We start from the raw sequence: 115,343 nt of genomic DNA on the forward strand, positions 1-115,343 counted from the left end.
TTGTCAGAGCTTAGAGCCGGAGTCGGCAGCCTGTTTTTAGAAAGGCGTTCGAGACCAACAACGCCTCGAACGGTTAAGATATCAAAGACTCGCTATCCGGTGGATCGCAATGCTGCTCCTCTTAAGTGAACAGCATTGCCCACACAGTGGAGCCTTTCTAAATAGTGGCGGACCGGACGGGAAATATGACCGCCTTCCCTGGCGGTCACCCTGCGGGCAGCTCGCTGAGCTGTACCAATTTGCTCCAGGCAAATTTGTCGAACACCGCTTCGCGGGTTCATCGTCCCGTCCTGTCGGCTGCGGTATTTTTTAACAGGTATAAAAAAGGCCCCACACAGTGGAGCCTTTCTAAATAGTGGCGGACCGGACGGGACTCGAACCCGCGACCTCCGGCGTGACAGGCCGGCATTCTAACCAGCTGAACTACCGGTCCGCAATCCTGATTTTGGTGGGTGGTACAGGGATCGAACCTGTGACCCTCGCCTTGTAAGGGCGATGCTCTCCCAGCTGAGCTAACCACCCCTCCTCAGGTGGGACGCATTCTACTGAAAAGCATCAGCGTGTCAAACAATTTTTCAAAATACCCTCGTAAGCGACTATTATGTAAGCACTTTTTTCAGATTTTAATCAGATCTGCGCACTTTGCAGTCAAGTTGCCGTCTCAGAGTATGATGCTAGACTAGCAGCCTCCACACGGTCGACGATGGAATGATATCTTGAAAATTTTTGCTCTGGGCAAAACGCTGGTTCGCCTCTTATGGGGTTGGCTATTGCTTATTATTAGCGACATTTCCATAGCTTCGGATAGCGAATTATCCGATCAACGCTGGCTGTGGAGTATTATTTTAGTCATGGTGGCTTTACAGAGTGTCCTTATAGTGGGTCTCCAGAGAAGCCGAATCAAAATCACTCACGCCCGCCAGGCGCTGTTTGAGTCGCAAAAGGCACTGGAGGAAAAAGTACGGGAGCGCACAGAATCACTGCATATTACCAACGATCAACTATATCAAGAAATTGGCCGGCACGAAGCAACCGAGTTGCTGCTGCGAGAAACTCAGGAGTACCTGCACAGCATTCTCAACTCCATGCCTTCGGTTATTATCGGCGTGACCCACAAGGGTTTTATCACTCACTGGAATGCAGCTGCTGAAGATAAATGCGGTATTCTAGCCAGCAATGCCTTACAACAGCACATTCTTCAGGCCTACCCGACTCTACCCATTCAGGCAACCACTATTGCACAAACCATCGAGGCTGGAGAGCCCTATATAACCCAGAACTTTCAGGAAACTGTTGCTGGGGAAACCAAGTATTGCGACCTGACCATATATCCCCTGATAGCGGCCCAGGCTATAGGTGCAGTCATCAGAATTGACGATGTGACAATGCGCGTTCGTGTGGAAAACATGATGATTCAAAACGAAAAAATGGCTTCTCTGGGGGAGTTAGCCGCTGGCATGGCTCATGAAATCAACAATCCCCTAAGTACTATTCTGCATGGGGTACAGAATGTGTTTAGAAGAACTTCGCCAGACTTAAAGGCCAACCGAACAGCAGCAGAGCAACTCGACATAGATTTGGACAAAATTGAACAATATCTCAACAAGCGCAAAGTGACCCAGTTTTTGGAAGACATACGCGAGGCCGGGGAACGCTCAGCTGACATAGTCACTAACATGCTGGATTTTTCTCGCAACAGCAAGCAGACTAAACAGCCATACGATTTGGCTCAAGTGATACGACATGGGGTGGATTTGCTCAATGCCGAGCCGGTCGCAATGCCCGCAATCGCGCTAGATCTCACTGAAGACCTGCCTAACTTATACGGCTGCGCCGCCGAAATCCAACAAGTGCTGCTGAATTTGGTGCGAAATGCGGCACAGGCCTTTGGTAAAAATCCAAGCGAAGAGTCCCGAATATTCATTACCCTGAGCAAGGTTCAAAATTCCGCTATATTATCAGTGAAAGACAACGGCCCCGGTATGACTGACGAGGTCGCTCGCCATGTTTTTGAGCCATTTTTCACAACCAAGGATATTGGCCAGGGAACCGGGCTTGGTTTATCTGTATCCTACTTTATAATTACAGAACATCACGGCGGGACTATCAGTGTCGAGTCCACTCTTGGCGAAGGCACTGAATTTTTAATAACGCTACCCTTGCCAACAGAAGCTTCGGCCAATGTAGTGCCTTAGGAGATAAAACATGACTATATCGCAGGCTACATTTTTAAAGGCTCTAACGACAGCATCATTAGTGCTAACACTGGGTGCGTGCCAGACTAAAGCCCCCCCACCCGTCTCTGACAACGATATTGCGCAATTTAGTCAGGCTACCGAAGCCAAGGCGCTCAGCACTATAGTGTCACTAAAAAACTGTATGTCACTGGGAGGCGAGTTAGGAAGCGAAGCAAAAAGCATCTATCAAAGTTGGTTTAACGACCACGGAAAACTGGTTGAAGCCAGTGAAAGGTATTTGCAAAAGTCGCGCAATGACCTAGTTGAATGGCAAGGCCTAAACTTTTCGCTAATCAGCGTCAAAAATTATCACGATACCTTGCTGGCGATCAAGAATCGCCAAAACCTGGCTAATAGGGGCCCGGAGGCACGCCACGATATATGTACCAACGTATACTCTAACACCCAAAGCTACGCCCCATCTGCAGGTAACGAGCGCGTAATCAGCGCGCTTTATGAGCGGGTCAACATCAGCAACAAGGCCGAGGCTGGCATGTTCGTAATGTCAGACCTTCTACCGGCATTCCCTGCCCCCGGCAAATCTTTCTACCAGGTAACACAATCTCTTCAGCCTCACTGCGCGCAAACGGTTGAGATAGTCACGCTTATGAATGACTGGCCAATTGAAACCTACGCTAGCTATTGCGACAATTCAGGGCTGGCCCTACTGCAGTGCGAATGGGGAAAATGCACCAAGCAACTGCCCACCGATGCACAAATTTAACTTGAGAACTTAATGACAATTGTACCCTTCTCTGAGGAAAGCTACACTGAGCAACTCAGCCAAAAACTCGACACCGTTAATGCACTTTTTCAGGGGATAGCCATACCTAAACCAGAACTCTTCAAATCTCCGCCTGCAGGTTACCGCATGCGAGCCGAGTTCAAAATCTGGCATGAAGGCTCTACAGCGGCCTACGCAATGTACAAAAAGGGCGAGTATAAGAAACCATATACGGTCACCACTTTTGAGCCCGGACATGTATTAATACAAGACCTGATGCCGAGATTGCTCGAGTGTATTAACCAATCAGAACTGCTCCGCAAACGGCTGTTTCAAGTGGAGTTCCTTACCACTCTGTCCGGCGAAGCGCTGATCACTCTTATTTATCACAAAAAGCTGGATGAACAGTGGCAAGCACTCGCCACTTCAATTGCCGCAAAGCTTAACGCTCATATTATTGGCCGGAGCCGCAAGCAAAAAATGATAATCGGCTCCGACTTTGTTACTGAAAAATTGAATGTCGGCGGACGCGATTTCGTTTATCAGCAAATTGAGGGCAGCTTCACTCAACCAAACGCTCACATATGCGAGAAAATGCTTACCTGGGCAACACATAAATGCGAAAATTTCAACGGTGATTTGCTTGAGCTCTATTGCGGCAACGGCAACTTTACCCTCCCCCTTTCGTTCTACTTCAACCGGGTACTGGCAACTGAAATATCCAAAGTGTCGGTAAACTCAGCGAAGTATAATATGGAAATAAATGGCATCAACAACATCGACGTCGTACGCATGTCAAGCGAAGAGTTTTCGCAAGCAAAAGATGGAGTGCGCCCATTTAGGCGCCTAAAGGACATTGACTTGGCCGGCTACCATTTCTCTACGATTTTTGTCGACCCACCAAGAGCGGGACTTGACGAGCATACAACGACAATTGCAACGCAACACGATAATATCATTTATATTTCTTGTAATCCGGCAACCATGGCCAGAGATGTACGGGCGATGAGCAGAACCCACAAGGTAACAAATTTCGCACTGTTCGACCAATTCCCGTATACCGACCACATTGAATGTGGCGCCGTGCTATCAAGAATATGACTGTTAGTGATGCAAGGCTGCTACCTTGACTCTGTCGCTAGCAGCCTTTCAGAAGGTTCGACCAATTATGCGGCGCGCGGCATCATGAACAAACTCAACGTGTTGCGCCTCTAAAGCTTCACGCTCCTTTGTTAAACGTTTTTTATCTTTCTTTTCGAGCGCTTTCCAAGCCTCAAGAATTGGCATGTGTGATGTAGCCTGACGCAACTGATAGAATGCAGAAAACTCTCCTTTAACCTCCTCGCTTACCGACAAACCATCAAGCAATACCGAGATACGAATACTCGCCTCAGTAATTGTAAGATCTTCTGAGCCAACCGCTTTAGCCAAGATTTGAATACTGTTATTCACGCGCGCTCTTTGCTCTAAGCCCTTCAATTCAAGTTCTTGCAATGCAACTTTTTGCTGCGCACGCATTTTGTACACTTTATACAAATAGTAGCCAGCGATGAAGGCTAACGTAGCGACCACAAACAACGCCAGAAGCAATAGCCAACCTGGAAATTCATTCATCAACCACACCTTCTTCTTTTGAGTCCGATACCTGTTGTGCAAACGCTTGCGGCAAACATTTCTTGGTTTTTGCACCAAGCTGTCTAATGCCATCCACACGCTTTAAGAGATTTCCACGTCCACTATTAAGACGTTTACGTACTAACGTATACGCCTTCTGGGTTCGCTCAATGCTATCACCCACTGAATCTAGCGCCTCGAGCAACAGTACAAATTGATCATGCAAGGCACCAGCTTCTTTAGCAATTAGCTCTGCGTTACGATTTTGCTTATCGTGACGCCATAGGTTCTCTATTGTGCGCAACATCGCAAGCAACGTCGTCGGACTAGCCAGCACAATATGCTTTCGATAGGCGTCAGAATACAGAGTTTCATCATGTTGCAGTGCTAACATAAACGCCCCCTCAACGGGAATAAATATAAACACGAAATCTAAGCCCTGAACACCCGGCAGCTCCTCATAATCCTTAGCACTCAGACCTTTGATATGCCCCCGTATAGAGTTGATATGAGCCTGTAAATACCGCTGCTGTTCCTCACCACTTTGCGCATTACAGTATTTTTCGTAATTTGTCAGTGATACTTTAGCGTCAATGACAATATCTTTCCCCTCCGGAAGATGAATCACCACATCAGGTATACGACGCACCCCATCGACGTCTTTCGCATGGAACTGCGAATCGTACTCTCGCCCTTTCTGCAACCCTGATTGCTCCAAGAGCCGTTCCAGGATCACCTCTCCCCAGCCACCCTGTGACTTATTATTCCCCTTCAGGGCCTGAGCTAAATTTACAGCGTCTTCGCCTATTTTATGTGCCTGCCTTTGCAGCTCAACGATTTGCCCGGACAACCTGTTGCGCTCCGCGTTTTCCTTTTCGTAAACATCCTCTACCTTTTTGCGAAAGTCACTAATTTGATCTCTAAAAGGTGACAGAGTACCTTCCAGCAGGCTTTGGCTGGTCTGACTAAACTGCTCACTTTTTCGTTCAAATAGTTTATTCGCAGTGAGCTCAAATTCCTTCTTAAGTTCGATTTTAGCGCCCTCCAGGAATTCTGCCTGCAGCCGAAGCTGGGTTCGTTCGCTTTGCAAATCGGCCTCTAACTTCGCATTGAGTTGCGAAAGCTCCACCACCTGCTGCTGTAGTTTCTGCTGAGAGTCCCGTATCTGGTCCAGCTGTGTCAGCTTTTCTATTGCCGCAGCGTTTTGCCTGCTGAGTTGCTGCGCATTCAAGTGCTCGGTTTGCAATTGCTGTTGCGCACTGCGCAAAGCAGATTCGAGTCGAGCGGCGCTATCAGTCATTGTTGCAAGTTTGTACTGGCAATCAGCCGCCTCCAGTTCCTTAGTGTGCTGTAAACTTGCCAATTGTGTACGCAAATCGCGGATACTGTTCTGCCTTGGACGAATAACGAACACCCACACCAGCAAGACGGCAGCAAACACAAGCGCCGCCACCAGCGCAACGAACTCGTACACTCGCATGCTCACAATTTGATCAGTCATAAGTTAGATTTCTAGTTTGGCCCTAAACAACAATCTTGAGTCTCGCTATACTGTAGGTTATCTTGCCGATGATCAGCCCTTGAGTCCGATAAGAGAAGATTCGATTGAATGAGTGATCCCCAGTTAACACGTCAGATTCGCCGCTACTGTTCTGATGGTTACAGGCTATACGACAACGCAGAGCTAAGGTTGGCTTTGCGTTCATTCTACCAAGCTTGGCTCTCTATTCCCAAGCCCCAAACCGAGCACGAAGAAGCCGGTTGGGTACTCACGGCTATAGGGGACACCTACTTCAAGCTCAGGCAGTACGATCAAGCGATCGAATCGCTCATGTCTGCAATGCATTGCCCTGAAGGCGATAAAAGCCCATTTCTCTACCTCAGGCTAGGCCAATGCATGTGGGATACCAAGCGCGAAGCTGAAGCGCGTAAATACCTGTATAAAGCTTACCGTATGGCCCAAGGGGCAGTTTTATTTGAGCAAGAGGAAAAGCGCTACATCGAGGCTATTGCGGATCTTTGCCAAAATGACTAAGAGCGCCAATTCACCTCAGGTACTTCTCTTTGATTCTGGCGTTGGCGGTCTCACCATTGCCCGTGAAATAAGGTTACTTTGCCCTAATGTCACTCTCAATTACCTTTCCGACAACGCGGGCTTTCCCTATGGCAATAAATCATCTGACTTTGTCGTCAGCCGCTGCCTTACCCTAGTCAAATATATGGTCGAGCAGGTCAACCCCAAACTGACACTTGTCATAATCGCCTGCAATACGGCAAGTACCTTGGCCCTACCGGCGTTACGCGAGCAAATTGGCGTGCCAATAATCGGCGTCGTACCAGCGATAAAACCAGCGGCAGCATTATCAAGCAATCAATATTTTGGCTTATTGGCCACGCCAGCCACTGTTCGGCGCGCCTATACCCAGAAGCTTATACGTGACTTTGCCGCAAACTGCACAGTTGTACCAGTGGGTAGCGCAAGCCTCGTGCAACTTGCTGAATCCAAATTACAGGGCAAGGCCGTCGACCTTGATCAATTGCGATCCATACTTAACCCATTTGTCCGGCTCAGTAAGCAAAATCCCACACCTGAGAAACTTGACACACTGGTTCTCGCTTGCACACATTTCCCGCTGCTTCGCGATGAAATATCTGAAGTGTTGGAGCGACCTATTAATGTCATTGATTCCGGGCTGGCAATCGCAAAAAGAACTTTGTCACTGCTACCAGGCCCCGATACAGAGAAACCAGAATTAGGCATCTACTGGACGACTGAACCTGCCCAGACAGCACCGCAACCACCCGACTGGATAGGCAACGGTTACTTTAGTGCGGGCGAGATTATCAGCGCCATTTAAAATCTAGCTTAGAAGACTGTTGAAAAACCCCTTGCATGCTCAGCGAGGCCCGAAGCGTGCAGATGTCGTGCCTTGTCTCGACGGACAGGGTGGCTCCCTTTGCTAGAGGCAAGGTGCGGCAGATGTGCGCTTCAGGCCTCGCCCTGCGGGACTTCCAGGCTGGCCCGTACTCGTCGTTGCCCTTTTTCGATGGGTGGACACACACCACCAAAAGGCCGTCTAGATTACGAACCAGCCTGAGAGTCTGAGTACGTAAGGGGTTCTTCAGCAGCCTGCTAGACTAAATTGACTCGCTACCATCAGAGAACAGAAGCGTCATAAAGTGATCAACGGGTAGTGGTCGACTGTAAAAATACCCCTGACCAATATGACAACCGCAGTTAGCTAGAAATGCATGTTGCTCAGGGGTTTCTACTCCCTCAACAATGACCTCATAGTGCAGACTTTTCGCCATTGCCACAATGAGCGAGGTAATCTCACGATCCTCTTCGTCATCGGGCAAATCTTTTACGAAACTGCGATCCACTTTTAAGCTGGTAATGGGCAAACGCTTCAGATAACTAAGCGATGAGTATCCGGTACCAAAATCATCAATCGCCAAGCTGCATCCGCGGCGCCTCACCTCACGCAGTTTAAGAATCACCGATTCGGCATCCTCCATCAAGGTGCTCTCTGTCACCTCGAGCTCTAGAGTTTTTGGATCTAAACCTGTTTCATTGAGGCATCCGTCCAAAGTCTTCACAAAGTCAGACTCACTGAGCTGTCGCGCTGACAAGTTGACAGAGATGCGAAACTTTCTACCCAAAGCCTTTTGAATGCCTTTTGCTTGATAACACGCCGTTTTCAATACCCACTTACCCAAGGGGACAATGAGCCCCGACTCTTCCGCCGCAGATATAAACTCCACCGGAGACACTAACCCGTGAACCGGGTGATTCCAGCGTATCAGCGCCTCGGCACCAATTATTTTTCCACTTTCAAAATCGACGAAAGGCTGATAAAAAAGTTCAAATTGACCGAACTTAAGCGCTTGACGCAGCTCGCGCTCAATAGTCAGCCTCTGTTCTACCGCTTGGTTCATATCAGCCGTATAAAACTGAAATGCATTCCTTCCTTTATCTTTCGCTTGATACATAGCGAGATCGGCATTTTTCATCAAGACATCAATGTCGTCACTATCATCGGGAGCCAGGGTAATTCCAATACTGCCTCCGGCTACCACCTCCTTACCCTGAATATCAAAAGCTCGGTTCAACGCCTGTATTATTTTATTGGCGACAACGTAAGCGTACTGTGGGCTTTCCACTTGATTAAGTAACACAGCAAATTCATCGCCACCCAATCGAGCAACCATATCCTCTTGACGCAAACAGCCACGAAGACGCCTCGCTACTTCTACCAAGAAGTGATCACCTGACTCATGACCAAACGTATCATTGATTCTTTTGAAATGATCAAGATCAACGTAAAACAAAGCCATACGTTGACCACTGCGTATACTATGGTTAAGTGTTGCCCGAAGCTGAGATTTAAAAAGGGTGCGATTGGCCAACCCCGTCAGGTGATCGTAATACGCGAGCTTCTCAACTTCCTGCTGTTTTTCCTTTAAGTCGGAAATATCCTGACCAACACACACATAAAACTCAGGCTTCTGCTCTGCCCCCAAAATTGCCGTAACGGTTTGCATTAGCCAAAACTTCCGCCCTCCGGCGGTCACGGCTAAGTACTCGGCCTGCCACTTGCCGGAATCCTCCTGAAAGGTGCCTCGCAAAATCTCGCTTTCTAGCTTAGATTCAATATCTTCGACGCTTACTTTTTGAGAGTCTTCATCATCGAACAATAACGGATCAAAATCACTCTCAGACGAATCTATACTGTATCCACTTGTTTGCCAGTATTGCGAGTTTGCATACTCAATTTTCCACTGCCTATTCAAAATAACCACAAGGCTAGCGCTGTTTTCTATTGCACTCATTAACCTGCGGGATTCTTGACTGGCTCGGTCCAGCAAATCAATTTTATCGTCTAAGCCATGAACTAAACGGCGTATCTGATCCAGCATGTCATTGATACTACTGCCGAGCCTTGCAATTTCATCACAGCCCTGAACGGGGACGCTCATCTCCCAATTGTGCTGATTGATTCGACCGGTTGCATTTGCCAAAGCCACTATACGGCGAACGACATATCGACGAATACTAAAGAACAACACAACAAAGAGAAATAGCGCCAAGACAACTATGTTGGTATAAACCGAACTCATCGAGTCGCGGAAGCTTTGGTCGATTAACGAGCGCGGATAGTAAAAGCTAATAAACCATTCCATGTCCGTAAACTTCTGTGCAACAATACTGATTTCTTCGCCCTGATTCACCACAGGCTCGATAGCACCAAGTAATACATCGCCATTGACGACAGACTGCATATAATGTTCGAAGCCTGATTGTGACGGCATCAATAGTTGGTACTGCTCGGACTTTACCGGCTCTCTCGCCATCTCTGGTGTTGCGCCACTATGTAGCACCAACTCGCCACTGGCATCATAGATAAACGCTTTAATCTGATTGCCATCCGCGTCAAGATCATTGAGCTTGTTCAACAGATAACTGATATTAATATCGCCACCAAGAACACCCACAAATTCACTGTCGATGTACACTGGATACAACATAGATGTCATCCAGTTTTGGGTATATTTATCAAAATATATTGGTGTCCAGACTGCTGATCGCGAAGGGTTTTGTGCCGGTGCAGCCTCGCTAAAGAATATTTCTTGGGTGACATCGTGTTCAGGTTGATGACCGGTAACGATGCTTACCGGCCACACGCGAGAAACATTATTGTGACTGATAAAATAAAACGCATTAAACGTTGACTCAACAACAGGCGTCAAGCGCTCCCAAGTTTCACCGCTAACCGCAACCCATTTATTGATCTCAGAATCTATTTGCCGAAAACTAGGAACGAACGCGCCTGAGTACTCTTGAATTAATCGGTAACCTCCGTCAGCATCCCGGTATTCAGCCATATCTACAACTGAACCTTTCGTATGCATTGCAAACGTTGAGAAGTCTTCAAGCAAGACAGCCCTGGAGGCGGCTAAAATATTCGCCCGCTTCTGTAGCTCATCTTGCAAATAGCTGATGTATCTCGTAGAAAGGCCTTGCAGGCGGTTATCATAGCGCGCTTCAATGCGCTGGGTTTCGGCAAAACCGACACGTATTGCCCCGAGTATGCCGCTCAATATGACAAACCCGGTGACGATTAACAATAATTTAGCGCTCAGCGATCTATTTATAACCTGCAATGTAACTCCGTTACGATGAGTGGCGCCTAAACTTTATTCTATACCAATTTTTAACTTACCGACCGTTTGTTGCGATGTTTCTTGCAGCCTGTTCCCCGTGCACTTTACACTTTAGAAAATTTTCTTCAATTCTGGAATTAATATGTCCGCAATACTGATGGACATCGGCGCCTTCGAATCTGAACTGAGGGCGGGAAAGCTGGTGTTAACTGCCAACAATCGTCAGAGAAATCAAATACTTAGAGCCTACAATAGCACGCAAACCGAGGCCGTCTGGAGAGCCCCAAGAGTCCAAACCTTGCGCCAGTGGCAAGAGGTCTGCTGGCAGGCGTATCAACTAGCTGGCCTTCCGAGTGCCGATCTTACGCTGCAAACCAATACTCAGCGGGACATCCTTTGGCGAGAAGTTGTCCAACAATATGCAACAGCACAACAACTGCTGCAGCCTGGGCGCCTGGTTACACATGCTGAAGCCGCTCGCATGGCACTCGACGCCTGGGACTGCCCCATAGAAACCATACAACAATGGCAGCACGAAGACACTGACCTCACCAACTATAGCAATTGGTACCTCGCCTATCACGAGAAATTGCAATCGCTTAGATTGGCCACAACCGAGATCATACAGAGCTTGCTCATTGAAGCATTCAACCGGCGCTGGATTGAACCCGAACAAAGCGCCCTGCTTTACGGTTTTGATGATCTAAATCCTCTTGCCGAGCGCCTAATTCGATCAGCGCTGCCCAGTGCTCGCACGGTCGAAACGCCGTCTCTGGACACCAAGGCCCGGCTAATTGCTTACGACGATAGCGATGACGAAGTGCTGCAGGCTGCTCTTTGGGCCGATCAAGTACTGACCGAGCAGCCACAAGCGGTTATTGGTATTGTTGTCCCCAATTTGGGGCAAATCCGAGCCCGCGTCGAGAGCCTATTCCAATCAGTATTCACACCGCTGGAGTCACTACCGAGCCAAACTACAGCAGTGGCCCCATACAATTTTTCAGCGGGAACCCCGCTGGCCAGCTGTCCGGTGATTGACGGGGTTCTGTCACTGGTAACCGGATTGCAGAAAAAGCACACGTTGGAGTCAGCCTGCGAATTTTTACTCAATGTCTACGTAGGCGATAGTCAAGCGGAATGGTTAGTCCGGGCCCAGGCCGTTGATACTTTGCGCCACTACGCCAAGTTACATTACTCTCTGACTGACATTCGCGAAGCCCTTGCGCTAGCGTGCAACCGCACGAGCAAGAATGCAAAGATATACACAGCGCTGCAAACGCTCGCCGGCGAACCGCGTCATTGGCAGAGACAGAACCCAGTCGAGCACTGGCGCCAAGAATTAGTCAAACTGCTGGAAAATTTCGGCTGGCCAGGCCCCAGGCAGCTGTCCAGCATTGAATATCAACAAGTAGCGCAATTTTATGAGCTGCTTAATGAGCTCGATGGTATGGCGAAAGTACAGCCAGTGTGCAGTTTTTGGGACTACTGCGAGCGACTCGCCGAAACTTTACGGCACGCCCCGTTCCAAGCCCAGACTCCCGACTCGCCCATACAAATTCTGGGCGTGCTGGAAGCAGCCGGCCTGCAATTTTCGCACCTTAGAATTGTTGGCATGCACCACGGCGCGTGGCCTCCCGCGGCTGCCCCCAATCCACTGCTGCCAATCCCACTACAACGAGACTGGGGGATGCCTAAATCCAGCTCAGAGCGCGAACTAAACTACGCCGTGCGCCTTACGGAACGAATGACAGGCAGTGCTCAAGATGTAATTTTCAGTTACCCCAAAACCGATGGGGATCGCCGTTTGCAGGCAAGTCGCCTGGTCGAAAACTTGTGTCACGACAACATTCAGGCCAACGCAATCCGTCAGCCCCAAACCTCATTACTGCAATCCAATTACGAACGTGTTGCGACATCCGGGATTTTGGAGGTGGTCGACTGCACGCATGCCCCCAAGCTTGATTGCGATCAATTGCCCGGCGGTACAGGCATTATAAAAGCGCAAGCCAATTGTCCATTTACAGCTTTTGCCAGATTCCGATTGGGAGCCCGGTGCTACGATAAGCCTTCCCTCGGCTTTTCTGCCCTTGAGCGCGGCAATGCACTGCACCAGGTTATGGCCAATTTTTGGGAGCAAGTACAATCCAACGCCAACCTGTTAAAACTAAGCGAGGAAGAAATAATAGCCATTTTACAGCCTTTAGTTAAGCAGGCACTGCTCGATCTTTGTGGCAAATCTAGCCGTCCGTTCGGCCAAAATCATATTGACCTCGAACAAGAGCGCCTCCTTAGCCTATTAGCATGTTGGGCAAAACAAGAAAAGATGCGGCCGGAATTCTCGGTGACGGCAATAGAACAACGTATAGAAATTACCTTGAATGGCTACTTACTGAATGTACAGGTCGACAGAATTGACACCTTGGCGGACGGCTCAACGTTTATCATCGATTACAAAACCGGTAATACATCAACAAACGATTGGAAACAGGGTCGTCTGTTCGACCCTCAATTGCCCCTTTATGCCTGCACAATTTTGCCAGATAGAAACGCAGGCATCGCCTTCGCGACGATCAACGGCAACAATCAGTGTTTTAACGGCTGGGGCGACAATGTGGCGATCGACGGCGTTAAAGCACCGGAACAACAAAGCTGGCATCAGCAATTGGATGTATGGCAGCAGGAGCTCTCTAGACTGGCCAGTGAAATACGCTGCGGTTACGCACCCGTTGACTATCGAGGTGTCAATGCGCAAAGGTTTGAAGAAGATCTAAAGCCTCTAAACCGCTGGGATGAGCAAAACGAATTAGAACGATGGAGCATCCAGCAACAATGAACTCGCATTCATTCACAATACCGGAAGACAATTCGGCTCGCACCGACGCTCTTGACCCCACTCGATCTTTTGCCGTTTCCGCTCCGGCAGGCTCTGGCAAAACGGGATTGTTAACCCACCGGCTTTTGAAGTTGTTGCTGACAGTGGAGGCGCCGGAACAAGTGCTTGCCATTACCTTCACTAATAAGGCCGCGAGTGAAATGCAAGAACGGGTATTGCACGCCCTGTCTGATGCGTTAGCCAAGCCTGAGCCCGAGCAAGAGCACCAGAGGTCGCTATGGCTTAGCGCCAGAGCCGTGCTTGCTCGGGACTCGGCACTCAACTGGCAGCTGCTGAACAACCCAAACAGACTTAGAATTCTAACCATCGATGGCTTATGCCGCTCAATAGTGTCGCTGCTCCCCATCGACAGTAAACTTGGTGGAGCGCCTGACAACATTGAAGAACCGGAAGACGCTTACCGTGAAGCGGCTTACAACTTATTGGAAGAAATGGAATCGGACGGGAGTATTTCTCAACCGCTGACGTTGCTGTCTAAACACCTGGACAATCAGCTTGAGAAGGTAGCCAATCTGCTTATTAGCCTACTGGGCAAACGCGAACAATGGCTACCCTTAATTATGTCAGTCAGCGGTGAAAGCGCCCGGCTTAGACTAGAGGCATCTCTGCAAAGTGTTATCACCGATCACCTGCAAAAGACAACTGAGCTTCTAATACCGCTGCAAACAGAAGTAGGCTTGCTGTTAGATGGCATCGGTGCCTACTTCTGCGAGGAGGATCCGAGCCACACATTCTGCTGTCTTAAAGGCTTGAAGGGGTTGCCTGACACAACCCCAGAATCTCTTGACCAGTGGCAAGCAGTTGCTCAAATCTTTCTTAGCAGCACTAACGATTTTCGAAAGCGCCCGGATAAGCGTATCGGATTCCCACCCGTTAAAGATGGCAAAATACAAAAAGAGCGTTATCAGACAATAGTCGACCTACTACAGGAATATTCAGATGATGCCACAACGACACTGCAAGAAATAAAAACACTTCCGACACCGCATTACGGCAAGAATGAATGGGAAATACTAGACGCCTTAGCCCAAGTGCTGCCTCGACTGGCGGCCCAGCTGTGGGTCGTGTTCGCCGCCAAAGGGGCCAGTGACTTTACCGAAGTATCACTGGCTGCACTCACTTCGCTGGACGACAAAGAGCGCATCAGTGACATACTGCTAAAGCTCGACCATCAAATTCAGCATATTCTCGTCGATGAATTTCAGGACACTTCCCTACCTCAATTTGAACTACTGGAAAGACTGACCACTGGCTGGGAGCCGGGCGATGGCAGAACGTTATTCTTGGTGGGTGACGGTATGCAATCCTGTTACGGGTTTCGCAATGCCAATGTCGGACTTTTTTTAAGAGCGCGTCGCCATGGAATCGGGGCGCTGTCTTTACAACCTCTGGATCTAACCGTTAATTTTCGCTCTGATCAAGGCATTGTCGATTGGGTCAACGGCGCGTTTAGCAAGTCGTTCCCTGCAGCGGATGACATTTCCCGCGGAGCGGTCCGCTACACAGCCTCTACGGCATTTCGACCTATTAACATAAGCACAGCAGTTCAAACCAAGGTCTGCCTTTTTGACAACGAAACCACCGATAAAGATCACGCCAGAAAAGCAGAGGCGCGCCATGTCGCCGACCTCGTCGCAAAGACACAAGCGGCCCAGCCCGGCGCTAGCATTGCGGTGCTCGGGCGTGCCCGACCTCATCTACAAATGATCATGCAGGAGCTGAGTCTCAAAGACATTGAATTTGTCGCTCAAGATATGGAATCGCTGGCAACCCGCATGGTTATAACAGACTTGTTAACGCTGACCAAAGTATTACTCCAACCGGACAATAGAGTAGCCTGGCTTTCGATTTTGCGCTCACCCTGGGTGGGATTAAACCACTTCGATTTGGCAGTGTTAGTGGGCAGCTCCAATCGCGAGGCTCCGGACACTGACCGCAATGGTTACAAATTTATCTGGCCAAATCTGCTGTGCGACGAGACCCTCAACCAACTTTCAGACCAGGGACGGAGCGCCTGCCAAAGACTGGTTCAAACATTGCGCAATAGCTTTTTTCAAATTGGTCGAAAAAACCTTGCAAATTGGGTCTATGGAACCTGGCTTGCCCTTGGCGGCCCCGCCTGTTTGTTACGCCCCTCAGACCACAAAGACGCCGAACAATACTTTAGCCTGCTACGCGATCATGATCACGCTGGCAAAATACGAGACTGGTCCGCCTTTAATCGAGCCATTGAGCGGCTGTATTCATCACCCACAGCCTCCAATGACTGCAACGTTCAGCTGATGACACTGCACAAATCGAAAGGTCTGGAATTTGACGTAGTCATTATTGTCGGGCTGGACCGAAGTTCAAGAAATGACGACAAACAACTTTTGCTATGGCGAGAGCGATTAGATAGCCAAGGCGCCAACCACCTTTTAATAAGCCCCGTCGCTGCGGAAGGTGACAATCAAGGCCCACTTTATCAGCATTTAAAATACGAGCAAAAATTGCAAAACGAGTACGAACTCATCCGCTTGTTTTATGTGGGCTGCACCCGGGCAATTGAACAATTGTATTTAACAGCTTGTCTTCAGGTTGAGCCTTCCACTTCCGGCCCATTGGCGCTCGACGACGCCGGCGCAAAACCGAAAGGGCTTCTGAAACAACTCTGGCCGCAGCTGGCTGACCAAGCTCAAGTGGTTTGCGCTCGCGTCGACCAAGCCAAAGCGGCTGGCTCGCCCGCGCGAGTACCGGGGACCTACATAAGGAGACTTTCGGTAAACTGGGAAATGCCGGCCTTGGCTGACAACTTCCGTCTTGCTCACCTCAGACTGACAAGTACTATTGAAGATGATGACCCCAACATCCCCGAACTCGAACCGGCACATGCACGTCACCTTCGCCTTGCCGGCAGCCAAGTACATCGTATTTTCGAGCAACTGGCCCGCTCACCACTACCCGCAGATGCCGATCAATATTGCCAAACTCGGCAGAGCGCCTGGCAGGCGCAATTGCTGGGTGCCGGTATCCACAATAGTGCGTTAAAGCAATGCCTTGATATCATCAATACGGCGGTTGCAAACGCTCTTAAGAGTGTGACAGGCCGCTGGATACTGGACTGCACCCATACCGCCAGTGAAGCGGAAGTGGAGTACTTCAGCCGAAAATCTGGGACGAGCAGCAGACACATTATTGACCGTACGTTTATTGACCACAATACACGCTGGATTATTGACTATAAAACCGCTCAAATTGACACGGACGAAGCTGTAGACGCCTTTCAAGCGAGGCTAAAAGACCAATACCAGGCACAGCTGGATCGCTATAAACGCGTATATTCCAGTGACAACGTCAGTATCCAGTGCGCCATCTACAACCCGCTGTTAGGCGAAGATCATTCACTTATCTTGTATTAATGGATCTAAATGCCTGCATAGCATTAACAAATCATCATTATTAATAAAATCATCCACAAAAATGGCCTAAATTTCAGTAGAATAGCGTCAGAATCCCGTATTAGGGTGGAACTCATAGACAACATAGCAACAACTGGAAAGCGAATGTCACACGAAGTAATGGATAATGCCGTTGATGATCTCAACGTAGTCTCTCAGGAGCTGTTGATTTCACCGGCGGAACTCAAGCGCGAACTGCCTCTGTCTGACGCCGCTCGCAAGGTCATCACCGAAGGTAGACAGACCATCCGTAATATCCTCGACCGCAAGGATGACCGGATTTTTGTGGTAATTGGCCCCTGCTCTATTCATGACGTTGAGGCGGCCAAAGACTATGCTGCCCGCCTGAAAAAGCTCGCTGAAGAAGTCAGCGACACCATTTATATTGTTATGCGCGTCTACTTTGAGAAGCCCCGTACTACCACAGGCTGGAAGGGGTTGATCAATGACCCTTACTTGAATGACTCGTTCAAAATTCAAGAAGGTCTGCATATTGGCCGCAAACTCTTGCTCGATATTGCCGAGTTGGGATTGCCGACCGCCACCGAAGCCTTAGACCCCATATCGCCGCAATACCTACAAGACTTAATCAGCTGGTCAGCGATCGGCGCGCGCACCACCGAGTCTCAAACTCACAGAGAGATGGCCAGTGGCCTTTCATGTGCGGTTGGCTTTAAAAATGGCACCGACGGTGGTTTAACCGTTGCCATCAACGCGCTACAGTCGGTCTCCAACCCACATCGTTTTCTGGGAATTAACGCCGAAGGTCAATGCTCAATAATCCACACTCGCGGTAATGGCTACGGCCATGTTGTCCTGCGCGGTGGCAATGGCAAACCAAATTACGATTCCGTTAGCGTTGCCATGTGTGAAGACGAGCTAAATACAGCTAAAGTCGTCCCCAATATTATGGTTGACTGCAGTCATGCCAATTCCAATAAGGACCACAATCTGCAACCGCTTGTCATGGACAACGTCGCCAACCAAATTACGGAAGGCAACAAGTCGATAATCGGTTTAATGGTCGAGAGTAACATTGGCGCGGGCAACCAGAAGATTCCCGAAGATTTGAGTCAACTAGAGTATGGGGTGTCGGTCACTGACGCCTGCATCGACTGGCCTTCAACGGAAAAGGCGATACGCTCAATGCGAGACAAAATTAAGTCCGTTTTGGCAAGTCGAAATAAAAACTAAACTCGATCTGACGCCCAAAAGACGGCTACGCCGCCTTTTGGGCTTCTCAATGTGACCATTTAAGACCCATCGTGATTGTGTAGTCATTCTGCTTGGGCAGAACACCGTTCTCATCAATTTGAGGCTTTTTGGTGTAATCCCACAAATAAGACAGCTCAAAATCTAGCTTTTCGGTTAGATCTACCGTAAAAGCAGCGTCTACAACGTGCTTATACTGCCCTGTGGCTTCATTGGTAAACTGCGGTTGGTACAACAATGATAGAGTAAGCTCACTGGTAACATCCCACTCAATGTTACTTTCAGCCGTGATCACTGCAGTATCACTCGACAAAGCCTGCCCTTGTGGAGCGGTGGTAAATTCCTGATACTGGTAACCAGGACCGCCCCCCACCTTCCAGGTAATATGGGCTTGATCCAGCAGGTAATACCCCGCAAACACACTGTAGGTTATCCGGGCATCGATATTCTGAGAGCGATCGCGGAAATACTCTAGGTAGCCGGGAGTCCAATACAGGCGACTCTCTAAAAAACGATCAAGCCGACTACTGAAGCGATGAGATTCTTCCGTTAGTATTTCGCCCGTCTCACTGTAATCGCCCCGATAGGTCAGAGCAAAAACGGACTTAGATGTATATCGGTTTAACGACAAATTACTGGACAATGAACGCTGGGCAGTATTGCCTTCTTTAAGCGATCCCCCCAGGGTCACACCTACACGCCAACGATCTATTTCACGCTCGCCTCTGCGCGACATGGCAACGATATCGGCTCGGGGGTGTTGAGCTGTCACGGGCCCGCTAAACCGGAGGGTCTTTTGATTAATATCTACCGGCCCCCAAACTGTTTCACCGGAATTGAGGCGAACGGCCATGCTTTGCGAGGACAAAACGCGAACAATGTCGTCGCTCCAGTCGAGGGATAGCTCATCAAAAAAGTCGGAATCAAAGCTAAGGGTTTTATCATAAAGGCCAATGATTTCGCCTTTTAACCACTCCCCACTATCGAGCTGCACCCAGTCCCAACCATCGAGACTGGCGGGCGGGTCGGGCCAAACTTTCTTTTTCTGCTCTGATTCTGCGGTAGCGATCAGGGCAAGCAGCAGCAAGCCACTCGTCACAATTACTTTAAAGATATGGCGCATTGCTCACCAAGTCCCTTGGATGCTCACAGTAGATCGGGTGATTAATAATATGCCTGAGTACGGTCGGTATGATCCGTTATATCTCGAATTCCCTTCAGCTCGGGCAACTTATCCATCAGCGCAACTTCAACGCCATTTTTTAACGTAAGGTCCACCGCGCTACACCCTTGGCAACCACCGCCGAAACGTAAAATGGCATAGGAGTCGTCGGTAATTTCCACCAGGCTGACTTCGCCACCGTGCGCTGCCAGGCCCGGATTAACTTCGTTGTAAAGCACGTAATTAATGCGATCTTCTAACGGACTGTCGTCAGTAACTTGTGGCATTTTAGAGTTGGGCGCACGTATTGTCAGTTGCCCGCCCATTTTGTCTGCCGCATAATCAACCTTAGCGTCCTTTAAGAAGGGGACACTGCGCTCTTCAAAATAAGCAATGAAGCCTTCCAGGTCGAGTGTAATATCCCCCTCTTTCTCTTCGCCGGGGCGACAGTAGGCAATGCAGGTCTCCGCTTTAGACGTACCCGGGTTGGCTACGAACATACGAATACCCATGCCTTCGCTGTTTTCCTGTTTTTGCAAAAGGCCCTTTAAGTACTCTTGTGCTGAAGGCGTAATATCAACTGCAACCATAAAATCTTTGTTTAACCCTTATACCTGATTAATTTACTCAGGTATTTTACTGCAAATCACGGCGGATGAAAATGTGCCCGTCCAACAACTGCGATATTAATCGCCAAGCACATCTATTATTTGGATGAAGTAGTCAGTCTATCTTACTGTTTTTGCTAGAATATAAACCATATTTCTTTTCTTCAACTCGGCCCTTTTGCATTGCATCGCTAAACGCGGAGGCAAGTATCCCTGTGGGCATTGCCACCAAGCCAATACTGGCAATGGCTGTTAGCCCTGCAAAAAACTTACCCAAGTTGGTGATCGGGTAAACGTCGCCGTAACCTACCGTGGTAAACGTTATGACCGACCACCACAGCGCGCGCGGAATACTGCCAAAGGCTTCCGGCTGGACGTCACCTTCGACCAAATAAAGGAGAATCGATGCCAGTAGAATCATAGATACGGCGATCGCCATACTGATGGAGAGCTCATAACGCCTGGAGCTGATCGCCAGTACAACGTGATGCATGGCGCGTGAAAACTTACCAAATTTTGCAAGCCGCACAATTCGCAGCAGCCGGACAAACCTCAACAGCAAAGTTTGTACTCCCAGCAAGCCCATTAGCAACGGCAAAACCGCCACCAAATCAAGCAACGCCGCTGGCGTCATGCTATAGCGCAGTCTACCCAAAAGCGCCGATTTATATTGTCTCGATTCTACACAACACCACAACCGCGCCACATACTCGCACAAAAACACAAGGCTAAAACCCAGCTCCAACCAGCGCATAACGGTCTCATAGCCGGCACTGACGGTGGGCTCTGTCTCCAGGACTGCCGTTATAAAAGACAGCAGAATAAGGACGCATATGATCCAATTAAGCGGCGACAGACCATAGCCCCAGGCTTTTGGCTCCAACTGAACATAGAGAGCGGCGCGAAATTGGCCAATCTTAGAACGTTTCATGGTTAATCTCGAGACTAAAAAGGCCTTGCAGAGGTGCCTTTGACCAGGCACCCCGTTTGCGGATGCTGAAACCGCAACTCGCTGGCGTGAAGCAATAACCGTGAGGAGAGCCCCCGCACCTCGGCATCTGCATAAAACGCGCAACCTAGTATAGGGCAGCCAATCTCAGCCAGATGCAAGCGGAGTTGATGCGACCTCCCCGTCAAAGGTTCGAGCGCGAGGAGGCTTGTACGAGTCTGTTGGTCATATGACACAAATTTATAGCGGGTAATGGAAGACTTACCTTGTTCGTCGACTTTGTATTTGGGCCGATTCAAAGGGTCAGCCATGATGGGTAAATCGATAACACCATCGCCCGGTTCAGGCCGTCCCGCCACCCTTGCGTAATACAATTTGTAGGTTTCGCGCTCCTGAAACTGCCTGGCTATTTTGCCGTGAGCGATTTTATTAAGCGCCACCACCATAATGCCAGAGGTATCAAAGTCGAGCCGGTGAACAATACTGACAGATGGGTATTCAAGCTGTAAACGACTCAATACGCAGTCATGGTTAGCGGGGTTACGTCCGGGCACCGACAACAGACCGGCAGGCTTTTCAATTAACAAAAAGTCCGGATCCGTCAACAGCACGTCGACAGAATCGAAACAGCGGGGCAAAACCGTGAGTTGATCGGGGGCGGGTTGAGTATTGGATGTCATAGGCCTCACTGCCAGCGCCGAAGCGCGGTCTAAATCAGTCACACCCAATAAAAAGAGGTGAAACTGTTACACGCAGTGTACGGGCTCGGACTAACCGGCCAGACTGCGCTATCATTGCGCTTAGTGTACCTCATTACAGGCTCGGACCATAACGTATGACCGCCCCCAATAAACAACAAAACAATGAATCAAAACCGCGTGAGAGGCGGGCCAAGCCCGGGTTATTACAAATTATTGGCAGTACGTTTGCCGCAGCCCTTGGCGTGCAAAGCAACAAAAACAGAGAAAGGGATTTTAGAGGCGGTAACCTCAAGGTGTACATCGTCTCGGGTATACTGTTTACGCTGGCGTTTATTGGCGGCCTGGTGGCGCTGGTCAATTATCTACTGGCGGCTCACTAGCGACAGAGCTAATCGATTGTTCGCCACTGTCGGGAGCTTTCAACACCGGCCTCTCGCAACAATTTTTGCACATGTGATTTGAAAACGCGCACTTCGGTCGCCGGTAGCTGGCTCAGAAAACGTTGCTGATGTTCAAGCGCAAGTTGATCAACGCGCTTTGCCAGAGATTTCCCCTCTGGCGTCAAGTAAACTCGAACACTGCGACGATCGCCATCGTCGTGCTGCCTTTGCACTAAGCCTTTGTCCACCAACCTGTCGAGTAGGCGGGTAATGGCTGAGCGATCAACCCCCAAGCACTCGGCAATTTTCGCCGGAGTATCGGCCTCCTCGTGCGCTAAAACATTAACGCTCATCCACTGCGGCCAACTGATATTTTCCACTGCCAAGGCCTCATTGAACGTCTCCCGCATTGCACTTGCCAATCGGTTTACCCAAAAAATCAGGCTATTATTCAGGTGCAGATGACCAGCTTCAACGCTGGCGGAAGCGGTCGATGTGTTATCTTGCATAAATTATCGAAGACTGAGGCAGAAGGAAGAGAATATTGCTAACGTGGAAATAGCCGCCACCTGCGAATGCAGTAGCGGCGGCTGTTGCAGCCGATTTATTGGCCACTGATCCAGAATATACAGGTCACTACAAAAATAGCGATTAAAGACACGGCCGCAATGGCATCGGCAACGCTGTCGCCCTGTTCTTGCATTTCAATTTGTTCATTCATTGTTTTTATACTCCCAGCTATTTTGGTCTTCTAGTCTTGTTATGTGCCAATCTGGTACCGTCTGGAACACACGTGATTTCAGCATCATCCATGCAAAATCATTCCCGTAGACCATTTCTTATACAGAAAGATTCTAATGACATCAAGGGGATATTGGCATATAACCAATTTTTCGTGAGATATACGAAAGAATTCGTTCAAAAACCGTACGTTACCTGATAGTTTGGCCCCCTTTAGCCCCTCGCGATTCGCGCCCATTTGCTGTATCCTGCGCGCCTGCGAACACGCCCTAGGGGCATTTCAGTAACGGTACACTGAGCTATGTATATATACGACAAGTATGACCATGAAATCCTGAGCCAGCGTGTGGCCCAGTTTCGTGACCAAACCCAGCGCTACCTCACGGGCGAGTTAAGTGAGGCAGAGTTTTTGCCTTTGCGCCTACAAAATGGCCTGTATGTGCAACGACTGGCCCCCATGTTGCGTATCAATGTCCCCTACGGCATGCTCAACAGCGAGCAATTACGCCGCCTCGCGCGAATCGCCAGGGACTATGACAAGGGTTATTGTCACGTCAGCACACGCCAGAATATTCAATACAACTGGCCCAACCTGGAGGAAGTGCCAGACATTCTCGCTGAACTTGCCGAAGTCGAGATGCACGGCACCCAATCCAGCGGCAACTGTATCCGCAACATCACTTCCGATCAGTTCGCGGGCACAGCCCCCGATGAACTGGTTGACCCGCGGCCCTACTGCGAAATCATCCGACAGTGGTCTAGCTTCCACCCTGAGTTTGCGTTTCTACCGCGCAAATTTAAGATCGCCATTTCTGGATCGCAAATGGATCGGGCCGCTATTCAGGTACACGATATTGGCCTGCAGCTGGTCACCGCTGATAACGGGGATATTGGGTTTAAAATTCTGGTCGGCGGTGGCCTGGGCCGCACCCCAGTCATCGGCAGCGTGATTCGTGAATTCTTGCCACGTATCGAAATCTTGAACTACCTCGAAGCAATATTGCGGGTTTACAATTTGCATGGACGCCGCGACAACAAATATAAAGCCCGTATTAAAATTCTAGTGCGCGCCATGGGGCCCGAGGCCTTTGCAGAGGCCGTCGAAAAAGAGTGGACTCAGATTAAAGAATCACCTAGCACCCTGCGCGAAGAAGACTTTGATAACGCAAAAGCTTTTTTCACTGAGCCCGCCTACGAGGCGCTCGACGAGACTCAGGCGGCGACTCTTTTGGATCAGCAAACGGCCGACAATGTAGCCTTTTCAAAGTGGCTTCAGCGCAATGTGCGCGATCATAAAAAACCAGGCTATGCAGCCGTTACACTATCGCTGAAACCAACGGGAATAGCGCCGGGCGACGTCACCGACAGTCAATTGGAAAAAGTGGCGGACCTTGCAGATCAGTTTAGCTTTGGCGAAGCCCGCACGACTCACGAGCAAAATATGGTTCTGGCCGACGTAAAGAAATCAGACCTATTTGCCCTTTGGCAGGCTGCTCGCGAAGCTGGTTTTGCGACCCCCAACATCGGCACCCTTACGGACCTAATTTGCTGCCCTGGTGGTGATTTTTGCTCGCTGGCAAACGCGAAATCAATACCCATTGCCGAGGCCATTCAACGTCAGTTTAACGACTTAGACTATGTCTATGATTTAGGTGACCTAGACCTGAACATATCGGGTTGTATGAACGCGTGTGGTCATCACCACGTGGGGCATATTGGTATTCTCGGTGTCGACAAAAAAGGCCAGGAATTCTATCAGGTAATGTTGGGCGGTAGCGCCAGTAACGACGCCTCTTTAGCGAAGGTTCTGGGTCCCGCTTTTGGTGCAGAGGACATGCCGCAAGTTGTGCAAACAATCGTCAACGTCTTTCTGGAAAACCGCACACAAGAAGAAATTTTTATCGATACTTACAATCGTATTGGTATTGCACCCTTTAAGGAGCGCGTTTATGCCAAAGCTAGTTAAGGACGGAGCCATTATCGACGATCAATGGGCCCTACTCGCCAAACCGGATACCGATGCGGATACTGTCGAGGTGCCAACCGGCGCTGTAATCATTCCGTTAAGCGTTTGGCTGGCGCAAAAGCAACACCTAAGTGAGCGCACCGATGTCGGTGTCTGGATTGACAGCGACGAAAGCGCTAATGATCTCGCAGAGGATGCCAAAACACTGCCACTCATAGCCGTAAACTTTCCTGCATTTATGGACGGACGGTCATTTTCCAACGCCCGCCTCCTGCGCGAACGCTTCGGCTTTACGGGCGAGCTGCGTGCAGTCGGTGGGTTTATACGCGATCAACTGTGTTACTTGTCTCGCTGCGGGGTCAACGCTTTTCGTTTTGACGATGACAGCGTCAACCTGGAAGAGGCAAAAAAATCGCTGGAAGATTTCACTGAGTTTTATCAAGCAGGCTCAGATCAGCCCACACCTCTGTTTCGCCGGCGTACCGCGTAGGCGACGACTGTTCGACGGCATGAGCACAACTGAAAAAGCGATGAACAGTTTTCACTGTTCATCGCTTTTTTAATACACGCCCTTATAAGCCAGTGGTACTAAGCCGTAGCCAGTGGTCCACTGTGAAAGCGAAACTCATCATCACCACCTTGCACTAACTTCTGCTCTAGCGCTAAGAAGAAATCGACGCGCTCCTGAATGGACTCCACGCCAGCCGCCTTTTGCGCCAAATGCAGATAATCCTGAAAGTGTCGCGCTTCCGATTTAAGCAAGGAGAAATAAAAATTCTTAAGCTCTTCATCAAGATGCGGAGCTAGTTTGGCAAAGCGTTCACAAGAGCGCGCCTCAATAATCGCTCCCACAATCAGCGTATCGACCAGACGAGCAGGTTCAAATGTGCGCACAGGTTTACGCAATTCTGCGGCGTAGCGCGATGCGCTTATTTGGTCATACGCAATGCCCCTCGCCTGCATGATCGCAATGACCTGCTCAAAGTGCCTTAGTTCTTCGCGTGCCAGCCGAGACATTTTGTTGAGAAGCTCAAAGTCCGATACATAGCGATACATAAGCTGCATTGCCGTAGAAGCGGCTTTTTTTTCGCAGTTTGCATGATCGAGCAACAATATTGCGGGATTCGCCAACGCGTTATCAATCCAACTCTGTGGTGTCGAGCAATAGAGAAATTCTGTAATCGCGGAGATATCTGTGGTCATGGAGAGCCTGCTCGGGCCAAACCCGGCGCAATATACCTTTCGTAATAGGCACAAGAAAGTGCGTAAAAATCTTTATCGATATCATCGCGAATCTGGGTTAAGGGCAAATTTCGCCAACCATCTCGCAAGGCAATACCGAAGTGTGACAAGTCATAAATTTGGCTGGCACCGGCCCGCAACAAATCAAAAATCCAACAATAAGGTGATTGCTCAGCTTTAAATTCGATCTGTTGATGCTGTATTTGGGCTAACAGCAGTGCCTCATCTTGAATCGTAAAGCGATTCTCAACTAATTGTGTGAGATAACCCTCTAATCGCTGCGCGATAATACGCCGCTGCCCTTCAGAGTATGCGTTCCAGTGGATAACCTCATGGGAAAAGCGCTTGCAACCTCGGCAAACGCTGTCTCCAATGCCGGTTGAACAAATACCGACACAAGGGGTTTTAACAGGATCAAATACAACCATGGGTCTCCACAGGCAGAATCGCTAAGGCTGCATTTTAACACCGGCGACAAGCTTCAGTAAGGCATACCAGCGATATCCATATCAATTTTCCATAACGACCCCTTGCCAGTTATAAACAAGGTCTTCATGTCCTCGCCACCGAAGGCAGCATTGGTGACATTTGCATCAAAATCGGCAGATGCTATTTCCTCGCCCTCGGGGCTGATTACCCGCAATCTACGGGTGGTATGCTCGGTTACATAGACGTTACCCATACAGTCGACGGCCATACCATCTGGCACTGTTACTGGCGCCAAAAATTGGCTCTGTACATACGGAAAGTCGGTGGTTAGGTCATAAGCACGCACATAACCGTGGTTACCGCCGCCAGCCACGTATAAAGTAGCCTCGTCGGGGGAGAGTGAAATACCATTGGGGTTAGCGATGGTCTTATCAATCAGACGTACCTGGCCGTCGCTGACCTCATACACACCGGTAACCGGCTGGCCGCCTGGCGCCGCGCGCGTTTGAAAATCCGGGTCGGTAAAGTACAGCGTACCTGCACGGCTTACCGTTAAATCGTTAGGGGAGTTAAACACATTCCCTGCAAACTCTTCGGCTAACGCCGTGCGCTCACCTGACCCTACATCTAACCGCGAAACGGCTTTGTACTTATGAGTTCCGGCAATTAGGGCCCCAGTTTGGTCAAGCGCCAGCCCATTTGACCCTGAGTCATCGATGGCAACTTTAAGGGTATCGCCATCATAGGCCATTACTTTCGATGGAAAACCATCGGTAAACAAAAAGTGGGAAAAATACAAAACCCCGTCTTTCCATACTGGCCCTTCATAAAGACCAACGGCTGCGTTATTGGCTATTTGAATACGCTCAGGGCGTAATTGACCTTGTGGCGCCGCGCCGGATTTGACGCTGCAGACCGCAGCGGTCTGCGGCATATCATTGTGCTGAGCACAGGCCGATACTGCCAAAAACGGCAGGACTAAGACGCTTAATTTTTTTAGACTCATGGAATTTCCTTACAATCGTTTTTAGCCAAAGCTTCATTGACCCAGTATTTACATATCATACCTATAAAATGATAGCGCTACCATAACAGGAATAGCAACACGATAGCGGCACTCGGCACTTTGAATTATAATTTCTACTCGATTTGCCCGTAGAGACAGCTATGCGGCTACTTAAATTCCAGGCTGCTTGTTATGCATGGGCAACCAGGCGCGTGCTGCACCGAACTGTGCGGCTTCATCGCCGTGTAACCACAACTTCAACGAAAGTGAGAATCACCAAAAGTATGCTGACGAGGGCTAGCGTATTGCCGCCGTCGAAGTTCAAGATGTAGCCGCTGATGCGCCACTCACAAAAGGCTATCTTCAGTGGACCCTTTTTTCCATTCCACAATGGCTCTGAGCCCTATGACGCGCACGCCGGCCTACATCTTTTGCATTCCCTTGTTTTGGTTCTCGCTATACGCATTGGTTGGCTGTACGAAAACAGAACCGGAAGTCACGTTTGACGACTATCTCACTCGCCTGGGTCGTGTGACAGACATTAGTGTTCCTCCTACGGCACCCCACTCCCGCCCGCAATATCCTGCCCGCGCGAAACTGTTGCCAGTGATTGAATCGCCAACCATCAATTGGCTGGAACTGTGGGACTATCGCCAATGTGGGCTAAGCACATTGCTTGGAGAGCGCAATAGTGTTCTAGGTAAGCACATGCAAGCTTCCACCCATTTTGTTATGGATGTTGAGATTATTCAGGCGCTGCAATACTGCCGTACGCAAACAGCAGACACTGAAAGTCAGAAATTGTCCGACACACTGCTTAACATTAAGCGGGAACAACTTCCCCTGCGTTTTGCGAAAGCCACCGCCGCCAGCGAAGAGATGCAAAGTTTTTGGTCATATTCGGGCCCCACACTCATCGCCCCGCAAACCAGCCTCAACGCCAGCATTGAGGCAATAGACCACTGGCAACTTTCAATGCGAGAAGCACCTCTTACGCTGCCGGATATTAGCCTGCTTGAAAACAGCAACAAGGTTTTACGACAAAAACAAGGTGGTACCCTTCTAAAAAGCTTGATTTTCGCCGAGCAAAAGATGCGCAGCGCCAATCGCATTCTGGCCCAGGCAGAACAACGTAAAACACTTTGCCCCTTAGGGTTAGCGAAGCAAGAGCTTAACTGGGCGCGAAACGTGATGCGGAAATTTTTTATCACCAAAGTCCAGCCCTATTTAGCGCGTATCAATGCAGATAACCTGGCTTTACAAGCCTCATACAACCAATTTTATCAACGCTTGCCGAATTCCACCCAGCAAGTTCTTATTCCGTTCACTGAGCAATGGCACACGCTTAGCAAAGCCTTTACACTCTCAACTAAGGCGCACGTTAAGCACTGGCAGTCGTTGTTCGCAAGCTGTGGAGAATCAGCCACTAAGGAATCACCATGAATGTAAAACGCAGCATTCTAATCACCGGATGCTCAAGCGGTATTGGCTACTATTGTGCGCACACCTTAGCCAAAAATGGTTGGCAGGTTATTGCCAGTTGTCGCGATGCAGAAGACGCAGCCAGCCTTAAAGCTGAGGGGCTGGAGGCTATTGTGCTCGATCTAGCCGATACCGACAGCATCTTAGATGGGCTCAAACAAACGCTGGCTCTGACCGGAGGGCGCCTGGACGCCCTATTCAATAATGGCGCCTACGGCCAGCCCGGCGCAGTCGAAGACTTAAGCCGCGACACACTGCGTAAACAGTTTGAAACAAACTTTTTCGGATGGTGCGAGCTAACTAATGAGGTCGTGAAAGTCATGCTCACGCAAGACAGTGGGCGCATTATCCATAACAGCTCCGTACTTGGCTTTGCTGCTATGCCTTTTCGGGGCGCTTACAACGCCAGTAAATTTGCACTAGAGGGTATCGCCGATACCATGCGCCTTGAATTGGCCGACACCAACATTCAGCTGTCATTGATTGAGCCCGGCCCAATTACAAGCGAATTTCGCAAAAATGCCTTGCGGGCTTTAGAAGGCAACATTGACTTCAATGCAAGCCGTCACGGCTTTAAGTACGCAGCAGCCGTGCACAGACTGGCCAAAGAAGGCCCGGCCTCGCGGTTCACTCTTGGCCCCGAAGCTGTTTACAAAAGACTGGATCATGCCCTCAATGCTAAGCGCGCTAAACCGCGCTACTATGTGACATTCCCGACGTACTTAATGGGGTACTTAAAGCGCATTCTGACAACGCGCATGATGGACAACATACTGGGTCGAATTTCAAGCTAAACAGGTGAAATGATGGAATACAAAAATATAACGCTACCGGCCAATAAATCTATTGCACTGATTGCCCACGACAACAAAAAGCCCGATATTGTGAAGTGGTGCCAAGATCACAAAGAAGATTTAAGCGGTCACACGCTCTACGCCACCGGTACGACAGGCTCGGTCATCAGTAACGCGACAGGCTTGACCATTCAGAGATTAATCAGTGGCCCGCTTGGCGGTGATCAGCAAGTGGGCTCACTGATCACCGAAGGGAAAGTAGACTTTCTCATCTTTTTTTGGGACCCGTTCGAGCCCATGCCCCACGATCCCGATGTAAAGGCTCTGCTAAGAATTGCTGCGGTATGGAATATTCCGGTGGCTTGCAACCCCATCAGCGCCGACTTTATGATCGCATCTCCGCTGTTTGCCACTGAGTTTCAGCGCAGCGTACCGGACTACGAAAGCTATATAACAAAGCGAACACACTAAAAAAAAGCCCGCTTGCGCGGGCTATTTAATCAGTTACTCAATTCCAGTAACAATTTATTGAGTTTCTTCACATAAGCCGCCGGATCGGTCAAGTGGGCGCCTTCGGCAAGGCTCGACTGATCAAACAACACATCAGACAGATCGGCGAAACGCTCCTCATCCTGCTCCTGATCGAGCTTCTGTACCAATGGATGCTCAGGGTTCAACTCAAAAATTGGCTTCGACTCGGGGACTTTTTGCCCGGCCTGCTCAAGCAAACGACGCATTTGCGCACCCATCTCGTTTTCAGGAACCACGACACACGCCGGCGAATCGGTCAGACGATGAGTAATGCGTACTTCTGCCACTTTTTCACCGAGCACCTTTTGCACTCTGTCTACCAGCGGCTTCATTGACTCTGCGACTTCTTCCTGAGATTTCTTTTCTTCCTCAGAATCCATGCCGCCCAAGTCGAGCTCGCCCTTACCAATATCGGTTAGAGACTTACCATCGAACTCCATTAAGTGGCTCATTAGCCAATCGTCTACGCGATCGGACAATAACAACACTTCGATGCCTTTCTTACGAAATACCTCAAGGTGTGGGCTGTTCTTTGCCGTATTGTGGTTATCTGCAGCAATGTAATAAATCTTGTCCTGACCCTCTTGCATACGACCGATGTACTCGTCCAGCGATTGATCTTTAGCATCGCTATCTGTATGGGTAGTCGCAAAGCGCAGCAATTTGGCAATTTTTTCCCGGTTGGCAAAATCCTCAGCCGGTCCTTCTTTGATCACCTCACCAAACTGGTTCCAGAACAATTGGTACTGCTCAGGCTCGTTTTTGGCAAGCTTGGTCAGCATATCCAACACGCGTTTGGTCAGAGCGGTACGCATCGAATCAATATTCGGATCTTTCTGTAATATTTCCCGTGACACATTCAACGACAGATCGTTTGAATCAACTACACCTTTAACAAAACGCAAATACAGTGGCAAAAATTGCTCTGCATCGTCCATAATAAAGGTACGCTGTACGTACAGTTTTAAGCCTCGAGCGCCGTCACGATTGTACAAATCGTAGGGCGCTCGTGCGGGAATATAGAGCAGGCTTGTGTAGTCAAGCTTGCCTTCAACCCGGTTGTGACTCCACGTCAGCGGGTCTTCGTAGTCATGACTAACATGCTTATAGAATTCTTTGTATTCGTCATCGCTCACCTCTGAGCGCGAACGCGTCCACATTGCCGTGGCGGTGTTGATCACTTCATCTTCTGGTTCCGCTGGAGTTTCTTCATCTTCCCCTACAGCCTGCTGCTTTTGCATCACTACGGGAATGGCAATGTGGTCGGAATATTTCTTGATGATTGAGCGCAAACGCCAATCGTCTAAAAATTCATCAGCGTCGCTTTTAATGTGCAACTCAATTGAGGTACCACGGCTGGTTTTCTCAATATTCTCAATCTCAAACTCTGCCTCACCGTCACACTCCCAGCGCACACCTTGGTCTGCCGCCTGCCCCGCTTTACGGGTGGTTACGACAACCTTATCGGCGACAATAAATGAGGAGTAAAAACCGACCCCGAACTGACCAATCAGCTGGGCATCTTTCTTATCATCACCGGTCAACTGCTCCATAAAGGCCGCCGTACCCGACTTGGCAATAGTGCCCAGGTTTTCAATGACTTCATCGCGGGTCATACCCACGCCATTATCACTAATCGTAATGGTCTTGGCGTCTTTATCTACGCTCACCCTTACCTGCAGGTCCGCATCACCTTCATACAGAGCATCATCCTTTACTGCGGCAAAGCGCAGCTTATCGGCGGCATCGGAGGCGTTAGAAACCAATTCGCGCAGGAAGATTTCACGGTTGGAGTACAGCGAGTGGATCATTAAATGCAAAAGCTGCTTAGCTTCTGTCTGAAATCCGCGGGTCTCTTTCTGGGCTTCTACAGTCATGGGGTATGCTCCTATCTACTAACAACAGGGCCCTAAGGCCTATTCATATCTGGGATAGTAAATGGGGGCAACGGGGAAGATTTCAAGCCTGATCATGTTTTGATCATTCATTGGCCAAATACCGAACGAAAATCAGCCAAAAACTCATATCTTATTGATTTAATGGGATTTTTAACAAAAAAAGAAATCGAGCAGTAGTGTGTGTCTTGGATCAGCCTTGTAAGCCTGCGTATTCCGAGGCAAACCGGGAGCGAAGCGAAGCGAAGGTTTGGCCTCGGCATGGGGCAATTGTAGGAATATTACTACGCCCTTAGAGTTTTGCATAAACATTAAACTATTGAAGACTTTAAGCGTCTTCAATTAAGCCTCACCATTCTAAATGAAACGCTCTGTGCGGGTCCACATGCAGGGTGTTGTGGGGGCTGGGGGCTGGAGGCTAGACACCTCCAGCTACCCGATTAGAACCTGATATTTTACTGAGTTCTATTTTAGAATGGGCATTCTTCATCTTCAGTTCCTCTGGAATTCAGAACCTCCCACATTTCATTTTGGTGTACCCAAATGGGATCTGCGCTTTGTACAATCCATTCGTCTTGACGAATGCCACCTATCATTGAGGGTCGCTTAACCCTTACTTGCATCCCATTCATGAAGACCCACATATACTTCTTTTGACGCTCTATTTTAGCCTTTTTCCTTGTCTTTTGTTGCGCTGGTGTAAGTTGTTTCTGTAATTTAGGCATAATGTTGATTGAGTTCTCACGCCCAGCACAGCGGCTGGCAACGCTGGCACGTGTTTGCGCAGCAATTTGAGTGACAGGTTTGACAGTCCGTTGCTGCTTGTTAGGCATGCTACTTGCCGCCCTGGTTAGATTTAAAATAGAACTCTTTAACACGCGATAATGGCATGCCATGAAATATCATGAGCAACGGTGTTGCGTAAACCATTAGTGGAAAAATAATAACTAATAGTTGATGTAAATGTGCTTTCTCATGCTCCGTGCTTACAGCCATAATACCAAGCCCATAGCCTATTGCTGCGCCGAATAATGCACAAACATGCAATAACAATTGTGATGGCCCGAGCCATTTAGGAGCTACTACAACCAATAGATCCTTTAACACCAGCAAGCTAAGAGGTATACCTGCAAAGAAAAACAATAAGAACCAAGCTGTAAGCCATGACTCATTGTCTGTACTCATTATGGCGAAACATAGCGCAGTAACGAATACTACAGTTGATATTGTTTTTGCTACGATGCTCATGTGTGCCTAACGCCGTTATAAGCAGTGGTTTTTCAGTTGTACTTTTTCCATAAAATGAAGCGAAGCGGAATGGCAAAAGTGCAACTGAAAAACCATCTGCTTGATAACTTTGTTATACATTTTTTAAGATTATTGGTTTCAGGGCTTCATGATTAACTTTTAACAACTTACCTTGTATTTCAAAACATTCAGACAATACTCTATAGCCAATAACTACACGCATTATTAAAGCAAATTGAATAGTCGCCTCCCTGCATCGCTTGATGGAGCGATCAAAATCTTCGAGGGTTGGCGAAGAGATTTTAGTGGATGCACCGCTTTTATTTAGGCCGGGTTTTGTTCCGGCGATGTGAAATAGTGTTTTTTCTTCTTCGGTTATTGAATAAGGCAACCAGTGTGAATGCAAAAATACATTTCTTTCTTCAATAATTACATGAAATTGACTAAAAACTTTGGAAAATACTTTTCTTTCTTCTTCATTTTTGGCCACGCTAACATTAACAAGTGCGTGCAGCTTTGAAAGTAAGGGCGCAGCAGTTAAGCCTTCCAGCAAAATTTCATAAACAGCCTCATTTTTCAAGCCCTGAGCATGTAGTATGCAAACAATGAGCGAACGAATGGATTCACAAAAGTCCTCAAACGCAATGACATAACGTCCAAGCATTTCATACATCTGCTCTTCTTTTTCAAATGCCATATGGTCGCCTAGTTTGTATAACAGTTACTTCAAAACACTAAGTAAAATCCCCCGCGACAATGTAACACCCCGATAAGTTAGACGAAAAAGTGTTGCTAAGCAATTGATATTACTAGACAAGGAGCTATTTTTGACAGTTCCCTGTCCGAGAAAAGAAAGACTTTTTCTTTATAATTGTGACTGTATTCGTTTTCTTTGATCTGGATAACCCCTATGCAACCTAATGATTGTATTGCGGTTTTTACGACCCTCCCTCGAATTGGCGTCAAACTTTGCTTAAAGCTACGTGAAAATGCATAAGAATTGGGCAACCACCCACCAATCAAATTCAGCTACGAAGCCCTCTTTCCCCATCTCATCCAGCCGAATTCGAGTCATTTTTGTGGGTTAATTGCACACGGACGTGCAATTAAGGAAAAGCGCTGGGACAAGGTGAATGACTCGCAGAGGCAGAGAGAGCAGCCTGGGCTGACGCGATCTTTTCCGACCCTCAAAATTGGCTTGAATTCGGGAACCCGCAGGGCTGAGAAGTGCGGGGCTGGTTTTTTGGGTACTTTTTGCAGTAAAAAGTACCTCGCCCGCCCGGCGAAAGAGGGCAAAACTAGAAAAAAGTCTGATGTCCGACGCCTGATGACTGACGCAAAAGAACTCGCACTAAGCCCCCCAACAAACAAAAAAAAATGCGCACCTAAACAGGTGCGCATTTCGCAAAAGCCCTGACTAAATTAAAACCTAAACCACCTTAACCGGCTCAGCTTTCACATCAGTCGTCATGGCTTCAGCCGGCGGACGGAAATCCGTTAGCTTGATATCGCGAACCGCTGCCACATACTCATCCTTTGTAGGCATACGACCCAGCACGGCTGACAATACCACCAACGGCGTCGAGCCCAGCAGTGACTCACCTTTCTTGTCGTTACTGTCAGCCACTACACGGCCCTGGAACAAACGCGTAGAAGTTGCCAGTACGGTGTCACCCGGCTCGGCTTTTTCCTGGTTCCCCATACACAGGTTACAACCGGGGCGCTCCAGGTACATAATATTTTCGTACTTGGTACGCGCTTCGCCTTTGGGGTGGCTGTCGTCGAACTCAAAACCGGAGTATTTCTGCAATATCGCCCAGTCGCCCTCGGCCTTTAGCTCGTCCACAATGTTGTAGGTCGGCGGTGCCACTACCAATGGTGCTTTAAACTCAACGGCGCCTTTATCGGATTCGATATTGCGCAGCATCTGGGCGATGATTTGCATATCGCCTTTGTGCACCATGCACGAACCTACGAAGGCTAAATCAACGGTCTTGTTGCCGCCGTAGTATGAAACGGGGCGAATGGTGTCGTGCGTGTAACGCTTCGACGGATCGTCGTTATTCACGTCTGGGTCGGCAATCATTGGCTCGTTGATCTGATCCAAATCAACGACAACTTCAGCGAAGTATTTCGCGTTGTTGTCAGGCTTAAGCGCCGGGTTGGTGCCGGACTTGATTTCTTCAATACGCTTGTCAGCCAGTGCGATCAAACCGGCAAGGGTTTTCGCCTCATTATCCATACCCTTATCAATCATGATTTGGATACGGCTCTTAGCCAATTCGAGAGAGCCAATCAGTGTATCGTCATTGGAAATACAGATGGAGGCTTTCGCCTTCATCTCGGCCGTCCAGTCGGTGAAGGTAAACGCTTGGTCAGCCAGCAAAGTACCAATGTGCACTTCGATAACACGTCCCTGGAAGACGTTTTCGCCACCAAATTGCTTCAGCATTTGCGCCTGGGTCGCGTGTACCACATCGCGAAAATCCATGTGGTCAGCCATTTCACCTTTAAAGGTGACTTTGACTGAGTCGGGAATCGGCATGGCCGACTCACCTGTGGCCAAAGCGATCGCAACCGTGCCCGAGTCGGCACCGAAGGCAACGCCTTTTGACATACGGGTGTGGGAGTCACCGCCAATAATAATGGCTTGATCGTCAACCGTAATATCGTTCAACACCTTGTGAATCACGTCGGTCATGGCGTGGTATTGCCCTTTAGGGTCACGCGCGGTAATCAGGCCGAAGTTGTTCATAAACGACATTAAGCGAGGGATATTCGCCTGGGCTTTTTTATCCCACACAGAGGCGGTGTGACAACCTGACTGGTAGGCGCCATCGAGTGATGGCGAAATCACTGTTGCCGCCATAGACTCCAATTCTTGCGACGTCATCAGACCGGTGGTGTCTTGCGAGCCGACAATGTTCACTTTAACGCGAACATCGGAACCTGCGTGCAGGGGTGTATCCGATGCCACGCCAACGGCGTTTTTGTTAAAGATTTTTTCAACGGCGGTCAGGCCTTGCCCCTCGTGCGAAATCTCTTTAGAAGGGGCGTATACGCTAGCTGGCTCAACCCCGAGCACTTCAGCGGCAAAGGTTTGTAGCTTCTTACCAAAAACCACAGCGTAGGAGCCGCCAGCGCGCATAAACTCGACTTTTTGCGGGGTAAAAGCATCGGCCACATCGGCGACCACACTGCCGTCTTTGTACAGCTTTTTCTCTTGGGTGTTGATGCTCAGCACTGTGCCTGTGGCAACAGAGTAGACCTCTTCCAGTACAGGGTCGCCGGCCTCGTTAGTCACTACATTGCCGTCGGCGTCGGTCTTTTTCACCCAGTTTTTCAGGTCTAAACCAATACCGCCGGTTACACCAACGGTGGTCAAGAAGATTGGGGAGATACCGTTGGTACCCGCCACAACCGGCTTCATATTCACAAATGGAATGTATGGACTGGCGGGCTCGCCGGCCCACAGTGCCACATTGTTAACACCGGACATACGCGATGACCCCACACCCATGGTGCCCTTCTCGGCCACCAACATAACTTTCTTGCCTGGGTGCTCGGCCTGTAAGGCTTGAATCTTTTGTTGAGCTTCCGGGGTGATCATGCACTGGCCGTGCAGCTCACGGTCGGAGCGAGAGTGGGCTTGATTGCCTGGCGACAGTAAGTCGGTGGAGATATCGCCAACCGCTGCTACATAAGTCACAACATCGACAGTCTCTTCCAGCTCGGGAAGTTTGGTGAAGAATTCGGCCTGGGCGTAGCTTTGCAGAATGTCTTTGGCAATGGCATTGCCTGCTTTATAGGCTTTGCTTAAGCGTTCGTAATCGGCTTCGTACAAAAACACCTGAGTTTTCAGTACGTCGGCAGCGGGCTTCGCAACAGCCTCATCGTCGCTTAGCGCTAAGTCCAGCAACACTTCGATGGACGGGCCCCCTTTCATGTGCGAAAGCAGTTCAAACGCAAACTCTGGGGTAATTTCGGCGACTTTTTCTTCGCCCAGAATAATTTCTTTTAAGAACGTTGCTTTAACGCCTGCAGCACTGGTGGTACCCGGCAGAGTGTTATAGATGAAGAACTTCAGTGAGTCTTCGCGATGCTCATGATCGACATCTTTGATTTGCTCGATGATTTCAGACAGCAAATCAGCGCTGTCGATGGGTTTTGGCTGTAAGCCTAACTCCGTCTTGCGGGTTTCAATTTCAGCCAAATACTCTGCATACAAACTCATAAAACTTCTCCTGACTCGACTCGTTATACCAGCGCTGTTCTTTGTATCGCCATACTTACGGACACCATAAGCTTCTAAGAAAAACCGGGCTTATTTGAGCGCCATAAGCCTATTCACCTAGGCAAAACAACACCACAGCAGGCCATCACTCGTTACTTTGGGGGTTTAATCACCACAATGGGGGTTTGCCATACACCCCTCTAGTACGCCTAGCCATGCGACCAGGCACACAAACCAACCGAATACGTGTTCAGCTCAGACCAATACGGCTAGACCGCTGATCAACGATCTACTCGTATTCATACGCGTTGCGTCAGCCTGATCGGCAAAACTTAAACCAGCTTGTCATTGCAGTGGCACATAGGTAGGTACGGCAACACGGTGGCCAATACTTTCCTGTTGCTGACTGTATCAACAAACAGACTCAGTAGGTGTGTACCTCACCCCACCAGTTCATAGTGGGTAGATACTGGGCTCGCATCATACAGACTGCCGTCAAAAATGACTATATGCAGGGCAATATCCGTTCATATTATTGCCCTGAAGCCAGGGAGGATACACCTAAACAGTTCATACTATAGGTGGCCTGTAAGGCCAATAAAATCAGGGGGCATTAGAGCAACCTGCCGAAACTTGCGCAGCAGCTTAGCCACTCAAGCGTCTTTGGGCCTCAACCAAGCCGCCAAGCTTCAGTGATCTAATATTCGGGTGCCTGAGGCAAAGTAAGAAAGCGAAACTAGCCCCCCGCCATTAATCCCCCGTTCAGCTTGCCATTGGTAAACTCGCAGCCATTGAGCAAACATAGGACAAAGATCGGCCAAATGCCCGCAGAGCAATATAAGATGCTGAATTCAAAGGAAAAATTGGTACGACCGAGTGGACTCGAACCACCGACCCCCACCATGTCAAGGTGGTGCTCTAACCAACTGAGCTACGGTCGTACAGAAGGAAGCTGAGCAAGGAGCTCAACTGGGGCGCGACTTTACCAAGAGGCGCCAAAGCTGGCAAGTCTTTTTAGTGTTATAAAATAACAAATTGTTACAGTTTCTCTATTTCTATAAAGCATAATAGGCAAAGTGTATAATGAAACTCACTCTTTTCCAGCATTTACCGTATAATTGCCGGACGTAAGGATACAGATCGCGTGTTTATGACCACCGGGACATTGTTGATGCTAAAAGCGTTATTCGAGTCATCCAGAACGACCAAACGTCTGATTTCTCTTGCCTACGACACACTGGCAATCACTTTTGCACTCTATATATCGATATGCCTGCGCCTAGGCACCTTGGATATACCGCTTACCCAGCGTGAATTTGGCACTCTGGCTATCACGATTGTTTTTACCCTCGCCGCTTTTATTAAAATGGGTATGTACCGCGCAATTTTGCGCTATATGACTCCTCAGGCCCTCAATACCGTTTTTCTGGGCAGTTGTTTTTCAGCGCTAACCCTGGCGGTTGGTAGTTTCTATACGCACTCGTTTATACCCCGCTCGGTACCCTTTATTTACCTAACCGTAAGCCTGATTTTGTTGGGTGGCCCCCGCTTGCTTGTACACCATATAGCAATGCTACTAAATGGCACGCGAGTGGGGAATCGTGAGCCTGTGGTTGTATACGGCGCCGGTTACACGGGGCACCAGTTGCGACTTGCACTGAAAGCCACGAACTACAAAGTAGTCGCTTTCGTCGACGACGATCTGGCTCGTCAAGGCTCGGTATTCGCCAATATAAAGGTACAAAGCCCTTATCAATTGCCCGAGATAATCAAGAAAAGTAACGCAACCCGCGTGCTGTTAGCCCTCGGTAATACGCCGCACTCGCGCCGCGCACAGATCATTAAACGCCTTGAGCCGCTGGGGGTTACCGTGCAAACAGCCCCGGCTATACCCGATCTAATTAGCGGTCGAGCCCGTATTGAGCATATCAGAGATGTAGATATTGAGGATTTACTGGGCCGTGACCCGGTTAAAGCCAACTCCGAACTACTGAGTGCCTGCATTGCTAACAAGGTTGTCATGGTGACGGGCTCCGGTGGCTCAATTGGCAGTGAGCTGTGTAGGCAAATAATACAGCAAGCCCCTAAGCGCATTGTTCTTTTTGAATTAAACGAATACAGCCTATACCGCCTGGAATCTGAGCTAAAAAATATAGCCAAAAAGAAGCATATAGACGTCGAAATCGTTCCTCTGCTTGGCTCAGTACAGCGTGAACACCGTGTCGAAACCATCATGAAGACCTTTTCTGTGCAAACGGTCTACCATGCCGCTGCCTACAAACATGTCCCCTTGGTAGAACACAACATTGTTGAGGGTGTGCGCAATAATGTATATGGCACTTGGTATACCGCCGAAGCTGCCATACGCGCTGGGGTAGAATCATTTGTATTAATTTCTACCGATAAAGCCGTTCGCCCTACGAATATAATGGGCGCCTCAAAGCGTATGGCAGAGCTAGTGTTGCAGGGCCTCTCCCAACGTCAATCATCCACTCGCTTTACCATGGTACGGTTTGGCAATGTATTAGGGTCTTCCGGTTCAGTTGTACCGCTGTTTCGTCAACAAATAAAAGCTGGGGGGCCCGTTACCGTGACTCACCCGGAAATAATTCGCTATTTTATGACCATCCCCGAAGCTGCCGAACTGGTAATACAGGCAGGCTCTATGGGTACCGGTGGTGACGTTTTAGTATTAGACATGGGAGAGCCGGTCAAAATTGATGATCTGGCCAAACGTATGATTCATCTGTCTGGCCTAACGGTTAAATCAGACATTGAACCGGATGGCGATATAGAAGTTGCCTATACTGGGCTTCGTCCCGGTGAAAAATTGTACGAAGAATTACTGATAGGTGACAACGTCAGCGGCACCGACCACGACCGAATTATGCGTGCCGAGGAATATTGCCTAACCTGGACCGAAACTCAAGCCATCTTGGACGAGCTGGATACAGCGTGCCACGACTACAGTTGCGACAAGGTGAGAGAGTTGTTGATGATTGCGCCCACCGGATACACAACCCAAGAAGAGCTGGGCGATGCCGTCTGGTTACACAAATCACGAAGCGCGCCTTTACGTGTGGTTAAGTAGTCGATTTCTGCATTTTTTCAGGTGTACCCGCTTTCAGCATTAAAGCAATTGATACCAAGGGCGTGTACGCGATCAAAAGCCCTTTAGCGCCAGATACGGCACCAGCCACCACGGCCATTGCCCATGGCAACAGCCACAGCATATTAATCGTTAGAATCACCAGCGTCACTTTAGTGTGCGACTTAAGTATTCGTGATGCGTATTGATAAGCATGCGTTCGATGGGCGTCAAAAATACGTTGTCGTTGGATGAGCCTTCTTAGCAACGTGCAGGTTGAATCAGCAACAAACACACCGAGCATAATGACTAGCGCCCAGAACTGCTGAACATTTTCGCTGGCAACACAATACACACTAAACCCAGCAAACAATGCCCCAAGAAAGGCACTGCCCGTATCCCCCATAAATATTTTCGCATTGGGAAAATTCCAGACAAGAAACCCCAGGCTGGCACCGGTAAGCAGCAAGAAGTACATGCTCCAGCCAGCGCTAACCGAGCCCAGCAAAAATGTCATGGCAAGAGACACACTGACCGCCTCGATTCCCGCCAAACCATTAATACCATCCATAAAGTTGTAAAGATTGGTACACCATATGTACCAAAGTATAAGTAACAGTAACAATAACGGGCCACTTAACTGAAATACTTCCAAGCTAAGTGTGGCCGGATAAAAAACTAATGTAACCAAAATCGCCGCGGCCAACTGAACGGCCAAGCGGAGTCTTCTGGAAGCTTGCTTATAGTCATCGTAAAAACCGACCAGGCCAATCATCAACGATGACAGAAGCAGTGGCCAAGCCTGCTGTACAGGCAGAAGGAACACTCCGCCTATAATCGCGACTAACACAATTGAGAGTCCACCACCTCTAGGCGTAACGGCGGTGTGCGAGCTACGCTCACCTGGCACATCCAGTATATTTAGGCGGTTAACCACCAACATAGCTACTGCGGTAAGCGTCACCCCGAATAAAAATCCAGACAATAGATACCACATTAACACTTCTCCGATGCCGTCAAACTGCTGCGAGCAAACTCCTTTAAGCCATCTTGGGTATTCACTTTAGGCTGCCATTGCAGCCTTTGGCTAAGCTTGGAAATATCGACCGTGAGATTACCTGTTAACTTATCAAACTTATCAGACTGCCCGAGGATAAACATTGACAGCTTCAGCAGTGGTACTGGAATAGGTATGGATTTAAATCTTCCGCCGATACCTTCAGATAAACAGGCCATAATTTCAGACGTGGAAAGCTCTTCGCCGTCACCCGCCAAAAACATCTCGTTATACGCTCTAGGGTTATTAATCGTACGCATTAAAATGTCGGCTAGATTGTCAATCCCCAGCAAACTGCGCTTGTTCCTAACTCGCGCCAACGGTACTGGAAAACCAGAATTGACGAACCTTAACAGGCTTCGCATGTTGCCCTTACAACCTAAACCGTAAACCAATGGCAGGCGTAGCACCGTAACTTTTAAAGCGCTTTCGCGGGCAGCTTGCCAAAGAGTCTGCTCGGCCATCATCTTCGATTCAGCGTATGCAGATACAGGTGCGGGCTCGTCGTGTTCCGTATAGTGGCGGGATACGCCATTACCATTCACTCCAATTGAACTCAAAAAAATAAAATGTGTCACGCCTGCAGCTCCGGCAGCGATTGCCAACTTCTCGGTAAAGCCAACATTCACGTGATAAAATTCCTTAACTTGTCGGGCATCTGGTTTTGCAATATGAGCCAACCCCGCAGTATGAATAATGGCCGTGTAGCCTTTTAATTTATGAGCTAATTCGGCCACTGATTCGCCCGCACGCAATTGCAGCTGCGCAGAATCTGTGAGCGAGTGTGATGCCCCGGCTACGGCATACTGACCATTAGACAGACTTTTTATCAAGGAGCTGCCGATAAATCCCTGCGCGCCAGTAACAAGAACATTTACCTCAGTCATTACTGATCACGACTCTCAATGTAGTTATTGGTAAAGCGAACCACATCATCGTCGCCAAAATAATCTCCAGTCTGTACTTCGATAATCTCCAAGATTGCATTTGACGTATTGCGCAACGAATGTACATCACCCGCTTCAATGTAAACTGATTCATTCTTGCAAAGTTTACGCGTAGTGCCCCCCACACTAACTTCGGCCTCACCTTCGACAACGACCCAATGCTCCGCTCGATATTTGTGGACTTGCAGCGCTATACTGGCGGCGGGCTTCACCCTAACGTGTTTAACCTGATAGTGCTCACCGAGGTTCATCACCTCTACACTCCCCCAAGGTCGGTGGACAAGTGCGTGACGTCGATGTTCTGAACGGCCAGATTGTTTAATTTGAGAGACGATTTCTTTAACGCCCTGCCCCTTATTAATATCCATAACCAGCAGGGCATCCTGAGTGTCGATAATCGCTAAATTGTTAACACCCAAAGTACTGACCAGTCTCGATGTAGAGTAAATCAGGGAATCCTTAGTATCCTCGACAATCACATCACCGAGTGCCGCGTTACCAGCTTTGTCCTTAGGTAACGCATCCAATACTGAATCCCAACTCCCAATATCGCTCCAGTCGCCATCATAAGGAACTACCACGCCTCGCTTGGTTCGCTCCATTACGGCGACGTCGATTGACAGCGACGGCGATCGCTTAAAAGATTCCTCTTCCGCCCGGACAAAATCGAGATCAACGTATTTATTGTCGAGTGATTTGCTAATACAGCGGTAAATTTCTGGCTCATAATGCTCAACTTCTTGCAGTAATGCGCCCGAGTCAAACAGAAACATGCCACTGTTCCAATAATAGTTACCTGCCGCCATATAACCTTCAGCGGTGGCTCGATCGGGTTTTTCATGAAACGCGCGAATATCGCTTACGTCACCAAAGCTTTGCGCCTCAATATAACCGTATCCGGTTTCGGGGTACTGAGGCACAACGCCAAAAGTAACTATTTTTCCCTCTTTAGCGGAGGCCAGGCCCTTGTCGATGGCTGCGCTAAAAGCGTCAACATTATCGATTAGGTGGTCCGCTGGTAATGCCAAAACTGTCGCCCCAGGATATTGCTTTGCGGCAAAGGCGGCGGCCAGAGCTATTGCTGGTGCGGTGTTCCGAGCCGCAGGCTCGAGCAAAATATCACAGAGCTTGCCCATTTCACTGACTTGCTGTGCGATTAAAAAGCGATGATCATTGTTGCAGACAATTATAGGACGTGCGTCAATACCGCAGGCCTCTACGCGCATGAGGGTTTTTTGAATGAGGCTGGCATTCGCATCGGTTAAGTTGAGACACTGCTTAGGGAATAACTCTCGTGACATAGGCCACAGGCGGTTACCAGCCCCACCGGCCAGCAAAACAGGAACGATCATATAGAGACTCTAATTATCAGAAATGTCGAAAACGTACCCTAGCGGCCACGCCTATGTAAACATGGCCGCTATTTTGACATAACGATGACAATTAGAAAACGTAAGAGCTAAACGGCCTCTGACACAAGATGGTCAGCGAAGGCATCAATAATCACTGGCGCTCGACCTACCGAGTAGTAATTAAGCCCACGCGTGGCAATACGCGCTGGATCATAGACATTGCGCCCATCGAAAATGACTCTATCGGTAAGGCTGCGGCCTATTAAATCGAAGTCGGGCGCACGAAAAATTTGCCATTCCGTGACAACCACCAGCGCATCCGCGCCTGACAATGCAGCCTCTTTGGTACCACACAGACGAAAATCACTGCGCTGACCGTAAATGCGTTGAGCCTCGTCCATGGCCTCAGGATCATAAGCCTGTACCGTTGCCCCCGCCTTCCACAAAGCCTCCATCAGGACCCGTGCCGGAGCCTCTCGCATATCATCCGTATTCGGCTTAAAGGCCAAACCCCACAGCGCAAACGTTTTGCCCTTGAGGTCACGCCCATAATAATCAGCTATTTTGGCAAATAAGGTTTGTTTTTGCAGGCGATTGCGAGACTCGACAGCCTGCAATATTTTGGGCTCAAATCCGGCCTGGCTGGAGGTGTGAATCAGGGCCTGTACGTCTTTAGGGAAACAGGAACCACCGTAACCCACACCCGGGTATATAAAGTGATAACCTATGCGAGGATCGCTGCCGATCCCCATACGCACGGACTCGATATCCGCCCCGAGCCTTTCCGCAAGATTCGCCACTTCGTTCATAAAGCTGATTTTAGTGGCCAGCATGCAGTTTGCCGCGTATTTGGTGAGCTCAGCGCTGCGCTCATCCATCACCATGATTTTTTCCCGATTGCGGTTAAACGGCGCGTATATTTCACGTATTACCGCTTCGGCTTGTTTATCAGTGGTACCCACGATAATACGATCGGGCTTCATACAATCTGATACCGCGGAGCCTTCTTTGAGGAATTCGGGATTGGATACAACAGGACAGTGGATATCTGAAAACCGCTGTCTCGCTCGCAAGGCTTGATGAATGATGTTGGCGACTTTATCGGCAGTACCAACAGGAACTGTGGACTTATTGACGACCACCGCCGAGCGCTCCAAATGCTGGCCTATTGTCTCAGCGACCTGCAGGACATATTGCGTATCAGCGGCGCCAATTTCATCGGATGGGGTGCCCACAGCAATGAATTGAACCTCGCCATGACGCACCCCCTGCGCGGCATCTGTTGAAAAAGACAAGCGGCCAGAGTTGTAGTTCTCGACCACCAGACTTTCAAGCCCCGGCTCATAGATGGGGATGTTGCCTTGCATCAGCGCTTCGAGCTTTTCGCTGTCGATATCAACACACACAACTTGATGCCCTACTTCGGCCAACACTGCAGCCTGCACCAAGCCAACATAACCTACGCCAAAAACTGTAACCTTCATATTGAATCTACCGTTGCATGTTTCTACACGCCAATCAGTAAATCAATGAAGTCTTACATTTTTGTTAAAAGCTCTCATTCCCCAGCCACACCACGAATCGGCTTAACCGTACCCCAAGACTTGCATCCCGGACACAACCAATGCAATGCGTTGCCGGTAAAACCGCACTTATTGCAACAAAAGCTGGGTTTTTCGGCCACGACACGATCAACCAGTTGTTTCAACAACTGCAAGTTCTCTCTCCCGCGGCCTTCGGAATGCGGTAAATAGAGCTCAACCAGTCGATTCAAGGTGCGAATACTGGGCCGCTCTTTCAATCGCTCGGCAATAAAGTCTGCAGCGGCGTAATCATCCTGCTCCCAACGAAGTCTTTCGGCAACTTTTAGAACCAAACTGTTACTCGGATGGCGCTCCAAAAGCGCCAGTAAATACTTTTGCAGGGCCTGTGGCTCACCTAATTTATCGTAGCACTCGCACACCATATCAAGCCCCATAAGCAAATAGTCCGCATCTTGGTCGGGCACTTTATGCAAATGCGATAGGGCCTCACGAAAACGCCCCTGGCCTAATTCTAGCTTTGCGAAAAGCAGACTCGCGCGTGCTGACTTGCCATCGAATTTAAGCGCTTCAAGTAAATGACTGCGGGCTTTCGCCCAACTTTTGTGGTGTATATCCTCTTGTGCCTGCTCACAGGCAAAATGCGATTTTAATTCCCCAAGACTTGCACCAGAGCGCGATCGATATTGCTTAACATCCATCTGATTAGCAGCAGCAATGGCCTTATCCCACTCATTTTCGTCCTGGTATATTTCCACCAAATGTTCTAACGAGGACTGCTTGTAGGTCGGTGATACCTTTACCAGCTCTACAAGTAAGGCTTCCGCCCTGTCGAGCAGGCCAGATTTCACATAGTCACGCGCCAGCTCTAACTGGGATTCGTGTTGCTGACGGGTATTGAGTCCGGGGCGTGCCAGTAAATTTTGATGCACTTTAATGGCCTTGGTAACCTCGCCGCGACGGCGCAGCATATTACCCAAGGCGAGGTGCGTTTCGAGCGTATCGCTGTTGACCTCCAGCGCGCCAATAAAGGCATCTATGGCGCTGTCGGGCTGCTCATTGAAAAGATAACTTAAGCCTTTGTAGTAATTAAGTGCGTAATCCTTCGGGTAATGATCCTTAGCCCGGTCACGAAGAGAGAGTCGACCAAAGAAAAAACCTGCGGCGATACCCAGAAAAAGTAAAAGAAAGGTGGCGATGTCGCCCATATCAATCCCGCAAACTTTGACTTCTTAGCAGCTGGACTTCTTGTTCCAATTGTCGATTCTGTCGGAGCAAGACCGATACTTTACGCTTGTGACGCAAGTTTGGCAGCAGGCTGATTGTAATCCCGGCCAGCAGCCCCGCCAGACAAAAGACTAATAACCAGACCCCGAGTGAATACTCGGGCAGAGATATCCCAAAAATGACGACAGGAACCGCAATGTCATTTTCAAGATTAAATAGATAACCCCAAAACAGAGCCGCTATTAAAATAAATACATAAACCCAAAAGCCTATTGTCCTCATGGAACCCTCTTACGAACAAACGGCGATACTGAGCGACTTGCCAAGCATTAGGCGTTAATACTTTCATTAACTCGATCGCGCATTTCTTTACCCGGTTTGAAGTGCGGCACATACTTGCCTTCTAGCTCTACCGCTTCACCCGTCTTAGGGTTTCTACCCATACGGGGTGCACGATAATGCAAAGAAAAGCTACCAAAGCCTCGGATTTCTATTCGGTCACCCTCCGCGAGGCGGTCCGACATATAGTCCAACAGCAGTTTGACGGCCAATTCAACATCCCTGACGGGCAGATGGTCTTGCTTTTCCGATATATACTCAATCAACTCAGATTTCGTCATGCCTTGATCTCGATTGTACGTTTTTGTCCAGGCAAATAAAGCAAACTGGGGATCGAAACTTAGCTTATAACGGACTTAGGATAGATACAATACTTAAAACTAGCATTATGAAAACTTTGTAAGTTGTTGATCTAAAATAATAATACCTAAAACACCAAATTTTGGCTGAATATCCTTTAGATACAAAAAAGGCCGGCATCTCTGCCGGCCTTCTCTTAGCTCAGACTAAACTCAGTCTTTCGCTTCCATCTGCGCCTTGATCAGGTCACCCAGGGTGGCGGGCTGAGCCTGTTCAGACTGCTTAGTTGAGTGCTCCTTAACGGCAGCTTTCTCTTCAGCAACATCTTTAGACTTGACGGACAGGCTGATAGCGCGGTTTTTACGGTCTACGCTAATGATCTTAGCTTCGACTTCTTCACCTTCTTTCAGCACGTTGCGAGCATCTTCAACCTTCTCGCGTGACAATTCAGAGGCCTTAAGTACAGCCTCTACATCATCTGCCAGAGTGATAATCGCGGCTTTTGCGTCAACTTCTTTAACGGTACCCGTTACGATGGCGCCTTTATCATTCTCAGCTACATACTCAGAGAATGGATCGGCTTCCAGCTGCTTGATACCCAGCGAGATGCGCTCACGCTCTGGATCGATAGCAAGAACAACGGTTTCAATCTCGTCGCCTTTCTTGTACTTGCGAACGGCTTCTTCACCCGCTTCGTGCCAAGAGATGTCAGAAAGGTGAACCAAACCGTCAATACCGCCGTCCAGACCAATGAAGATACCGAAATCGGTGATCGACTTAATCTTACCGGTGATTTTGTCGCCTTTGGCGCAGGTGCGAGCAAACGCGTCCCAGGGGTTTTCCTGACACTGTTTAACACCCAGCGAAATACGACGACGCTCTTCGTCGATATCCAAGATCATCACTTCAATCTCGTCGCCAACGTTAACGACTTTAGATGGGTGGATGTTCTTGTTGGTCCAATCCATTTCAGAGACGTGAACCAGACCTTCAACACCTTCTTCCAGCTCGGCGAAACAACCGTAGTCAGTCAGATTGGTTACCACGGCTTTAACGCGGGCACCCTCTGGGTAACGACCGGTGATTTGCAACCATGGATCTTCACCCAATTGCTTCAGACCCAAAGAAACGCGATTGCGCTCACGGTCGAACTTCAGCACTTTAACGTCGATTTCGTCACCAACGTTAACGATTTCGCCTGGGTGCTTAATGCGCTTCCAGGCCATATCGGTAATGTGCAGCAGGCCGTCAACACCGCCCAGATCTACGAACGCACCGTAGTCGGTCAGATTCTTAACGATACCCTTAACAACCATACCTTCTTGCAGGGTTGCCAACAGTTCTTCGCGCTCTGCAGAGTTTGCTTGCTCCAGCACCGCGCGGCGAGATACCACAACGTTGTTGCGCTTCTGATCGAGCTTGATCACTTTAAATTCTAATTCTTTGCCTTCCAGGTGCGCGGTTTCGCGCACAGGGCGAACGTCAACCAAAGAGCCAGGCAAGAAGGCGCGAATGCCAGCAACGTCAACGGTGAAACCACCTTTAACCTTGCCATTGATAACACCTTTAACGACTTCATCGGCAGAATGTGCGGCTTCAAGCACTTTCCATGCTTCAGCGCGCTTGGCTTTTTCGCGAGACAGGCGAGTCTCACCGAAACCATCTTCTACGGTTTCCAGGGCAACTTGTACTTCATCGCCCACTTCCAGCTTAACTTCGCCGTTCTCATCAGCGAACTGGTTAGCCGGGATAACGCCTTCAGATTTCAGACCTGCGTGTACAGTCACCCAGTCTTTATCCACATCAATAACAACACCAGTCACAATAGTGCCAGGGGCCATTTCGACGGTTTTCAAGCTCTCTTCAAATAACTCTGCAAAACTCTCAGTCATGGTCACAAAAATACCTGTATAAGTGCCGTTCGCGATGCCCGAAAGGGGTATCCGACACGGCGCCGTACTGCCAGTAGTACGGGTCGATTGATTGATACGATTGGATCGCTCTCAAAGCTGACAAGGTCACGACCAATCGGCTGCAAAGACAAGCAAAAAGTCTGTAAAAACGCGCAGTTAGCGCAACATCAGAAGGTTTACAGGCCTCAGCAGGTGGGGCAGGCTAGCAGAAACACAATGAAGAAGCAAGACAAATAAAGGATTAAGGGCGCACGCCGTAGGCATGCACCCGTTAAACCAAGGCAAATGGCGCAGAATCAGTACAAGGGCTAGGACTCTGAGTAGGTCTTATTAAGGAAGCCGGTAACGCCCTCACCCACCTCAGGATGTCTTGCGGCATACGTAATATTGGCAATCATATAGCCAGTTTTACTGCCACAATCATGGCTACGCCCGACCAGCTGGTACGCCTCAACGGTCTCTTTTTCCAGCAGCATATCCAGCGCATCCGTCAGCTGAATTTCACCTCCAGCGCCAGGCTGGGTGCGTTCGAGCAAACTCCAGGCCTCTGCCGAGAGCACATAGCGACCAACAATGGACATGTTTGACGGCGCTTCATCAACCGGCGGCTTTTCAACCATTGCCTTAATTTTTTGGCTATTTCCGGCACCAATGTCTTTGCCATCACAATCGACAACGCCGTATTTGTATACCCATTCCCACGGCACACCTTCGACGAGAATTTGACTAGCACCAGTTTTATCGAACCGACTTACCATGCCTGCCAAATTTTCCTTCTTCAGGTTACATTCGTAACCATCAACCAAAACGTCCGGTAGCAGTACCGCAAAAGGCTCGTCTCCGATCACGGGTTTAGCACACAAAATTGCGTGACCAAGACCTTTCGCTTCCGCCTGCCGTACCGAAATTACTGTTAACCCTTGTGGGGTAATCGACTGCACCTGCTCCAGCAAGGAACGCTTTAGACGAGCCTCCAATTGCGCTTCCAGCTCAAAGCTGGTGTCGAAGTGGTTCTCAATAGAGTTTTTCGACGCGTGCGTGACCAGTACTATCTCTTTGATCCCGGCCGCGGCTGCTTCGTCAACCACGTATTGAATAAGCGGTTTATCAACTACAGGTAACATCTCCTTAGGAATGGCCTTAGTGGCTGGCAACATGCGGGTGCCCAAACCAGCTACTGGGATTACTGCTTTTTTTACTTTCATCCTCTACTCCACGTTGACCTACAAATTCAGTGCCGATTAACAATCCAACAAAGCGATGATTTCTTGGGTTTTTTGTTCTACCAGCGCTCTATCGCCGCGACTTTCTACATTCAGACGCACGACAGGTTCGGTATTGGACATTCGCAAATTAAAGCGCCACTCATCAAACTCCATACTAATGCCATCGGTAATATCTACACCTTTAGCGGCGCCGGCAAAGTGTGCCCGAACTTTTGCAATCGACGCTTTAGCGTCCGTCACTTTGCGGTTTATTTCTCCCGGCGAGGGGAATCTAGCAATACACGCTTCCATCATCGATGACAAGGTAGCCGACTTGCGACACATGAGCTCGGTGACCAGCAACCATGGAATCATGCCGCTATCGCAGTAAAAGAAATCCCGGAAGTAGTGATGCGCGCTCATCTCACCACCGTAGATAGCATCCTCTTTACGCATAAGCTCTTTGATAAATGCGTGCCCGGTTTTTGATTGAACTGCCTCACCACCACACTCCTGCGCTATGGCTTGAGTATTCCAAACCAGCCGAGGATCGTGCACCACCTTACTGCCGGGCACCTTGGTAATAAAGGCCTCTGCCAACAACCCCACAACATAGTAACCCTCGACAAACTCACCGGTTTCGTCGAAAAAGAAGCAGCGATCAAAGTCGCCATCCCAGGCGATACCCAAATCGGCACCATGCTTTAACACCGCATCGCGCGTTGAATGACGATTCTCCACCAATAAAGGGTTGGGAATACCGTTAGGGAAAGTAGGGTCTGGATCGTGGTGAATCTTAATAAACTCAAACGGCAGGTATTTCTCAATAGCATCAATCACATGACCAGCAGCGCCATTGCCAGCATTGACAACGACTTTCAGCGGTTTCAACTCGCTGACATCGATATATTCCAGCAAGTGCTGAACATAATCGGCAAGTATGTCTTTTTTCTGGTAGCTGCCCCGGGCGGATTCCGGCACAGCTTCAAACTCGCCCTCTTCGGCTATACGTTTAATGTCGAGTAAACCGGTATCACCGCTAATGGGTTTTGAGTTTTCTCGCACAGGCTTCATGCCGTTATAATCAATCGGGTTGTGACTGGCAGTCACTTCAATGCCACCATCGACCTGCAGAAAGCTGGTTGCGAAATAGACCTCTTCGGTACCCGTCATACCGATATCAATAATATCCACACCCTCATCACGCATACCGCGAGCAACGGCCGTTTTTAACGCTTCACTGGTTTCCCGGACATCCCCCCCCAAAACCACGGTTTTGGGTTTTAAGAACTGACCATAGGCTCGGCCAATTCGGTAGGCTATTTCCTCATCCAACTCTTCACCCAGTTTTCCACGAATGTCATAAGCTTTAAAACATGTCAGGCTGGCCATAATCTCTTATTCGACTCCCTATTTGTCTTTTCATTGGGCTCAAAGCGCCCTTCTTAATCAAATCTCGAAATTTCGCACCAATAGATAGCACAGTTTCCTTGCAGATCCGTGATAACTCAGAGAAAAGCCACACTCATGCGTCTTTTTAGATCAATGCAGGTTTCGCACCAACTTAAGGCTGCACTTCGATCGAACATTTAATCTATGTCTAGGCGATCGAGTACGAACTGTAATACCTGATCAATCCCCATATCAGTGCTATCGACCAGTATCGCATCATTGGCGGGTCTTAATGGTGAACTCGAGCGGGATTGGTCGCGCTCATCACGATCGCGAATATCTCGAATAAGAGCATCCATATCCACACTTTCACCACGCCCAAGCAACTGCTGGTACCTTCGCCCTGCTCGGGCTTCGGCACTTGCCGTTAGAAAAAACTTGTAGTCTGCGTCAGGAAAGACAGTCGTCCCCATATCCCGGCCGTCGGCGACCAGATTTTTCGCCATGGCAAAATCCCTCTGGCGCTGCAGCAGCGCCTCACGCACCTGCGCAATAGCCGCCACTTGTGAGGCTTGCATACCGACCTGTTCTTCGCGTATGGCCCGACTCACGTCCTGTCCTTCCAGGAGCACTTGAACGCCCTGCCCACCCGCGAGAAACTGTACATCCAGTTTTCGAGCCTGTGCTGTAAGTTCTGCGATATCACTCACAGCAATACCGCGCCTTAGACTAACCAAAGCCACCAGGCGGTAGAGTGCGCCACTATCAAGTAATTCAGCTCCTATTCGTTCGGCAAGCAGCTGACTGATTGTGCCTTTACCTGCCCCGCTGGGGCCATCTATGGTTATTATCAAGGTGTATTCCTTAAAGTGTTACTGCACTTATCTAAACATCTCGCATGTTTTGTAGTATTTGCCGACAAGCCTGGCTGGGATCAATCGCTTTGGTGACAGGACGCCCTACTACGAGGTAATCGCTGCCAGCCGCTACAGCCTCAGCGGGTGTCATTACCCGTCTCTGATCATCGGCCACCGAGTTGGCTGGACGAATACCCGGGGTTACTGTCAAGAACTCCGGCCCGCAACTGCGCTTTATGGTAGGAACCTCTTGCGCCGAACAAACAACACCGTCCAACCCACACTGCTTCGCTAAGTCCGCAAGATAAAGCACTTGCTCTTGTGGTGAGCGATTGACGCCTGTCTGGGCGAGATCTTCGGCGCTCATGCTGGTTAACACTGTCACACCGATCAACCAGGGTTTAGTTTGGAAAGGCACCAGCGCTTCACGTGCGGCCTCCATCATCCGGAGACCGCCAGAAGCGTGTACATTGACCATCCACACGCCCAGCTGGGCTGCAGAGGCAACGGCCTTAGCGGTAGTGTTGGGGATGTCGTGAAATTTAAGATCCAGGAAAACATCAAAACCCAGGGTCATCAACTGCTCGATAAGTTGTGGCCCCGTAGCCGTAAAAAGCTCTTTGCCCACTTTAAGGCGGCATTCGGAAGGAGAAAGTTGGTGGGCAACTTTTAAACAATCTTCTGAATTGCTGTAGTCCATGGCCACCAACAACCGCGGCCCCTGCTCCTGACGCATAAATCCCCCAATAAGACTTGCAAAACCTATATTGAGGGTATTAAAACAAACTTCGCTCCCAGACGCAGCAAGTTCCGCTACCGCAATTGCTATCTTTTGATATAAAGCGTGAGCGATACAACTTTGAGGATGCCTAACCTCTGGAAATTGCAATCCAGAGGTTAGGCTCTGCGCTGACTATTCCAACGCAATCTGGGTACGGATAGCTTCGAGAGTCGCATCCCCTATTCCATTTACTGCCAACAATTGATCTACGGTTTCGAATGAGCCGTTCTCATCACGCCATGCAATTATTGCTTGCGCTTTACTCTCGCCTATTCCATCTAATTGAGTCAGTGAAGCCACATCGGCGGTATTGATATTAACCGTTTCAATGGCGGCGACCTGACTATCATCGGCCCAGGCGACCGTTGGCATGGCGACTACCGCCACAAATACAAACACTACTAGCCCTATTAGCTTTTTCATTGCTAACCTCCATGTTAAATTTTAAGTCGCAGCGACCCGCTGCACTTTCAAGTTAGACGAAGATTCGAACTTTCACAATGCAGAAAAAGCGGAAACCGCTGTAGGAAATATCCTACAGCGGTTTCATAGAGAGAAAACCCAGCAAAAATTATTTCAATAAATCTTGCAGATTTTTCGCCTCCCAGTGAGGGAAATGCTTGCGCACCAAGGCATTCAGCTCTAATTCAAACTCACTGTATTGACCACCAACCTTGACATCAATTTCAGCTTTAGTATCGATAACCATTCCGGCGCCCACTGTAAGATTAGTAAGCCTGTCAATCACAACAAATGCACCGGTAGCGCGATTGCGTTTGTAGCAATCGACCACAACGTTTTGATCCAGACTTAGGCGTGCCACGGCAATATCGTTTAACTTTAATTCGGCAATATCTTTATGTTCCTGGGTGTTTACGTCAATTTGATAATCAAACGATGCAAAGCGACCATTCACCACTTTGCTGGCGAACTTAAACATGTAGCTATCATTAGGAGCACACACCTTTTCATTCATCCAAACAATGTGAGCCTTCAAGCTGTCGGTCATTTCGATATCATCGTTTTCCAGAACCAGCGTATCGCCGCGGCTCAGGTCAATTTCATCTTCCAATGTAATGGTAACTGCTTGACCTGCAAACGCCTGCTCCAGATTTCCTTCGAAAGTGACAATATCTTTCACTTTACTTACTTTATTGGATGGTAAAGCCCGAACACTGTCGCCAGGCTTTACAACTCCAGATTCAACATTTCCACAAAACCCGCGAAAATCCAGATTGGGACGATTGACATACTGAACCGGGAAACGGAAATCATCGAAATTCTTGTCGGCGGTAACCGGTACCGTCTCCAAAATCTCCATCAATGTCTGGCCTTTGTACCAAGGTGAACGCTCGGAGCGATTCACAACGTTATCGCCATCCAGCGCTGATATGGGCACAAATTGAACATCGCTCATGCCAAGCTTTTGTGCGAACGCCAGATAATCGGACTTGATATCGATAAACACTTGCTCATCAAAATCTTTCAAGTCCATTTTGTTAACTGCAACAACAATATGTTTTACACCGAGCAAAGAGGCAATGTAACTATGTCGGCGGGTTTGGGTCACGACGCCATAGCGCGCATCAATCAAAATTACCGCTAAATCGCAAGTTGATGCACCGGTTGCCATGTTGCGGGTGTACTGCTCATGACCCGGTGTGTCAGCAATAATAAATTTACGCTTTGCCGTGGAAAAATAGCGGTAGGCGACATCGATGGTGATACCTTGCTCGCGCTCGGCTTGCAAACCATCAACCAGCAGTGCCAAATCAAACTCTTTGCCGGTGGTGCCGTGACGTGTCGTGTCTGATCTAACCGCGTCCAGCTGATCTTCATAGATCATTTTTGAGTCGTGCAGCAAGCGTCCGATTAATGTACTTTTGCCATCATCCACACTGCCACAGGTTAGAAACCTCAACAGCTCTTTGTGCTCGTGTTGTTTTAAATAAGCATCAATATCTGTTTCGATAAGATCGGATTGGTGACTCATTCTACTTTCTCAATTTGGTCCGTTCGCCTGCAAGATCGCTCTTACAGGTCATGAATAATCTCGCCGTTTAAAAGCTGCTACATCCGCAAAATCCGGCCTACTTAGAAATACCCTTCCTGCTTCTTCTTTTCCATAGAGCCGGAGCTGTCATGGTCGATGACCCGACCCTGGCGCTCAGAGGTTGTCGTTAGCAGCATCTCTTGAATGATTTCTGGCAACGTCGCCGCTTCAGATTCAACGGCACCGGTGAGCGGGTAGCAACCCAAAGTGCGGAAGCGCACCATTTTCTCTTCGATTTTTTCACCTGGCTCGAGTGGCATTCTGTCGTCATCGACCATTATCAATACGCCATCGCGCTCAACAACAGGACGCTTTGCCGCAAAATAAAGAGGAACCAAAGGAATGCTCTCTAAATGGATGTACTGCCAAATGTCGAGCTCGGTCCAGTTAGAAAGTGGAAACACTCGAATGCTCTCCCCACTATCAACCCGGCCGTTGTAAATGTTCCAAAGCTCAGGGCGCTGATTTTTGGGGTCCCAGCGATGATTGCGGTCACGGAAAGAATACACTCGCTCTTTCGCGCGCGACTTTTCTTCATCGCGGCGAGCGCCACCGAACGCGGCATCAAACTTGTATTTGTTCAGCGCCTGCTTCAGCGACTGAGTTTTCATAATATCGGTGTGCTTAGCGCTGCCGTGAGTAAAGGGGCCTACCCCCATATCCACGCCCTCTTGGTTAATATGAACCAAGAGATCCCAGCCCAGGTCTTTCACCCGCTGATCGCGAAACTCAATCATTTCGCGAAACTTCCAGGTTGTATCGACATGCATTAGGGGGAATGGAGGCTTACCGGGATGGAAAGCCTTCATCGCCAGATGCATCATCACGGCGGAATCTTTACCAATCGAATAGAGCATAACCGGGTTATCAAACTCGGCTGCTACCTCGCGGATAATATGGATACTTTCAGCTTCAAGCTGCTTAAGGTGCGTCAGATTGTATTGCTCAGACATTCCGCTCACATTTCAGTCATTCGGTTAGTGGGACGCCAAACCAGTTGGCGGCGCGTATTATAGGGGAACTTGGCTCAATACTCTAATCGGTGCAAAGTACACGGAAAAACACACTGTGTTAACGATTAATTTATTCTATGCTTATACCTAACTAGCCCTAATCCTTAGATTTAGGAAGTTTAGGCTCCCCCAGCTGCGTGTAGAGATCCCTTGCCTGCTTAGCGCGGGAAAACATAGCAAGAAGATACTCACCGTCATCAGACTCAACCGCCGTTTTGAGGCGCTGTAAATTCCCCATAAACAGCTCCAACGAGGCGACTACTGAGTCCCTATTGGCCCGCATGATATCGTGCCACATCACCGGATCACTGGAAGCTATGCGAGTAAAGTCGCGAAAGCCACCGGCGGCATAGCGAAAAATATTCGGGTTATCGATATCGTGCGCCAGCGTATCAACCAAAGAGTAAGCAATGGCGTGTGGCAAATGACTGGTCGCCCCTAAGACCTGATCATGCTCGTCGATCGGCATATTGATGACCTCCGCACCAAGTTTCTGCCAGAGCTGTGTAACCCGAGCTAACGCTAGCGTATCTGTCGTATCCGCTGGCGTGAGGATAACGCGATGATCAACGTAAAGATCAGCATTGGCAGCGGTAACTCCGCTTTTTTCCGAACCGGCGATAGGATGCCCCAAAACGAGATTTGGCGGGACTGAACCAAACACCCGCGCAGCCGCCTCCGCTACACTCCCTTTAACACTGGCGCCGTCTGTCACTGCAACACCGGCGGCAATAGGAGCCTTTAATTTGGCCAATATAGATTCGACAGCTAAAGTTGGGACAGCTATAAACACCAGATCGTCTGCGGCCAATTCGCCGCAGATTTCATCCACTGACAGGCAGGCACGATCAACCACGCCTAACTCAACAGCAATACGAGCAGTTTCCGCATCACGTACGACACCAATGCGTTCGCGGGCAAGGCCTCGCTCACCCACGCCTTTACTGACACTGCCACCAATGAGGCCGAGTCCGATCACAACCAATTTATTCATTAGGGGCATGGCACCCACCGGCGACTCGACCATGCCTAAAGTACGGCCTTGGGGTAGGAGCCCAGCACCTTGAGATCGGCCACTTGCGAGGCTACTTCCGCCAGGGTTTCACTCACTCGAGCGTCATCTTTATGACCGGTAAAGTCGACAAAAAACACATAGGTCCAAACACCCGAGCGCGACGGTCGGCTCTCAACCCGAGTCAGGTCGATGCTGTTGCGATGAAAAGGTTCCAGTAAGCTGTGTAAGGCCCCGGGTTGATTGCGCATCGCCACGAGCAACGAAGTTTTATCTTTGCCGCTAGAAGGCACCTCTTGCGCACCAATAATCAAGAAGCGAGTACTATTGTCCGGCTGATCTTCAATTTTTTCTGCGATTATTCGCAAATCGTACAGTTCGGCCGCTTTCAAAGGTGCGATAGCCGCGGCATTCCACTCACCTTTTAAGCGTCGGGCTGCCTCGGCATTGCTCGACACGGCAATACGCTCAATGTTGGGATAGTGCGAATCCAACCATTTCCGACACTGCGCCAAAGACTGGCCGTGCGAGTAGATTCGGGTAATGCTATCAACGTTAGTCACATCGGACACCACCAGGTTGTGGTGAACCCTCAACTCAACCTCACCGCATATTTTGAGGTTGGAGTTCATAAAGTTATCGAGTGTGTGACTGACAACGCCTTCAGTCGAGTTCTCTACAGGTACCACACCATAATTAACCGCCCCGGCCTCTACTTCGCGAAATACTTCATCAATGGCCGAAAATGGTAATGCAACAGCCGACTGACCAAAATGCTTTAACGCGGCCTGTTGCGTAAAGGTGCCCTCGGGCCCCAGATAAGCCACTTTAACCGGCTGCTCGAGCGCCAAACAGGCCGACATAATCTCACGAAACAGCCGTGCCATCTCCTCGTCGCTGAGAGGCCCACTGTTGCGCTCCATCGCCTTGCGCAACACCTGAGCTTCACGCTCAGGGCGGTAAAACACAGCATCGGTGGCACCCGCTGCCGTTTTCACATCGGCGACGCGTTGCGCACATTGGGCACGCTCTGAAATCAAACGCCCTATTTCTGCGTCAATACCGTCAATTTTGTCACGCAACGCCAACAACGCGGCCTGCTGAGCGTCTGAATCGGTCATTACTCGTCGCTTCCTTCGCCGTTAGAATCCGCTGTCGGCGCCGCCTCGCCGCTTGCCAGTTCGACCTCTTGTTCTTCGCCGGCATCTTCAATGCGCGCAGCACCTTTTAGATGCTCACCTTCGCGCAGTTTAATCAGACGCACGCCTTGCGTATTCCGGCTCAATATCGACACTTCATCTGCGCGCGTGCGCACCAGCGTACCCTGATCCGAAATAAGCATGATTTCTTCGCCATCAAGGAGCTGAACCGCGCCCACTAACGGACCGTTACGATCGCTACAGGCCATAGCAATAACGCCTTGACCGCCCCGGCCTTTCGCTGGAAATTCAGATACTTCTGTGCGCTTACCGTAGCCATGCTCGCTCACCGTGAGCACTTTTCCGCCTTCGACAGGGACAACCATACCAATAACCGAATGCTCATCGCTCAATCGAATACCGCGAACACCGCGGCTAATACGCCCCATAGAACGCACTGCAGCTTCATTAAATCGAGCGGCCTTACCATTACTGGCAAACAATACAATATCTTTATTGCCATCGGTAATGGCGGTATAAACCAGATGATCGCCCTCTTCCAAGTCAATAGCTCGCAGGCCAACGCTGCGCGGACGGGAGAATTGATCAAGCGAAGTTTTCTTGACTGTGCCTTTCTCGGTCGCCATAAACACGAAATGATCGGCATCAAACTCACGCACAGGCAAAATCGAGGTAATACGCTCTCCCTCTTCCAGTGGCATAAGATTTACCACCGGCCGGCCTCTGGACTGACGGCCCGCTACTGGAATCTGATAGACCTTTAACCAATACACTTTACCTGCGCTGGTGAAACACAAAACGGTGTCGTGGGTACTGGCAATCAACAAATGTTCGACAAAGTCTTCGTCTTTCACTGCGGTTGCTGACTTACCCATACCACCGCGACGCTGCGCCTGGTAATCGGCCAACGGCTGACTCTTGGCGTAGCCACCGTGGGAAATAGTCACCACACGCTGTTCTTCGTTAATCAGGTCTTCCATGGTCAGATCGAGCGTAGAGGCCGTGATTTCGGTGCGACGCTCATCGCCGTAATCCGCGACAACCTGCTCTAACTCCTCGCGAATCACCGTCATCAGGCGGCTGAAATTACCGAGTATTTCCAGGTATTCGGCAATCTGCTCTACCTTCTCTTTGTATTCTGAAAGAAGCTTGTCGTGCTCCATGCCGGTTAAGCGATGTAGGCGCAACTCCAGGATAGCCTGAGCCTGAGCTGCCGAGAGGAAATATTTACCGTCTCGCATACCAAAGGTATCGGGTAAATCTTCAGGGCGGCACGCATCTTCACCCGCACGCTCCAGGAATTGCCCCATTTCTGAAGCATCCCAGCCTCGGGCAATCAGTGCCTCTTTTGCCTCGGCGGGCGTTGGCGAGCTTTTGATCAGCTCAATCACCGGATCAATGTTGGCAATAGCAACCGCTAAGCCTTCTAAAATATGCCCGCGCTCACGAGCCTTGCGCAAAAGATAAACCGTACGACGGGTAACAACTTCCCGACGGTGACGAACAAACGCCTCCAGCAGCTGCTTGAGATTCAACACCTTGGGCTGGCCGTCGTTCAAGGCAACAATATTAATGCCGAAAACATTCTGCAACTGCGTCTGTGTATAAAGGTTGTTTAGCAATACCTCAGCAGATTCGGCGCGCTTAACTTCAATAACCACGCGCAACCCATCTTTATCCGATTCGTCGCGCAGCTCGCTTATACCCTCTATTTTCTTTTCCTTTACCAGCTCAGCGATTCTTTCGATCAAGCGAGCTTTATTCAGCTGGTAGGGAATTTCGGTGACAATAATTGTCTCACGGCCGGTTTTTTCGTCGACTTCAATGTCTGCCTTGGCGCGAACGTAAATGCGCCCCCGCCCAGTTCGATAGGCCTGAACAATACCGGCCCGACCGTTAATAATGGCCGCCGTCGGGAAGTCGGGGCCGGGGATGTATTCCATCAACTCATCGATAGTGATGTCTTCGTTATCGATCAACGCCAGACACCCACTGACAACTTCTTTCAAATTATGCGGAGGAATATTAGTGGCCATACCCACCGCAATCCCCGATGAACCGTTGACCAGTAGATTAGGTATGCGGGTTGGCAGCACATCGGGAATTTGCTCACTGCCATCATAGTTTGGTACAAAGTCGACTGTTTCTTTGTCCAGGTCAGCCAGCAGTTCGTGGGCAATTTTCTGCATGCGCACTTCGGTATAACGCATCGCCGCTGCGCTATCGCCGTCGACAGAACCAAAGTTTCCCTGTCCGTCAACCAAGGTATATCGCAATGAAAACGGTTGCGCCATACGCACGACAGTATCGTATACGGCAGAGTCGCCATGAGGATGATATTTACCGATCACATCACCGACAACACGAGCAGACTTCAAGTACGACTTATTCCAGTCATTCTTGAGTTCACTCATAGCGAACAGTACCCGCCTGTGGACGGGCTTCAGGCCGTCTCTTACATCTGGCAAGGCACGACCAACAATGACACTCATGGCATAATCGAGATACGACTGCTTGAGCTCATCTTCAATATTGACGGGAAGTACTTCTTTCGCTAAATCGCCCATGGAGTAACGCGTTCCTTATTGTCTTAAGCGGTGCATCGGTCGCACAGGACGAGTTTTGATCAAGTCCTGCACCGGCCCCGGGCCCACCCTCTACAAAGAGGGTAAAGAGCTGGCAATATTACCATAAAATCAGGCGCATAGGTGAAGGTAGCAACCCACACCCCGCCTTCATTCAGGTATAATTTCTCACTTAAACGAGGCGCATTTAACGCCACCCAGCCCAAAACAAGGATTCCACGATGGCTGCACGCAAACCTGTGCAATTATTGATCAAGGCGCGTTGGATTTTACCCATTTTGCCCGCGAGGAAAGTCTTCAGCGATTGCGCCGTCGCAGTAATGGGCGGTCGCATTGAAGCCATCCTTCCCTGGCAGGAAGCCGATAAACAATACAGCGCTGAGCAAACCCTAACACTCGACCGGCACATCTTGATGCCAGGGCTGGTAAATTGTCATGGTCATGCGGCCATGTCTTTGCTGCGCGGCTACGCCGACGACTACCCGCTCGACACTTGGCTAAACGACTTCATTTGGCCCGCCGAAAAAAAGCACGTCGACGCTGATTTTGTGCGCGATGGCACTGAACTGGCAATAGCAGAGATGATCCACTCTGGTACAACATGCTTCGCCGACATGTACTTTTTCCCTGAGCAGGTAGCTCTAGCCGCAAAACGAGCCCACATGCGCAGCCAAATCACCTTTCCTGTACTTGATTTTGCTACCACTTGGGGCGACGGACCTAGCGACTACATCGCTAAAGGTCTAGAGCTGCACGATGAATACCGCGCCGACGATCTTATACGTATCGGCTTTGGTCCACATGCGCCTTACACGGTATCTGATAACCATCTCAAACGTATTGCGGTACTCGCGGAAGAGTTGCAAGCCCCGATTCAGATTCACCTGCACGAAACAGCAAAAGAGGTCGCCGACTCCATCGCAGAATACGGAATGCGGCCAATCGAGCGCATTAATAAACTGGGCCTATTAACGCCGAGAACGCAATGTGTCCATATGACTCAGATAGATGACTCGGACTTACAACTGCTGACCAGCAGTGGCGCTCACGTTATTCATTGTCCAGAATCCAATCTAAAGCTTGCCAGCGGCTTTTGTCCCGTTAATAAACTTATCAATAACGGCAGCAATATTGCTCTGGGTACAGATGGCGCGGCCAGTAATAACGACCTCAATATGTTTGGTGAGCTCGAGACAACAGCTTTGCTCGCCAAAGGAGTTAGCGGTGATCCAGCCACACCCAATGCTCATGATGTCCTCGCCATGGCCACAATCAATGGCGCTAAAGCTCTGGGAATGGACGATGACATAGGCAGTATAGAGGTCGGTAAATCGGCAGACATTATTGCTCTTGAAACAGATCCCATTGGCTCCCAGCCACTTTACGATATCGCCTCATCGCTCGCTTACAACAATCGGGCACTTGCGGTGACACACAGTTGGGTAGCCGGTCGGGCCCTTATGCTTTCATCACACCTACAAACGCTTAACGAACGCGACATCGCCAGCAAAGCTCTCGCCTGGTCTAAAAAAATTAACGCAAAAGTGATTTTATGAGCATTCAGAACCAATCAGACAATTTTGATCAAGATGAGCTCGACAAGTTTGAGCGGCTAGCGGACAGCTGGTGGGACAGCTCTGGTGAATTTAAACCGCTGCATCAAATGAATCCCGTGCGTGCGAACTTTATTGACGAGCGTTCTCCGGTCGCAAACATGAATATTTTGGACGTCGGATGTGGCGGCGGCATTCTCTGCGAAGCACTGGCACAAAGAGGCGCCATAGTAACCGGGATAGACCTTGGCGATGCTCCCCTACAAGTTGCTAAAACTCATGCGCGCAGCAGCGAGCTAGATATTCAGTACACAAAAATTAGCGCAGAAGAACTCGCGCTAAAACAACCCAAACAATTCGATATAGTAACTTGCCTGGAGATGCTCGAGCACGTTCCCGATCCCGAATCGATTGTGAACGCATGCAGCACGTTGGTAAAACCCGGTGGGCACGTTTACTTTTCGACACTCAATCGCAACCCTAAAGCATGGGCCTTAGCCGTTGTCGGGGCCGAATATATTTTGCGCCTGCTTCCCAAGGGAACGCACGACTACAAAAAATTCATCAAACCGAGTGAATTGGGGGCCATGGTCAGACGCGCAAATTTACAGACTCAGGAAGTGGCCGGCTTAATCTATAACCCACTGACCCAAAGTTTTCGAATCAGTAGCAACGACGTTAGTGTAAATTACCTCTTGCACGCCCACCAACCTGCGTAACAAATCTGGAGCAACAAAAAATGCCCGCTCACTTTGCTGCTGTGGTGTTCGACCTTGACGGCACCCTGCTCGATACTGCCCCCGATTTTGTATTGGCACTCAATCAAATGCGCCGCAAGCATAACAAGCCAGAGCTCAGTTACGAAATTATTCGCGAGCAAGTGTCCAACGGCGCGGCAGCACTGGTAAAGCTTGGCTTTAATGTCGACACAAACGATCAGGAGTTTGCCCAGCTGCGCCAAGAGCTGCTTGACCACTACATCAAGATTATTGGCCAGCACAGTGAATTTTTCCCGGCAATTGAGGCGCTGCTAACTCGATTACATGACCTCAAGGTTCCATGGGGCATTGCAACCAATAAGCCGCGGCTCTACACCGATGCGCTCTTTGCCAAACTACAGCTATCCAATCCGCCAAACATCATCGTTTGCCCCGAAGACGTACGTCATCGAAAACCCGACCCAGAATCTTTATTTGTGATTGCTGATCAACTAAACGTCAATAGTGCCGATATTATTTACCTGGGAGACCACCGGCGTGATATTGAGTGTGGAAATGCGGCGGGGAGCACAACCATTGCCTGCAGTTACGGATACATTGAGTCTGTCGACCCTGCAGAAACATGGGGTGCGAATTTTTTAGTGCAAGACTCACGACAACTTCCTGACTTAATCGAACACCTGCTGACGACACCAAGAGAGCACTGAAAAATGAATGACAATATCCTCTGTGTGCCAACAGATTACATACCGGCTAAGGATGCATTGAAAGATCAAATTATTTTGGTTACCGGCGCCGGCTCCGGCATAGGCCGCTGCGCCGCTCTGACGTATGCCAAACATGGCGCGACCGTGGTACTGCTTGGGCGCACGCTGCAGAAACTGGAAGTTGTTTACGATGAAATTGAAAGCGCAGGAGGACCTCAGCCGGCCATTTACCCAATGAATTTCGAAGGCGCGGCGGAGAAGGACTATGCCGATATGTGCGACACCCTGGATAGAGAGTTTGGCGGCCTGAGCGGCATCCTGCACAATGCTTCAGAGCTCGGGGATCGCATGCCCATAAGTGATTATTCCTGCGACACCTGGAATCGAATTATGCAGGTAAATGCTAATGCGCCTTTCATGTTAAGCCAGGCACTCCTACCGTTATTGCTAAAAACGACGACGGGCATCGCTAATATTGTTTTCACTAGTTCATCGGTAGCTCGCCATGGGAGAGCCTACTGGGGAGCCTATGCCGCCAGTAAGGCTGCACAAGAAAATTTAATGCAAACTCTGGCAGACGAGCTCGACGGCACCTGTGTTCGCTGCAACAGCATAAACCCGGGTGCTACCCGCACCGCTATGCGCGCTGCCGCCTACCCTGCAGAAAACCCGGACACGCTGAAAACACCGGAACAAATTATGCCCCTGTATATCTATTTAATGGAAAACGCCTCGCGCTCAATGAACGGGCAACGATTCAATGCCCAATAAGCCGACTAAAAGCCCGCTAGGATGTGGGTTTCTTACGCAGCGCGTCTAGCAGGGATGCCTCCGCGCGCGACAAGCCACAGCGGCTTGCCACCTCATCTCTTGAGATACCTTTTTCAAGCAGGTGCGTAGCTTCTGAATAGGGCCTGGAATTGACGGCTACGTCGGACTGAGGTGCCGGTGAGCGCGGACTAACCGAGCCCTCCATTGCCAATATACGCTGCCCCATCCCAATCGCCCCCGCCTTCAATGAGGACAACTCTTTCTCAACTTCGGTAATTTTAATGTGCAAACTGATATTTCGACGAGACAATAGACAGCACCATGCGCAGGCTGTAACGGCTAGCAAAGCCGCTGCTCCCGCCACCCATAGTATGATATGACTGTCTGTCATGGTAAAAACCCGGCTACAGCGATCAAATGTCTTCTAGCTCAGCCCACTCTCGATCGGTCAGCAATTTATTCAATTCGATCAGAATCAACAATTCATTGTTTTTATGGCAGACACCCTGAATAAACTTGGCGCTTTCTTCGTTACCGACATTTGGCGCCATTTCTATCTCCGACTGACGCAAATAAACCACTTCGGCCACACTATCGACCAAGATTCCAATGACGTGATTATCCGCCTCGATAATGACAATACGCGTGTTATCGGTTAAATCACCTGACGGCAATGCAAAACGATGACGCGTGTCAATAACGGTGACAACGTTACCTCTTAAATTGATGATACCCAGAACATAGGCTGGCGCGCCCGGAACCGGAGCGATTTCAGAGTAACGTAGCACCTCCTGCACCTGCATTACGTTTATACCGTAGGTTTCACCGTCAAGCCGAAATGTAACCCACTGCAATACCGGATCGTCGGCATTATGATTTTGATTGGCATTGCTAGCCATGCACATTTCCTCGATTACGGGCCTTTAGCCTTTGATTCACTTTACGCTTATTCGCGATACCACTAACCATTACTATAGCTTAACGCACAAAATGCGCCAGCAACACTAGCCGGTTAAACCACCATGACCCCGCCCCTTATTACGATCGGCGTCGGTCAATAACTTACCTACCATTGGAATATCTAAAAGTGCGCACATATGGGCCTTAACAGTACCTGCCAGCCAAGGGCGCTGAGTTCTCGAGCTGCGCCATTTGACATCCTCCGGATTCAAACTGATGGGTTGCTCTACTGTATCCACCGCCAAACCCCACGGCACCCCGTTAATTGATATAACATACTTTGCCGTCTCCTCGAAAGCAGGATCGTAACGCTCAGGCATGACAAAGCGCGCCGTGTTCACAGTTCTTACCTTGCCAGAGGGTGTTGGCTGCAGCCCCATAAACCAATCTGCCTGGCCAAACAGAGGTGTAAGCTCATCAGTCAGCGGTTGAATCTGCCCCAGCGAGATAAGGGGAACGGCCAGAGTTAAACCACTGACTTTAAACAGCAGCACTTCGAAGGTTTCCTGTGCCCAACGCGGACGACCGTTCTCAAGCCACTCTAGTTGTTCGTCCAAAACGTTCAGCGCGACGGCATCTTCCAACACCTGCACCTCTGCCTGAGGAACCTCAACTTGTGGCTCTGGCGTCGGTCGCAATTCTGCCGCCCGCTCAGTGCTGGGCACCGGAACGCTGACTTTGTCCTCTGCAACTTGATCAACTTGAACCCGAGCGCTGTGCAACAGTTTCTGCAACTGCGCGCGCTTTGCCGCTAACAGCTCGGCATCCGCTACCGGCATCGTCTCAGCGCGAGGCTTTGGTTTGGCTTCTGGTTCGGGCGTTAACCCAGAGGGCTTGGGTTCTTTATCGCCGCGGAGCGTGTTTTGAGCTGGATGACGGCCGAGCAAGTCGCTGAAATAGTCCTGCAATACATCGCTAGAATTATGCTCACTCATCCTCCCACTCCCATAATTTTAGGGCTGTGGTTAGCCGCCTGCTCGTGAGAGCGCGAAAGCCATTTGTAAAGAGAGCGATAAGCCTCCACTCCGCGACTTTGAGGTTCATATTGATGCGGCGGGATACCGGCTTTACTGGCGTCGCGAAACTTAGTGTCAATCGGGATCTTACCTGGCCAGGTATGCGCAGGATAGTCATGACGAATAGTGCGCAGAGTTGAAACCGATGCTTGTGTTCGGCGGTCGTACATTGCCGGGACAATGCTGTAACTCACCTGCTTTTGGTTTGATTTCGCCATCATTTTTAAAGTATTGACCATTCGCTCCAATCCCTTCAGAGCCAGGAATTCGGTTTGAACCGGTATGATGAGTTCATCGCAGGCCGCGAGTGCATTAATCATTAACACACCTAAAAGCGGTGGCGTGTCGATAACTGCCAAATCATAATCGCAGCTTACACACGCCAAGGCTTCGCTGATCACGAGCCCCGCGCCACCTTGTCCGACCGCCTTTCGCTCCAGCGTAGCAAGGGCTGTAGCTGAAGGCACAAGATCAATACCATCAAAGCCGGTCGAAACGAGCACTGAATGGACAAAGTCATGGGTTATTCGTTCACGCTCAGTAAAAAGAGTAAAAGCGCTTAATGTGACAGCATCCGGGTTGTGGCCAAAGTAGCTGGTTAGAGAGCCATGCGGGTCTAGATCGATCAGCAACACGCGCTTGCCCTGCTCGGCGGCCAGGCCGGCAAGAGCTGCGCTGGTGGTTGTTTTACCGACACCACCTTTCTGATTTGCCACGGTCCAAACGTTCAAATATAGACTCCAACGTCAAAGTATTGCCACTATCCAATAAAATTAAAGCTTTGCTGTACATACAGCAACTATCGTGCCCACCACTATTGCCCTTGCCGAGGTAAGTCTGGGTCACTGCTAAACAGCAAATCCCCATCCTCCATCTCAACCGCCTCGATGGCCGAACCACCATTGCCAGAATTTTGATCGCTATCGGTGCTATCGGCAGTGTCGCGATTTTCTCCAACAGAACCTTCCACTTGCTGCGCCGGCAACGCCTCTCCGGCCAAGTCATCAATCAAGTTGGTTGGGCGATCAAACTTATCGCGCGCGATCATAACCGCGACCCGTCGATTCTGTGCCCGCCCATCGGGCGTATCATTACTCGCTGCGGGCTGATGCTCTCCATAGCCTACGGCTGCAAGCCGAGATGCGTCAACTCCGTTAGCGACCATCCATTTAACAATAGCACTGGCTCGCGCTGCAGACAGCTCCCAGTTACTGGGGTAGCGCTCGGTACTGATCGGCATATTGTCGGTGAACCCTTCAATTTGAATGGGATTATCGGTCTCGGCCAATATACTCGATACTTGGGAGAAAATTTGCTTGGCTTGTGCGCTTGCATCAGCACTGGCGGAATCGAATAAAATGCTGTCGCGCAATTCGATTTGCAACCACATTTCATTGCTCGAAATACGCATTAATTCCTGATCGATAAGCTGATCAAACTCGTCCCGAAAGTTTTGCTCTAATACTCCCAAATTACCACCACGGGCCATGGTCAATTGAATGGGCGACTGGTTTTGCGACAATACAGGTCGGCCAACGGGCATTACCTGATCAGACCGGGTACTCGGCTTAAACGCTTGCTCTAAGGTGGAAGACAGTACCCGATATTTGCTTTCATTCACTTGCGAGATTGAGTACATAACGACAAAAAATGCGAACAGCAGCGTTATGAAGTCGGCGTAGGAGACGAGCCAGCGCTCGTGATTAACTCTTAATTCTGATGATCGGCGGCGAGGCATAGTGAGGCCTGCATTAATCCAGGTAACCGCTCAGTTTTACCTGAATGGCTTTTGGGTTTTCGCCGTCGGCAATGCCCATGACGCCCTCTATAAAAAGCTCGTGAAATCGACTGTCTCGGTCGACACATTGGCGCAACTTATTCGCGATTGGCAATAGGAATAGATTTGCCAGAGCCACACCGTAGATGGTAGCGACAAACGCTACCGCAATACCGGGCCCCAGTTGCTCTGGGTCCGCCAAATTGCGCATAACATGAATCAAGCCCATAACGGCGCCTATAATTCCAATAGTAGGAGAATACCCCCCCATACTTTCATAAACTCGCACTGCCTCCATATTTTTTTGCTCTTTCAGGATCATATCCCCCTCAAGAACACGCTTAATGCTGTCGGGCTCGTTGCCATCTACCAGCAGTTCGAGACTTTTTTTGGCGAATGGATCCTTTTCTTCATCCGCCAATCGCTCTAACCCTAGCAGCCCTTCCTTGCGGGCTACGGACGACCAATCTGAAATTTTCTTAACCCCTTTGGCATAATCGATCGCAGGGGGTCGAAAGACCCAACTGAACATATGAAGCGCGCGCACCAAGCAATCTTTTGGTGTTTGTAGCATTGCGGCGCCCGCTGTGCCGCCAAAAACAATAAACGCCGCGGGTAGATTAACCAGCGAACCCAGGCTGCCGCCTTCAATAAAGTTGCCGCCAATTATCGCGGCAAAACCGATAATTACACCTATTATACTAAGCAGGTCCATTAACTGACCTCATCGGCCAGTGCAGGACCAATATCCTTTAAGGCCAACACACGGTCAGTTAGGTTTGCTCGTGCAACAGCCATCGGCATACCATATATCACACATGAAGCTTCGTCCTGACTCCAGATCTGCGCGCCTTTTTGTTTGAGCAGCTCCGCTCCTTTGCAGCCGTCAGAACCCATCCCTGTCAGTACCACACCCAATACGCGATCGGTGAAGCTGTTGGCTGCGGAACCAAAGGTAATATCCAAACTAGGCTTGTAGTTTACCCGGTCATCATCGGGCATTACTTTTACAGAGGCGCCACGCGGGTCTACCATCATTTGCTTTCCGCCTGGCGCTAACAGAGCCACCCCGGGCCGCAACACATCGCCATCAACGGCTTCCCTAACTTCAATCGCACACTGCTTGTTAAGCCGCTCAGCAAATGCTTTGGTAAAATTTTCGGGCATATGCTGCACTAATAAAATGGGCAAAGGCAAATTGCGGGGCAACTTAGTCAAAACTTCCGTCAAGGCAACGGGCCCACCGGTAGAAGCGCCTATTACAAGCAACTTAGGCTTACTGAATTTTTTCCTCGGTGCGGGAGGGTTTGATGGCGCCACCGCACGTTGAGCGGCCTCAACCGGGCGCTGTTGTGGATGTTGATGTGGGCGCGCTGCCTGCTGTGGAGAACTCGGCCTAGCCTGAGGAGCCCTTGACTCCTCTTTGCTGCTGCCCTGACGGGCCAGAGTAAGCAAACGTTCGTGCAACTTTTGGGTCAGACTAACCGAGTTGCGCGACACCTCAGCAAAATCTTTCGGAATGAAATCCAACGCCCCCGCTGCCAGTGCATCAAGAGTAATGCGAGCGCCTTCGTAGGTCAGCGAGGAGAACATTAAAATTGGCGTTGGATCACTCGCCATAATATGTTTTACAGCCGTAACCCCATCCATCACCGGCATTTCAAAGTCCATGGTGATAATGTCGGGTTTTACCTTTGCCACCAGATCAATAGCTTCACGGCCGTTACTGGCGACAGCGACAACCTGAAGGTTCGCATTTTGCCCAATGATTTCTTTTAAACGGGTTTGAAAAAAATGCGAATCATCAACAATCATTACCCGCACGGGCATGTTAAATCTCCATCAGGGGCAGAATGAGCGAGCCCTGCCTTAAACACCATTAGAATAGTATTGCAATAAACTCGGGACATCCAAAATCAACGCAATGGTGCCATCTCCAGTGATCGTTGCTCCAGCCATTCCCGGGGTGCCCTGTAGCATTTTCCCTAGAGGCTTAATCACCACTTCTTCTTGACCAATGAGTTGATCAACGACAAACCCTAATCGTCGCGTACCAACCGACACAATAACAACGTGGCCTTCTTTTTGAGTTTTAGTCGATACATGCTCGCCGTAAACCAACCAGTTTTTCAGAAAGAAAATTGGTATTGCCTGGTCACGGATGGCAACACACTCTTGTCCATCAACCACGTGGGATTTCGTCAAATCCATATGAAATATTTCGTTGACACTCACCAGTGGCAGTGCAAAGGTCTGATTCTCCAGCATGATCATCAAAGTAGGCATTATCGCCAGAGTCAGGGGCACTTTAATATTAAAGCGCGTGCCCTCACCCATTTTGGATTGAATTTCGATGGAGCCATTAAGCTGAGTAATTTTGGTTTTTACTACGTCCATGCCGACGCCGCGACCAGAAACATCGGAAATTTCTTTTTTTGTAGAGAAGCCAGGTGCAAAAATCAATGCAAAAGCTTCTTCATCCGTCAATCGCTGTACGGCATCTTCATCGTAAACACCTTTCTCGACTGCAATACCCCGCAACTTGTCTGGGTCCATGCCGGCCCCGTCGTCAGTAATGGACAACAGGATATGATCACCTTCTTGCTCTGCACCCAGAACTACCCGACCTTTGCGCGGCTTCCCTTTCGCTTCGCGCACCTCGGGAAGCTCAATGCCATGATCGACGGAGTTTCGCACCAAGTGGACCAGCGGATCTGCCAGTGCTTCTACCAAATTTTTGTCAAGGTCGGTTTCTTCTCCAACCAGCTCAAGGTCGATTTCTTTTTTAAGACTGCGTGCCAAATCCCGAACAACCCGCGGAAACCGACCAAACACTTTCTTGATAGGCTGCATACGTGTCTTCATAACCGACGTCTGTAAATCGGCCGTCACCACGTCTAGGTTGGATACAGCTTTGCTGAGCGATTCATTTTGTACCGTGTCACCCAAACGCACCAACCGATTGCGCACCAGAACCAACTCACCCACCATGTTCATGATTTCGTCAAGTCGTTGGGTGTCAACGCGAACAGTGGCATCTACCTGGGCGGGAACACCCTCTGCTTTTTTCGCTGCGCCGGGAGCGCCAGTGGATTTTGTCGGGGCGCTGGCAGCCGCGGGTTTTGGCGCTACGCTTGGCTCTGGAGCGGGCTCAGACTCAACTGTTGCCTTAGGGGGCGGAGGCGGCGCAGAATCTTTAGCGTCTCCCTTTGGGCTATTGCCTTTGCCGTGCAGCTGATCGAGTAACGCTTCAAACTCATCATCGCTGATGTCTTCGCCATTACTCGCGCTATCGCTAGTGGTAGAAAGATCGGTTGGAGTCGGCGCGCTTGTCGTTTTTTCCCCAGCTGGACTTTTTCCCTTGCCGTGTAGCTCATCCAGCAACGCTTCAAATTCGTCATCGCTGATTTCGTCAGAGGAGGTGTTTTTTGTTTGACCAGTCGCTGACTCTTTAGTAGACACTTGAGTCGAACCGGCACCCGGTGGTTTGCCTGAGCCGTGTAGTTGATCCAGCAGAGCATCAAATTCGTCTTCCGATATTTCATCACCGCCCGAGCCTGAGCTTGCAGCAGGTGCTTCGTTGCCATTTAATGCATCCAACAAATCGTTAAACTCGTCGTCGGTAATATCACTACCTGCTCGAACATTACCTGGACTTTCTGCTACGGCAGGTGCCGCCTGAGAGGCATCATCCTGCGGTACTGCCGTATTCGCCGCACCGGCAAGGTCTTCGCAAGCGACAAGCTTTTCTAGCTGAGCGATTAAGGCAGGATCGGCATCGGTAAGCGGTTCACGCTGTGATACCTGATCGAATTGAAGATTGACAGCGTCTAGAGCTTGCAGCACTACGTCCATTAACTCTGATGTGACCGTGCGTTTGCCATTACGCAAAATATCAAACAAGTTTTCGGTAACATGGCAGCATTCGACCATCGCCGTCAATTGCAAGAATCCTGCACCGCCTTTCACAGTATGGAACCCGCGAAAAATAGCGTTTAGCAAATCGCGATCGTCTGGTTTGTTTTCCAGTTCAACCAGCTGCTCGGAGAGATTCTCCAAAATTTCTCCGGCTTCTACCAGAAAATCCTGTAGAATTTCTTCATCATCACCGAATCCCATGCACTCTTCCTCTAGAAGCCAAGACTGGACAACAAGTCGTCCACTTCATCTTGACTAGAAACCACATCTTGTTTTTCTTTATTAATTTGCGGGCCTTCACCTTTTGTGTTGTCAATAACACGGGCCTTGCCTTCGTTATCGGCCTCTACGCTCAAACCTGTAATTTCTTCAACTTGCCCGGCAATTCGAACTAAGCTGACCAAATCCTGTTCGACTTCACTGATCAAGCCCATGACACGCTTAAGAACCTGCCCCGTTAAATCCTGAAACCCCTGTTCCAGAATGATATCCTGCAGGTTTTTGCCTAGCTGTTCGGTACCACTTTCCATTTGCCCGAGAAAGTCATCCATTCGGGTGTAAAGCGCGCGGAATTCATCGGCGCTCATATCACCGCTTTGCAAACGCGTCCATTCCGATCGCAATGAATTCGCTTCCTGACCTAAATTCATCGCAATGGGAGCGGCTTCTTCCACCATATCCATGGTTTTATCAGCAGCCTTTTGCGTGAGTTCAATAACGTAGCGTAAACGATCTGTCGCATCGCGTATTTCAGAACGCTCTATACTGGGGGGTTCAGAGGAGAGGTCACCATCGACATTAAAGTTAACAATGGCGCTGTGCAGGCCTCGGGTAAGCCGACCTACTGATTGATACAAATGTTGATCGCGTGATGAGATAATGGATTGAATCAGCTGGGAGGCCTCATCAAAATCGTTTCCCTGAAGCTTTTCAACCAGCAAACTGGCACTTTCTTGCAGTTCGTTAACGAACATCTGGTTGTCATGGTCCTGAATATCAGAAGTCATTTGAGTGCCTTTATTGTTTTAATTACCCTAGCCTACGCGCTCGAAAATTTTGTCAATTTTCTCTTTCAAGGCTGCCGCTGTAAAAGGCTTTACGACGTAGCCATTTACACCAGCTTGCGCGGCCTCGACTATCTGATCTCGCTTCGCCTCGGCCGTGACCATTAGCACCGGCAAAGTTGCCAGCTTTTCATCAGACCGAACCTCCTTAAGCAAGTCAATGCCGGTCATACCTGGCATATTCCAGTCGGTAATTAAGAAGTCAAACCCTCCGCTTTTCAGCATCGGTAGCGCAGTCACACCATCATCGGCCTCGTGGGTATTGGTAAACCCTAAGTCCCTAAGTAGATTCTTGATGATCCGCCGCATCGTCGAAAAGTCATCAACGATTAGAATCTTCATTTCTTTATCCAATGCTGCCTCCGTATCACTCTCTAAGGAGTCTGAATTACTTATATTCTAGCCGCTGTCCACAATGAATCCAGTGCCAGCGCCCAAATGAAGCTTCAGGCTCAGTATTTGAGCCATGAAATTAACCTTATTGTACCCTAAGTCAATCTTTCTGGGTCCAGTCGGACAGTCGTGATCTTAGCCGGCTGGCGGCCTGAGAGTGAATTTGGCTAACCCTGGACTCACTAACGCCTAATATTTGACCAATTTCTTTGAGATTTAGCTCTTCGTCGTAATACAGAGCCAGAACCATTTTTTCTCTTTCCGGTAATTGGCTTATCGCCTGAGTCAGGGAGACCTTTAGACTTTCTCGCGTCATATTCTCCTGAGGGTTATCAAATTCACTCGATTCCCCGGAAAATGTGGCGCTGGCGTCATCAGCAAAGGTTTCTTCATAGCTAAACAATCGGCTGGAATTGGTATCGCGCAACATCGCATGGTATTCGTTGATTTCCACCCCGAGCTCTGCGGCCACTTCGCCGTCTTCAGCGTCACGGCCTTTACGGGACTCGACCCGCGATATTGCCTCACTAACCCTTCGTGCATTGCGATGCACCGATCTTGGAGCCCAATCACCGCGACGCATCTCATCGACAATCGCACCGCGAATACGTATGCCGGCATAGGTCTCGAAACTCGCCCCCTTCGATCCATCGTATTTTTGGGCGGCTTCGAGCAGACCAATCATGCCCGCCTGAATGAGATCGTCAACTTGCACCGAAGCCGGCATGCGCACCATCATATGGTGCGCTATACGTTTTACCAGCGAAGCGTAATCCTCGACCCTGATCGGATTCGCCTGAGTATTTGAATTACTGTACATAGCCAACCCATTTGCCGCGTTCATCGGTCAATACCCCGACCCACTTGCCTGGAGCAGTCGCTCCACGAAGAATTCTAGTTTGCCTGTCGGCGCGGATGGTAGCGGCCAGTTATCCACCGAATTGGCCAATTGGCGCACCGCTTGCGCCGCTTTACAGTTCGGGGCGAACTCAAGCAATGCCTTTTGTTTTTGCACGGCTTTGCGAACCGTTTCGTCGAACGGCACCTGGCCGACATACTGTAGCGTCACGTCGAGAAAACGCTCACATACGGCATTAAGCTTAGCGTACATCATCTGCCCTTCTGTCGCAGAACGCGTCATATTTGCCACCACACGAAAACGCTGAACGCCATGTTCTTTATTCAGTAGCTTAATCAGGGCGTAGGCATCGGTGATCGACGAGGGCTCGTCGCAAACGACAACAATCACTTCATTCGCAGCCCGGGTAAAACTGACCACAGTATCGGAAATACCCGCTGCGGTATCGATAACCAGCACGTCCACCTGATCGCTCAAATCACTGAATGCAGAAATCAACCCAGCGTGTTCTTGCGGACTTAGCTCAGCCATTTTCTGCACACCTGAGGCAGCAGGTACTATCTTAATGCCAGCGGGCCCGGTGACTAAGACATCCTCCAAATCACACGTGCCGGATAATACGTCCGCCAGCGTGAACTTAGGAGAAATGCCGAGTAGTACATCGACATTTGCCAAACCCAAGTCGGCATCGAGTAAAACGACCCGACGTCGCAACTGAGCCAAGGCCACACTTAAATTCACCGAAATATTGCTCTTACCGACTCCGCCTTTACCACCGGATACAGCAATTACCTGAACAGGGCGATTTTGACTCATTGCAACTCTCTCTCCGCCGGCTCCATACACGTGAAGCCTATTATACTGGCTAGACTATCCATCCAATTTTTGTTCTGCCCCACTAGCGCGTTACCCTGTGCTTTTGCCGAACGCTACTGACCAAGCTGGCTGCACGGCTCAAAATATTTGGCCCTTTGGCAACAGTGATATCATCGGGAATATCCTGCCCATCAGTAGTATAGGCTATTGGCAGCTTAGCCTGTATGGCACAATCAACCGCCTCCCCTATACTGGCGGTTTCATCCAGTTTAGACAAGATGCAGCCTTTCAGCTCGGCACCGCTGTACGCATGCAGTGACGCTTTGAGCATCTGCGCCTGGCTATTGGCCGGCAAGACGACAAAACTCTGCACTCTGGGAATCTGCGAAAGTGCTTGCATTTGCTGTTTGAGAGCCGGGTCGCCATGGCGCAAGCCGGCGGTATCAATCAAGACCAGCTCTACATTGCGCAAGCTGCGCAACACCTGGGGCAATGCATTGTGCTCGTCCACAACGCGTAGGGGTACGTTCAAAATACTGGCGAGCGAGCGCAACTGATCGTGAGCGGCCAAACGATGGGTGTCGGTGGTAACGAGAGCTACCTTGTCAGCTCCGTGTCGCATCACATAGCGTGCCGCCAACTTTGCCACCGTTGTGGTTTTGCCCGCTCCCGTTGGGCCGACAAAGGCGAATATTCCGCCCTTCGCTGTGACGTCTTCGCCGCAAACCGGTATCGCCTTAGCCAAACGAGCCATAGCCTCAGGCCATGCTTTCGCTACCAGGCGGTTTTTAAGAGGTCTCTTCATCAATGCCTGAGTGACCCGCTCAGAGAACCCCATGGACTGCAAACGCTGCACGATACTGCCCGAAGACGAGCCAGAAGCCGCGCGGCCGGGAGGCATGGGAGCAAAGATAGCCAACTTATCCTCAAGCAGCTGGCGCATTTGCAATATCTCTTCTTGCAGGTGGGCTATTTCCTGGCTGCCCGAATGCTCCACAGCAGTGTCTGCGGTGGGCTCGTCAAAAGCATCATCGCTCAACAAGCCATATCGCTCCGCAGCGCTCTGAAACTTAACCGTATTATCCAAATATTGCTCTGGTGCCACTGTAGGAGCCGCGTCTAACCGGGGCGCAGGCACACGAATGCCAGCATTGACCACCTGGCGCTCACCGAGAAATTCGTCGGCTGATTCGTCAACGGATTGCCGCGCCGCTAAGCGACGGCTGGCCAGTTCAATGTCAGCCAATATTTGTTGTGAGTTTTTACCCGCTTTATGGGCCTGATCGGGGAATAGTGAGTCAGAATATGCCGGTGTCGAAGATGCCACTTGCGGCGATGCATCACCCTGTGCAGCTGTCTCGCTACTGGCAAGTATTTCAACGCCCTCCCTGACGCGCCGGGTAGAGAGTATTACCGCATCCTCACCTAGGTTCTGACGAACCATTTCAAGGGCACGACGCATGTCTTTGGCTACAAACCTTTTTGCCTTCATGTCTGTCTCCTACTTCATTCTCAACCGTCAGCGCTAACCGAGGCATCGATGGTAATTTGCTTGTTATCCGGTATTTCGGTGTACGCCAGTACGTGAATATCGTGAGCACTGTGCCGGCAAAACTTAGCGAGCATATTGCGCAGTGGCGCAGCCACCAAAAGTACTGCAGGCTTACCTGCCATTTCTTGTTTTTGCGCCACCTCGGATATTGATCGCTGTAACTTCTCCGCCAAGCCAGGTTCGACAAAAGCGCTATCGTCAGCGCCAGCTTTTTGTGCTTGCTGAACAGTTCCCAGCAACAATTGTTCCAGTTGTGGGTGTAAGGTGATAACAGGCAGCTCAGCCGCGGTACCATTGATGCTTTGAATAATCTGCCGCCCTAAGGCGACACGAGCGGCAGCCGTCAACGCGGCGGGATCTTGACTCTTTCCCCCCACCCCCGCCAAAGCTTCGGCGATTGATCGTATGTCCCTAATCGCAACACGCTCCTTGAGCAAGTTCTGCAGCACTTTTAACAGGACGTTCAGACTCACGGTGTTGGGAACCAACTCCTCCACTAACCGGGGAGATGACTTCTCCAGCATATCGAGCAGTTTTTGCACATCCTCATGTCCAATCAGCTCGTGAATATTGTCCTGCAGGATATGGTTCAGATGCGTAGCGATAACGGTACTGGCATCAACCACTGTATACCCCAGTGTTTGTGCCTGCTCCTTCTGCCCTGCGCTGATCCAGATGGCGTCTAGGCCGAAGGCCGGATCTTTGGTTTTAATACCCTCAATATCGCCGAACACCTGACCAGGGTTGATTGCCAGCTCGCGGTCCGGATGCACCTCTGCCTCGGCAACGGTTACCCCCATCAAACTCAAGCGGTAGGCGTTAGGTGCCAGCTCCAGATTGTCGCGTATGTGAACCGTCGGAACCAAAAAGCCCATTTCTTGCGACAACTTTTTCCGAACCCCCTTGATTCTGCCGAGTAAGGTGCCGCCCTGATTCTTATCCACCATTGGAATCAACCGGTAGCCTACCTCTAGCCCTATGACATCAACGGGCTGGACATCATCCCAGCCTAACTCGATGTTTTCCGCCGGCGGTAAAGCCGCCGCACCGGTTGATGCGGGTGATGGCGCGACCTGGCCTGTCGCCTGTGGAGCAGGCGGGCGAGACGCACCACGTCCGCTGGGTATATAGTTATCCTCTACTGGCTCTGGCTGCTGCTTACGCCAGTGAATATAGTAAGATAGAGCCGCACAAATAATGGCCAAGCCCAAAAAGGCGACGTGTGGCATACCGGGAATCACGCCCATAATGAAGAGAATGCCTGCCGCGATCATCAGAGCTTTAGGCGACTCAAACATCTGTGAAAGTACTTGCGAGCGCATATCCTGCGAGGTGTTGACCCGAGTAACCAATATTGCGGTTGCGGTCGATAGCATCAAAGACGGGATCTGTGCCACCAAGCCGTCACCTATGGTGAGCAAAATATACTTTTGCAGCGCATCGGCAAATTCCAGGTCATGCTGGGCCATGCCTATCCCCAAACCACCGATGATGTTTATGGCTAAAATCATGATGCCGGCGATTGCATCACCGCGAACAAATTTACTGGCACCGTCCATCGCGCCGTAAAAATCCGCTTCGCTAGCCACATCCTCACGGCGCTGCTTCGCTTCATCCTGATCTATAAGCCCCGCGTTCAAGTCAGCATCAATCGCCATTTGCTTACCGGGCATTGCATCGAGGGTAAATCGGGCACTCACCTCCGATATGCGCCCGGCACCTTTAGTGACCACCACAAAGTTAATGATCATCAGAATTAAGAAAACCACCAGGCCCACAGCATAGTTGCCGCCAATCACCACTTCACCAAAGGCCTGAATCACCTTGCCAGCGGCATCACCGCCCTCATGGCCGTTGAGCAGCACCACCCGGGTAGAGGCAACATTAAGAGCAAGTCGTAGCAAAGTGGCAACAAGCAAGATGGTTGGAAAGGCGGCAAAATCCAATGGCCGCAGCGCATAGACCCCAACTAATAAAACGACAATGGAGAGCGCAATATTGAAAGAAAAGAAAGCATCCAACATGAATGCGGGCAAGGGCAAAATCATCATACCCAAAAGCATGACCAGCAATAGCGGAATACCGATATTGCCACCACCGAAGGTCTTGATTTGATCTAAGGCCGACTTTCCGTCAGCTTTGCTGAACTGCCCTAAAGATATTGCCATATTGGTACGGTTTTTTGACACTCGGTGGTTGTTTTTACCTACTGTCGCAAGAACCGTACCCAAGCGACAAAACTAGCGGCAGTATTCTAAAATAACCCTACAAATTCACCGGCAATGATTGCCACGCAGGCGTATTGTTCACTTCTCATTCAGCCCTCATCAATCGTAACGCATATCGCGTGGAACATTGAGGTCACGAGGAAAGGCCGGTTTCTCGCCTTTACCCCGTCGATAATTGCGCAGCCCAAACACGTACGCCAGTACCTGCGCAACCGCCATGTATAAGCCCGCGGGGATTTCTTCATCAACCTCAGAAGAATGAAAGATTGCCCTGGCCAACACCGGTGACTCAACAATATCAATCTTGTTATTTTTCGCTATTTCACGGATTCGGAATGCCACCTGATCGCCCCCTTTTGCTAACAGCACAGGTGTTGCCATAGTTGCCGGGTCATATTTCAAGGCAACCGCAAAATGGGTCGGGTTGGTGATCACGACATCGGCGTCAGGGACCTGAGACATCATTCGGCGTTGGGCGATCTCTCGCTGTAGTTGGCGGATACGCCCTTTTACTTCCGGCTTTCCCTCTGTATCTTTATGCTCATCTTTTAATTCTTGACGCGACATTTTGAGCTTCTTTGAATGATCCCAAATCTGAAACGGAACATCGATAGCCGCGATCAATATGGTTACCGCGGCCATGGCTATCGTTGTAAAGCCACTAATTAGCAGTGACTCAACAATTGCCACATTGGTTTCAAGCGCAGCAAGCTGCATCATATCTTGCTGCCAGATCATCAGTGCAACAATCGCGACTGCCATCACCACGGCCACTTTACCGATAGATTTCGCCAACTCCACTAAGGCCTTGACCGAGAACATTCGTTTCAAGCCGGCGAGAGGATTCATACGATTGAACTTAGGTGCCATTGCTTTGGCGCTTAGCATCCAACCACCCAGTGCAATAGGGCCAACAATTGACGCAATCAAAAGCACCCCAAGAAAAGGAGCTATTGCAAGCAGACCTTCGTAGAAAGAGCTGGCCAAATGAATAATCATGGCATTGGTGTCGAATACTTCCGCTCGACTCAACGTCAAATTACGATTAGTAAGTGCAACTATCCGACTACTGATAAAAAAACCAAAAACGTAGAGACCTAGCGCCCCGGCGAGTAATATAAATGTTGTGGTTAGATCCCGTGAGCGTGGAATTTGTCCGTCTTCACGCGCTTTTTCAAGTTTTCGCGCTGAGGGTTCTTCCGTCTTCTCCTGACTGCTGTCATTATCTTCCGCCATCAGGGCAACCTCATAAGAGAGCGTCCAAATAATCCCGCCGTATCAAACACTCGCTCAAAATAGGGTAAAAAAACAATCAAACTCAGCCACATAAACAGTAGACCAAATATCAATGTAATCGGAAAACCAACCGTAAAAACGTTAATTTGCGGCGCAGATCGGTTCATTATTCCGAATGCCATATTAATAACCAGCATGGCGGTAAAAAGCGGTAGAACAACGACCAGTGCAGCGCTGAACATCCAACTCCCCATACTCGCAATTTGAATAAACTGCTCTGAACCGAACCCGGCTCCACCAATAGGGAAGCTGCTAAAACTCTCCACTATTAGCGCAATCATTAACAAATGACCATCAAATATCAAAAACAGTATTGTCGAAAGAAGCAAGTAGAACTGAGACAAAACCGTGACCGTGATGCCGTTACTTGGGTCATTCATGGAGGCAAAACCCAACCCCATTTTCATTGCAATAAGCTGACCTGCAAGCACAAATATATGTAAAACCACCTGAAAGCTAAACCCTAAAGCCAAACCTATCAAAGCCTCGTTAGCCACCATCATAAATGAGTTGACACTTAGAATGTCGACGCCGGAGGGGATCTCGATCATTGGACTTACGAGAATTGTAACGAATAGAGCCAACAACACACGAACTCTGGGGGTTACCGTTCTGGCCCCAATTACCGGGGCAGCCATAAACATGGCCCCTATTCTTATGAATGGCCAAAGATATTGCCCAATAAACTGCATGAGCTGGTCTGTGTTTAGGACAAGTTCCTGCACAGTCTACCCGATCAGATTTGGAATGCTGTTAAATAGCCGGTTAAACAGATCGCTGAGCTCAGACACAAGCCAAGGCCCTACAATCATAATGGTAATTAACATGACAATCAGGCGCGGCAAGAAGCTCAAAGTTTGCTCATTAATCTGAGTGGCGGCCTGGAACATGCTCACAACCAACCCGACCACCAAACTTGGCCCCACAATGATCAATACCATTATAACCGTGAGGTAAAGACCATCGGCAAATAAACTGAGCGCTATTTCTGGAGTCATAGTCGTCTCAACCGTTACACACCAAAACTCGCCGCTAATGTGCCAATGATCATAGCCCAACCATCCACCAGAACAAACAGCATCAACTTAAATGGTAACGAAACGATGAGTGGGGACAACATCATCATACCCATCGCCATAAGCACACTGGCAACAACGATATCAATCACCAGAAACGGAATAAAGATAATAAATCCTATTTGAAACGCTGTTTTCAGCTCACTGGTGACAAAAGCGGGAACCAGAATGGAAAATGGCGTATCTTCCGGCGTTTGAATTTCGACGTTACCGGCAATACCAACAAATAACTGGATATCACTCTCGCGAGTCTGCGCCAACATAAACTGATGAAAAGGTCGGGAGGCTTCAGCCAACGCCTGCTGAGCCGCGATTTCGCTGTTTAAGTAAGGCTGCAACGCGTTGACGTTAACCTCCTCAAAAACAGGCTTCATTATAAAAAGCGTCAAAAACAAGGATAGACCAATCAATATTTGATTGGAGGGTGACTGCTGCAGGCCTAACGCCTGCCGAAGGATGGCAAAAACAATAATAATTCGAGTGAAAGACGTCATCATCATGAGCAACGCTGGCAGGAAAGTCAGCATTGTCATAATGGCAAGAATCTGCAACGTTACCGTATACTCTTGCTCTCCATCCGCGTTCGTCTGAACCGTAAAAGCAGGTAAACCGGGAATGGCGGGTAGTGAACCGGGAGACGTCACTAACTCAGCGACATTTTCACCGGGAGTGAGAGTATCATCAGCCGGTTGGGCAAAAGCAGGCGCCGCCATTGCAGCTAGCACGAGCAAAACCAAACCCACCATTGAAAACAAATATCGACGACTAATCATCAGCGCCACTTTTGCTTTCTCCTTTGGAACTTTGCCCAATGTCGGAACCTCTCCCTGACATAACGGCAGCCAATTTTTCACTGAAAGCGCCGCTAACGTCCGAACTCATCGAAGTGATCGGCTCGTCAAACTCTTGTAGCAGCTGTATCGATTGTGCGGTTACCCCGAGCAGCAAATGTTTTCCACCGACTTCTACCACGACTAACCGCTCGCGAGTGCCCAGAGCCATGCTAGCAGTTACTTTAATCGGTGCTGAGCGGGCCATAAAACCACCACCCATACCAATGCGGCGGACGAGCCAAGACAGTACAAAGATGATCGCGACAACCAAACACAGGGACAACAAAACCGTCAATAATTGACCGGACCCTACCCCTACTTTTACCGCGGTATTTCCTGCCTCTTGCGCTATTGTCGCTGAGCTAAGACCCCATATAATCGTACCAAAAACATAAGTTCTCATTTAGCGCAGCTTTTTAATACGTTCTGATGGACTGATAACATCGGTCATACGGATACCGAATTTTTCATTGACCACCACCACTTCTCCATGAGCGATTAATGTGCCGTTAACTTTAACATCTAATGGTTCACCCGCCAGTCGATCCAGCTCAATGACCGAACCTTGATTCAACTGCAGAAGGTTGCGAATAGTAATTGACGTACTTCCAACCTCCATTGAGATACTGACCGGAATATCGAGGATGAGATCAAGCTCGGGACCTAGCTCACGCGGGGCACCTTCATTTTTCAACTCATCCAAACCCATCGGGTTCGCTTCTGCCTCGGCCTGAGCGAGTACGTCGTCGACGTCCACTTCTCCCTCATCAGTAGCCACTTGCTCTTGCATCGCAGCAGCCCACTCATCGGCCATAGCATCCTGATCTACGTCGGCATCCTCACCAGGATTGGTATCGTCATCATTTGCCACGTGAACCCCCTTCTGCTGCCGTTATATTGTATGCATTGCTGTGATCGATAAAATCATTAATTTTCAAAGATAGATTGCCTCGATGCTGCCCCAATTGCGTTCGGAATACCGGGACGCCATTGGCCGTCATTATGTGCTGATCAGGCCACTCAATGGGGATTACATCGCCCGCCTCCAAATCAACAATGTCACGAAGTGTTATTTCCCGATTAACCAGTTCACATTCTAGTTCCACTGCGGCCGACAACACGTCTTCGCGCAAAGCTTTGACCCAACGTTCGTCTTGTTCATCGCTGTCACTTTGCAAGCCAGCATCCAGAACCTCGCGAATCGGCTCAATCATTGAATATGGAATTGTCAGATGCAGCTCGCCACCACCACCGTCGAGTTCGATATGGAACGTACTAACGACCACCACCTCACTGGGGCTGACAATATTTGCCAGAGACGGGTTAACCTCAGAGTTTATGTATTCAAACTCAATGGGCATGACAGCCTTCCATGCCTCACCGAGATCGACAAACACTTGGTTCAGTACCATTTGTACAACACGCAATTCGGTGGGGGTAAATTCGCGCCCCTCAATTTTGGCATGTCGCCCATCGCCGCCAAAAAAATTATCCACCAACTTAAAAACCAGGCGCGCATCGAGGATGACCAACGCGGTGCCCCGCAACGGCCGAAACTTAACCATATTCAAGCTGGTTGGTACATAAAGAGTGTGAACATACTCGCCGAATTTTTGAATCTGAATACCCCCTACCGAAACATCGGCTGTACGTCTAAGCATGTTAAACATACTAATTCGGGTATAGCGGGCAAAACGCTCGTTAATCATTTCCAGAGTCGGCATCCGACCTCGTACGATGCGATCCTGACTGGTTAAGTCATAGGATCTGACCGCACCGGGATCACCATCGCCCTCGGTATCAATATCGCCATCATCCACACCGTGAAGAAGCGCGTCGATTTCATCCTGGGTAAGTAAGTCCTGCACGATTATGCCTCTATTGCAATACCAAGTTGGTAAACAAAACCTGCTCTATTCCAGGCTGACCAATTTCGTCTTCCAGTACATCTTGTATCTTTAACAACGCCTGCTGGCGCAACAATTCTTTGCCTTCGGCTGTCTGCAATTCTTCATAATCTTGGTTTCGTAGCAACATGACCACCGCGTTGCGAAGGGCCGGCATATGTAATTCCAGGTCGGTCACGACAGTGTTATCCCGCAGCATTAATGTGACATGAAGCTGCATATAACGCTGACGACCGCGGACTTCATAATTAGTCGTAAACTCCGGTTTCATAGGGTAATAAATTGCCGGTTGAATCTCAGGCTCCTCTTCTACCACCTCCTCGACTGCTTCACCCTCGGCCGACACCTCCGGATCGTCAAAGAAACCCAATAAGAATAAGGTTCCTCCTACCGAAGCGCCGACCAGCAGCAGTACCACCAGGGCAATGATTATCCATTTTTTTTTGCCACCAGAAGGCTTCTCTTGCCCCTCTTCCTCATTGTCTTCTTGCTCTAGCTCTTCATCAGCCATGTCAATTTACCGTCACATCCAATAAGCTTTGGTCTTATAACTATAGAACAGCAAAGGCCGTGCCATCGGCACGGCCTTGATTTAAGGTAGAAGTGTAACGAACCGCCGGGACAGGGACAACGAGAAAGCCAGCTCACTTAAGCATAATGATCAATTAAACCCACACCAGTAGTGGCAATTGTGGTGGCCGATGAGCCGAATTCACCTTCTTCATCGCCGGCACTGTCGTTTGCACCGCCACTGCCGTTCTCACCGCCATGTTGATCGGCCCATTTCTCCTCTTCGCCCGAAACGCCAACATCAACCTGGGTCATTCCTTGCTCAGCCAGCATTTCACGCAACCGATGGGCACTTTGATCCAGCGCTTCCCTAACTACAGCCTGATGACTGGTAAAACTCACTTGCGCCTGATCATTGTTAATGGTGACCTTTACGTGCAGCGGCCCAAGATCTGGAGGGTCAAGGCGAATTTCAGCCGATTGAATACCTTGCTGTGCGAGCCATACGACCTGTTGATTCACAGCCTGCCCCCAGTTTGGCGAGCTGAAACTGGTTGTTACTTGAGCTTGGGCCACCGGAACCCTAACCTGACCTAAAGCTTGGGTCGCCTGACTGGTAAGTTGTGCCAGACTAGCCGCCGTGTTCACTGCCGGGCGATGATCTCCAGAAACATCTGATTTCGCCGAAAATAGATTGTGCAGTTGAGCCGCTTCGCTGACCAATTTACCCTTGCCAGTGAGAGCCTGAGCCAATAGGCCATCAGCCAATTTCTCGGGCTGCAGCTTGACAATAACGGATGAGTTTTCAGCAGCGCCTGACTCACTTTTACCTTGAGTATCACCGGCTGCGAATTCGGCGCCTGCAAACGATCCCCTGCCGTCAAACGGAGTCGCCGAAAACGTTTTTACACCGCCGCCATTCGCGGCCAAAGCTCCATTCGCGCTCGTAGCCAATTGCTTTATACGTGTCGTGACATTGGCCAAAGTAAGCGAAGCCTGTTGTAGCTGAGCGAGCTGCGCATGAATCGCCTGCACATCAAAACTACCATCATCATTCAAGAGAGACTTGAGATCGGCCAGCACGCCCTGAGCGAGCTCTTCAGGTAGACCCTCCTCGTTTAGCAAAACCTCGAGCTTGTCAAAAGCCAGCTCGACATCGCCAGTCTCATCCAACAGCTGAGCGAATTTGCCGAGCACCTTCTCCAGAGTCAACAGCGCTTGCGCAGTACTTCCCTCGAGCAAACCCGCCATATTAGGTGACAGTTCGCTAAGCTCGATTTCAGCGATGATTAAATCGAGTAACGCCGCCTGCTCAGTAATGGGTAGGCCTTTAATGGCAGCTTTTTGCTCTGTAGGCAACGCGTCCAGTAACTCTTGCTGCTCAAAATTTAGAGTTGCCTGGCCGTTTTCATCGGCACTTGCTGGCTGTATACCAGCCTGCCCCTCCTTAACGTCTTCCCCTTGCCCCGCAATAACATCAGACTCTTGCGTTGTGTCAGCTTCAGACCCGACCTCTGGAGCAACCACTGCCGGTGCTTCTTCAGATACCTGATCTCGAGTAGGACGGGCGTCAGCGCTACGGGGCTCTGTGCCGACGCTAGAGTTTAAATTGTCAGCATCAGCGCTGCGATCCCCTGCGCTGTTACTGGAGTTGGAACTGTCGAGGTCTACCGCTTCCCTGCCGTGAAGATCGGCGCGATCACCTATATCCGAGGCAGTTTCGGCGCGCTGCCTCGTGGGTGAAGCACTTGAACTAGAGGGCACGCTGGGTTTTGCGGTACTTGCCACCCGGAGCGAAGTCGTGTCGAGCACCGATGCAAACATATCACCCGACGATTCCAGGCGACGAACGCCCCGATCTTTAACCGGTGCACTCTGTAAGCCTAGTAAAGTGCTAATGCTGGTTGAGTCGGCCATCTTTGTGCTATCTCCTGTGAAAACGGCAAACCTTTGCCGCTTAAAGATACTATTTAGTTACCTAGATAGGAGGTAGCAAGGGGGATGCCAAATTACAGGTATATATCTAGTTGACCTTTCACTAAATTGAACTCTTGTTGCAAATCAACAATTTGCATTTCAATTCCGGCAAGGTCGGCCACTGCGGCCTTATCCTCTATGGCCTTACAAAGAGCAACCAAACCGCCAGCACCAATATTGCTACTACTGCCCTTAAAGCTGTGCGCCGCACGCCTTAGTTCGTCGCTGAGTCCGGCCGCTAACGCCCGTTGCATGTCTGTCATTTTTTGGCTGGAATCGCTAATGAAGGTTTCAATAAGGTGTTGAAAATCATCTTCCATGACCTCCTGAAGAGTTGCCAAGGTGTCGTGGTCGATATGGTTATTTGCACTCATGGGCCCACCTCCTACGTTCCAGTCGATCAATCATCACTGTGCCAGCGATACGTTGCCTTCACTAAATTCCCTGGGGGTTCTATCTTTAATGTATCACACAGCGACGACACCAAACGGAGACCCCTTCCACTGTATTCGACTTTGGGCCGATCTAATTCCAGCGCATTGAAATCGAAGCCTAAGCCGCTATCTTCAACAATGACACTCAGCACGCCACCATCGCTGGAGGTTTTGTGGGTAAGAGATATGCGAATAAAACCTTGTGTAATCTCCTTAGTGCGCTCTTTACGCAATTGATAGTACTGATCAAACCCCTCCGGATCATTTTTTAACCCCGAATCTAGCCCTAAAACACCGTGCTCCAGTGCGTTGGTATACAGTTCAGAGATTACCGTGTACAAGGTGCCACTGTGGTTGCGCAACCCCGGCACTTCGAGCAGCACACTCAGCAATAGTGGCAAAGGGTCGAAAATCGCAAAGCTGGAGGGTTTTACCTCGAATGACAGGCTCCACTCGGCCAATTGAGACTGCGCTTTTGCAGGCTCGAAACGATCTTTGTAGGCAACATCAATAGGCGCCATTAATAACTCGACCAGAGACAAATCATCGCTTTTCTCGACATCTCCTGTGAATGCTTTTACTTGTGCCAGTAGATCATCGAACAGCTGGTCGCGAACGGTATTACTGGCAAAAGTCGCCATTAGACGCTCCTCGCCAAACATATCGCCGTCGGCATTGCGAGACTCGTGAATACCATCCGACCACAAATAGAGGCGATCGCCATACTCAAGCTGAAGCAGTGCAGGATCTGCCTTGAAGTCTCGATTATTGAGTACACCGAGAGGCAAATGGGTTGATTTCATTGCCTCGACAGTACCCGAGTTTCGATAGATATAGGCAGGAGGCAGCCCACCATTCCAAATACGAATCGACGATTTGCGAAAATTGACCTCTACCATAGTGGCACAGCAAAAAAGTCCAACAGGTAGAATGCTTTTTAATTTGCCATTAATTTCCGCCAGAATATCGGCCATTGAAAAGCCTTTACTGACCATGCCATAAAAGGTCGTAGCCAGTGGCATAGCGCCAATTGCTGCAGGAAGACCATGGCCCGTAAAATCTCCCAGCAACACCATAAAGTTACCCGCTGGGGTGGATGAGGCGACCATGACATCGCCATTGAATACAGCCAATGGGGACAGGAAGTAGCGCAGACTTGAGGTATTTAAATCGCCGCCGCTGGTAATATTATCGAATACTTGTTTGGCGACCGTTTGTTCCTGTAAAAAGTGCTCATTGTGTTTCACAATCTGATCGCGCTGATTGAGCATCGTCCGGTTCATCGTCCTCATCCGATAAAACGCTTTGATCTTGGCTTGCAAAATGACGCGATTGTAGGGCTTCGACAGAAAGTCGTCTCCCCCGGCCTCAAGACACTTGACCAAAGACGGGGTATCGGTGAGCGAGGTAAGAAATATTATCGGAATAAGCTCTTCGCCTGCCAGCGACTTTATGCGTCTGGCAGCCTCAAAACCATCCATATTGGGCATCAGCGCGTCGAGTAATACTATGTCGGGACGACTGTTTTCGAATTGTTCTACGGCCTCAACACCATCACGGGCACTGATAACCCGGTGCCCTTCTTTTTTAACAATAGTTTCAAGAATCAACCGATCCGTATCAGTATCGTCCGCCACCAGAACGGTGATCTCCCGATCATTATTTATCACGGCCACTCCAGGCAGGGATTAATCGATATTGAATAGCTGTTCAAAGTTGGAGATTGTCAGTATACGTTTGACATCTGTACTGGTGTTCTTGATTTCAATTTTTGCGTTATCACCGCCAGCATGGTCACGTAACAGTAACAACATACCCAGCGCAGAACTATCCAGGTAGGCCGTATCGCTCATATCAATCACATAGCGATGAGGCTTGATATCCAAATTCTCGTAAGCCCCTCTAAAGTCCTGATGCGAACTAAAATCAAACCGGCCCTTGATGGCGATGGTGAGCTCTGCCCCATCAGTAGAGACCGCTGAAGATATTGCCATAAAGTACCCCTTTATTAGCCTAGTAAGGCTCCCATTCCCTAAATCCCCAATATTAGCCGAGATAAACTTACGCGCCAATTTTGGTACCGACTACACCAAGAATAGCCTATTTTCTGACTTAAACGTAACCGTAGCCTTACGAGCTCTCACTGTTTAGGTCGATTGCGCGCCGCCCCCGCCATTTCGTCCAGTTCTTTCTGTAACCGCCGCTCGGCCTCTTTATCTTCACCACGGCGCAACCGAGCAATCAACTCTTCTATCGATTTACAGCGATTTCGCTGCTGATACCAGTGCATACGCACCTTCTCCAGTTGCGCCTGCAGCTCCTCCAGCTTGTCTTTCTGTTGCTCCAACATCCCCTCGAGGTTATGAATAAAGCCACTGTAGTGAGAAAGCTGAACTGGCGACATAGCGCCCTGGGAGGAAGTCATTCGATCCAGGTAGCTCGCCCGGTACTCAATCAGCTGGGCAAGCTGGGTCTGTTGTTCAGTAACGATTTGCTGATACTGGGTGAGGTACCCAGCGGCGTCTTGCTCGTGCTTTTGCGCCACTTTCAGAACTACCCCCATTCGATCCGACCGACGTGGCGCCATTAGCTAGGACTAACCTTTTCCATGTGCGGCCGCCAACGGGCTTACATTCCCAGGCTGACTAGGCGTTTTTTTCAATACCGCGGTTAAGTTAGCGATAGATTCTGGCATATGCACTGATTGATTGAGACCCTGCTGAATAAAAGCCCGCAATTTCGGAAAACGCTCGATAGCCTCATCGGTTTCTGGATCTGAGCCTTGACTGTAGGCGCCAATGGCAATCAGATCTCGGTTTTGCTGGTAGCGCGAGAGTAGCTGTTTAAATCTCTGCATCGATTTTAACTGCTCGTCTGGCACAATATTCGGCATAGCACGACTGATTGACGATTCAACGTCTATTGCCGGATAAATGCCTTCCTCGGCCAGCTGACGGGACAAAACAATATGCCCATCGAGAATGGCCCGCGCCGAATCAGCAATAGGGTCTTGCAAGTCGTCACCCTCGGTAAGTACCGTATAAAATGCAGTAATCGACCCTTCACCTTCGGCGGCATTGCCTGCCCGCTCCACCAGTTCTGGGATTTTGGCAAAAACCGAAGGGGGATAGCCTTTTGTGGCAGGCGGCTCACCGATGGCCAAAGAGATTTCGCGCTGGGCCTGAGCAAAGCGTGTTAAAGAGTCCATAAGCAAAAGAACATTAAGCCCCTGATCACGATAGTATTCTGCCACCCGACTGGCTAGCTGTGATGCCCGCAAACGCATCAGCGGTGCATCATCAGCAGGTGAAGCCACCACAACCGCTCGCCCCACGCCTTCTGGCCCGAGAATATGGTCAATAAACTCTTTTACCTCTCGCCCGCGCTCGCCAACCAACCCCACCACAACCACATCCGCAGTAGTGTATTTAGTCATCATTCCCATCAATACACTTTTACCCACACCACTGCCTGCGAACAACCCCATTCGCTGGCCGCGGCCAACGGTAATCAACGAGTTGATGGCCCGAATGCCAACATCTAGTGGTTCACTGATTGGGTGTCGTTTGAGAGGATTAATATCGCTCGGCATCATATCCAGTATATCGCTTCCCTGCAGGGGACCTTTATCGTCTAAAGGCTGACCTAAACCATTGATGACGCGGCCCAATGTCTGCAAGCCAATACGCATCGCCGTGCCATGCGCCAGAGGAATCACCCGAGCACCTGGCTCGAGCCCTTCCACGCGCTTAACGGGCATTAAGTAGATGCTGGCGCCGGCAAAGCCAACCACCTCGGCCTCTACCCGGCGACCATCGCGCGACTGCACTACGCACTGCCTACCAACAGATACGTTGAGACCGACAGCCTCAAGAGTTAACCCTACCGATCGGATCAGACGCCCCTCTGCTTCGGGCTCAAGCGGTACACACTCTGGCAAATAACACCGTAAACGATAGGATAAAGGTCGGCGTTCACTCATTGTCCGTGCCTTTTACGCTGCCATCTTGCTCCTGCTCATCCGAGTTCAATGGCGCGTTGCGATCATCGTTGGATTGGCTAGGATTTGCAGAATAGATTTCATCATCTTCAGTGGGCATTGCATCAAAATTCAGATCTTCAGCGTCATCCGCCGGCGCGGCTACCAGATCTTCGTTTGCCGTCACCTCATCCACATTTTGCTGCGTTTTAAACGCCGCAATAATCTCATCGAGCCGTCGCTCTACCGAACAATCTACCGTACTGTCACTGGTGATTACTTTCACTCCACCTGCGGCAATGTCTGGGTTTGCGTGAAAACGCCACTCAAGTGCGTGCTCTTCACAATAGCGTTGCACAATTGCTAAGTCATCAGGGTTTAAATGTACGGTAATTTTCTCGCGGCCGGTCGGCAAAGACGCTACTGCCTTGCGCACCAATGCCACTATATCGCCGCGGTCAGTGGTCAGCTCTTTCATTACGACCGCGCGAGCCAGCCGCTCAATGGAGGTTAACAGCAATGATTCAAGCAGGTCATCTTGCTGCTCAATGGGTTCAAACAAACTGGTCGCGATAGACTGAAAGGTTTTTTGCTCGGCAATCAACTGCTGGCGCATCTCCAGCAACCCTTGCTGCTGTCCACTTTTAAAACCTTCGTCATACCCCGTTTTAACTCCCTCGGCATGGCCTTGAGCAAAGCCTTCTTCTTCCGCATTTTTTACAATGTCAGCCAACTGCTCAGCGGTAAGAGACTGCATGTGCGCCAAAGCATCCACATCGACCTCTTCAATGCTTTCGGCTTCACCCTCTAACGCCTGACGCCTTTGCGCATTGAGAACCTGCCCATCATCACCAATAACCGGCATCGTCCAGGACTCCCACGTTTCGCTTTGCGACGCAGGTATCCGATTAGGATTGGCTTTTGAATCTTTCATGGACAACACGCTACCATAAGTAAACCTTAGAGCATTTGCTCACCGCTGCCGCCCAAAACAATTTCGCCAGCATCTGCCATTCTTCGCGCAATGGTAAGAATTTCTTTCTGCGCGGCCTCTACCTCAGACACACGAACCGGCCCTTTAACCTCAAGATCATCACGCAGTAATTCTGCCGCTCGCTTCGACATGTTCTTAAATATTTTTTCCTGTAAATCACTTTCAGCGCCTTTGAGTGCGACTATAAGCACCTCAGAGGAGACCTCCCGCAGTAACATCTGAATACCGCGATCGTCGACTTCCTTCAGGTTATCAAAGACAAACATCAGGTCCTGAATCTGATTACCCATGTCTTCATCAATTTCTTTAATTGAATCCATGAGTTCGGCTTCAACACTACCTTCAAGATTATTCATAATCTCAGCGGCGACTTTATACCCCCCCATAGCCTTAGTTTGGGAGCCCGCTTTGCCAGAGAATTGCTTTTCCAGAATGTCATTCAGCTCTTGTAGTGCACTCGGCTGCACTGTATCTAAGGACGCTACGCGCATCATGATATCGATCCGAACTTTTTCGGCAAAAAAGGTTAACACTTCGGCCGACTGATCGGCGTCAAGGTAGGCAATAACAATCGCTTGAATTTGCGGGTGTTCATTGCGGATGATGTCGGCAATTGACCGAGCCTCCATCCACTTTAAGGTATCAAGGCCCGTAGTACTGCCGCCGAGTAAGATGCGATCCACCAAAGAACTGGCCTTGTCTTCCCCCAAAGCTGTCACCAGCATATTGCGTATATAACTATCGGCGCCCATACCCAAGCCTGTGAGCGTACGAGCCTCCTCCAGAAAGTTTTGCATTACTTCCTGCACATCGCGCTGTTGCACATTGGCCAAGGTAGACATGGCGCCGCCAATACGCTGAACTTCCTTAGGACCCATATGCTTGAGTACTTCAGCGGCGTCTTGCTCGCCAAGTGACATCAGCAATATCGCAGCCTGATCAACCTTACTGAGATTGCTTCCGCTGGGTGCATCTTCTTTTTTTTCAGCCACAGTCGTTACTCTTCTTTGCTAATCCAGGACTTAACTACTTGAGCAACACGGCCTGGATCTTCGGCGATTAGCCCTTTAATAGCGTTCAATTGTTGTTCGTACCCCTCTTCCGGCCCCGGTAGAGCAACAGCCCCCCCTGTAAGAGTGACCGAGTCGCCCGACATATCTCCGCCTAACCCGGCTGCTTCCAGCGCTTCCAGTTGACGAGTCTCCTCTTCTTCCGCGCTATCGGCGCCCGAGCGTGCTATGGTTTTCAGAATGGGTCGCAACAGTCCAAATATTAGCGCTAATATCAATAAAAAGCCCGCTAATGGCTTAACATAAGGCTGCAGCCACTGCTGCTGCCACCAGGGAACCTCAATCGCTTCGGGAATCACATCATCCCGAACCGCGAAGCTACTATTGATGACCGTCACGCTATCACCACGTTCCACGGAAAAGCCAACCGCATCGCGAACTAATGTCTCTAAGCGGTCTATATCTGCCTGCTCCCAAGCGACGCGAGTCTGCCCACCTTCGGCATCCAGTGCCAGCTTATCATCAAGCACCACGGCAACACTCAGGCGCGATATATTGCCCTGCTGGCGCCGAGTGTAGCTGATGGTTCGATCGACTTCATAATTTCGGGTCACATCTTCTCGACTGTGCTGAACGGGAGTGTCGCCGGTCGGCAAGCCAGTTACTGGGTCAATTTGTTCTGGCGCCTGGCCATCTGCAGGCGGCTGATTAGTCAAAGCACCCGGGATACCGCCCAGAGTGTTTTCGCCAACCCGACGTTCGTTCTGGGTGTGCTCACTGCGTATAGCAGGTTGCTCGTCATCGTAAATTTCTTGAGCTTGTTCCACGGCGGTAAAATCGACATCCGCGTTGATTTCTGCGCGAAAATTGCCCGCTCCCAATACCGGCTCTAGAATACTGTTAACACGCTTTAAAAGGCTTTGCTCTAGCTCGTTTGTGTACTGACGTTGGCGCCCGGCCAATTCCAGTTGAGGGGACTCGTCTGCTGTAGACAACAGACTGCCATGTTGATCAATAACGGTGACATCGTCGCTGCTTAGCTCAGAAATACTCGAGGCCACTAAATTTGCAATAGCCTTGACCTGGCGCGGGTCCACTTCGCGACCGGGGAACACCTCAAGAAACACCGAAGCGCTCGGCTTGCGGGCGTCGCGAACAAAAACGCTGCGCTTGGGGATTGCTAAATGAACTCGCGCCGAACGCACCGTATGAATACTGGTAATAGTTCGCGCCAGCTCGCCCTCGAGGCTGCGATGATAGCGTGCGCCTTCAATAAACTGACTCGTCCCCAAAGCTTGCTCTTCCTCTAAAAGTTCGAAGCCAACCGACTGATTAATACCAATACCGACTTCCGCCAACTTTAAACGCGCACTATGGATCTCGCCAGAGGTGACCAAAAGCGCGCCGGTAGACGGTTCAATTTTGTATTCAATTTGATTTTGCTCGAGAATATCGACAACTTGCGATGAATCTAGCCGGTCCAAGCTGCCGTATAGAGGACGGTAATCCTCTCCCTGACTCCAGAGTACGACATAAAAGCCTATGGCTACCGAAGCGGCTAAGCCTACCATTAAGCCAATTTGACGCAGCAAGGTTAGGTTGCTAAAACCTTCCACCAAATCGTTGCCCTTGGCCGACTTGTTCTCTGCTGCGCCCATATCAGTCATTTGTTGTTCTGCCATAAGCCCGTACCCCAATTAAATCGGCATATTCATGATGTCACGGTAGGCTTCTACCAACTTATTTCGCACCTGAACGGCCGCCTCGAACGATACACTGGCTTTTTGCGACGCGATCATCACATCGGTTATATCCACCGAAGGGTCACCTTTTTGATAGGCTTCAGCCAGATTGCCGGCGTGCTGCTGCACGTCATTGACAGAATTAACTGCGTTGGCCATAACTTCCGAGAAACCAGGAACCTGACTCGGCTGATTAACACTATTCGTGTTGGGAACCGCCATGCCCTCGTTGAGGCCTTGCGGCTTTTGAAAGGCTTGAGTTTGCGACTTGAGAGAACGCATCTCGTGCAGCAAATTATTAATGTCTACTCGATTGCTCATGACTGTGCCACTTAAGTCCAATATGACGAGAATTTGGCGGTTCCGTTAAAAACCGGCGTTTGCATCAAATATTGCATAAAATGGGCCAGATATTGCCGCCGGCAATAAATCGCCGCAACAGATCAAAAAGAGCTCACTCTGATGGTTTAACAGGCACGAAAAAGCCACCATTACATTACGCAGGTGGCCAATATTTTTTAATTTACTGCGCTGGTAGAGTTTAATTACACATCCAACACAAAGCCTTCATCTTTAAGCCTGGCGATTTTATAACGCAATGTACGTGGACTTATGCCCAGCGTTTCAGCCGTATTTTTCCGACTACCACGCTCGCTCACCAGCGTCTGACGAATGATCTCAAACTCGCGCTGCTTTAGGTCGCTACCTAATTCAGCGCATGCAGCCGTAGAATCATTCAGTAAGCTGTCTTGCAGTGGTTGCATTTGAGCTTGGCCATGCGGTGCAGCGGCCAAATGACCTTCTAACACACTGGGCTTATCACTGAAGTTCGTTGTTTCAACCAAGCCTAAATCGGTGTTCGTTATCACACTTCCCGGCTGTAGAATTAAGGCGCGCTGCATAATATTATCCAGCTCGCGAACATTGCCGGGCCAGCGATAATCCAATAGTGCAGATTTGGCAAATTTGTCGAGTGAGGCGCCGCGTCGATTTTGTTTTTGGGCATGCTTTTGCAGTAGCTTTTCCGCAAGTGGCACAATATCTTCGGGTCTATCCCGCAACGGGGCCCACTGCAGTGGTAGGATACTTAATCGATAGTACAGATCTTCCCTGAAATTGCCGGCCACCACAGCTTCGCGCATATCCCGATTAGAGGTGGCAATAACACGCACATTCAAGCGAATGGTTTTCCGCCCCCCTAACCGCTCTACTTCACGCTCCTGCAATACACGCAATAATTTTGCCTGCAGACCAATATCCATTTCCGAAATTTCATCCAACAGCAAAGTGCCGCCGTTTGCCTGTTCAAACTTACCCGGAGCGCTACTATGAGCTCCGGTGTAAGCACCTTTTTCGTGACCGAAGAGGGTGGCCTCTAGCATATTTTCCGGGATAGCCGCGCAGTTAATGGCGACAAAAGGCTTATCCGCTCGCGGTGAACGATTGTGGATATAGCGTGCGAGCACCTCTTTACCGGTACCAGATTCGCCGATTATGAGCACTGTCGATTCAGACTGCGCAACGCGTTCAGCCAGCTGCAGAAGCTGCTTGCTCGATTCTGAATTGGCTACCGGCTCATCATCGCAAGCTCCGCCCCCCTGCCCCACATGTTTGGCGACAATATTGGTCAAGGCTTCCGGCTCAAAGGGTTTAACCAAATAATCGACCGCCCCTTCTTTGATAGCCATAACCGAATCCGCGATGCTGGCGTAAGCGGTGATTAGCACCAAAGGTATATGGGGGTAGTCATTTTTAACCTGGCGCAATAAGTCGTAGCCTGACAATTTACCCATATTGACATCTGAAATGACCAGTCGAATGTCGCCATCGTTTTTAAGTCGAATAAACGCCTGCTCCGCGCAATCGGCTTCAAGTACTTCATAGCCTGACAACTCGAGGGTATCAACCAAGGCTTCTCGCAAATTGGGGTCATCTTCAGTGACTAAGATTTTTGTTCCTGCTGCTTCTATGCAAGGTGCAACGGCTGTATCGTTCATGTCTATTCACCCAACTCATCATCGTTGTGTATGGTTTCTGTTGCCGCCGACTCTTCGCACGGTAACAGTAAAGTGGCGCACACGCCTTTTCCTAACTCGGAGTGCATATGGAAATTACCACCATGCGCTTTAGCCACGGCCTTTACCACAGCAATTCCCAAACCGGTTCCTTGCGATTTAGTAGTAACAAACAAGTCGCCCAACGTCGGCAGCAAATCAGGTTCGATGCCCGGCCCATTGTCGACAACCTCAATGGCCAACCATTGTCGACTGGCAATCTGGTAAGCCTTAAAACCGATGCTGATACTCGCTTCTTTACCCACCGCCTGAATGGCATTGTTGACTAAATTAAGTAGCGCACTGACCAGGGCGTCACGATTACATTGTAAATAGCAATTATCTCCTTCACTGTGCCATTGCACATGACTATTGCTGGTGGCGACCGCCACCTCCAGTGCTTCGGCTAGTTCCGCACGCAACTCTGCGACACTACTCAAATCCTTTACCGGTAGTTCACCTTTCACAAAAAGTAGCATGTCCTGTACTTGGCGCTCCATGTGCAAAAGACGGTTTGATACCTTGCCGGCAAACGCCAGTCGCTTTTCCTCTGATAAGCTGTCACGTTTCAAATGATTGGAGTACAGCAGCGCCGCTGACAACGGCGTGCGAATTTGATGGGCCAACGCAGAAACCATTTTCCCCAGAGCAGATAACCGCTCGTGCTTGGCCAGTTCGCCTTGTAGCCTGCGCGTTTCGGTTTGGTCTGTTAACAAGATAATTTGGCCATCGTCGCCAAGATTACGAGTGGCAATACTGATCCGGCGGCCGTCTTGCAGCGACACTTCGTGCCCATCGTCTTGCTTGGGTGCGAAGCTGCGGGCTATCACGTCCCTCCACAATTGTCCTTCCAGCGGCTCTCCTAATAATTCAATCGCTGCAGGATTGCTTTCGCGCACGTATCCGCGGGAATCCAGTACCACGACCCCTCCAGGTAAAACATTTAGTAAGCCTTCCAGTCGGTGAGCTAAACGCTCCTTTTCAGCTAACTCTTGCAACCGCTGATGGGTAACCTCGGTGAGCTCTTCGTTGAGCTCTGCGACACGCAATTCGAGTTGACGATAAGAGTCCGTTAATTGTTCGGACATTTCGGAGAACATCGAAAACGCCTCGGCCAACGCCTGAGCTTTATCGCCCTGCCGTCCGTCACTGTCGCGCGCTCCCGGTAATTGATGCACTTCGGCATTTTTCGCCATGTATGTAACCCAATGCTTTTCGTTTAGCGACAAAAATATCGTCACTTTCTATAGCCTTGGATAAGCTTTTGCAATTGTAATGCCAGCCGAACATCTTCAATGATTTCAGATGGTTAGGGTCGCCCCAATATTGGCGGGTCAAATTTTTGGCATCTGAGGCAGGCTTATAGTATGCCGATCTGAAATTGGAGTTTTATTGACGAAGAAAGTAGCAATAGCCTGGAAGGACAACAAGCTTAGCCGCTGTTGTAAAACCCCATACATGATGCTCAGCGAGGTTTCTGGGCTGGGCCACACTCGTCACTGTCGTTTTTTTTGTGGGTGGACACACAACAAAGTGGCGCCCAGATTGCGAACCCGCCTGAAAGCCTGAGTCAGTAGAGAGGTTTGCAACAGCTGCCGGAGGGGTGGTTTTTCTATCCTAAGGAACCTGGTCAAGGCCCCCTAAAAATTTAGCGCTGCAAATCGTACTTGCGCATTTTCTCCACCAGCGTCGTACGTCGAATTGACAACCGGTCTGCCGCCCGGGCCACAACTCCGCCCGTATCATTCAAGGCTTGCTGTATTAGCCCCTTCTCCAGGCCGGTTAGGTACTCGCGTAAGTCGATGCCCTGATCTGGCAGCAGCGGCGTATCGCTCAAGCTCACCATCGAGGTGCCTTTTACCTCGGCCGAAGCTTGCTCCACACCGAAATTCTCATCTTCGACTTCGACGTGTCGGTACTTGGCCGGCAAATCCTGCACACCAATCACCGCATAGGGATGCATAATCGCCATACGTTCAACTAAATTTGCCAGCTCGCGGATATTGCCCGACCACGAATGACGGCACAGCGAAAGGATTGCAGCCGAATTGAAGCGAATAGAGCCACGCTTCTCACTTTCCATTCGCGACACCAATTCATTAATTAATAACGGGATATCTTCGGCGCGATCTTTCAACGCGGGCAACTCAATGGGGAATACGTTCAGACGATAATATAAATCCTCGCGAAACCCACCGGTTGTGATCATCTCTTCTAAATTGCGGTGAGTTGCCGCGACGATGCGAACATCGGCGGGCACTGTTTTGTTGCTGCCGACACGCTCATAACAACGCTCTTGTAGCACACGCAGAATTTTCACCTGCATCGTAAGAGGCATATCGCCAATCTCATCGAGAAACAAAGTACCACCTTCGGCGAGCTCAAAACGACCGGCCCTAGCCGATATCGCACCGGTAAAAGCGCCCTTCTCATGCCCAAACAGTTCGCTTTCCAGCAGCTCGGCAGGTATCGCGCCACAGTTTACCGGCACGAACGGCTTGTCGCGACGATCTGAGTGGTAATGCAAATTGCGGGCGACTACCTCCTTACCTGTACCGGACTCGCCGGTAATCAGCACCGACACCTCTTTGTCAGCGACTTGAGACATCATCTCACGCACGTCCTGCACTTCGCGACTGGTCCCCACTAACGAGCGAAACAGGTGTACCGGACGCTGTTGAGCCCGTTTTTTATTGGCACTTTGCGCCTCGCAATACATCCGCGCCCGGTGAATAAGATCCACCAGAGGATTGTATGTGGCCGGGTACTCCAGTGCACCAATAACCTTGCACTTTAATGGCGTGGCAAAATCGCTCAGCTCGGGCGCGCTACCAATCAGGGCGACGGCAACTTCGTCATTCCAGGCGTTGATTTTAGCCACCAGTTCTTCACCCCAATGCGGACAGTCATCGCCGATCAGGATGAGGACATAATCACCCCCCAAGGGTTCTGCAGCAATGTGCGCATCGAGCTCGTTAAAACCTATAAAGTGGCCGTCCTCGCCCAAAAAGTCCATGATCGCGCGCAATGTAGCGTTGCGAGCCTTATCATCTTCAAGGATTAAGAGTTTATTATTTCGACACATACATCAACCAATTGGCTTGTAGATACTGACCGGAACCCGTCTCTGACGACAGCGCGTCAAAAAGAGCACACCCTATACAAACAAATAGTCTGCCATTGAGCATTAGTCAATCTTTTGACATGAAAAAGGGGCAAATAAAGAAAAAACAACAACTTACGAGGATTATCTCAAGCTTTTACTTCAGAGGCAATCCCATCCCAACCACTTTTAAGTGTCGTCAGGAGGCGGGAGACTTCGGCGAGTATTTCTGGGTTTTGCTGACGGGTGGCCTGAAATAGGCGATCTTCGCAATATTGATACAAGCTATCGAGCTGGACCGTCAAATCACCAGCATCGTCATCGAGGCTTTGCCGCAAGCCGACGATGACATCAATCGCACGACTAATAGAAGTGCCTGCCAATGCCACGTCCTGACGCTGCATGGCGCCCTGAGCCTGCTGCACGCGCTCGAGCGCGCCTTCAAACAAGAGTTGAATTAAGCGATGTGGCGACGCTGATTCGATCTCTACGGACAAGCCCAGCTTGCGATACTGGGACGCCGCTTTGTGGCCGCTGTACCCTGCCATAAAACCCTCGGGTATAATGAGTTATCCTACCGCGCGCTGCCTGGAAAGACGATCACACTCGGTCAACATTTGTCGATAAACAGACTTTAAATCTAGCAAAGCCTCAACCAGTATAGCGGTATTATCGCTATTTGCGCTCATCAATCCATCGACTACAGTTGCACATGTCTCATCCAGTTGACGCACACGCGCGTAGTCTTGCTCCGCCAGTGCTCGATACATGTCTCCCTGTAATTGCTTAAGCTGCTCGAGACCCGAGCTACCCGCTAGCGTAGGAGTGCCAACCAGATAAAATTCCATTTTAGACTCCTGTATCGGCTATACCGTCCCACGCAGTTTTAATTTCTGCGAGTAAACGGCCGCACTCGTCAAGTGAATTTGGGTCATCGTTGCGATTGGCTTCAATTAATTTTCTCACAACATAATCATAAAGCTGATCAAGGTTAGCGGTAAGCTCTCCGCCTTCATTGTCATTCAAGCTACCTTGTAACCCTTGAACAATCTTAATTGCCTTAGAAACTTTATCGCCCTTCAGCGCTATATCACTGCGCATCATTGCACCCTTTGCCTCAGCGATGCGTTGTAGTGCACCCTCAAACAACATTTGTACTAAACGATGCGGTGAAGCATCAACAACACTGGATTGGACATTCACTTGCTGATAGTGGCGGGCTGCGCTGGTATAGTTCATAGGTCTTATCTCGAAGCGTGTGACAGATTATTCGCAATAGTGCGTGAGCTCTGTAAATGCTATCGGCCTACCTTCGGGAACCTTAAGAAACCTTTTCAATTTTTTCACCTAAAGTCGAGCTATTTCAACAATCAAGCGCCGTGTTAGTACACGGTAAAAAGATATTAAGTCGCCGAAAGCCTTAAACCAGAAACAAAGAAAAGGCGGCCGCCCCGGCAACCGGAACAGATACGCGTTTTTCAAACACGGGTAACCATGGGTACTTATTTTTTGGCTGTAAACGGTAAACGATCCAAAATACCGTCGAGGAATGACCCGGTATTATTTAGCGAACTTACAATTTGTTCCATCGCAATAAACTGGCTCTGCAGGCGCGCCCGATAAGCCTCGGTACGGCGCTCAAGCTCAGAGCGATCATCATCAATTTCATCCAGCGAGTCGTTAAGTTCTGTAACGTGCTCTTTAATAAGACCATTACTGCGAGTAAATGTATCAATTAGACTAACCAAGCCCCCGGCAAATCCACGCGAGAAGTTAACAGTGGCGTTACTAGCCCCCGGCGTGATAGTCATACTCAAGCCATCCGCCTTAGTATTAATGGCCGGCAGGAGTATATTACCGTAACCAAATGCCTGCTCACCATTGACTGTACCAACCACGTCTTTACCAGTTACACCGCTGCCGGCGGCAATACCAAGATCACCGAAGTCGCCTCCAACGGGGCCAAAAACGACTTTACTGTCAGAGCCATAAGCTTCAGAAGTGAATTCTAATGCACCAGATCCATTGATCGCGACATTTACCGTAACATTGGCAGCCTGCAAGCTTTCATCGAGATTGATCAATGCCTGAAACTCCGCCGCAAGCTCTTCCCCTGTGTTGTAAGTAACACCATCAGGCAAGGAGATACTCGCCGTTTCTACACCGTCAATCGCCACCGTAAAACTGTAATCTTTACCTGTGGTATCAACAGGAAAACCCAGGGGGTCGCCGGTAAATACTCCCTGGGTGGGGTCTTGCGAAATAACCACTTCGTAGCTGCCCGCCTGAGTGCGGCCACTGTAGCCATTAATTTTAACTTTGCTGTTATCCGATTCAGTTGTCGGGACAAACAAGTCCCGCACCAAGTCGAAATTTTTATCTATTGCCGCGCGAAAGTTGGTATTAGGTTCGTTGGGATTCTCAACAATATCCAAACTGCCATCGCGTTCGGTGCGAATTCCCAAATTCGATAATTGGGTGAAACCGTCGCTTAACCCAGACACGCTATTACCCAAATAGTTGCGCACCTGATCTATCAAGTTGTCGGCCAGTGCATCATTTTTAAGATTACCGTACTCGCCCGTTTCCTCATCAAAATCGGTGAGCTTTTTAGTTTCTTCAAGAAATGTATTGTAGGCTTCAACAAAGTCGCGAATAGCCGTTTCGGCAATGCTGCGGTCTGCGGAAATACCAATGTTTATTTCCTCGGTCGCGGACTTATTAAATATATCAAACTCTAACCCCTCTACAACATCGGTAATGCGATTGGAGTCGCGCGAGACCAAAAGACCGTTGACGCGAATTTGCGCATCGACGCCCTCTTGCTCCTGAGTCAAATTCTGCGTGGTTTCATCGAACGAGAAATCTGCCAGGCCTGGAGAGCCCGCATCTTCAGCGACCGCAATTTGCAGTTCATTGGTAGCACCGGATGGGCTGGTTACCAGCAATTTATACCCGCTGCCATCGGCAATGACCGTCGCCTGCACACCGATGTCAGCTTCATTAATAGCGTCACGGAGACCCGACAACGTATTGTTGGTATCATCAATTGTTATAGTGGCACCGGTTTTTTCGGGATCCACCGTAAACGTATCAAGCGCCGCGTTCCAGCCGCCAAACTGAAGCGTGATTTCGCCTTTGCCGATAACCGCATCTTTCGACGCGTAAGAACCAGAACTAAGCGATTGGGCCTGAGCCACCTCTTCGATTTTGATTCGGTAGTTACCCGCGGCAGCTGAAGAGTCCAGCTTGGTGAGGGCAATTAGGGAGGTATCAGGTATGGCAACCGATTTGGCATCAAATGTATCGGAGCTGGAAACGGCGCTCACGGCGGCGTCAAGGTTGGATAAAGCGCTGCGCAACAGACCATAGTCCGAAATTTGCGATTCCAGCTTCTCTTGGCGGGTATCCAGGCGTTGAGCCTCTGGCGCATTTTGTAGTGACACCAGCTCCTCAACCAAACTGCCGCTGTTGATGCCAGAGCCGCCGCCAAGTGAGTTTACAATATCGCTGCCAATCATAATTCAACCACCAAATACCGTGTATAAAGGGTTTCGACCTAAACTGTCTAAACTTTAGTCTTTTCTGAGCCCCCAAGCAAAAAAGGGTGCCCGAGGGCACCCAATTTCCGTTTGCACTGCGCGTAAAGCTACGCTTGTGCTGACAAGAGATGTACCGGTTGATCGGCATTCAAATCACGGGCCAACTTTAAGAATATCTCATCGGGTATTTGTCTAATCACTTCCTTGGTGTTGCTATCCAAGACTCTCACAATAGTATCACCTGAGTCACTGTCGTAGCTGAACTGCAGATCCCGTTTACTCGCCTGAATAAATTCATTCATGTGGGCAACGGCTTCTTTCACACTATTTTGAAAATCACCTTTAGAGACGCTCTCGCGAGAGACTATTTCTGACTTTTCAGTCGGCTCAGGCGGCAATTCTTTGCCGCTTTGCTCAGCTTCTCGACTGGCCGGTGCTGATGAAGCCGCTCCTTTGCTGGCAGGAGCAGTGTACTTATTACCCCCAGTAGCGCTAACTTCATTCATACCTTAGTCCTCAATCAGAAATGCCCGCCGACTATTCGGCGGGCCCCTCACTTACTGCAGCAGTGACAGTACTTGCTGAGGACGGGCATTCGCCTGTGCCAGCATGGCTGTCGCCGCTTGTTGCAGTACCTGAGCCCGACTCAGGTTGGCCGTTTCCGCCGCGAAGTCCGCATCGGTAATCCGTGAACGAGCAGCAGACGTTTTCTCTGATACGTTGGACAGGTTAGATACGGTGAAGTCCAGGCGGTTGTTCACCGCACCCAACTGAGCGCGCGTATCGTTAATGGTGGTCAACGCATTGTCGATTACACCGATGGCTTTCTGTGCGTTTGCTGCCGTATCGATACTGATGGAGGTAATCGCCGTTCCGAAAGAGCCTTCAGCAGTGGAGTTAGACTCCAGGATACCGATATCAGCGGCTACGGCATCATCACCCAACTCAACACTGATGGGATTGCCGCTAGCCGAAGTCAACTTAATACCACCGTTAACCACATCACCGGTAACGACGTCCGCTGCAGTACCGTCTTGCGATCTGGTCAAGTCAGCAATGTTAGTGCCGTCGCCTAGACCTGTCGATACTGTACCAGCAGCACCATCGCTGAAAGTGATAGAAGCGACACTGCCCTCCAGAACCACGCGAGTACCCAGAAGGCTCGCGCTTACACCGGTGCTGTCACTTTCAGCATTGAAAGCATCAACGATATCCGCAGTGCTTGTAACGGCGGTCAAATCGATGGACGTACCATTCATTTCAAATGTTGTTGCTAGCGCCGTTACATCAACACCATCGAAATCCAAAGTAGCCGAAGAGAAGGCCTCAGCGGTCACACCGGTTTCGTCCTGCACAGCGTTAATTGCATCTACCTTACCTGACAGGGAATCTGTGTCGTCGTTATCAATCTGCACACCATTGATAGTGACGTCACCTACGCCCCAAGCGTTAGTGGGCGCGGCTATACCAACGCCCTCAATTGAGCCGGGCGATGTATTCTCACGGAAACCCAAATCTTCCAGCTGTGCCAAAGTACCGGTTGAGCCGCGGGTAACAGTGATCGGATCGTTGTTATCAGCGGTAAGTACCAATTGTGCTTGCGAGGTAGAACCATCCAAAGAAGTACCCGACGCATTCGCAGTATCGGCAAAAGCCAGAGACGCTACGTCGTTGCCGGATACAGTCAGTTCACCATCGTCATTGATGTCGGCGCTGATCAAACCACCGCCTTCCGCGTTAAGCTTATCAGCGAGCTCCTGTAACGACTGGGTGTCGGCAACCTGAATAGTGGTTGTGCTGCCATCCAGTTTACCAATGGTTACTTCAAAGACCTCAGCACCTTCCAAAACACCGTCACCGACGTCGGTAGAGGAGCCCTGAGCATACGTGCTTGCCGTTACACCGTTTACATTGTCGTTGATGTAAGTAATAAGGTCTTCGGCGTTGTCAGCCGCACCGTCGAAGGTCTCTGTGCCCTTCACGATAGACTGACCGTTGATCAAAACATCGTTCTCACCCAGCTCCAACGCACCGGTCAATGAAGCCAATGCTGACTCAGCGCCCAACATATCGACACTGACAGAGCCCATACCCAAGGTCTTGGCGTCCATTGCCTGAACTTCCAGGCTAATGGTTTCATTGGCCTGTGAACCCACTTGCAAGTCAACCTTGCCCAGTGACCCGTCCAGCAGTTTTTGACCGTTAAAAGAGGTGGTGTCCGCAATACGATCGAGCTCAGAAACCAGCTGTTTCACCTCGGCGTCTAGCGTGGCGCGGTCGGCGTCAGAGTAGATGCCGTTGGCAGACTGAATGGACAGTTCGCGCATGCGCTGCAAAATATTGGTGGACTCCTGCAGGGCACCCTCTGCGGTTTGAATCATCGACACACCATCGTTGGCGTTTCGAACGGCTTGATCCAGCCCACGGATTTGTGAGGTCATACGGTTGGAAATTGCCAGACCGGCGGCGTCATCTTTGGCTGAGTTAATGCGTTGGCCAGATGAGAGACGCTCGGTGGCACGATCGAGCTGCGAGCCTGAGTTCATCAGCTGGCGCTGTGAGTTCAGGGAGGCAACGTTAGTGTTAATTACTAGAGCCATGAGTATTCTCCTAAGTGTTGTTCCTGTTCACAGTCTTGCCAGCTGTGACCAGCCGATAGATGAAGCCTGAAAAAGTGTTGCAGGACTTCTGTGTAGGTTATCGGTCGATAACTTAGGAGCTTTAGGAAAAAATAATGTTTTTTTAAAATGATGCCATAAAGTGATATTTTCCTTATTAATCAATATGTTAACTAGACATACAAACAATACTTCAAGACACAAATTGTACAAATTTGCTCTATTTTTCGCTTTTTATATTTCATACAGGAATAACGGAGGTAATTTCTTACCTCCGTGACGATTAGCCTAGCCGTAAATTTCGCCTGCAGTTACTGAATCAAGGAAAGTACCTGCTGAGGCCTGGAATTGGCCTGCGCAAGCATAGCGGTCGCCGCCTGCTGAAGAACTTGTGCACGACTTAGATTCGCGGTTTCTGCCGCGAAGTCAGCATCGGTGATACGGGATCTGGCCGCCGAAGTCTTTTCAGAAACATTGGATAAATTGGAGATAGTAAAATCCAGCCGGTTGTTAACTGCGCCCAACTGCGCCCTCGTATCGTTAATCGTAGTTAGCGCGTTATCGATTACGCCTATTGCCTTCTGCGCATTGGCAGCGGTATCAATACTAATTGATGTAATGGCACTACCAAAACTCCCCTCTGCCATACTGTTACTGTCCAATAAACCAACGAAACTTTCTATCGCTGGATCGACATTGAGACTGATGGGCCCGCCATTTCGCGACTCAAGTTTCAAGCCACCATTGACGACTTCTCCATCGGCCACATCAATTGCTACCTGATCATAATCCTGCGATTTAACCAGCTGAGCGATGTTAGTACCATCACCCATGCCCGTGGCAACATTGCCTGCGGCGCCGTCACTGAAGGTAATTGACGCTGCCGCACCGCTCAACACGACCCGGGTACCTAATAACCTAGCTTGCACCCCCGTTTGGTCGGTAGCCGCATTAAATGCATCTACAATTTCATTTGTACTGGTTACAGCGGTCAAATCTAAGGAGACACCATTCATTTCAAATGTCGTAGCAAGTGCCGTCACATCCACACCGTCAAAATCCAATGTGGCGGAGACAAAAGCTTGCGCCTGCACACCTGTTTGCTCGGAAACAGCATTGATAGCATCGACTTTTCCAATCAAAGAATCGACATTATCATTATCAATATCAACCCCATTGATCGAAAAATCACCTTGCTGCCAGACTTGACTAGGATCATCTAATCCAACCCCTTGAATCGTTCCACTATCAACTGTCTCAAAGTAACCAAACCAGCTCAATTGCTCCAGCGTGCCAACCGATCCACGGGTTACACTTATCGGGTCGCCACTGTCCGAGCTTAAAACGAGTTGCATTTCCTGATTCTGACCATCCATAGACGTCCCGGATGCATTGGATGTATCTGCAATATCAAAAGAAGCGACGTCGATGGCTGATATACGCAACTTGCCGTCGTCAGTCACACCCGCATCAAGAAGTCCTCCGCTTTCTGTACTCAGCTTACTGGCGAGCGCTTGCAGCGAGTCGGTATCGGTTACCTGAATGGTCGTAACACTATTATCCAGCTTAGTAATTTGCACAGAAAACACGTCCCCATTTTCAAGGACGCCGGTACCGGAGTCATCAGATACTGCTTCGGTGTAGGAAGAGGCAGATACACCACTAACATTATCGTTAATGTAATTAAGCAAGTCACCATAGGTATCCCCGTCTGCCAGATCAAACGATTCAGTACCCCGAACAACTGATTGACCATTAATAAGAATCTGGTTTTCCGTCAGGGCGGCTGCGCCAGTAAATTGGCCAATTTGCGCTTCACGCCCCATTAAATCGGCACTTAGCGACCCCATCCCTAAGGTTTTTGCGTCCATAGCCTGAACTTCCATAGAAATAGTTTCATTCGCCTGGGACCCAACCTGTAGATCCACACCCCCCAGACTACCATCGAGCAATTTCTGGCCGTTAAAGGACGTTGTTTCTGCAATACGATCCAACTCTGATATTAGCTGTTGAACTTCTGCATCCAGAGTTGCCCTATCGGCATCTGAGTAAATACCATTTGCCGACTGAATTGAAAGCTCGCGCATTCGCTGCAAGATATTAGTCGTCTCTTGCAGCGCGCCCTCTGCTGTCTGAATCATGGAAATCCCGTCGTTCGCATTTCGAACGGCCTGATCTAAACCCCTAATTTGAGAGGTCATGCGATTCGATATTGCCAGACCTGCGGCATCGTCTTTCGCCGAGTTAATTCTCTGCCCAGAAGATAACCGTTCGGTTGCACGATCCAATGCTGCACCGGAGTTCATTAATTGGCGCTGGGAGTTTAGCGCTGCAACATTTGTATTAATTACCAAAGCCATTTTGCATATCCCTTATTCAAAATAATAAGTGGTGCGAACAGTCGGCAAGCTACATATTTGCCCTTCGCTTCAACAAAATAGTTATCGGTATAATTAGAGAATTCTTGAGAGGAAAACAATAATTTTTGAAATGTATTAACTACTTTTTATAGGCGCTAATAGCCTTCTTAGCTTTTGCATACTCCCCCATATGAAATTTAACATCTGCCATAGTTTTAGCTGCATAGCCTTGCAAATATTGACTGAATTTTTTAGCACCGCGCACTTTCTCCTCGACCAACAAAGACTCTTCCGGAGTCAATCCTTTGAAGTTAACATCCAAAGACTGAAGCAGCTCTTCTCTGGACAAAACAACTTCACGAAATTCGGACCAACGATCAGTCTTAGCAAGTTCAACTATTTTCTCTTCCATCTCTTCAGCCTGATTTAGAAGATCAAATAATGCTTCCAACTCCAAAGCCATTAGAATCAACTCAAGAAGTTAAACAAAGAGAGGTTGCTCACCTTAATAAAACTCTGCTGTGACGCCGACAACACAAAGCTTTCAATCTCCAGCCGGGTCGCGGCTTCAGCATAATCCAAATCTCTAAGGTCAGAAAGCACAGTCTCTGTATAAAGCTTATTGTCTGCATTTAGCTCTTTGGCGCTTTCCAATGTATTCAAGCGAGCACCGACTTCACCCTGAACAATAGACAAATTGGTAACCGCGTTATCAAGATTGGTTATGGTTTTTGCAACAACATCCTCAAGGTGATCGCGACTTTGCTGGGATCCGTCAAACTCTTTCATGGCTTGACTAAAACGTGACAGCGACGTGAGCAAGCCCTGCTTTTGAGTGGAATTTACGGTGAAGCTATCGCCCGCCTCTCCAACCACCCCGTCGACCGATGTTGTACCGACTCCTGTGGTCGCAAAACCCATAACACTGTCTGTATTTGCATCGCCATAGGCAACCGTAACGTTCCAACCTCCTGCAACGCTAAAACCTGTTGCATCTACGTTTATCCCAAGCGATGACAACTTTGCCGCGTTCTGCGACGCTCCGCTATTGGCAACCGTGTTCGCAGTAGCCGTTAAGGCATTGGCCAAATCAGCCGCATTGGTTACATTTTGATCCAAAACAAGTGTTTCCGTGCGACCACCTACCGTAATGTTCACCTCAGAGGCAGCGGCGGAAAAGTCCACGGGCGCGCCAAATGTGAATGGCAAGGTTGCAGGTGTACTTGCCTGTCCTGGATAGGCCGCACCGAAAATATTGAACTTAGCCCCCGCCACCTCAATTTCACCACCATCGACATAACGTTCATTGGCAAGAAGGACCTTGCCAGATGTACGTTCAAGCACAGTAAAATTTGACGCTGGCGGGTTGGTGTCTGAGGGGTTATTAAACCTTATGACCAAGTCATCAGGGTACAGCTCGTCAAACAACTCCTGATCTACTACTTCACCCACGCTGATACGTGCGGGAGGATTGGCCTCGTTACTTGCACTAGCCTCGGTATAAAACGTGTTGTGACTGCTTTCAACATCAACAAATATACGCTTACCCGAATCGCTCACCGGAACAGTGACACTATCGGATGCATTCAGACGAAGTTGACCTTCATCTCCATGATAGCTGTAGTTTCCACCACCATCAGCTTCAAAAGGTTTTGTCGCACCTTGGTAACCTGCAAAAATATACTGGCCTGATGCGTTGCGAGTATTTTGTAAATTCAATAACTCATCGATACGGCTATCGGCTTCGGCAATAATTGCTTTGTAGTCGTCAGTGGTGAGCACCGCAGTATTACCAGCACTTACCGCTAACTCTTGCATTCTCTGAACAAGGTTGGTGATACTTTTAAGCGCCACCTCTTCAAGGTTGAGATTATTCTCAGCAATATCAATATTCTTGCTAAATTGCTCGGTGCGAGCGACCTCTTGCGTCAGCTGCAATATTTGGGTGGCAGCCACGGGATCATCGGCCGGTGACAGTACCCGCTTACCCGTTGCGATTTGCTCCTGAGTTTTTGTTACCGCACTCTGGGCATTCGCCATGCCGATATTAGCAATATTGAAAATTTGAGATGTCGATACACGCATGGTGTTTACCTTGTAATTACCTCACTGCATTACACTGAGTTTAGCAGCGTATCAAAAATGTCTCTAGCGACTGAAATAACCCGGGCGTTGGCGTTATAGACCTGTTCAAACTTAATCAAGTTTGCCGCCTCTTCGTCCAGGTTAACACCCGATATACTGTCACGTAAGGTTTGCGATTGTTGCAGCAAATCCTGCCCTGCACTGGTATTGATGCGCGACAAGCTGCTTTTGGTCCCTACAGCTTCGACTAAGCGACCATACGCTTCAGAGAAGCTTAACGTCTCCCCTTCTACAGTTCCAAACGTTTCAAGATCTGCAAATCGTAATGCGTTGCGATTGTCATTGGTAGCATCTGTATTGAAATCTATAGTAAAGGTATCACCCGCTTCGGGCTGCCCCTGCAGCTTTACCTGAAAACCGAGATAAGCCGATTGCGCGAAATTCGTAGCACTGCTATCACCCAATATTTGACTGTCTGTAGGCCCGGTGGCCAAGCTAACACCATCTGCCATTGTGATGTCGATCCGTCCACCTACTGTTACTGCGCTTTGATTACCGACACCCGCGCCACTGAGTATGACGCTAGGGTTTCCCGTTGAATCATTAACCGCCAATGAATCGGCCGCCGACGCCCCCTCCAGTCGGATGTCGAGATTCACGCCTGTATCGGCGACCAGTCGGATTTCTGCTCGGCCGGTGTTCGCATTAGCGCCACTAACCGCCGTAATTCCCTGTGCGGCCAAGGCATCATTGCTGTTAATTTGCTCGGCAATAAAGTCGTAAAACTCTATCGTGCCGTTGGCAGGTTCCGGTACGGAGCTTGCGATGCCCGAACCGTTATAAGGAATGATTGCCTGTCCATTCACGGTTAACTGGAGTGGCGCCGTAAAGCTATCGACATTAAAGTCTGTCAATGTCGCAGTAGTAAAGGCGTTAGCCGACACACCCGGTACAGCGCTAATCATCGCCGCAGTCTGTGCGGCGGATCCGTTTGGTGCAGTCACCAACGCTTGCGAACTCGACGCACCCGTCTCCGGATCTACTGTAGTGAAGGTATACTGCTCGACTGGGTAGCCATTAGCTGCCGCCGGGTCATTCACCAGCAATGCACTGGCAAGGGCACCGGCCGGCAACCCAGTGCGAGCACCATCACCGTTGACTAAGGTCGCACCGGAGTCCTCACTAAACACAGAGTTTTCCATGCCAGGAATAAACTCCAAATGCTGCATGGGTGGGTCAAGCGGTACGGGATTAGCCGGATCAGAATTATCCAGTACTTCATAGGTAGTCGACGAAGTAAAGCGAATAACTAAAGGTGGGGACAGTTCGCCTGGATTTGAAAAAATGGGCAAACGATCGCCAACTGCATCAAACACTTGCAGAACTTCGCCGGCGCTAATCTCGCCCGTGCCGGAGTTACCTATATCTGAGCCCGTGCGAACAGGAGATGCTAGCGCCAAATCTTCGGGGCGAGTTAATAAAGCCTCAATATCTCTTGCCGCGTTAGCCGTAGGCTTAATCGTAAAAGTATCGCCGCCCTGAAAGGTGCCTGCTTCAAAAGTGAGTACCAAACCATCAAAGGTGATTTCAGACGGCATAGATCCTGGCAGAATGCCTTGGGTAACAACCGTGTCGTCCTCCAAACGAGTAACAACATAATTATTTGAACCCGCTGGGATCTTCAAAGAATAGTCACTGGTGGTTAACTGGCTGACATCGTCAAACGTCAACGATAACACTCGATTAGATGGGGGCGGATTGTCTCCGTGCTCTATTCTACCCCGAGCGAGACTAGGCTGATTAATATCGCCAAAAATGTCCTGTCCGTAGTCGCCATCTAAGTCGAGACCTTGTTGTTGCAGCCGATTAAACTCATCAGCCAGGACAATAGCGACCCTCCCCAGTTCATTCATTGACGGATGCAGTACATCATCCCGGAAACTAAGCAGGCCACCGAGCTTTCCGCCGGTTATTTGCTCGGTCACATTGGCTTGCTGAACACTATTGGCAAGACGAATTTGACCAAACCTATCAACATCGAAAGAGGAGACAGTAGACCCCACCACCAGAGGTTGGCCGCTGCCGATAAACACGTTCACTTCACCACCGGTCACCGGAACGACCTGTACCGACACCAACTCCGACAATTGCCGCAATGCTTCATCGCGCTTATCAAGCAAATCATTGGGCTCACCATTCGCGCCGCCCGAAAGTTCACTGATTTTACGGTTCATCTGCGCCACAGATTCTGCAATCGTGGTAATTTGTTGGGTAACCGTATCTAGCTCAGAATTGATCGCTGTTTCTATACCCGCCAAACGATCGTGCAAATTATTAAAACGAACACTAAGACTTTCAGCTTCATCCAGAAAAAGTTGCCGAGCCGGAGTTGAAGACGGATCATCAGCGGCATTTTGAATGGACGCAAAAAAATTCTGTAAGCCGCTGGCTAAACCAGTATTCACATCAGCGAACAGTCTATCAATTTTACCAATGTTAACATCATAAGTTTGTAACTGATTGTAAGCGGCGGTATCCAGACGCAGCTGGCCGGTGACAAATTGATCAACAATACGTTCAATGGAAGTCGTTGTAACGCCACTGCCGATAAACCCCGCCTGACCGATCCTTTGCTCTGGCCGGGTACCATATTCAACTTGCTGACGGCTATATCCATCGGTATTCGCATTCGAGATATTGTGACCAGCAGTGCGCAATGCATTTTGGCTAGCTTGCAAACCAGAAATTGCATTGGATAAGATGCCAGACATTAGCTATTACCTCCGGCGAATACGGAGCCAAGATTATTGCGATCGATAATCGACAGAATTTTTTCGGCATACACGGGGTCTGTCGCATATCCAGCCTGCTGCAGACCACGCACAAAGCCCTCCACATCTTTTCCTGCCTTTATTGCGTCAGCATAGCGTGGATTCTTTAACAGTTCGACATAGTCAGAAAAACTTTCAAACAGCGAACGGTACTGCTTAAACTCTGCATTGACTGGCTCTTTAACACCATCAATGAACTCAGAGGTGGCAACCTCTATTGAGTCTCCTTGCCAACCACCGGTTGTCTTAATATTGAACAGATTATTTGAGCTAACACCGTTCGGATCTTTTAAGACATATTGCCCCCAGCCTGTTTCTAATGCGGCTTGTGCCACCAATGCCGTCGGGTTGACGCCAAGCTTACTGGCTGCCCACTGAGCATAAGGCTTTATTTGATCAATAAACTGGCTCACTTTCTCAGCAGAACCTTCTTCATCGCTATTGGTCGATTGTACACTTGCCGTATCCGCTTTTTGTATGGGCAGCTCTATGCTCTTTTTCTGTTCGGTACTTTCCGCGCTTGGGCTGTCGAAGTGGTCGCCATAGCTTTGCAGCATTTGTTGATACATAGCATCAGCCAAACCGAGACCTCGCCCTTTGGTTAGTTCTAACGAGAGCTGTTGATCCAACATTTGCTGATAGAAATCGGACTCAGAAGACTTCATATAATTGCCCTCTGAAAAGACGTCACTTGCTGCGCGCATACTTTTCATCATTTGTTGCACAAACAGTGATTCAAACTGTCGAGCCATTTCTCGCAAAGCGGCGGGGTTATCTTTACGCCCCATACTTCTAACAGATTCCAAACCTCTACTGTCTAGAAAGGTATCCTGTACCATGGCGCCGGCTTCTGTGCTGCCCAAAGTGTTCATCAAATCACCATTAAATCTGCCTTGAGTGCGCCCGACTGCTTTAACGCCTCAAGGATGGCCATCAGGTCGGCCGGTGAAGCCCCAACATCATTAATACTTCTGACAATGTCTTCTAAGGTTGCTCCCGGCGAAAATTTGAACATCGGGTTCAACTCCTCCTCAATATCCACTTCAGAATTTGGCGTAACAACCGTTTCGCCCCTACCAAATGGATTGGGCTGGCTAACGTCGTAATCTTCGGATATTGAAACGGTTAAGCTGCCGTGGGTGATCGCAACAGGGGAAACACGAACGTGCTCGCCAACGACTATGGTT

100 protein-coding genes and 3 tRNA genes (1 of these 103 running past the window's edge) are annotated in these 115,343 nt (G+C 49.6%); 19 read left to right on the top strand and 84 right to left on the bottom strand.

All coding sequences use genetic code 11. From position 1 onward, the window contains the following. Positions 1 to 356: 356 nt before the first annotated feature. Positions 357 to 433: transfer RNA gene (locus tag QWI17_RS03895), tRNA-Asp, on the bottom strand. Between the two features lie 13 nt (positions 434 to 446). After that, positions 447 to 522, bottom strand: a tRNA-Val gene (locus QWI17_RS03900). A 194-nt stretch (positions 523 to 716) separates the two neighbouring features. Here QWI17_RS03900 and QWI17_RS03905 point away from each other — a divergent pair. Genes QWI17_RS03905 through trmA form a run of 3 tightly spaced genes read left to right on the top strand, consistent with a single transcriptional unit; the run spans position 717 to position 4,062 of the window. Then, a complete protein-coding gene (locus tag QWI17_RS03905) occupies positions 717 to 2,195 on the top strand; it encodes a two-component system sensor histidine kinase NtrB (protein WP_302721199.1) in 1,479 nt (492 codons plus the stop codon). 10 nt (positions 2,196 to 2,205) lie between these two features. Further along, entirely contained in the window at positions 2,206 to 2,961 is a 756-nt protein-coding gene (locus QWI17_RS03910) for a hypothetical protein (RefSeq protein ID WP_302721200.1), read from the top strand. A 12-nt stretch (positions 2,962 to 2,973) separates the two neighbouring features. Beyond that, entirely contained in the window at positions 2,974 to 4,062 is a 1,089-nt protein-coding gene (gene trmA, locus QWI17_RS03915; RefSeq protein WP_302721201.1) for a tRNA (uridine(54)-C5)-methyltransferase TrmA, read from the top strand. A gap of 48 nt (positions 4,063 to 4,110) precedes the next feature. Here trmA and QWI17_RS03920 read toward each other — a convergent pair whose 3' ends face one another. Together QWI17_RS03920 and QWI17_RS03925 are read right to left on the bottom strand one after the other, a co-directional pair. Next, positions 4,111 to 4,575: a DUF2489 domain-containing protein gene (locus QWI17_RS03920; protein WP_302721202.1), complete on the bottom strand. Its 465-nt coding sequence runs from the start codon at positions 4,573 to 4,575 to the stop codon at positions 4,111 to 4,113. Then, entirely contained in the window at positions 4,568 to 6,076 is a 1,509-nt protein-coding gene (locus QWI17_RS03925) for a DNA recombination protein RmuC (RefSeq protein ID WP_302721203.1), read from the bottom strand. Before QWI17_RS03925 ends, QWI17_RS03920 begins: the two co-directional genes overlap by 8 nt. Positions 6,077 to 6,184: 108 nt before the next feature. Between QWI17_RS03925 and QWI17_RS03930 the strand changes: the two genes are divergently transcribed. Further along, positions 6,185 to 6,610: a tetratricopeptide repeat protein gene (locus QWI17_RS03930; RefSeq protein WP_302721204.1), complete on the top strand. Its 426-nt coding sequence runs from the start codon at positions 6,185 to 6,187 to the stop codon at positions 6,608 to 6,610. Next, on the top strand, positions 6,603 to 7,433 hold the full coding sequence (gene murI / locus QWI17_RS03935; RefSeq protein WP_302721205.1) for a glutamate racemase: 831 nt from the start codon (positions 6,603 to 6,605) through the stop codon (positions 7,431 to 7,433). The genes QWI17_RS03930 and murI overlap by 8 nt, the downstream gene beginning before the upstream one ends. A gap of 280 nt (positions 7,434 to 7,713) precedes the next feature. Here the strand turns inward: murI and QWI17_RS03940 are convergent, their stop codons facing one another. After that, on the bottom strand, positions 7,714 to 10,740 hold the full coding sequence (locus QWI17_RS03940) for a bifunctional diguanylate cyclase/phosphodiesterase (RefSeq protein ID WP_302721206.1): 3,027 nt from the start codon (positions 10,738 to 10,740) through the stop codon (positions 7,714 to 7,716). 142 nt (positions 10,741 to 10,882) lie between these two features. Here QWI17_RS03940 and QWI17_RS03945 point away from each other — a divergent pair, with 142 nt between their 5' ends. The 3 genes from QWI17_RS03945 to QWI17_RS03955 all read left to right on the top strand — a co-directional run bounded on the left by QWI17_RS03945 (position 10,883) and on the right by QWI17_RS03955 (position 18,264). Then, entirely contained in the window at positions 10,883 to 13,573 is a 2,691-nt protein-coding gene (locus QWI17_RS03945; protein WP_302721207.1) for a PD-(D/E)XK nuclease family protein, read from the top strand. Beyond that, complete coding sequence (locus tag QWI17_RS03950; protein WP_302721208.1) at positions 13,570 to 17,031, top strand: UvrD-helicase domain-containing protein; 3,462 nt, start codon at positions 13,570 to 13,572, stop codon at positions 17,029 to 17,031. Before QWI17_RS03945 ends, QWI17_RS03950 begins: the two co-directional genes overlap by 4 nt. Before the next feature lie 144 nt (positions 17,032 to 17,175). Further along, a complete protein-coding gene (locus tag QWI17_RS03955; protein ID WP_302721209.1) occupies positions 17,176 to 18,264 on the top strand; it encodes a 3-deoxy-7-phosphoheptulonate synthase in 1,089 nt (362 codons plus the stop codon). Between the two features lie 46 nt (positions 18,265 to 18,310). Here the strand turns inward: QWI17_RS03955 and QWI17_RS03960 are convergent, their stop codons facing one another. The 4 genes from QWI17_RS03960 to QWI17_RS03975 all read right to left on the bottom strand — a co-directional run bounded on the left by QWI17_RS03960 (position 18,311) and on the right by QWI17_RS03975 (position 21,681). Further along, positions 18,311 to 19,405 carry a DUF481 domain-containing protein gene (locus tag QWI17_RS03960; RefSeq protein ID WP_302721211.1) on the bottom strand — a complete coding sequence of 365 codons (1,095 nt, stop codon included), beginning with the start codon at positions 19,403 to 19,405 and terminating at the stop codon, positions 18,311 to 18,313. A 41-nt stretch (positions 19,406 to 19,446) separates the two neighbouring features. Next, positions 19,447 to 20,034 (bottom strand): Fe-S biogenesis protein NfuA, encoded by a 588-nt coding sequence (gene nfuA, locus QWI17_RS03965; protein WP_302721212.1) that lies wholly within the window; start codon positions 20,032 to 20,034, stop codon positions 19,447 to 19,449. A gap of 133 nt (positions 20,035 to 20,167) precedes the next feature. Then, positions 20,168 to 20,983 (bottom strand): ion transporter, encoded by an 816-nt coding sequence (locus QWI17_RS03970; protein WP_302721213.1) that lies wholly within the window; start codon positions 20,981 to 20,983, stop codon positions 20,168 to 20,170. Positions 20,984 to 20,997: 14 nt separating this feature from the next. Then, entirely contained in the window at positions 20,998 to 21,681 is a 684-nt protein-coding gene (locus QWI17_RS03975; RefSeq protein WP_302721214.1) for an RluA family pseudouridine synthase, read from the bottom strand. Positions 21,682 to 21,836: 155 nt separating this feature from the next. Here QWI17_RS03975 and QWI17_RS03980 point away from each other — a divergent pair, with 155 nt between their 5' ends. Then, the gene (locus tag QWI17_RS03980) at positions 21,837 to 22,082 is read left to right on the top strand and encodes a DUF2970 domain-containing protein (protein ID WP_302721215.1); all 246 of its coding nucleotides are present in this window, start codon (positions 21,837 to 21,839) and stop codon (positions 22,080 to 22,082) included. A gap of 8 nt (positions 22,083 to 22,090) precedes the next feature. Here QWI17_RS03980 and QWI17_RS03985 read toward each other — a convergent pair whose 3' ends face one another. Then, positions 22,091 to 22,591 carry a MarR family winged helix-turn-helix transcriptional regulator gene (locus QWI17_RS03985; protein WP_302721216.1) on the bottom strand — a complete coding sequence of 167 codons (501 nt, stop codon included), beginning with the start codon at positions 22,589 to 22,591 and terminating at the stop codon, positions 22,091 to 22,093. Positions 22,592 to 23,124: 533 nt separating this feature from the next. Between QWI17_RS03985 and QWI17_RS03990 the strand changes: the two genes are divergently transcribed. Together QWI17_RS03990 and QWI17_RS03995 are read left to right on the top strand one after the other, a co-directional pair. Continuing rightward, on the top strand, positions 23,125 to 24,789 hold the full coding sequence (locus tag QWI17_RS03990; RefSeq protein WP_302721217.1) for a nitrite/sulfite reductase: 1,665 nt from the start codon (positions 23,125 to 23,127) through the stop codon (positions 24,787 to 24,789). Beyond that, a complete protein-coding gene (locus QWI17_RS03995) occupies positions 24,773 to 25,279 on the top strand; it encodes a DUF934 domain-containing protein (RefSeq protein WP_302721218.1) in 507 nt (168 codons plus the stop codon). The genes QWI17_RS03990 and QWI17_RS03995 overlap by 17 nt, the downstream gene beginning before the upstream one ends. Before the next feature lie 98 nt (positions 25,280 to 25,377). On the opposite strand, the gene QWI17_RS04000 is transcribed toward QWI17_RS03995, so the two are convergent. From QWI17_RS04000 to QWI17_RS04010, 3 genes are read right to left on the bottom strand one after another with little or no spacing between them, the layout of a single operon-like run. Beyond that, on the bottom strand, positions 25,378 to 25,992 hold the full coding sequence (locus QWI17_RS04000; protein ID WP_302721219.1) for a MiaE family protein: 615 nt from the start codon (positions 25,990 to 25,992) through the stop codon (positions 25,378 to 25,380). Then, positions 25,989 to 26,459 carry a DUF1289 domain-containing protein gene (locus QWI17_RS04005; protein ID WP_302721220.1) on the bottom strand — a complete coding sequence of 157 codons (471 nt, stop codon included), beginning with the start codon at positions 26,457 to 26,459 and terminating at the stop codon, positions 25,989 to 25,991. The genes QWI17_RS04000 and QWI17_RS04005 overlap by 4 nt, the downstream gene beginning before the upstream one ends. A 53-nt stretch (positions 26,460 to 26,512) precedes the next feature. Further along, complete coding sequence (locus QWI17_RS04010) at positions 26,513 to 27,466, bottom strand: SMP-30/gluconolactonase/LRE family protein (protein WP_302721221.1); 954 nt, start codon at positions 27,464 to 27,466, stop codon at positions 26,513 to 26,515. Between the two features lie 405 nt (positions 27,467 to 27,871). Here QWI17_RS04010 and QWI17_RS04015 point away from each other — a divergent pair, with 405 nt between their 5' ends. Genes QWI17_RS04015 through QWI17_RS04025 form a run of 3 tightly spaced genes read left to right on the top strand, consistent with a single transcriptional unit; the run spans position 27,872 to position 30,213 of the window. Beyond that, the gene (locus tag QWI17_RS04015; protein WP_302721222.1) at positions 27,872 to 28,909 is read left to right on the top strand and encodes a DUF3080 family protein; all 1,038 of its coding nucleotides are present in this window, start codon (positions 27,872 to 27,874) and stop codon (positions 28,907 to 28,909) included. After that, positions 28,906 to 29,742 (top strand): SDR family oxidoreductase, encoded by an 837-nt coding sequence (locus QWI17_RS04020; protein ID WP_302721223.1) that lies wholly within the window; start codon positions 28,906 to 28,908, stop codon positions 29,740 to 29,742. Before QWI17_RS04015 ends, QWI17_RS04020 begins: the two co-directional genes overlap by 4 nt. A gap of 12 nt (positions 29,743 to 29,754) precedes the next feature. Beyond that, positions 29,755 to 30,213: a methylglyoxal synthase gene (locus tag QWI17_RS04025; protein ID WP_302721224.1), complete on the top strand. Its 459-nt coding sequence runs from the start codon at positions 29,755 to 29,757 to the stop codon at positions 30,211 to 30,213. Positions 30,214 to 30,242: 29 nt separating this feature from the next. Here the strand turns inward: QWI17_RS04025 and htpG are convergent, their stop codons facing one another. The 6 genes from htpG to QWI17_RS04055 form a co-directional block, all read right to left on the bottom strand. Continuing rightward, positions 30,243 to 32,150, bottom strand: coding sequence for a molecular chaperone HtpG (gene htpG, locus QWI17_RS04030; RefSeq protein WP_302721225.1), 1,908 nt, complete (start codon positions 32,148 to 32,150; stop codon positions 30,243 to 30,245). A 488-nt stretch (positions 32,151 to 32,638) separates the two neighbouring features. Then, on the bottom strand, positions 32,639 to 33,001 hold the full coding sequence (locus QWI17_RS04035; protein ID WP_302721226.1) for a hypothetical protein: 363 nt from the start codon (positions 32,999 to 33,001) through the stop codon (positions 32,639 to 32,641). Between the two features lies 1 nt (position 33,002). Beyond that, positions 33,003 to 33,416 carry a hypothetical protein gene (locus QWI17_RS04040; protein WP_302721227.1) on the bottom strand — a complete coding sequence of 138 codons (414 nt, stop codon included), beginning with the start codon at positions 33,414 to 33,416 and terminating at the stop codon, positions 33,003 to 33,005. 112 nt (positions 33,417 to 33,528) lie between these two features. Beyond that, the gene (locus tag QWI17_RS04045; RefSeq protein WP_302721228.1) at positions 33,529 to 34,113 is read right to left on the bottom strand and encodes a hypothetical protein; all 585 of its coding nucleotides are present in this window, start codon (positions 34,111 to 34,113) and stop codon (positions 33,529 to 33,531) included. A gap of 732 nt (positions 34,114 to 34,845) precedes the next feature. Then, positions 34,846 to 37,650, bottom strand: a complete 2,805-nt coding sequence (locus tag QWI17_RS04050) for a bifunctional aconitate hydratase 2/2-methylisocitrate dehydratase (protein WP_302721229.1) — start codon at positions 37,648 to 37,650, stop codon at positions 34,846 to 34,848. Positions 37,651 to 38,514: 864 nt separating this feature from the next. Beyond that, positions 38,515 to 38,591: transfer RNA gene (locus QWI17_RS04055), tRNA-Val, on the bottom strand. Between the two features lie 209 nt (positions 38,592 to 38,800). On the opposite strand from QWI17_RS04055, the gene QWI17_RS04060 reads away from it, so the two are divergent. Beyond that, positions 38,801 to 40,741: a polysaccharide biosynthesis protein gene (locus tag QWI17_RS04060; RefSeq protein WP_302721357.1), complete on the top strand. Its 1,941-nt coding sequence runs from the start codon at positions 38,801 to 38,803 to the stop codon at positions 40,739 to 40,741. Here the strand turns inward: QWI17_RS04060 and QWI17_RS04065 are convergent. The 18 genes from QWI17_RS04065 to gyrA all read right to left on the bottom strand — a co-directional run bounded on the left by QWI17_RS04065 (position 40,734) and on the right by gyrA (position 61,454). After that, positions 40,734 to 41,735, bottom strand: a complete 1,002-nt coding sequence (locus QWI17_RS04065) for an MraY family glycosyltransferase (RefSeq protein ID WP_302721230.1) — start codon at positions 41,733 to 41,735, stop codon at positions 40,734 to 40,736. The genes QWI17_RS04060 and QWI17_RS04065 overlap by 8 nt on opposite strands. Further along, positions 41,735 to 42,682, bottom strand: coding sequence for an NAD-dependent epimerase/dehydratase family protein (locus QWI17_RS04070; protein WP_302721231.1), 948 nt, complete (start codon positions 42,680 to 42,682; stop codon positions 41,735 to 41,737). Before QWI17_RS04070 ends, QWI17_RS04065 begins: the two co-directional genes overlap by 1 nt. After that, on the bottom strand, positions 42,682 to 44,094 hold the full coding sequence (locus QWI17_RS04075) for a mannose-1-phosphate guanylyltransferase/mannose-6-phosphate isomerase (RefSeq protein WP_302721232.1): 1,413 nt from the start codon (positions 44,092 to 44,094) through the stop codon (positions 42,682 to 42,684). The genes QWI17_RS04070 and QWI17_RS04075 overlap by 1 nt, the downstream gene beginning before the upstream one ends. Before the next feature lie 107 nt (positions 44,095 to 44,201). Then, a complete protein-coding gene (locus tag QWI17_RS04080) occupies positions 44,202 to 45,578 on the bottom strand; it encodes a UDP-glucose dehydrogenase family protein (protein WP_302721233.1) in 1,377 nt (458 codons plus the stop codon). Positions 45,579 to 45,652: 74 nt separating this feature from the next. Further along, a complete protein-coding gene (lapB, locus tag QWI17_RS04085; RefSeq protein WP_302721234.1) occupies positions 45,653 to 46,843 on the bottom strand; it encodes a lipopolysaccharide assembly protein LapB in 1,191 nt (396 codons plus the stop codon). Between the two features lies 1 nt (position 46,844). Then, positions 46,845 to 47,144, bottom strand: coding sequence for a LapA family protein (locus QWI17_RS04090; RefSeq protein ID WP_302721235.1), 300 nt, complete (start codon positions 47,142 to 47,144; stop codon positions 46,845 to 46,847). 47 nt (positions 47,145 to 47,191) lie between these two features. After that, positions 47,192 to 47,482, bottom strand: coding sequence for an integration host factor subunit beta (gene ihfB, locus QWI17_RS04095; RefSeq protein WP_302721236.1), 291 nt, complete (start codon positions 47,480 to 47,482; stop codon positions 47,192 to 47,194). A gap of 231 nt (positions 47,483 to 47,713) precedes the next feature. Beyond that, a complete protein-coding gene (rpsA, locus tag QWI17_RS04100) occupies positions 47,714 to 49,393 on the bottom strand; it encodes a 30S ribosomal protein S1 (RefSeq protein WP_302721237.1) in 1,680 nt (559 codons plus the stop codon). A 329-nt stretch (positions 49,394 to 49,722) separates the two neighbouring features. Beyond that, the gene (gene galU / locus QWI17_RS04105) at positions 49,723 to 50,619 is read right to left on the bottom strand and encodes a UTP--glucose-1-phosphate uridylyltransferase GalU (protein ID WP_302721238.1); all 897 of its coding nucleotides are present in this window, start codon (positions 50,617 to 50,619) and stop codon (positions 49,723 to 49,725) included. Between the two features lie 36 nt (positions 50,620 to 50,655). Further along, the gene (locus QWI17_RS04110) at positions 50,656 to 52,011 is read right to left on the bottom strand and encodes a phosphohexomutase domain-containing protein (protein ID WP_302721239.1); all 1,356 of its coding nucleotides are present in this window, start codon (positions 52,009 to 52,011) and stop codon (positions 50,656 to 50,658) included. Between the two features lie 197 nt (positions 52,012 to 52,208). Beyond that, complete coding sequence (cmk, locus tag QWI17_RS04115) at positions 52,209 to 52,865, bottom strand: (d)CMP kinase (protein WP_302721240.1); 657 nt, start codon at positions 52,863 to 52,865, stop codon at positions 52,209 to 52,211. A 31-nt stretch (positions 52,866 to 52,896) separates the two neighbouring features. Further along, positions 52,897 to 53,604, bottom strand: a complete 708-nt coding sequence (gene pyrF, locus QWI17_RS04120) for an orotidine-5'-phosphate decarboxylase (RefSeq protein WP_302721241.1) — start codon at positions 53,602 to 53,604, stop codon at positions 52,897 to 52,899. A gap of 177 nt (positions 53,605 to 53,781) precedes the next feature. Next, complete coding sequence (locus QWI17_RS04125) at positions 53,782 to 54,072, bottom strand: ComEA family DNA-binding protein (RefSeq protein WP_302721242.1); 291 nt, start codon at positions 54,070 to 54,072, stop codon at positions 53,782 to 53,784. A gap of 148 nt (positions 54,073 to 54,220) precedes the next feature. Beyond that, entirely contained in the window at positions 54,221 to 55,642 is a 1,422-nt protein-coding gene (gene cysN / locus QWI17_RS04130; RefSeq protein WP_302721243.1) for a sulfate adenylyltransferase subunit CysN, read from the bottom strand. A 101-nt stretch (positions 55,643 to 55,743) separates the two neighbouring features. Beyond that, positions 55,744 to 56,655 carry a sulfate adenylyltransferase subunit CysD gene (cysD, locus tag QWI17_RS04135; protein WP_302721244.1) on the bottom strand — a complete coding sequence of 304 codons (912 nt, stop codon included), beginning with the start codon at positions 56,653 to 56,655 and terminating at the stop codon, positions 55,744 to 55,746. 157 nt (positions 56,656 to 56,812) lie between these two features. Continuing rightward, positions 56,813 to 57,709, bottom strand: a complete 897-nt coding sequence (locus QWI17_RS04140; RefSeq protein WP_302721245.1) for a prephenate dehydrogenase/arogenate dehydrogenase family protein — start codon at positions 57,707 to 57,709, stop codon at positions 56,813 to 56,815. Between the two features lie 35 nt (positions 57,710 to 57,744). Then, on the bottom strand, positions 57,745 to 58,848 hold the full coding sequence (gene pheA, locus QWI17_RS04145) for a prephenate dehydratase (RefSeq protein ID WP_302721246.1): 1,104 nt from the start codon (positions 58,846 to 58,848) through the stop codon (positions 57,745 to 57,747). Then, positions 58,848 to 61,454, bottom strand: coding sequence for a DNA gyrase subunit A (gene gyrA / locus QWI17_RS04150; RefSeq protein WP_302721247.1), 2,607 nt, complete (start codon positions 61,452 to 61,454; stop codon positions 58,848 to 58,850). Before gyrA ends, pheA begins: the two co-directional genes overlap by 1 nt. A gap of 239 nt (positions 61,455 to 61,693) precedes the next feature. Between gyrA and QWI17_RS04155 the strand changes: the two genes are divergently transcribed. Genes QWI17_RS04155 through QWI17_RS04170 form a run of 4 tightly spaced genes read left to right on the top strand, consistent with a single transcriptional unit; the run spans position 61,694 to position 65,222 of the window. Further along, the gene (locus QWI17_RS04155) at positions 61,694 to 63,028 is read left to right on the top strand and encodes a TRZ/ATZ family hydrolase (protein ID WP_302721248.1); all 1,335 of its coding nucleotides are present in this window, start codon (positions 61,694 to 61,696) and stop codon (positions 63,026 to 63,028) included. Next, the gene (ubiG, locus tag QWI17_RS04160) at positions 63,025 to 63,744 is read left to right on the top strand and encodes a bifunctional 2-polyprenyl-6-hydroxyphenol methylase/3-demethylubiquinol 3-O-methyltransferase UbiG (protein ID WP_302721249.1); all 720 of its coding nucleotides are present in this window, start codon (positions 63,025 to 63,027) and stop codon (positions 63,742 to 63,744) included. Before QWI17_RS04155 ends, ubiG begins: the two co-directional genes overlap by 4 nt. A gap of 20 nt (positions 63,745 to 63,764) precedes the next feature. Beyond that, complete coding sequence (locus QWI17_RS04165) at positions 63,765 to 64,451, top strand: HAD family hydrolase (protein WP_302721250.1); 687 nt, start codon at positions 63,765 to 63,767, stop codon at positions 64,449 to 64,451. A gap of 3 nt (positions 64,452 to 64,454) precedes the next feature. After that, positions 64,455 to 65,222, top strand: coding sequence for a YciK family oxidoreductase (locus QWI17_RS04170; protein WP_302721251.1), 768 nt, complete (start codon positions 64,455 to 64,457; stop codon positions 65,220 to 65,222). A 16-nt stretch (positions 65,223 to 65,238) separates the two neighbouring features. Here QWI17_RS04170 and QWI17_RS04175 read toward each other — a convergent pair whose 3' ends face one another. The 47 genes from QWI17_RS04175 to QWI17_RS04405 form a co-directional block, all read right to left on the bottom strand. Beyond that, the gene (locus tag QWI17_RS04175) at positions 65,239 to 65,613 is read right to left on the bottom strand and encodes a DUF2802 domain-containing protein (protein ID WP_302721252.1); all 375 of its coding nucleotides are present in this window, start codon (positions 65,611 to 65,613) and stop codon (positions 65,239 to 65,241) included. Between the two features lie 22 nt (positions 65,614 to 65,635). Continuing rightward, the gene (locus QWI17_RS04180) at positions 65,636 to 66,121 is read right to left on the bottom strand and encodes a chemotaxis protein CheW (protein ID WP_302721253.1); all 486 of its coding nucleotides are present in this window, start codon (positions 66,119 to 66,121) and stop codon (positions 65,636 to 65,638) included. Between the two features lie 105 nt (positions 66,122 to 66,226). Beyond that, entirely contained in the window at positions 66,227 to 67,117 is an 891-nt protein-coding gene (locus tag QWI17_RS04185) for a chemotaxis protein CheW (protein WP_302721255.1), read from the bottom strand. Next, positions 67,114 to 67,929, bottom strand: a complete 816-nt coding sequence (locus QWI17_RS04190) for a ParA family protein (RefSeq protein WP_302721256.1) — start codon at positions 67,927 to 67,929, stop codon at positions 67,114 to 67,116. Before QWI17_RS04190 ends, QWI17_RS04185 begins: the two co-directional genes overlap by 4 nt. A gap of 83 nt (positions 67,930 to 68,012) precedes the next feature. Next, complete coding sequence (motD, locus tag QWI17_RS04195; RefSeq protein ID WP_302721257.1) at positions 68,013 to 68,936, bottom strand: flagellar motor protein MotD; 924 nt, start codon at positions 68,934 to 68,936, stop codon at positions 68,013 to 68,015. 13 nt (positions 68,937 to 68,949) lie between these two features. After that, positions 68,950 to 69,690: a flagellar motor protein gene (locus QWI17_RS04200; RefSeq protein WP_302721258.1), complete on the bottom strand. Its 741-nt coding sequence runs from the start codon at positions 69,688 to 69,690 to the stop codon at positions 68,950 to 68,952. Beyond that, positions 69,690 to 70,805, bottom strand: a complete 1,116-nt coding sequence (locus tag QWI17_RS04205; protein ID WP_302721260.1) for a protein-glutamate methylesterase/protein-glutamine glutaminase — start codon at positions 70,803 to 70,805, stop codon at positions 69,690 to 69,692. Before QWI17_RS04205 ends, QWI17_RS04200 begins: the two co-directional genes overlap by 1 nt. A gap of 39 nt (positions 70,806 to 70,844) precedes the next feature. Next, complete coding sequence (locus tag QWI17_RS04210; protein ID WP_302721262.1) at positions 70,845 to 73,094, bottom strand: chemotaxis protein CheA; 2,250 nt, start codon at positions 73,092 to 73,094, stop codon at positions 70,845 to 70,847. A gap of 11 nt (positions 73,095 to 73,105) precedes the next feature. Next, positions 73,106 to 73,900: a protein phosphatase CheZ gene (locus QWI17_RS04215; protein WP_302721263.1), complete on the bottom strand. Its 795-nt coding sequence runs from the start codon at positions 73,898 to 73,900 to the stop codon at positions 73,106 to 73,108. A 27-nt stretch (positions 73,901 to 73,927) separates the two neighbouring features. Then, entirely contained in the window at positions 73,928 to 74,311 is a 384-nt protein-coding gene (cheY, locus tag QWI17_RS04220; RefSeq protein ID WP_302721264.1) for a chemotaxis response regulator CheY, read from the bottom strand. A 139-nt stretch (positions 74,312 to 74,450) separates the two neighbouring features. Continuing rightward, the gene (locus tag QWI17_RS04225) at positions 74,451 to 75,170 is read right to left on the bottom strand and encodes an RNA polymerase sigma factor FliA (protein ID WP_302721265.1); all 720 of its coding nucleotides are present in this window, start codon (positions 75,168 to 75,170) and stop codon (positions 74,451 to 74,453) included. Positions 75,171 to 75,197: 27 nt separating this feature from the next. After that, entirely contained in the window at positions 75,198 to 76,025 is an 828-nt protein-coding gene (locus QWI17_RS04230) for a MinD/ParA family protein (protein ID WP_302721266.1), read from the bottom strand. An 82-nt stretch (positions 76,026 to 76,107) separates the two neighbouring features. Further along, on the bottom strand, positions 76,108 to 77,517 hold the full coding sequence (flhF, locus tag QWI17_RS04235; RefSeq protein ID WP_302721267.1) for a flagellar biosynthesis GTPase FlhF: 1,410 nt from the start codon (positions 77,515 to 77,517) through the stop codon (positions 76,108 to 76,110). 20 nt (positions 77,518 to 77,537) lie between these two features. Continuing rightward, positions 77,538 to 79,745 carry a flagellar biosynthesis protein FlhA gene (flhA, locus tag QWI17_RS04240; RefSeq protein WP_302721358.1) on the bottom strand — a complete coding sequence of 736 codons (2,208 nt, stop codon included), beginning with the start codon at positions 79,743 to 79,745 and terminating at the stop codon, positions 77,538 to 77,540. A 159-nt stretch (positions 79,746 to 79,904) separates the two neighbouring features. Further along, positions 79,905 to 81,041, bottom strand: coding sequence for a flagellar biosynthesis protein FlhB (gene flhB, locus QWI17_RS04245; protein WP_302721268.1), 1,137 nt, complete (start codon positions 81,039 to 81,041; stop codon positions 79,905 to 79,907). Next, the gene (gene fliR / locus QWI17_RS04250) at positions 81,041 to 81,793 is read right to left on the bottom strand and encodes a flagellar biosynthetic protein FliR (RefSeq protein WP_302721359.1); all 753 of its coding nucleotides are present in this window, start codon (positions 81,791 to 81,793) and stop codon (positions 81,041 to 81,043) included. Before fliR ends, flhB begins: the two co-directional genes overlap by 1 nt. A gap of 36 nt (positions 81,794 to 81,829) precedes the next feature. After that, positions 81,830 to 82,099, bottom strand: coding sequence for a flagellar biosynthesis protein FliQ (fliQ, locus tag QWI17_RS04255; RefSeq protein WP_302721269.1), 270 nt, complete (start codon positions 82,097 to 82,099; stop codon positions 81,830 to 81,832). A gap of 14 nt (positions 82,100 to 82,113) precedes the next feature. After that, entirely contained in the window at positions 82,114 to 82,950 is an 837-nt protein-coding gene (gene fliP, locus QWI17_RS04260) for a flagellar type III secretion system pore protein FliP (protein WP_302721360.1), read from the bottom strand. Beyond that, the gene (gene fliO, locus QWI17_RS04265; RefSeq protein WP_302721270.1) at positions 82,943 to 83,413 is read right to left on the bottom strand and encodes a flagellar biosynthetic protein FliO; all 471 of its coding nucleotides are present in this window, start codon (positions 83,411 to 83,413) and stop codon (positions 82,943 to 82,945) included. Before fliO ends, fliP begins: the two co-directional genes overlap by 8 nt. Continuing rightward, positions 83,414 to 83,824, bottom strand: a complete 411-nt coding sequence (gene fliN, locus QWI17_RS04270; RefSeq protein ID WP_302721361.1) for a flagellar motor switch protein FliN — start codon at positions 83,822 to 83,824, stop codon at positions 83,414 to 83,416. A 46-nt stretch (positions 83,825 to 83,870) separates the two neighbouring features. Next, complete coding sequence (fliM, locus tag QWI17_RS04275; RefSeq protein ID WP_370659578.1) at positions 83,871 to 84,878, bottom strand: flagellar motor switch protein FliM; 1,008 nt, start codon at positions 84,876 to 84,878, stop codon at positions 83,871 to 83,873. Between the two features lie 10 nt (positions 84,879 to 84,888). After that, positions 84,889 to 85,428: a flagellar basal body-associated FliL family protein gene (locus QWI17_RS04280; RefSeq protein WP_302721271.1), complete on the bottom strand. Its 540-nt coding sequence runs from the start codon at positions 85,426 to 85,428 to the stop codon at positions 84,889 to 84,891. 137 nt (positions 85,429 to 85,565) lie between these two features. Beyond that, positions 85,566 to 87,344, bottom strand: a complete 1,779-nt coding sequence (locus QWI17_RS04285) for a flagellar hook-length control protein FliK (RefSeq protein WP_302721272.1) — start codon at positions 87,342 to 87,344, stop codon at positions 85,566 to 85,568. Positions 87,345 to 87,436: 92 nt separating this feature from the next. Then, entirely contained in the window at positions 87,437 to 87,778 is a 342-nt protein-coding gene (locus tag QWI17_RS04290; protein WP_302721273.1) for an Hpt domain-containing protein, read from the bottom strand. 26 nt (positions 87,779 to 87,804) lie between these two features. Beyond that, entirely contained in the window at positions 87,805 to 89,508 is a 1,704-nt protein-coding gene (locus tag QWI17_RS04295) for an ATP-binding SpoIIE family protein phosphatase (RefSeq protein WP_319835057.1), read from the bottom strand. A gap of 18 nt (positions 89,509 to 89,526) precedes the next feature. Beyond that, positions 89,527 to 89,832, bottom strand: coding sequence for an STAS domain-containing protein (locus tag QWI17_RS04300; protein WP_302721274.1), 306 nt, complete (start codon positions 89,830 to 89,832; stop codon positions 89,527 to 89,529). Positions 89,833 to 89,978: 146 nt separating this feature from the next. After that, positions 89,979 to 90,425 (bottom strand): flagellar export protein FliJ, encoded by a 447-nt coding sequence (gene fliJ, locus QWI17_RS04305; protein WP_302721275.1) that lies wholly within the window; start codon positions 90,423 to 90,425, stop codon positions 89,979 to 89,981. Positions 90,426 to 90,434: 9 nt separating this feature from the next. Then, complete coding sequence (fliI, locus tag QWI17_RS04310; RefSeq protein WP_302721276.1) at positions 90,435 to 91,820, bottom strand: flagellar protein export ATPase FliI; 1,386 nt, start codon at positions 91,818 to 91,820, stop codon at positions 90,435 to 90,437. Next, on the bottom strand, positions 91,813 to 92,751 hold the full coding sequence (locus QWI17_RS04315; RefSeq protein WP_302721277.1) for a flagellar assembly protein FliH: 939 nt from the start codon (positions 92,749 to 92,751) through the stop codon (positions 91,813 to 91,815). The genes fliI and QWI17_RS04315 overlap by 8 nt, the downstream gene beginning before the upstream one ends. A gap of 26 nt (positions 92,752 to 92,777) precedes the next feature. Beyond that, on the bottom strand, positions 92,778 to 93,803 hold the full coding sequence (gene fliG / locus QWI17_RS04320; RefSeq protein ID WP_302721278.1) for a flagellar motor switch protein FliG: 1,026 nt from the start codon (positions 93,801 to 93,803) through the stop codon (positions 92,778 to 92,780). A gap of 5 nt (positions 93,804 to 93,808) precedes the next feature. Next, positions 93,809 to 95,488: a flagellar basal-body MS-ring/collar protein FliF gene (fliF, locus tag QWI17_RS04325; protein ID WP_370659580.1), complete on the bottom strand. Its 1,680-nt coding sequence runs from the start codon at positions 95,486 to 95,488 to the stop codon at positions 93,809 to 93,811. 30 nt (positions 95,489 to 95,518) lie between these two features. Beyond that, positions 95,519 to 95,884, bottom strand: coding sequence for a flagellar hook-basal body complex protein FliE (gene fliE, locus QWI17_RS04330; RefSeq protein ID WP_302721280.1), 366 nt, complete (start codon positions 95,882 to 95,884; stop codon positions 95,519 to 95,521). Positions 95,885 to 96,108: 224 nt separating this feature from the next. Then, entirely contained in the window at positions 96,109 to 97,560 is a 1,452-nt protein-coding gene (locus QWI17_RS04335; protein ID WP_302721281.1) for a sigma-54-dependent transcriptional regulator, read from the bottom strand. Between the two features lie 2 nt (positions 97,561 to 97,562). After that, positions 97,563 to 98,717 carry a sensor histidine kinase gene (locus QWI17_RS04340; RefSeq protein ID WP_302721364.1) on the bottom strand — a complete coding sequence of 385 codons (1,155 nt, stop codon included), beginning with the start codon at positions 98,715 to 98,717 and terminating at the stop codon, positions 97,563 to 97,565. Positions 98,718 to 99,265: 548 nt separating this feature from the next. After that, complete coding sequence (locus tag QWI17_RS04345) at positions 99,266 to 100,702, bottom strand: sigma-54 interaction domain-containing protein (protein WP_302721282.1); 1,437 nt, start codon at positions 100,700 to 100,702, stop codon at positions 99,266 to 99,268. Positions 100,703 to 100,869: 167 nt separating this feature from the next. Then, entirely contained in the window at positions 100,870 to 101,268 is a 399-nt protein-coding gene (gene fliS / locus QWI17_RS04350; RefSeq protein ID WP_302721283.1) for a flagellar export chaperone FliS, read from the bottom strand. A 21-nt stretch (positions 101,269 to 101,289) separates the two neighbouring features. Next, positions 101,290 to 101,568 (bottom strand): hypothetical protein, encoded by a 279-nt coding sequence (locus QWI17_RS04355; RefSeq protein ID WP_302721284.1) that lies wholly within the window; start codon positions 101,566 to 101,568, stop codon positions 101,290 to 101,292. Position 101,569: 1 nt separating this feature from the next. After that, positions 101,570 to 101,959 carry a flagellar export chaperone FliS gene (gene fliS, locus QWI17_RS04360; RefSeq protein ID WP_302721285.1) on the bottom strand — a complete coding sequence of 130 codons (390 nt, stop codon included), beginning with the start codon at positions 101,957 to 101,959 and terminating at the stop codon, positions 101,570 to 101,572. Between the two features lie 263 nt (positions 101,960 to 102,222). Next, entirely contained in the window at positions 102,223 to 104,241 is a 2,019-nt protein-coding gene (gene fliD / locus QWI17_RS04365) for a flagellar filament capping protein FliD (protein ID WP_302721286.1), read from the bottom strand. A gap of 128 nt (positions 104,242 to 104,369) precedes the next feature. Further along, positions 104,370 to 104,768, bottom strand: a complete 399-nt coding sequence (locus QWI17_RS04370; RefSeq protein ID WP_302721287.1) for a flagellar protein FlaG — start codon at positions 104,766 to 104,768, stop codon at positions 104,370 to 104,372. Positions 104,769 to 104,819: 51 nt separating this feature from the next. Continuing rightward, on the bottom strand, positions 104,820 to 106,862 hold the full coding sequence (locus QWI17_RS04375; protein WP_302721288.1) for a flagellin N-terminal helical domain-containing protein: 2,043 nt from the start codon (positions 106,860 to 106,862) through the stop codon (positions 104,820 to 104,822). Positions 106,863 to 107,191: 329 nt separating this feature from the next. Next, positions 107,192 to 109,240 carry a flagellin N-terminal helical domain-containing protein gene (locus tag QWI17_RS04380; RefSeq protein WP_302721289.1) on the bottom strand — a complete coding sequence of 683 codons (2,049 nt, stop codon included), beginning with the start codon at positions 109,238 to 109,240 and terminating at the stop codon, positions 107,192 to 107,194. 139 nt (positions 109,241 to 109,379) lie between these two features. Next, positions 109,380 to 109,703: a hypothetical protein gene (locus QWI17_RS04385; RefSeq protein ID WP_302721290.1), complete on the bottom strand. Its 324-nt coding sequence runs from the start codon at positions 109,701 to 109,703 to the stop codon at positions 109,380 to 109,382. A 5-nt stretch (positions 109,704 to 109,708) separates the two neighbouring features. Then, positions 109,709 to 111,325, bottom strand: a complete 1,617-nt coding sequence (flgL, locus tag QWI17_RS04390; RefSeq protein ID WP_302721291.1) for a flagellar hook-associated protein FlgL — start codon at positions 111,323 to 111,325, stop codon at positions 109,709 to 109,711. 29 nt (positions 111,326 to 111,354) lie between these two features. Next, positions 111,355 to 114,096: a flagellar hook-associated protein FlgK gene (gene flgK / locus QWI17_RS04395; protein ID WP_302721292.1), complete on the bottom strand. Its 2,742-nt coding sequence runs from the start codon at positions 114,094 to 114,096 to the stop codon at positions 111,355 to 111,357. After that, positions 114,096 to 115,028, bottom strand: a complete 933-nt coding sequence (flgJ, locus tag QWI17_RS04400; protein WP_302721293.1) for a flagellar assembly peptidoglycan hydrolase FlgJ — start codon at positions 115,026 to 115,028, stop codon at positions 114,096 to 114,098. Before flgJ ends, flgK begins: the two co-directional genes overlap by 1 nt. Continuing rightward, on the bottom strand, positions 115,028 to 115,343 hold the end of the coding sequence (locus QWI17_RS04405) for a flagellar basal body P-ring protein FlgI (protein ID WP_370659579.1). The gene runs 782 nt beyond the window's last position; 316 of the gene's 1,098 nt are visible here — the last part of the coding sequence; its start codon lies beyond the right edge, outside the window — the gene reads right to left on this strand; it ends in the stop codon at positions 115,028 to 115,030. Before QWI17_RS04405 ends, flgJ begins: the two co-directional genes overlap by 1 nt.

The organism is Gilvimarinus gilvus (assembly GCF_030518155.1).
Classification (GTDB): Bacteria; Pseudomonadota; Gammaproteobacteria; order Pseudomonadales; family Cellvibrionaceae; genus Gilvimarinus; species Gilvimarinus gilvus.

Excerpts from the sequence above, each read along its gene's own strand:
- rpsA (WP_302721237.1), bottom strand. The coding sequence starts at position 49,393 with ATGACTGAGAGTTTTGCAGAGTTATTTGAAGAGAGCTTGAAAACCGTC.
- QWI17_RS04205 (WP_302721260.1), bottom strand. The coding sequence starts at position 70,805 with ATGCCCGTGCGGGTAATGATTGTTGATGATTCGCATTTTTTTCAAACC.
- QWI17_RS04225 (WP_302721265.1), bottom strand. The coding sequence starts at position 75,170 with ATGTACAGTAATTCAAATACTCAGGCGAATCCGATCAGGGTCGAGGAT.
- fliS (WP_302721283.1), bottom strand. The coding sequence starts at position 101,268 with ATGGCAGGGTACAGCGGCCACAAAGCGGCGTCCCAGTATCGCAAGCTG.
- trmA (WP_302721201.1), top strand. The coding sequence starts at position 2,974 with ATGACAATTGTACCCTTCTCTGAGGAAAGCTACACTGAGCAACTCAGC.
- QWI17_RS04375 (WP_302721288.1), bottom strand. The coding sequence starts at position 106,862 with ATGGCTCTAGTAATTAACACTAACGTTGCCTCCCTGAACTCACAGCGC.
- flgK (WP_302721292.1), bottom strand. The coding sequence starts at position 114,096 with ATGTCTGGCATCTTATCCAATGCAATTTCTGGTTTGCAAGCTAGCCAA.
- motD (WP_302721257.1), bottom strand. The coding sequence starts at position 68,936 with ATGCCTCGCCGCCGATCATCAGAATTAAGAGTTAATCACGAGCGCTGG.
- QWI17_RS04005 (WP_302721220.1), bottom strand. The coding sequence starts at position 26,459 with ATGGTTGTATTTGATCCTGTTAAAACCCCTTGTGTCGGTATTTGTTCA.
- fliI (WP_302721276.1), bottom strand. The coding sequence starts at position 91,820 with ATGAGTGAACGCCGACCTTTATCCTATCGTTTACGGTGTTATTTGCCA.
- QWI17_RS03910 (WP_302721200.1), top strand. The coding sequence starts at position 2,206 with ATGACTATATCGCAGGCTACATTTTTAAAGGCTCTAACGACAGCATCA.
- QWI17_RS04080 (WP_302721233.1), bottom strand. The coding sequence starts at position 45,578 with ATGAAGGTTACAGTTTTTGGCGTAGGTTATGTTGGCTTGGTGCAGGCT.
- fliO (WP_302721270.1), bottom strand. The coding sequence starts at position 83,413 with ATGAGAACTTATGTTTTTGGTACGATTATATGGGGTCTTAGCTCAGCG.
- QWI17_RS03950 (WP_302721208.1), top strand. The coding sequence starts at position 13,570 with ATGAACTCGCATTCATTCACAATACCGGAAGACAATTCGGCTCGCACC.
- QWI17_RS04230 (WP_302721266.1), bottom strand. The coding sequence starts at position 76,025 with ATGAGTCAAAATCGCCCTGTTCAGGTAATTGCTGTATCCGGTGGTAAA.
- QWI17_RS03955 (WP_302721209.1), top strand. The coding sequence starts at position 17,176 with ATGTCACACGAAGTAATGGATAATGCCGTTGATGATCTCAACGTAGTC.
- QWI17_RS04335 (WP_302721281.1), bottom strand. The coding sequence starts at position 97,560 with ATGAACGATACAGCCGTTGCACCTTGCATAGAAGCAGCAGGAACAAAA.
- pyrF (WP_302721241.1), bottom strand. The coding sequence starts at position 53,604 with ATGCGTCAGGAGCAGGGGCCGCGGTTGTTGGTGGCCATGGACTACAGC.
- QWI17_RS04340 (WP_302721364.1), bottom strand. The coding sequence starts at position 98,717 with ATGTTCTCCGAAATGTCCGAACAATTAACGGACTCTTATCGTCAACTC.
- QWI17_RS04385 (WP_302721290.1), bottom strand. The coding sequence starts at position 109,703 with ATGGCTTTGGAGTTGGAAGCATTATTTGATCTTCTAAATCAGGCTGAA.
- QWI17_RS03980 (WP_302721215.1), top strand. The coding sequence starts at position 21,837 with ATGACCGCCCCCAATAAACAACAAAACAATGAATCAAAACCGCGTGAG.
- murI (WP_302721205.1), top strand. The coding sequence starts at position 6,603 with ATGACTAAGAGCGCCAATTCACCTCAGGTACTTCTCTTTGATTCTGGC.
- QWI17_RS04050 (WP_302721229.1), bottom strand. The coding sequence starts at position 37,650 with ATGAGTTTGTATGCAGAGTATTTGGCTGAAATTGAAACCCGCAAGACG.
- flhB (WP_302721268.1), bottom strand. The coding sequence starts at position 81,041 with ATGGCGGAAGATAATGACAGCAGTCAGGAGAAGACGGAAGAACCCTCA.
- QWI17_RS03945 (WP_302721207.1), top strand. The coding sequence starts at position 10,883 with ATGTCCGCAATACTGATGGACATCGGCGCCTTCGAATCTGAACTGAGG.
- QWI17_RS04345 (WP_302721282.1), bottom strand. The coding sequence starts at position 100,702 with ATGTGTCGAAATAATAAACTCTTAATCCTTGAAGATGATAAGGCTCGC.
- QWI17_RS04370 (WP_302721287.1), bottom strand. The coding sequence starts at position 104,768 with ATGAATGAAGTTAGCGCTACTGGGGGTAATAAGTACACTGCTCCTGCC.
- htpG (WP_302721225.1), bottom strand. The coding sequence starts at position 32,150 with ATGACTGTAGAAGCCCAGAAAGAGACCCGCGGATTTCAGACAGAAGCT.
- QWI17_RS04070 (WP_302721231.1), bottom strand. The coding sequence starts at position 42,682 with ATGACTGAGGTAAATGTTCTTGTTACTGGCGCGCAGGGATTTATCGGC.
- QWI17_RS03925 (WP_302721203.1), bottom strand. The coding sequence starts at position 6,076 with ATGACTGATCAAATTGTGAGCATGCGAGTGTACGAGTTCGTTGCGCTG.
- QWI17_RS04045 (WP_302721228.1), bottom strand. The coding sequence starts at position 34,113 with ATGGCATTTGAAAAAGAAGAGCAGATGTATGAAATGCTTGGACGTTAT.
- ihfB (WP_302721236.1), bottom strand. The coding sequence starts at position 47,482 with ATGACGAAATCTGAGTTGATTGAGTATATATCGGAAAAGCAAGACCAT.
- QWI17_RS03975 (WP_302721214.1), bottom strand. The coding sequence starts at position 21,681 with ATGACATCCAATACTCAACCCGCCCCCGATCAACTCACGGTTTTGCCC.
- fliS (WP_302721285.1), bottom strand. The coding sequence starts at position 101,959 with ATGAACTATACCAGCGCAGCCCGCCACTATCAGCAAGTGAATGTCCAA.
- QWI17_RS04060 (WP_302721357.1), top strand. The coding sequence starts at position 38,801 with ATGACCACCGGGACATTGTTGATGCTAAAAGCGTTATTCGAGTCATCC.
- QWI17_RS04165 (WP_302721250.1), top strand. The coding sequence starts at position 63,765 with ATGCCCGCTCACTTTGCTGCTGTGGTGTTCGACCTTGACGGCACCCTG.
- fliE (WP_302721280.1), bottom strand. The coding sequence starts at position 95,884 with ATGAGCAATCGAGTAGACATTAATAATTTGCTGCACGAGATGCGTTCT.
- QWI17_RS04175 (WP_302721252.1), bottom strand. The coding sequence starts at position 65,613 with ATGACAGACAGTCATATCATACTATGGGTGGCGGGAGCAGCGGCTTTG.
- QWI17_RS04290 (WP_302721273.1), bottom strand. The coding sequence starts at position 87,778 with ATGAGTGCAAATAACCATATCGACCACGACACCTTGGCAACTCTTCAG.
- fliP (WP_302721360.1), bottom strand. The coding sequence starts at position 82,950 with ATGATTAGTCGTCGATATTTGTTTTCAATGGTGGGTTTGGTTTTGCTC.
- gyrA (WP_302721247.1), bottom strand. The coding sequence starts at position 61,454 with ATGGGCGATTTAGCGAAAGAAGTACTTCCCGTCAATATTGAAGATGAG.
- QWI17_RS04040 (WP_302721227.1), bottom strand. The coding sequence starts at position 33,416 with ATGAGCATCGTAGCAAAAACAATATCAACTGTAGTATTCGTTACTGCG.
- lapB (WP_302721234.1), bottom strand. The coding sequence starts at position 46,843 with ATGGGCGACATCGCCACCTTTCTTTTACTTTTTCTGGGTATCGCCGCA.
- QWI17_RS04185 (WP_302721255.1), bottom strand. The coding sequence starts at position 67,117 with ATGAGTGAGCATAATTCTAGCGATGTATTGCAGGACTATTTCAGCGAC.
- QWI17_RS04200 (WP_302721258.1), bottom strand. The coding sequence starts at position 69,690 with ATGGACCTGCTTAGTATAATAGGTGTAATTATCGGTTTTGCCGCGATA.
- cysD (WP_302721244.1), bottom strand. The coding sequence starts at position 56,655 with ATGTCTGAGCAATACAATCTGACGCACCTTAAGCAGCTTGAAGCTGAA.
- QWI17_RS04215 (WP_302721263.1), bottom strand. The coding sequence starts at position 73,900 with ATGACTTCTGATATTCAGGACCATGACAACCAGATGTTCGTTAACGAA.
- QWI17_RS03930 (WP_302721204.1), top strand. The coding sequence starts at position 6,185 with ATGAGTGATCCCCAGTTAACACGTCAGATTCGCCGCTACTGTTCTGAT.
- flhA (WP_302721358.1), bottom strand. The coding sequence starts at position 79,745 with ATGGCAATATCTTTAGGGCAGTTCAGCAAAGCTGACGGAAAGTCGGCC.
- QWI17_RS04000 (WP_302721219.1), bottom strand. The coding sequence starts at position 25,992 with ATGACCACAGATATCTCCGCGATTACAGAATTTCTCTATTGCTCGACA.
- QWI17_RS04065 (WP_302721230.1), bottom strand. The coding sequence starts at position 41,735 with ATGTGGTATCTATTGTCTGGATTTTTATTCGGGGTGACGCTTACCGCA.
- QWI17_RS04180 (WP_302721253.1), bottom strand. The coding sequence starts at position 66,121 with ATGGCTAGCAATGCCAATCAAAATCATAATGCCGACGATCCGGTATTG.
- QWI17_RS03920 (WP_302721202.1), bottom strand. The coding sequence starts at position 4,575 with ATGAATGAATTTCCAGGTTGGCTATTGCTTCTGGCGTTGTTTGTGGTC.
- QWI17_RS04280 (WP_302721271.1), bottom strand. The coding sequence starts at position 85,428 with ATGGCTGATGAAGAGCTAGAGCAAGAAGACAATGAGGAAGAGGGGCAA.
- fliJ (WP_302721275.1), bottom strand. The coding sequence starts at position 90,425 with ATGGCGCCACGTCGGTCGGATCGAATGGGGGTAGTTCTGAAAGTGGCG.
- galU (WP_302721238.1), bottom strand. The coding sequence starts at position 50,619 with ATGAAAGTAAAAAAAGCAGTAATCCCAGTAGCTGGTTTGGGCACCCGC.
- flhF (WP_302721267.1), bottom strand. The coding sequence starts at position 77,517 with ATGAAGGCAAAAAGGTTTGTAGCCAAAGACATGCGTCGTGCCCTTGAA.
- flgJ (WP_302721293.1), bottom strand. The coding sequence starts at position 115,028 with ATGAACACTTTGGGCAGCACAGAAGCCGGCGCCATGGTACAGGATACC.
- fliF (WP_370659580.1), bottom strand. The coding sequence starts at position 95,488 with ATGACTGATATGGGCGCAGCAGAGAACAAGTCGGCCAAGGGCAACGAT.
- QWI17_RS04380 (WP_302721289.1), bottom strand. The coding sequence starts at position 109,240 with ATGGCTTTGGTAATTAATACAAATGTTGCAGCGCTAAACTCCCAGCGC.
- pheA (WP_302721246.1), bottom strand. The coding sequence starts at position 58,848 with ATGACCGATTCAGACGCTCAGCAGGCCGCGTTGTTGGCGTTGCGTGAC.
- QWI17_RS04285 (WP_302721272.1), bottom strand. The coding sequence starts at position 87,344 with ATGGCCGACTCAACCAGCATTAGCACTTTACTAGGCTTACAGAGTGCA.
- QWI17_RS04210 (WP_302721262.1), bottom strand. The coding sequence starts at position 73,094 with ATGGGATTCGGTGATGATGAAGAAATTCTACAGGATTTTCTGGTAGAA.
- QWI17_RS04155 (WP_302721248.1), top strand. The coding sequence starts at position 61,694 with ATGGCTGCACGCAAACCTGTGCAATTATTGATCAAGGCGCGTTGGATT.
- QWI17_RS04140 (WP_302721245.1), bottom strand. The coding sequence starts at position 57,709 with ATGAATAAATTGGTTGTGATCGGACTCGGCCTCATTGGTGGCAGTGTC.
- cysN (WP_302721243.1), bottom strand. The coding sequence starts at position 55,642 with ATGAGTCACCAATCCGATCTTATCGAAACAGATATTGATGCTTATTTA.
- QWI17_RS04090 (WP_302721235.1), bottom strand. The coding sequence starts at position 47,144 with ATGAGGACAATAGGCTTTTGGGTTTATGTATTTATTTTAATAGCGGCT.
- QWI17_RS03985 (WP_302721216.1), bottom strand. The coding sequence starts at position 22,591 with ATGCAAGATAACACATCGACCGCTTCCGCCAGCGTTGAAGCTGGTCAT.
- fliQ (WP_302721269.1), bottom strand. The coding sequence starts at position 82,099 with ATGACTCCAGAAATAGCGCTCAGTTTATTTGCCGATGGTCTTTACCTC.
- QWI17_RS04035 (WP_302721226.1), bottom strand. The coding sequence starts at position 33,001 with ATGCCTAACAAGCAGCAACGGACTGTCAAACCTGTCACTCAAATTGCT.
- ubiG (WP_302721249.1), top strand. The coding sequence starts at position 63,025 with ATGAGCATTCAGAACCAATCAGACAATTTTGATCAAGATGAGCTCGAC.
- QWI17_RS04315 (WP_302721277.1), bottom strand. The coding sequence starts at position 92,751 with ATGAAAGATTCAAAAGCCAATCCTAATCGGATACCTGCGTCGCAAAGC.
- fliD (WP_302721286.1), bottom strand. The coding sequence starts at position 104,241 with ATGATTGGCAGCGATATTGTAAACTCACTTGGCGGCGGCTCTGGCATC.
- QWI17_RS04025 (WP_302721224.1), top strand. The coding sequence starts at position 29,755 with ATGGAATACAAAAATATAACGCTACCGGCCAATAAATCTATTGCACTG.
- QWI17_RS04125 (WP_302721242.1), bottom strand. The coding sequence starts at position 54,072 with ATGAAAAAGCTAATAGGGCTAGTAGTGTTTGTATTTGTGGCGGTAGTC.
- QWI17_RS03960 (WP_302721211.1), bottom strand. The coding sequence starts at position 19,405 with ATGCGCCATATCTTTAAAGTAATTGTGACGAGTGGCTTGCTGCTGCTT.
- QWI17_RS04170 (WP_302721251.1), top strand. The coding sequence starts at position 64,455 with ATGAATGACAATATCCTCTGTGTGCCAACAGATTACATACCGGCTAAG.
- flgL (WP_302721291.1), bottom strand. The coding sequence starts at position 111,325 with ATGCGTGTATCGACATCTCAAATTTTCAATATTGCTAATATCGGCATG.
- QWI17_RS03995 (WP_302721218.1), top strand. The coding sequence starts at position 24,773 with ATGCCAAAGCTAGTTAAGGACGGAGCCATTATCGACGATCAATGGGCC.
- fliR (WP_302721359.1), bottom strand. The coding sequence starts at position 81,793 with ATGCAGTTTATTGGGCAATATCTTTGGCCATTCATAAGAATAGGGGCC.
- QWI17_RS03970 (WP_302721213.1), bottom strand. The coding sequence starts at position 20,983 with ATGAAACGTTCTAAGATTGGCCAATTTCGCGCCGCTCTCTATGTTCAG.
- QWI17_RS04075 (WP_302721232.1), bottom strand. The coding sequence starts at position 44,094 with ATGATCGTTCCTGTTTTGCTGGCCGGTGGGGCTGGTAACCGCCTGTGG.
- QWI17_RS04010 (WP_302721221.1), bottom strand. The coding sequence starts at position 27,466 with ATGAGTCTAAAAAAATTAAGCGTCTTAGTCCTGCCGTTTTTGGCAGTA.
- nfuA (WP_302721212.1), bottom strand. The coding sequence starts at position 20,034 with ATGGTTGCAGTTGATATTACGCCTTCAGCACAAGAGTACTTAAAGGGC.
- QWI17_RS04300 (WP_302721274.1), bottom strand. The coding sequence starts at position 89,832 with ATGGCAATATCTTCAGCGGTCTCTACTGATGGGGCAGAGCTCACCATC.
- QWI17_RS03990 (WP_302721217.1), top strand. The coding sequence starts at position 23,125 with ATGTATATATACGACAAGTATGACCATGAAATCCTGAGCCAGCGTGTG.
- fliN (WP_302721361.1), bottom strand. The coding sequence starts at position 83,824 with ATGGCCGATGAGTGGGCTGCTGCGATGCAAGAGCAAGTGGCTACTGAT.
- QWI17_RS04355 (WP_302721284.1), bottom strand. The coding sequence starts at position 101,568 with ATGGAATTTTATCTGGTTGGCACTCCTACGCTAGCGGGTAGCTCGGGT.
- QWI17_RS04020 (WP_302721223.1), top strand. The coding sequence starts at position 28,906 with ATGAATGTAAAACGCAGCATTCTAATCACCGGATGCTCAAGCGGTATT.
- QWI17_RS04015 (WP_302721222.1), top strand. The coding sequence starts at position 27,872 with ATGACGCGCACGCCGGCCTACATCTTTTGCATTCCCTTGTTTTGGTTC.
- QWI17_RS04110 (WP_302721239.1), bottom strand. The coding sequence starts at position 52,011 with ATGGCCAGCCTGACATGTTTTAAAGCTTATGACATTCGTGGAAAACTG.